Raw genomic sequence first — 90694 nt, 5'->3', positions numbered from 1 at the left:
GGCGTGTCGGGGGCAATAACTTCATGATCAATCCGATGGTGGATGGAGTTATCCACAAGGGCGCGGTGGTTATCCACAGGGGGTTTAGTCGATCTTCGTGGACCGGAACAGTCGGTCGACGTGGATGCATTGACGGTGGTACGACGGGTGGCTGCCGCCCAGGACGGGATAGTCACTCTTGGGCAGGCGCGGGCTGCCGGGTTCAGCGTGCACGAAGTGCAGAGATTCTGTCGCGCCGGCCATTGGCGTGCGGTGGCCAGGGGCGCCTACCTGGTCGATGCCGATCTGTACGACCCAGTTCCTCGTCGGGCGCAGATCCGGGCGGCGCTGGCATCCTTCGGGCCGGCGGCTGCGGCAGTGCTGACAACGGCCGCCGAGTTGCACCGGCTGGCCGGACCTCGGATAACGGACGAGATCCACCTCTCGGTCCCGGGCCTCGCCGCGAGGCCGAACCGACAAGATCTTCCCCAGGTGGCCGTGCATCAACTGGCTATCGAGCCGAGGCATCTCGTGCAGGTCGACGGCATGCTGGCCACCAGTCCCGTACGCACGGTCGCTGACTTGATCCTGCGGCTGGACCGCTACTCAGCTGTGTGCCTGCTCGACTCAGGGCTGAACAAGCAACTCATCTCGGACGGCGATCTGTCCGAGTTGCACCGGCTTGTTCGAGGGCGGCGCGGTGCGGTGGCCGCGCGGGAGCACCTGGCTGAGGCGGACGGTCGGGCGCAGTCACCGCTCGAAACGCGGTCTCGGTTGCGCTGTGTCGACGGCAAGGTGCCGCCCGACGTACTCCAGCTTGAGGTGCGCGACCACGATGGCTACCTGCTCGGTGTCGGTGACCTGGGCTGGCGTCGGCATCGGATCGTCGCGGAGGCCGACGGCCGAGACGTCCATGCCACCCCGGACGCCGTCTTCGCCGACCGCCGCCGGCAGAATCGCCTGCTCACCGCAGGCTGGACCGTTCTCCGATTCACCTGGTCGGACACCCTCCGCCCTGACTACATCCCGTGGACCGTCCGGCAAGCAATGCTCGCTGCTCAACGCGGTCGATCATGAAGCTGTTGTCACCCTGCCCGGCGTGTCGCGACAATAACTTCATGATCAACGGGCCGCGATTGTGTTGGCGGTGCGCGAGAACGGGGGGCGGGGCGGGGGTGGGTAGGATGCCGGGTTGTGCGGGTCTTGTTGCTGGGTAGTGGAGGGCGGGAGCATGCGCTTGCGCTTGGGCTCGCCGGGGACGCGTCCGTTGCGGAGTTGATCGCGGCGCCGGGTAATCCGGGGATCGCCGGGATCGCGCGGCAGCAGCGGCAGGTCGACGTCGCGGATCCGGGGGCTGTGGCCGGGCTCGCCGTGGAGGTTGCGGCGGATCTGGTGGTGATCGGGCCGGAGGCGCCGCTTGTGGCAGGGGTGGCCGACGCGGTCCGGGCCAAGGGGATCGCGGTCTTCGGCCCGTCGGCCGAGGCGGCCCGGCTGGAGGGCTCCAAGGCCTTCGCCAAGGACGTGATGATCGCCGCCGGCGTACCCACCGCTCGCGCCTACAGCTGCACGGACGCGGAGAGTACCGCCGCCGCGCTGGACGAGTTCGGTCCGCCGTACGTGGTGAAGAACGACGGGCTCGCGGCCGGCAAGGGCGTCGTGGTGACCGACGACCGCGCCCGCGCCGCGGAGCACGCCCGGGAGTGCGGCCGGGTGGTGATCGAGGAGTACCTGGCCGGTCCCGAGGTCTCGCTCTTCGTGGTCACCGACGGCGAGGCCGCGGTACCGCTGCTGCCGGCACAGGATTTCAAGCGTGTCGGCGACGGCGACACCGGGCCGAACACCGGCGGCATGGGGGCGTACGCCCCGCTGCCCTGGGTGCCGCCCGGCCTGGTCGACGAGGTGATGCGCGATGTGGTGCACCCGACGCTGGCCGAGATGCGTCGCCGGGGCACGCCCTTCGCCGGCCTGCTCTACGTCGGGCTGGCGATCACCGCGACCGGCCCTCGGGTGATCGAGTTCAACGCCCGCTTCGGTGACCCGGAGACCCAGGTGGTGCTGGCCCTGCTGGAGACTCCGCTGGCCGGGCTGCTGCACGCCGCAGCCACCGGCACGCTGGCCGACCACCCGCCGCTGCGTTGGCGTTCCGGTGCCGCCGTGACCGTGGTGGTGGCCGCCGAGGGTTACCCCGCGAAGCCGCGTACCGGTGATGTGATCACCGGCGCGGACCGGCCGGGGGTCATCCACGCCGGCACCGCCCGCCGGGAGGCCGACGGCGCGTTGCTCTCCGCCGGTGGTCGGGTCCTCTGTGGTACGGCCACCGGCCCGGATCTGTCCGCCGCCCGCGACGCCGCCTACGAGTTGGTACGCGGCATCGAGCTGGCCGGTTCGCACCACCGCTCGGACATCGCCGCCGCCGCGATCGAGGGCCGGATCGTCCTGCCGGCCTGATCGGTACCGCCCAGCGATCGGTACCGCGCGGCGATCGGCGGCCTGATCGGTAGCGCGCGGCGATCGGTAGCGCGCGGCGATCGGTAGCGCGCGGCGATCGGTAGCGCGCGGCGATCGGTAGCGCGCGGCGATCGGTAGCGCGCGGCGATCGGTAGCGCGCGGCGATCGGCGATCTTGGCTGGTCAGGCCAGCCGGGATCAGCCGATCGGCCACCATCAGGCGTTGACACCCCGTGTCACGATCATCGTGGTCGGCGGCCGGTACGAGAGCCGCTGGCCACGGGGAGGAGGACGCGGTGACCGATTTTCTCGGCGCGGCGCTGAGCTTTCCCACCGTGCTGTTCAGTTTCCTGCTGGTGGTCGTCGTCGGCTACTGGTTGCTGGTCTTGACCGGCGTGCTGGATCTCGGCGACGACCTGGACGTCGACGGCGTACCGGGCACGGTCCTGGCCGGTCTCGGCCTCGGTGGTGTGCCCAGCGCCGTCATCTTCTCCCTGCTCGTCGCGGTCGCCTGGTTCGTCAGTCTCGCCGGCACCGCGCTCCTCGACGGGCTCGGCTTCGGCTCCGGCACCCGGATTCTCGTCTCGATCGGTGTCCTGCTGGTCGCCGCGGCCTGCGCCTGGCTGGTGACCCGACTGGTCGCGGTGCCGCTGAGCCGGCTCTTCCCGGCCGAGTCGGACGCCACCCGGAACAGTTTTGTCGGCCGCCTCTGCGTGGTCCGCACCGGCACGGTCACCGCCGACTTCGGTCAGGCCGAGGTGACCGCCGCCGACGGGTCGTCCGCGGTGGTGCAGGTCCGGCAACCGGGCGAGGAGAAGATGCGGGCCGGCAGCTCAGCGTTGATCTACGACTACGACTCCGAGGGCGAGTTCTTCTGGGTGATGCCCGCTGGCCCCGCCTTCGACCCCCTGAGACATCCTCCCGAGTAGCCGCCCCTGGTGAACGCGCCTTCCGCGGATCACCCCGACGTCACTTGGGCAGCCGGAGCAAACCCCCATCGCCGGCCTGTCCCATGCTGCCCCTTGCGACCCCCTGGAAAGGAGGATGCGCGGCGCCTCTGCCCGGTCAGTCCGCCGGCCGGCACCGCCCGCGCGCCCAGTCATGGATGTCATTACCACCGGAGTAGGTGTACTCCTCGCCGTTGTCCTGCTCGTCGCGCTCGGCGTGGTGTTCATGGTCAGTCGGTTGTTCCGCAAGGTCGAACAGGGCAAAGCGCTGATCATCTCCAAGATCCGGCGGGTCGATGTGACCTTCACCGGCGCGGTCGTGCTGCCCGTACTGCACAAGGCCGAGATCATGGACATCTCGGTCAAGACGATCGACATCGAACGGACCGGCAACGAGGGCCTGATCTGCCGGGACAACATCCGCGCCGACATCCGGATCACCTTCTTCGTCCGGGTCAACAAGACCATCGAGGACGTGGTCAAGGTGGCGCAGGCGATCGGCACCGCGCGGGCCAGCGACCGGGAGACGTTGCAGGAACTGTTCAACGCGAAGTTCTCCGAGGCGCTGAAGACGGTCGGTAAGCAACTCGACTTCGTCGACCTCTACACCAAGCGTGACGAGTTCCGGGACCAGATCATCCGCGTCATCGGCACCGACCTCAACGGCTACAGCCTGGAGGACGCGGCGATCGACTTCCTGGAGCAGACGCCGATGGCGCAGCTCGACCCGAAGAACATCCTCGACGCCCAGGGCATCCGGAAGATCACCGAGCTGACCGCGATCGAGCACGTCCGGACCAACGAGTTCCGGCGCAACGAGGAGAAGGAGATCACCCGCCAGAACGTCGACGCCAAGGAGGCGATCCTCGAACTGGAGCGGCGGCAGGCGGACGCGGAGGCCAAGCAGCAGCGCGAGGTCGAGACCGTGCGGGCCCGCGAGCAGGCCGAGATCACCCGGGTACGCGCCGAGGAGCGGCTGCGGGCCGAGACCGCCAACATCCGCACCGACGAGCAGTTGGGCATCCAGCACGAGAACCGGGCCCGGGAGATCGCGGTGGCGGAGAAGAACCGCGAGCGGGTCATCGCCATCGAGACCGAGCGGATCGAGAAGGACCGCCTGCTTGAGGTCATCGGTCGGGAGCGGGAGACCGAGCTGAGCACGATCTCCAAGGACAAGGAGGTCGAGGCCGAGAAGCGGGCCATCGCCGAGGTGATCCGGGAGCGGATCGCGGTGGAGAAGACCGTGGCCGAGCAGGAGGAGAACATCAAGCGGCTGCGGGTGGTCGAGGAGGCCGAGCGGACCCGCCAGGCGGTGGTGATCCAGGCCGAGGCAGAGGCGCAGGAGAACCTGGTCAAGGACATCAAGGCGGCGGAGGCCGCCGAGGCGGCGGCCAAGCACAAGGCCCGCGAGGAACTGGTGCTCGCCGAGGCCCGGCAGCAGGCCGCCGAGCTGGACACCCGGGCGAAGATCCGGCTGGCCGAGGGCATCCAGGCAGAGACCGCCGCGGCCGGTCTGGCCGAGGTGCAGGTGCAGGAGCGCAGCGCCGAGGCGATCGAGAAGGTGGGTCGCGCCGAGGCCGCTGTGGAGCGCGAAAAGGCGGTGGCCGCCGCCGAGGCGGTGCGCGAGAAGCTGAAGGGCGAGGCCGAGGGTCTCACCGAGAAGGCCGCCGCGATGGCCGCACTGGACGACGCGACCCGGGAGCACGAGGAGTACCGGCTGCGCCTGGAGTTGGAGAAGGAGGTCCGCCTGGCCGGGCTGGACACCCAGCGGCAGGTCGCCGAGGCACAGGCGACGCTTGTGGCCACCGGCCTGGAGAAGGCGAACATCGACATCGTCGGCGGCGACAGCGTCTTCTTCGACCGGCTGCTCAGCTCGATCTCGTTCGGCAAGAGCGTTGACGGTTTCGTCGCCCACTCGGACGTGGCGAAGAGCCTGGCCAAGCCGTGGCTGGACGGCAGCGCCAGCTTCACCGACGACCTGGCCCGGATGGTCGGCTCGCTGAACAGCGCCGACGTGCAGAACCTCACCCTGTCGGCGTTCCTCGCGCAGCAGATCCGCGCCGGCGGCGCCGACCAGGGCAAACTCCAGGAGCTGCTGAAGGCCGCGCAGCGCCTGGGCGTGGCGGAGACCCCGGTAGCCGCCCTGACCGGCTCGCGGCAGCGCGCCGGTGAGTGAGCCGACCGCCGGTCCGGCCGCTGTCGGGCGTACGCCCGGCGACGCCGGACCGGCCCCGGCCGGTGCGGATACGGCACCGAACGGCGGTCAGCCGGGGCTGGACGACGGCAGCTACGAGGTGCTGCGGCGGCGGCTCGCCGCGCAGGCCGGCGAGCTGGCCCAGCGAGCCGAGCAACTAAACGCCCGCCGGCTGGAGGTCTTCGGCAGCACCCAGCTACGGCTGCTGAGCACCGAGCGGATCCGCACCGAGCACAACTGCGTACCCCGGGACATCGTCTCCGTCGGCGGGCTGATGCTCTTCGGCTACAACGTCTTCATCGGCCTGAAGCCGGAGACGACCGTCGACGACGTCTTCTCGCTGCACCGCTTCGTCCGCGAGTCCGGCGGTCCCGGCGCTCCCGGTGGGGCTGGCGGGTCCGGCGGGTCCGGCGACGGTACGGACGCGTTCCGGTTCGACGAGGCCGGCCACGACGAGCTGCCCGGCCTGCTGCGCCACCCGCAGTTCGTCCGCGACTTCGCCGAGCTGTACCGCTACTACCGGCAGGCCCGGCTGCTGCAACTGCGCCGGGTCGACGGCCGGCTGCTGGCGGTGTTCCAGACCGGTCCGCGTACCGAGGACATCCGGGTGCTGCGCTGGCAGGTGGGCGTCGACGGGACACCCGAATACCTGGACAGCCGGGGCGAACGGGATCACGTCTTCCCGCCCAGCCACGACTTCGAGTGGATCGAGACCACCCGCGAGGACCACGTCCTCGGCCGGCATCCGCACATCTCCATCGACGGCGAGGTCTTCGTCGAGACGGTGGGCGGCACGCTGACCGTCAAGGTGGAGAACAACACCGAGGTCGGCGAGGGCATCTACAGCGAGCCGGTGGACGAGCCGTTGCAGAGCCTGGCCGACGCCGACGTGCACTGGGCCCGGGTGGGTCCGCTGATCCTGCTGCGGCTGCGGCCGTACAAGGAGACCCAGTGGCGGCACCTGGTCTTCAACACGTTGAGCCGGGAGGTGATCCGGCTCGACGGCATCGGCGTCGCCTGCCAGCGGCTCCCCGACGACCACGGCATCATCTTCCCGGGCGGCTACCACCTGACCACCGGCGTGACCCGTACCTTCGACGCCGAGGTCGCCGACCTGGAGTTCGAGCGGGTGGTGCGCTCGCCGAACGGCGAGGACGTGCTCTACGTCTTCCACGCCCGCGCCGACGGCCGCTCGCTGCTGCTGCCGTACAACGCGATCCGCAAGGAGGTGGCCGCACCGATCCCGTGTCACGGGTTCTCGCTCTTCGACGACGGCACCCTTGTCGTGTTCCGGGCGGTCTCCGAGGAGCCGACCCGGGTCCACCCGATGCAGATCTGGCAGACGCCGTACGTCTCCGACGCGTACGCGGCCACCCAGCCGGCGGGTACCGGACCGCTGGAACGGGTCGGCAACGCGGACCTGGTACGCGGCATCTCGGACGCCCTCTCGGTGACCCGGATGGTCGACGGCACCGCCACCGCCGAGGTGTACGAGGCGCTGATCGCCGCCTGCGCCCGGATCGCCGACCACTACCACTGGCTCGGCGAGGACGACCTCGGTGACCTGGCCACCCCGCTGGCCGGGCTGCGGCGTACCGCCACCGCCGTGCTTGAGGAGCACGAGAAGGTTCGTACGCTCACCGAGCGGGCCAGCGCCGAGGTGGACGCCAGCGCCGAGCAGATCGCCTCGCTGGCCCGCCGCGCCCGGGGCGAGGCACCGCTGACCGCCGACGACTGGGTCGCCCAGCTCGGTGGCCTGCGGCGGGCGCGCGGGCACCTGGAGACGCTGCGCGAGCTGCGCTACGTCGACCACGACCGGATCGACGAGCTGGCCGGCCGGCTGGACGAGGAACTGGCGGTGGCCGGCCGGCGGGCGGTGGAGTTCCTCCGCCGGGACGAGGCGTTCACCGGCTACCAGCAGGAGGTGGAGCGGCTCGCCGGGCGGGCCGCCGAGATCGGCACGGTGGCCGAGGCCGGCACCGTCGGCGACGAGCTGGCCGCGCGTACCGAGGGTTTGCAGACCATCACCGACGTGGTGGGTGGGCTGGACATCGCCGACGCCACAGTCCGCACCGGCATCCTGGGCCGCGTCGGCGAGGTGCTGGGCGCGGTCAACCGGGCCAGGGCCGTGCTGGACAGGCGCCGCCGGGAACTGGCCGCCGCCGAGGGGCGGGCCGGCTTCGCCGCCGAGTTCGCCCTGCTCGGCCAGGCGGTGACCGGCGCGCTGGCGGCGGCGGACACCGCCGAACGCTGCGACGAGCAGCTCGGCCGGCTGCTGCTGCGGGTGGAGGAACTGGAATCCCGCTTCGGCGAGTTCGACGACTTCCTCGCCGAGCTGGCCACCCGGCGTACCGACATCTACGAGGCGTTCTCGTCGCGCAAGCAGGCGTTGCTGGACGAGCGGTCCCGGCGGGCCGACCGGCTGGTCGCCTCGGCCGACCGCATCCTGGTAAGCGTCCGGCGGCGCACCGGCACACTGGGCTCGCTGGACGAGATCAACACCTACTTCGCGGCCGATCCGATGGTGGGCAAGCTGCGTACGGTGGTCGAGGAGCTGCGTACCCTCGGCGACTCGGTCCGGGCCGAGGAGCTGGACGGCCGGGTCCGCGCCGCCCGTCAGGAAGCCGGGCGCGGCCTGCGCGACCGCCTCGACCTGTACGCCGACGGCGGCGAGACGATCCGGCTTGGCCGGCACCGCTTCGCGGTGAACACCCAACCGATCGACGTGGCGGTGGTGCCGCACGACGGCCGGATGGCGGTTGCGGTGACCGGCACCGACTACCGCGCCCCGGTGCGCGACGAGGAGTTCCAGCAGACCCGCCGGTTCTGGGACCAGTTGCTGGTCTCCGAGTCGACCCAGGTGTACCGGGCGGAGCACCTGGCCAGCACGGTGCTGGCCGCCGCCGAAGCGGGCCGCGACGGGCTCACCCTGGACGCGCTGCACGCCGCGGCGGTGGCCGGCGACGAGCTGCGGGAGCTGGTCCGGCGGATCGCCGAGACCCGCTACGACGAGGGGTACGAGCGCGGCGTGCACGACCACGACGCCGCCGAGATCCTGCGGGTGCTGCTGCGCCTGCACGCCGGTGCCGGCCTGCTGCGCTACCCGCCGGCCGACCGGGCCGCCGCGCAGCTCTTCTGGCGGTACGGCACCGAGGAGCCGACCCGGGTGGCCTGGACCGCCCGGGCCGCCTCGCTGGCCCGGGCCCGCAAGCGGTTCGGTCGCCCGGAGGGCGAGGACGCCGCCGACCGGCTCTGCGGTCAACTGGCCGAGGCGATCGAGGGCTTCCTGCACGACGCCGGTCTGCCGGTGCCGGCCGGCGGAACCGGGCTGGCCGGCGAGTACCTCTTCGAGGAGCTGTCCGCACCGCCGGTGCGGTTCGTCACCGGCGGCGGAGCGCGGACCATGCTGGACCGGTTCCGCCGGGCGCTCGGCGGCCCGCAGTCGCGGTCGTCCCGGGAGTTCGACGACGACCTGCACGCCCTCGGCGCCGACCTGGCCGGCCGGCACCAGCTGGTGGCGGCCTGGTTGACCGCCTTCCTGGCCACCGATGACGGCGACCTGTCCGGGTACGACCTGCCGGAGGCGATCGCCGTCGAGCTGTGCGGCACCGAGCTGCCCCGCCAGGAGAGCACCGCCACCATGACCGAGACGGTCGGTGGGCTGCTCGGCGCGCATCCGCGCATCGAAGGCTCCACACTGGACGTACGGCTGGACGAGACGCTGGCCCGGACCCGGGCGTTCCGCACCGAGCTGGTCCCGGCGTACCGGGACTACCAGCGGCGACGCAACGCGCTTGTGGACGCCGAGCGGAACCGGCTACGGCTGGAGGAGTACCGGCCGAAGGTGATGAACGCCTTCGTCCGCAACCGGCTGCTCGACGAGGTGTACCTGCCGCTGATCGGCGACAACCTGGCCCGACAGCTCGGCGCCACCGGGGACGGCAAGCGGGTCGACCAGTCCGGCCTGCTGCTGCTGATCTCGCCGCCCGGCTACGGCAAGACCACCCTGATGGAGTACGTGGCCAGCCGGCTCGGCCTGGTCTTCGTCAAGGTGAACGGGCCGGCCCTGGGCACGAAGGTCACCTCGCTGGATCCGGCCGAGGCGCCCGACGCGACCGCCCGGCAGGAGGTGGAGAAGATCTCCTTCGCCCTGGAGTTGGGCAACAACGTGCTGCTCTACCTGGACGACATCCAGCACACCAACCCGGAACTGTTGCAGAAGTTCATCTCGCTCTGCGACGGGCAGCGCCGGATGGAGGGCGTCTGGGCGGGCCGCACCCGCACGTACGACCTGCGTGGCAAGCGCTTCGCGGTGTGCATGGCCGGCAATCCGTACACCGAGTCGGGGAAGCGGTTCCGGATCCCGGACATGCTCGCCAACCGGGCCGACGTGTGGAACCTCGGCGACGTGCTCTCCGGCCGCGAGGAGGTCTTCGCGCTCAGCTACGTCGAGAACGCGCTGACCGCCAACCCGGTACTGGCACCACTTGCCGGCCGGGACCGCGCCGACCTGGAACTGCTGGTCCGGATGGCCCGAGGCGACGACTCCGTCCGCGCCGACCAGCTGTCCCACCCGTACCCGCCTGTGGAGCTGGAGCAGATCGTCTCGGTGCTGCGCAAACTGCTCCGGGTGCAGCAGGTGGTGCTGGCGAACAACCAGGCGTACATCGCCTCGGCGGCGCAGTCCGACGACGCCCGTACCGAACCACCGTTCCAGCTTCAGGGCTCGTACCGGAACATGAACAAGCTGGCCGAGCGGATCGTCCCGGTGCTCACCGACGACGAACTGGAGGCGGTGATCGACGACCACTATCTCGGCGAGGCGCAGACCCTGGCCTCCGGTGCCGAGGCGAACCTGCTCAAGCTCGCCGAACTACGCGGTCGGCTCACCCCCGAGCAGGCCCGCCGCTGGGCCGAGGTGAAGGAGGCATTCCAGCGCACCCGGGCCCTCGGCGGCGCCGGCGACGACCCGGTGGACCGGGCCGTCGGCGCCCTCGGCCTGCTCGCCGACCGCGTCAGCACCGTGGCCGCCGCCATCGGCCGCACCGCCGAGCGGTAAGGAAGGGCCCCCTATTAACGCCTCGTGTATAGCAGGGGCCCCCTTTTAACACCCGGCGCCAAGTCACAAGATCGAGTGTTAATGGGGGGCCCTTTCTCTACCGCAGGCGTTAAAAGGGGGCCCTTCCTTTACAGCGGCCGTAGGCTGCGTCGGCGGTCGGTACGGTGGGTCGTGAGTGGACTGCGTTGTGCAACAATCCCGAGGCCCGGCGAGGCATCCAGCTGCCGGCGACACGGGGGATACGTTGTGCTGATCCGAAGGACACTTGCGGTGGGTGTCGCCGCGCTGCTGCTGCTCGCCGCCGGTGCTGTACCGGCCCAGGCGGCCACCGTCAACGCCGCGTACAACATCTGGACCTGGAACGTGGCAGGTTGGACGATGCATCGGGGCTCGACCACGAACGGCCTGATCCCGGCGTTGTCCAACTCGATCCGCAACCGCAGTGCACACTTCGCCGCACTCAACGAGCTGTGCTGGAGCCAGTACAAGGCGGTGCAGGCCAACCTGCGCAACTCCGGCTGGCCGCAGGACGTGGAGAACTTCTCCCGGTTCGAGCCGCACAACGACACGGCCTGCGGGGGCGAACCGTTCGGGCTGGCCATCTTCAGCAAGGCGCCACTCGGCTCGGCCAACCGGTACGCCCTGGCCGCCGACGGCAGCCGGGAGACCCGCAAGCTTCTCTGCGCGCCGTTGGAGGCCCGGCCCAGGATGCGGTTCTGTACGACCCACATCACCCCCTCGAACGAGGTGATCAACGGCCAGAAGGTCAACGAGCGGCAGTTGGGCGAGGTGTTGAGCCGGCTGGAGACGTTCCACGGCAACGGTGACACGGTCGTCATCGCTGGGGACTTCAACGCCCAGCCCAACTACGGCCGGTTGGACGGGTGGTACGCGGCCAGCCTGGACCATCCGAACAACACAAACAACCGGGGTGCCTACCGGGAACTGGATGACACCGAGTCGACCTGCTACGGCTACGGCGAGAAGACCCAGGAGGCCGGCGACCTCGGGCCCTGCGGCCAGGTCAAGAAGGTCGACCTGATATTCGTCCGGCAGAACAAGATCGTCGGGAGCTACCTGGGCGATTCCCTGGCCATCGCCACCAGTTGTGGCGGCCCCTGCTCGGACCACCGGATCCTGATCGGAACGGTCACCGTGTCGGTCACGGTCTGACCACTCGCGCCTGCGCCGCCCAACCGCCGAAGACGAGCCAGGCCGGCCAGCCGTCACCTCCGGCGCGCCGTGCGTACATTGCGGCGACGCCGAACGCGGCGGTCATGATCGCGGCATCCACAGGTCGAAGACCATCCACCTCTCGCCTGACGTCTCCCGTGTGCTCGAACCGGCCCAGCGGGTCGGGCAACCTCGCGTCGCGTGACTCCCGTTTACCGATGGAGCGAGGAGGTGACCGGGATTGCCGGTGGATGTCGAGGGATATCGGGAGTACGTCGCGGCGCGGCTGGATCCGCTGCGCCGTACGGCGTACCTGCTCTGTGGTGACTGGCACACCGCCGACGATCTGGTGTCAACGGCGCTGGTCAAGCTGTTGCGGCACTGGCGTCGGGTGTCCGCGATGGACAACCCGGATGCGTATGTGCGTCGGGTTCTGCTGCGGGTCTGGTTGGACGAGCGTCGCCGACCGTGGCGGCGGGAAGACTCCTGGGCCCGGGTGCCGGATCGCGTGGCCGGCCCGCTCACCGAGGGTACGACCGAGCGGCTGGCCATCCTCGCGCTGCTCGCCGAGCTGCCGCCGCGCCGCCGTGCGGTCCTGGTGCTCCGCTACTTCTGCGATCTGTCCGTCGAGGAGACCGCGCGGGAACTCGGCTGTACCCCTGGAACCGTCAAGAGTCAGGCCGCCCGGGCAATCGAGACGCTGCGCGGGCGACTCGTCGGCAGCGTGGGTGTCGACCAGGAGGTGACCAACCATGGATGAGCTGTCCCGGCAGTTGCACGCGGCAGTGGCCGTAGCACCACCCACCCGGGTGGACGTGGACCAGTTGATCGAGGCCGACGTACGTCGGCGGCGGCACCGGGCCTGGACGCTTACGGGCGCGGTAGCGGTGGCGGCGGTGCTGGTGGTGCCCGCCGTGCTGGCCGGCCCGCAGGCTGGTGTCGGCCCGGCCGACTCCGCGCCGCCCCCGGCCGCCGCGCCGACGGACCCGGCCTCGCCGCTTTGTGCGGCCGTCAGCGCCAGCCCCACCGGACCACAGCCACCGACCCCGTCGTCCGACCCGCGCCGTGCCCGCCCCACGGAATCACCGGAGGACGGGGTGACCAGGCTCACCGGGGTGCTCCGCGAGAAGCTGCGCACCGCACTGCCACCCGGCGTACGCCTGGAACCGGCGCAGGACGGTTGCACCGAGCCGCAGTTCGAGTACCACCCGAGCTGGCAGTACACGGTCGACGGGACGTTGCGGCGCGGGGAAGACGCCGGGTCCTTCCGGTTGGAGGTGTTTCCCACCCAGGAGGCGATGGGCCAGGTGTGTATCGGCGACGTCCTCGAACTCAGCTGCGAGGTGAAGGAATTCCCGGACGGGGCGTCGACGATGGCGATGGCGCGCGCTGACGAGCGGGCCTCAGGCGGCGGGCAGCTCTGGGCGTTGGCGAACCGGGCCGACGGGACCTCGGTGCTGGTGATCACCCACAATCTGCACCACGAGGTGACCGGCAACGAGGTGAGGACGACCCTGACCGCAGCTGAGCCGCTGCTCACCACGGATCAGATCCTGGACATCGCCCGCACGCCCGGCTTGACTCTCCATCCCTAGTCGACGCCGTTTCGGTGGAATGGCGGGATCCCGCTCACCCCGGCACCGCCATTCCACTGAAGCGGCGTTGAGCTTGTCAGCCGTAGTAGCGGCGCAGTTCGCGGGTGAGCACCTTGCCGGTGGCGTTGCGCGGCAGGTACTTGACGAAGACGACGTCGCGGGGCACCGAGAAGCGGGCGAGGTAGTGCCGGACGTACTCGCGGACCGCTTCGGCGTCGAGGGTCTCGCCGGGATGCAGCCCGAGGAAGGCGGCGAGCCGCTGGCCGTACTCCGGGTCGGGTACGCCGATGACGGCGGCCTCGCGTACCTGGGGAAGCTGGGTGAGCAACTGCTCGACCTCGGAGGGGAAGACGTTCTCCCCGCCGGAGACGATCATGTCGTCGGCCCGACCGTCCACGAAGAGCAGCCCGTCGGCGTTGACCCGACCCAGGTCGCCGGTGTTCAGCAGGCCGTCGTGACGTTCCCGGTCGGCACCTGAGGTGTAGCCCTCGAAGAGCATCTCGTTGCCGACGAAGATCCGGCCCACCCGGCCGCTGGCCACCGGTTCACCGGCGTCGTCGAGAATCGCCAGCCGGGTGCCGTGCGGTGGCCGCCCCGCGGTGGTGGGGGCGGTACGCAGGTCGGTGGGCGTGGCGATGGAGGCCCAGGACGCCTCGGTCGAGCCGTACAGGTTGTAGAGCACGTCACCGTAGCGGTCCATGAACGCCGACGGGAGACCGCCGGGCAGCGCGGACCCGCTCACGGCCACCACCTTCAGCGGTGGGCGGGGCTCCGGCGCGGGCACCTCCATCAGCCGTTGCAGCATCACCGGCACCGCGAACAGCGCCTGGCAGCGGTGCCGTACCAGGGCGTTCAGGGTGGCGGCCGGATCGAAGCGCCGGTGCAGCACGATTGTGGCGCGCAGCGCGAAGCAGACCTGTAGGGCCGCGTACCCCCAGGTGTGGAAGATCGGCGCGGCGATCATGACCCGGTCCCGGACGTGCAGCGGGATCCGGTCGATGATGGACACAAGCGGACCGAAGCCGCTCGGGATGGGCCGGCGGGCGCCCTTCGGTGCCCCGGTGGTGCCGGAGGTGAGCACGATGATCCGGCCGTCCCGCTCGGGCGGATCCAGCTCGCCGGGAAGCGCGGTGCGGATCAGCTCCGCCCGGGCCCGTTCGTCGAGGCGGTGCAGTTCGGCCGGCAGCCCGAGGGACCGTTCGGTGAACTCGTCGTCGTGCACAAGCACCCGTAGCCGCTGTTCCTCGGCCACGGTCGCCAGCTGCGCCGGGGAGAGACCGGTGTTGACAAGTACGGCATCCGCGCCGAGCAGGGTGGCCGCGACGACAGTCTCGATCAGGCCGGAATGGTTGCGACCCAGTACGCCGATCCGGTCGCCGGTCTGGACGCCCAGGCCGGCGCGGAGGGCGCGGGCGAGCCGTACGGAGCGGTCCAACAGTTCGGCGTACGTCAGCTCGACGCCCTGTTCGTCGATGACGGCAACCCGGTCGGGATCCCGGGCCGCCGCCTGCCGAAGCTCACCGGCGAGGCTCCACCCCCACTTGCGCAACGCGTTGAGCTGGGACGCGACGCGGATCGGGCGGCCCGGGGTGAGCAGGCCACGGCGGGTCAGCGTGGCGACGATGAACGGCAGATCCATGCCCGCGTACCTCCTTCGCCGGTGTGGTCGGCCGGGCGGTCACACCTGCGGCTGCCTGTCGCCCGGCGAGCGCGTGGGGCGGTCACCGGGGCGACCGCCCGACGATCAGCGAATCTGCATACCCGAGATCGACCGCGAGATCACCAGGCGCTGGATTTCCGAGGTGCCCTCGAAGATGGTGTAGATCTTGGCGTCCCGGTACCACCGCTCGACCGGGTGGTCGCGCAGGAAACCCGCCCCGCCGAGCAGCTGGACGGCCTTTTCGGTGACCGAGACGGCCACCTCGCCGGCCTTGAGCTTGGACATCGAGCCCTCGCCCGCGGTGAATGGTCGATTGTTGCGGCCCATCCAGGAGGCCCGCCAGACCAGTAGCCGGGCGGCGTCGATCTCCATCTTCATGTCGGCCAGCGCGAAGGCGACCGCCTGGTTGCTGATGATCGGCCGACCGAACTGGACGCGCTCCTTGGCGTAGTCCAGGGCGTACTCGTAGGCGGCCCGGGCCACGCCGAGCGCCTGCGCGCCGACGGTGGGCCGGGACAGCTCGAAGGTGCGCATCGCGGCCTGCCCTGAGGCGCGCTGCCCGGACCGGGCGCGGGCCAGCCGCTCGTCCAGCGCCTCCTTCCCGCCGAGCAGGCACCGCCCCGGCACCCGTACGTCGTCGAGGAAGACGTCCGCCGTGTGCGAGGCCCGTAGGCCCAGCTTGCGCAGCTTGCGGGTGGCGCTCAATCCGGCCGTGCCCGGCGGTACGACGAACGCGGCCTGCCCGCGCGATCCCAGCTCCGGCTCGACCGAGGCGGTCACCACGTGCACCCCGGCGATCCCGCCGTTTGTGGCGTACGCCTTCTGCCCGCGCAGCACCCACTCGTCGGTCGCCTCGTCGTAGCTGGCCCGGGTGCGCATCGCGGCGACGTCCGAGCCGGCCTCCGGCTCGGAGGAGCAGAATGCGGCGACGGCCGGTGAGTCGGCGTCGCCGAAGCACTGCGGCACCCACTCGGCGAGCTGGTCGGGGGTGCCGGTGCCGAAGATCGCGGCGACCGCGAGGGAGGTGCCGAAGATGCTGAGGCCGATGCCCGCGTCACCCCAGAACAGCTCCTCGCTGGCGATCGGCAGCGACAGGCCGCTCGGGTCGGCCCAGCAGGTGGCGAGGAACTCGAAACCGTAGAGGCCGACCTTCGCCGCCTCCTGGATGATCGGCCACGGGGTTTCCTCCCGGGCGTCCCACTCGGCGGCGGCCGGGCGCACGACCTCGGCGGCGAAGCCGTGCACCCAGTCGCGTAGATCCCGCTGTTCCTCGTTCAGGTCGAGCGAGAATTCGGCCATCTCAGGCCTTGGGGATGTCGAAGAGGTTGGCGATGTTGGCGGCCAGGCCCAGGTCGCCCTTTGCCTTCAGCTTGCCGGTCATGAACATCATGACCGGGTTGGCGCCGCCGGAGACGACCTTCAGGAAGTCGACCGGGCCCAGCGTCAGGCTCAGTCGCGGGTCGTGCTGCGGGGTCTCGTTGACCGTGCAGGTGCCGTCGGCGACGACCACCTCGTAGGTGTCGGTGCCGCCGTCGGGGGCGCCGGTGATGTTCCAGTGGATGACCGCGTTGGTCGAGCCGGCCCGGTCGGCGCGGAACAGCTGCGGCATCCGCCCGAAGACCTCACCGAGGATCTTGCCGCGCAGGTCGCCCGACATCACCTCGGCCAGCTTGCTATCCGGGGTGTTCTTGACGAGCTGGGCGAACTCCTTCGGGCCGACGTTTGCGAAGTTGGCCGGGTCGAAGTCAGTCATTGGGTTGCACCTCTCGGACAATGGCTACTCATGCGTAACCTTACGTACCAGTAGGTATGCTCGCAAGGTGGCCAGCACGCCCGCGTTCAAGCGCCTCCCTCGGGCCGTACGCGAACAACAGATGCTCGACGCGGCCGTCCGGGTCTTCTCCCGGCACGGCTACCACGGTGCCAGCATGGACGAGATCGCCGAGCGAGCCGGCATCTCGAAGCCCATGGTCTACGCCTACCTGGGCACCAAGGAGGAACTCTTCGTCGCCTGTCTGCACCGCGAAGGCACCCGGATGATGGAGGCCATCGCCGGGGCCGCCGCCCCCGACCTGTCCGCCGACGAGCGGCTCTGGCGCGGGCTGCGGGCCTTCTTCGGCTTCGTCGGCGCGCACCGGGACGGCTGGGCGGTGCTCTACCGGCAGGCCCGGGCCGAGCGGACGTTCGCCGACGAGTTGACGGTGATGCGGGCGAGCATCGTCGAGGTGGTCGCCGGGATGCTCGACCACGCGCTGCGCGCCGAGGGCCGCGAGGTGGCCGAGACCGAACTGGAGGTGGTCGCGTACGCCCTGGTCGGCGCGACCGAGTCGCTGGCCGACTGGCTGGCCGACCGCCCGGAGGCCGACCCGGAGAAGACCGCGACCCGGATGATGAACGCCGCCTGGCTCGGCGCGGCCCAACTCCTGGCCGGCACCACCTGGCACCCGCCCGGGGCGTAAGGGCCCCTTTCGACGACCCGGTCAACGGCCCTTACGGCGGGCCTGGCGGTGGGCGCGGTGGCGCAGCCAGCGGACCAGTTCCAGCAGCAGGGTGACCATGATCGACAGGCCGATCCCGGCCAGGATTCCGCGCAGCGGGTCACGCTGGAAGGCCAATCCGCCGAAGATGCCGAGCAGCACGCAGTACAGCGCCCAGGAGGCCGCCCCGATCAGGTCGAAGAAAAGGAAGGACCGCAGCGGGTAGCGGACCGCGCCCATGGTCAGGGTCACGGCGGTTCGTCCACCGGGCACGTAGCGGGCGGCCGTCAGGATCATGCCGCCGCGCCGGTCGACCGCCCGTCGGGCCCACTCCGACCCGGCCCGCCGCCGGCTGTCGCCCGGAGAGCGGTCCAGCCGACCCGACCCGCCGACCCGGCCGATCGCGTACGAGATGTGGTCGCCGCCGAGCGCGCCGCAGGTGGCCGCGAGCGCCACCAGCACCAGGTTGGGCTCGCCTCCGGTGGCGAGGACGGTGACGGTGATGACCGCCGCTTCGGCCGGCACCAGCGGGAAGAACGCGTCGACGGCGGCGAGCCCGAACAGCAGCAGGTACACCGTTGGTGAGGTGAGCGTGTGCCGGAGCAGTTCGAGCGCGGCCTCCATGACTCCCATGCTCCGGTAGGAGCTTGTTAATAAGGGGCCCTTCCTCTACACCAGGCGTTAATAAGGTGCCCTTCCTTCTCCTCGGCGGTGGGGCCGTGTGAGGTGAGCAGGACGGGGGTGTCGAGCGCCTCGGCGACGGACCGCGGCCAGTCGGTGGGTGCATCGTCGTCGTAACGGGGGCGGGCGCGCAGCAGGCGGGCGGTGAGCGCGGCCTGGCGGTCGAGGTCGCCGGGCGGGCCCGGATCGAGCCGCGCCAGGTTGTCGTAACGGCGGCAGAAGCGCAGGTCGAGCCCGCGTTCGGCGAGATCCAGGTGGGTCAGCGCCAGGCCGTCGACCCCGCCGGCGACGGCCAGGGCGTACGCGTGGGCGACCGCGTCGAAGTGGCCGAACCGGAAGCGGCCCTGCCACGGGTTCGTCGGGTTGTGCGGGTCGGCCAGCGGCAGCGCCCGGTCCTCGGTGACCAACGGGCCCGGCCCGTGCCGGGTGGTGACGGTGCGCAGCACCCCGATCCGGGTCGCCGCCCCGGCGAATCCGGCCTCGGCGAGCAGGGATTCCGCGTTGGCGAAGGTGGTGGTGCTCCACGTCGTGTACGGGTGGAAGCCGTGCCATTCGTCAAGCAGCACCCCCTGCGCGCCCTCGAACACGCACGGGCCGGCCCGTAGCGCCCCGGCCAGCCAACTCCGGTCGACGATCGCCACCCGCTGCGCGAAGGCCCGGTACGCCGGCAGGCAGTCGCCGACCGGCGGGGCGTCCAGCGGGCCGAGTTCTGCGGTGAGCCGGTCCCGCAGCGCGGTCAACCTGCGGCGCAGCAGCTCCGGGCTGCGGCAGTCCGCCACCCTCGGCGCCTCGGCGGGGTGGACGAGGCCGTACGCGACGGTCTCGCCCACCCCCAGCCCGCAGGAGCCGTGCCGGTCGGCACCACGGGCCAGCTCACGCGCCCGGTTGGCGGCCCGGTGGTACGGGGTGGCCAGCAACGCCTCCCCGTCCACGGTCAGCCGGTCGAGCGCGTCGGGCACCCCGACGGCGGCGAGATGGTCGGCCTCGGCGGCCAGCGCCAGCGGGTCCACCACCACGTGCCGGGACAGGTGCGTCCGTACACCGGGACGGAACGTGCCGGCGCCGAACTGCGCGAACGTGTGGTGCCGGCCATCGCGCAGGACGACGTTGTGCGCCGCCTGCGCGCCCCCGTTGAACCGGACCACCGTGTGCACCGGCCGGGTCGCGCAGAGCCAGTCCACGACGGTGCCCTTGCCGGCGTCGCCGTACCCGAGGTCGACCACGATCGCGTGCTGCCCGCCGTCACCGCCGGCCGACCCGGCCGCCCGGGCTGCGACGGGCCGCGCCTGGCTGACCGCCGGGGTCGGCCGTGCGCCGGCCGTCAGGGTGTCGGTCACAGCCGGACCACTCCGCTGCCGCTGCCGCGGGTGGCGGGCAGCTCCGCCACCTCGGCCCGCCGGGCCCCGCCCAGCCGGACCAGCGCCCTGGAGACGGTGTCGGTGGCCGTCGACCCGGCGCGGTCGAGGTCCCGCAGGCCGGCGTCGAGATCGATTGCCTCCTCGCCGAGCCCTACGGTGAGCGCGATGGTCTCGCAGACCGCGTCGAGGTCGTCCAGTTCGAGGGTGTTCTGGCCGAGCAGGCCGCGCCAGAAGTCGAGCACCTTGCGGTTGCCCGCGTAGTGGCTGCCGGCGGGAAGCAGATAGTAGGTGTCCCAGCGGCGGGTCACCTCGTCGACGAGTTGCCGCAGCGGCAGGTCCTCGCGCGGGCCGGCACCGATCAACCGGGCCACCTCGGCGGCCTTCACCTTCGGGTACGCCAGTTCGTCACCGATGACGAAGAGGTAGCCGCGCCGGCCCCGCTTGTCCCAGCGGTCGGTGACCGTGTGCCGGGCCATGAAGTAGAGCGCCAGTTCGTACGACTCCATCATCTGGCCGCCACCGCCGCCCTCCAGCACGATCCGGCCGAGGTCGTCGTCCATCCGGTTGTCGGACTCGAACTGCCCCACCTGCAACGGCACCCGGTCGCAGGTGGCGTCGCCGATCGCGCCGAACATGATCTGCGGGTCGCGGGCGTACCCCTGGCGCAGCAGCAGCCCGAGCAGCTGCGGCAGCTTGGCCTGGAGGGTTCGGGGCACGTGCCCCATCGAGCCGGTGACGTCGAAGAGCACGGCGATCGGGGTCGACTGCGGGTGCTCGGCCGAGTCGCGGCTCTCCCGCATCGCGTCGCGCGGATCCAGTGCCGGGTGCACCTTCCGGGCACCGCTGTCGCTGTACGAGAAAGCGCTGGTGCCGGTGGCCCGGCGGTACCGGTCGGCGGCGTCGTACACGTCGGTGGACCACATTCCGCTGCCCATGGCAGCCTCCTTAGGGGTTGAGGGTGAAGGGTCGGAAGGTGCGCGGCCCGTAGAGCCGGTGCAGCACCTCGTCAAGCTCGCCCAGCAGGCGCCAGGCGTCGTCGGGGCGGGCGCGCAGGAAGCGCGGCCGGCAGCCCCGGGCGAAGGCGAGAAGTTCGCCTGGCGCGTGGCGGCCCATCAGCCAGGTCATGCAGCGGGCCGCCATCGCGAGGTCGGTGCCCGGCCCGCACGGGCGGCGGTCGGTGACCTCGGCCGGGTACCAGTCCTGGTGGTCGGGAACAAGCGCGGGCACGACGCCGCCGGGTTCGGCCGAGAAGCACCAGTCGACAAGCACCACGCCGTGCGCCTCCGGTTCGATCAGCACGTGCGGCGGCAGCACCGCGCCGTGCACCACGCCGGCCCGGTGGGCCAGGCCGAGCGCGACCAGCAGCCGCCGCCACATCCAGGCCACGTCGCGGGCGTCCAGCCCGTCCGGGTACGCGCGCCGCACCTCGACCAGGCTGTGCAGGTTGGGCGCGGTGGCGAGCACCGTGATCCGCCGCTCGGCCCCGCTGGCGGCCTCCCGATGGGTGAAGCTGTCGACCAGCCGGGGCACGTAGGGCAGCCAGCGCGGGTCACCCCGCTCGGCGAGCCGGCGCAGCGCCGTCTCCTCGCGGCGCATCAGGTCGTTGTCGCGCGGGTCCCGGGGCAGCTTGAGCAGCCGGTCGGCGCCGACGTCGTAGAGGTCGGCGAGGTCACCGGAGTACGCCGGCCGGCCGCACCGGTAGCCGCGCAGCACGGTCCCGCGGCGGGCCCGCCAACGGGTGGTGACCCGGACGAACGCCTCGGTGGCCTCGGCGCGGACACCCGGCCCGACCCAGCCGAGCCGGTCGGGGTGCAGCACCGCGACGAACTCCCGGTAGCGGCGTTCCGGCTCGTCGGCGCCGAACAGCTCGTCGTCGTCGCGGGCGGTGCTGACCAGGCGGATCGCCTCCTCGGTCCTCATCGCGCCGCCTCCTCCCGGGCGGGGCGCAGCAGCGCCGGATGCAGCAGTCGGGCGTCACCGGCCCGGTAGAGCCGGGCGCGCGGGCCGCCCCGGCTGCCGCCGCGCTCGGTGCTGGCCCCGGTGCTCTCCACGAAGCCCGGCACGGAGAGCACCTTGCGGTGAAAGTTGCCGGCGTGCAGCGAGTGCCCCCAGACCGTCTCGTAGACCCCGCGCAGGTCGCCGATTGTGAACTCGGCCGGGAGGAAGCGGGTGGCCAGCGGGGTGTACTCCAACTTGGCGCGGGCCCGCTCCAGCCCGTCGTCGACGATCCGGCGGTGGTCGAAGGCGAGCTGCCGGCCGGTCAGCTCGGTGACCGGCACCCACTCGGCCTCCTCGGCGTCCGTGCCGGCCGCCGCCTCCGGCAGGTCGGGCGCGAAGGCGAGATGGGCGACGGAGACGATCCGCATCCGTGGATCCCGGTCGGGCCCGCCGTAGCTCGCCAACTGCTCCAGGTGGACGCGGTGCAGGCGCTGGCCGCCGAGCCCGGTCTCCTCGGCCAGCTCCCGGCGGGCGGCGACGGCCAGGTCCTCGTCCGGCCGGACGAAGCCGCCGGGCAGCGCCCAGTGGCCCGCGTACGGCTGCTCGCCGCGCCGGATCAGCAGCAGGTGCAGCGCACCGTCGCGGATGGTCAGGGCGACCACGTCGGCGGTGACCGCCACGGCCGGGAAGGCGCTCGGGTCGTAGGCGGCGAGGAAGTCCTGCTCGTTCACGGCAATCACTCTCACTCTGAGAACATCTCTATGTGAGAACAACTTAGCGCGGAAAGAAGGGCCGGGCAAGTGCCCGACCCTCCCGGTGTTGCCGTCGCCGGTTGTCGTCCCCGGTTTTCGGGTCCTCAGCGGACGGTGCCGAGCAGCTGTGGCCGACCCCGTCCGTCGTGCAGCGCGAAATCCCAGCCGGCATCCTCCGATGTGGCGCTGAAGGCGACAGTGCTCGGCAGCGGCACCGGCAGCTTGAACGCGACGTCCACCGTGTACGCCTCGGGTAGCCGGTTCTCCAGGGCGGCCAGGCAACGGGCCTTGCTCCACATGCCGTGCGCGATCGGCCGGGGGAAGCCGAGCAGCCGCGCCCCCAACCGCGACGTGTGGATCGGGTTGTGGTCACCGGAAACCCGCGCGTAGTCCGTACCGACCCGGGGGTCGACCCGCCAGCGGGCGGTGGCGGCCGGCGGTGCGGGCCGCTCGCCCGGGTCGCGCCGCTTGCCCTCGCCGGGCGTGCGCTGCCGGCCGAGGTACGTCGAGACCCCGCGCCACACCTCCATCCCGTCCACCGACGCGACGAGTACGACGTCCACCTGCCGACCCCGGTCGTGCGGGCGCAGGTTCTCCGCCCAGGTGGTGAAATCCAGCCGGTCCGCGATGGTGACCGGCCGGTGCACGGTGATCCGGTTTCCGACGTGCACCACCCCGGTCAGCGGGATCGGGAACTCCGCTGCGGTGATCAGCCGCAGCGCCAGCGGAAAGCCCATCACGTGCGGGAAGGTCGCGGGCAGCCGGTCGGTGAGCCGGAACCCGCAGACCCGGTCGTAGTCGGCCAGCCGGTCCGGGCCCACGGTCACCCCGTCCACGGCCAGTTCCAGCGCCGGTACGCCGTCGCCGCGCCGGCCGCCGAGCCCCGGCACCGCACCGAGCAACGCCCGCCGGTAGAGCGGACCTGCCGCCGGCAGCCCCGGCAGCTCCACCCGCTCGCGGGTCGCCGGCGCACCGGACGTGCCCTCCGGCTCGTCGTCCTCGACGCGTACGGACGACAGGATCTCCGGCGTGAGGATCTCCGTCGGGCCGTCGATCAGCTCGCCGACCGACAGTTCCTCGTCCGGCTCGTCGCCGCGCCTTGGCCGGGTCATCACGCCCCCAGCAGGCTCTGGCCGCAGACGCGGACCACGTTGCCGCTTACCGCACCGGAGGCCGGCCAGGCCAGCCAACCGATCGTCTCGGCCACGTCCACCGGCAGCCCGCCCTGGGAGAGGCTGTTCATCCGGCGCCCCGCCTCGCGCAGCACCAGCGGAATCCGGGCGGTCAGCCGGGTCTCGATGAACCCGGGCGCGACGGCGTTGACGCTGATCCCGCGCTCGCGCAGCGCGGGGGCGAGCGAGTCGACCAATCCGATCACCCCGGCCTTGCTGGTGGCGTAGTTGGTCTGGCCCCGGTTGCCGGCGATCCCGGCGATCGAGGAGACTCCGACGAGCCGGCCGCCGGCCGGGATCAGCTCCCGCTCCAGCAGCAGGTCGTTGATCCGCTCCTGGCTGGAGAGGTTGACGTCGATGACCTGGTCCCAGCGGTCCGCGTCCATCCGGCCGAGGGTCTTGTCCCGGGTGATGCCGGCGTTGTGCACCACCACGTCCACCCGGCCGTGCCGGCTGGCCAGGTGTTCGGCGAGCAGGGCGGGCGCGTCGGCGGCGGTCAGGTCGAGCTGCACGGCGCTGCCGCCGATCTCGTTGGCGACCGCGGCCAACTCGTCACCGGCGGCCGGGATGTCCAGCGCCACCACGGTCGCGCCGTCGCGGGCCAGCACCCGGGCCAGCGCCGCGCCGATGCCCCGGGCCGCGCCGGTGACCAGCACGATCTGCCCGTCCAGCGGGCGGTCCCAGTCGGCCGGCGCGGTCGCCCGGCCGGCGCCGACCCGGATCACCTGACCCGAGACGTACGCGGAGCGGCCGGAGAGCAGGAACCGCAGGGTCGACTCCAGACTGGTCCAGGTGCCCTCGTCGGCGCTGCGCGTGACGTACACCAACTGCGCGGTGACGCCCCGGCCGAACTCCTTGCCGATGCTGCGGGTCAGCCCCTCCAGGGCCCGCTGGGCGGTCGCCTCGCGCGGGGTGTCGCACTCGGCCGGCGGGGTGCCGAGCACGATCACCCGGCCGCTGGGCTGCACCGAGCGGGCCTGCGGGTGGAGGAAGTCGTAGAGCTGGCGCAGACCGGTCGAGTCGGTGATACCGGTGGCGTCGTAGACCAGGGCGGCGCTGGTGGGCGTACGACCGGTTGCCGGGTCGGGCACGGCGGTGGCCGGATCGCGCAGGGCGAGCCCGGCGGCGGCCAGGAGCTTGCCGACCGGTTCGGCGAGCCGGCCACCGGTGGCGGCGCCGAGCAGCACCGGCCCGGGGAGGATCGGCTCGCCGGGCGCGTGCCGGCGCAGCCGCGGCGGATCGGGCAGCCCGAGGCGCTTGACGAGCGCCCGACCGGCGCCCGACTGGACGAAGCTCGCGTACCTGTCGGTCATAGGCGTAGCCTACTGGTGAGTAAGGTGCGGGCAACACTTTCGAGGAGGCGAATCGTGCAGGACGTTCGACGGGTCGCGGTGATCGGCGGCAACCGGGTTCCCTTCGCCCGCTCCAACTCGCGGTACGCCAGCGCCTCCAACTCCGACCTGCTCGGCGCCGCCCTGGACGGGCTGATCGCCCGGTTCGGCCTAGCCGGACAGCAGGTGGGTGAGGTGGTCGCCGGTGCGGTGCTCAAGCACTCGAAGGACTTCAACCTCACCCGTGAGGTGGTGCTCGGCTCGAGGCTCGACCCACGCACCCCGGCGTACGACATCCAGCAGGCCTGCGGCACCGGCCTGGAGGCGGCCATCCTGGTCGCCAACAAGATCGCCCTCGGGCAGATCGAGGTGGGCATCGCCGGTGGTGTCGACAGCACCTCCGACGCCCCGCTCGCGGTCAACGAGGACCTGCGTCGCACCCTGCTCAAGCTCAACTCCGCCCGCACCCTCGGCGAGCGCCTCAGGATCGCCGCGAAGCTGCGCCCCGCCCAGCCGTTCAAGCCGGAGATCCCGCGCAACGCCGAGCCGCGTACCGGGCTCTCGATGGGCGAGCACGCCGCCCAGACGGCGCTGCGCTGGAATGTCGACCGGCAGGCGCAGGACGAGTTGGCCCTCCGCTCGCACAAGCGGCTCGCCGCCGCGTACGACAAGGGGTTCTTCGACGACCTGATGACCCCCTACCTGGGGCTGACCCGCGACCAGAACCTCCGCCCGGACACCACCCTGGAGAAGCTCGGCGCGCTGCGGCCGGTATTCGGTGCCAAGGGCCCGGATGCCGAGCGGGCCACCATGACCGCCGGCAACTCCTCGCCGCTCACCGACGGCGCCTCCACCGTGCTGCTGGCCAGCGAGGAGTGGGCGCGCGAGCACAACCTGCCGGTGCTGGCCTGGTTCTCCTGGTCGGAGACGGCCGCGGTGGACTTCGTGCACGGCGACGAGGGGCTGCTGATGGCACCCGCGTACGCGGTGCCCCGGCTGCTTGACCGCGCCGGGCTGACCCTCCAGGACTTCGACTACTACGAGATCCACGAGGCGTTCGCCGCGCAGGTGCTGGCGACCCTGGCCGCCTGGGAGTCGAAGGAGTTCTGTGCCGAGCGGCTGGGCCTGGACGCCCCGCTGGGCGCGATCGACACCGACAAGCTCAACGTGAACGGCTCCTCGCTGGCCGCCGGGCACCCGTTCGCCGCCACCGGCGGCCGGATCGTGGCCACCCTGGCCAAGCTGCTCGCCACCAAGGGCAGCGGTCGCGGCCTCATCTCCATCTGCGCAGCCGGTGGCCAGGGCGTGACCGCGATCCTCGAACGCTGAGCGCTCGCCCCCTTTTGGGGACAAATGCGCACTAACGCTCACATTCATGTACTGACCTCCCCACCCTGAAGGAACTGATTGTCCTTCAGAGGGAGGTTTGTGATGAAACGTACGCGATGGCTGGTCGCCCTACTCTCCGGCGCCGCTCTTGCCGTCGTCCCCGGCGTCGCCCCGACCGGTGCGGCGCCGACAAGCGCGGCGCGGATCGCCGCGCCGGCCGACGACGGCGCCGGCCAGTCGGACGAGGACGCGGGAGACCGCCCCCCGGCCGCACTCGCCACCGACGCACCGCTTGCTGCCGGCGCACCGCCCGTCGCCGGCGCACCGCCCGTCGCCGGCGCAGCGCCGGCTGCCGGTGCGCCGAAGCCGGACGGCAAGCGGCTCTGCCGCCCCGGCACACCCCCCGACGCGCCGCAGACCACCGTCTTCTACGGCGGCAACCGGCTGTTCGGCCCCGCCCAACTGCCGTACGCGTCACCGGTCGGCCCGCTGCTCGCCGGCTACCAGCGGTTCGGCGCGCAGACCGAGAACGAGTGGGTGCAGAACTACACAGTGCCCGGAGACCCCACCCGGCTGATCTTCCCGCCGGAGAACGGGTTCGTGCTCGGGCCCGACGGGCGGGCGATCAAGCAGCGGCAGACGATGCTGCCCGGGTACCGCCTGGACCGCTTCGGCTTCACCGGCGGCGCGTTCCTGGCCCCGCTCGGCACCCCGTTCAACGCGCGCTCGCTGGCACCGCAGAGCCTGAACACCCCGCCCACGCCACCGGCCACCACGCCGCCCGCGCCGCTGGCCAACTACCACACGTACTGCGTGGTCAAGCCCTTCGACGTGGACTCCGGCCCGATCGCACCGTGGTTCGCGCAGCCCGGCATGGGCACCCAGTTCCAGCTCAACCCGGCGTACGTGCCGAAGGCCGGGGCGAACCTGACCGTGCAATGGCTGCTCGACCACGGCTACCTCGTCGAGGAGTACCTGGGCGGCCCCTGCCCGAGCGCGAAGAACCGCACCGCGCCCCGCCAGGGCGGTCAGACCGAAACCAAGGCGTGCTGACCGGGACGGTTCTCGAGCCCGCCGAGCGGAACCATTTACGGGCGGCGGTCACCCTGCACGGTGACCGCCGCCCGTACGCTCGCTCTCGGACTCGCTCTCGGAGAGGTGACGGAGTGGATCGGCACGAACTGCGCGACGCACTGCTCGCCGCCGGGCTATCGCCCGACGCGTTCGAGCTGGAGGGGGTGCACGAGCACGTCCCCGTGCCGCCCGACTTCTGGTTCCTGCGGCGCGGCCCGGACGGGTGGGAGATCGGCCCCTACGAACGCGGCCACTACGACGTACGCCAGGTCTTCGCCACCGAGTCGGCGGCCTGCGCCGCCCTCTGGACCGCCCTCACCGGCCGCCCCGCCCCACCCTGACCGGGCTTGCCTGAGGCGGTCGAGCTGTTACCTGGCCAGGCAGCAGTCGGCAGACTGCTCGGGGCAAGGGCGAGAGGATACGGGTTCGCTCGGGAATTTTCGAGATCAGGAGATGGTCGACATTCACATTTGTCTGCGATCGATCGTCCTGGTGTCGTGACCTGCATCAGTCATCTTTCCGAAGCCGGGGAGGTCGAGGCAGGTGAAGATTCCCGGGATTCGTCGGCTTGCTCGGCGGTACGGGCGCAGCGGAATTCTGCAACTTCGACGTCTCCCGCTGCTGCTGTTCATGGTGGTTGCCCTCGTCGGACTTGCGGGCGCGATTGATAGCGCTGGGATCGCGTCAGCTCAACCTGCACCGACCGGTGCGCCGACGACCACTCCGCCGCCCTATCCCCCGAGTCAGCCTCCGCCTCAACCGCCGGGCTGTCCTCAGGTGGTCGCTGGAAGTCCGGACGTCGTTCCCGACGAGTCGGATCCGGTGGTCACGATCTGGACCGGCGAGGTCATCGGCTTGGCGGCGCTCACCTGCGGCAAGATCGCCAGTTGCGTGATCACCAAGACCGCTGTTGAGGCGCCCAACGGGACTCAGGGAATCCGGGTCGACATCAACGGGGTGTCCGCCGAAGTCGGCTGGGTGATCGTTACGAGAGGAACGATTACCCGAAGTTATCTCTACCCGATGCATTCGTACACGTCGTCGTGCCCGATCGCGCCACCTCAGCACAGCACGAGCACTCCGGCGGCCGTGGTGCCGAGAATGTCGGCCGCAGGTTCCCTGCCGGCTCTTCCACTGGCGGCTGGCGGTGCCCTGGGTTTACTGCTCGTGATTCTACCCTCGATGCTTGTGCTGCGTTGGCGGAGGCGGTGACAGCCCCGTCAGGGTCGCCGACCGTACCCGTTCGGGAAGCTGCTGACGGGTGCCGGAGAATGGGCGGGTGACGACGATCCCGAACGTGCTCGCCCACCGGTACGCCTCGCCCGAACTGGTCGCCCTCTGGTCGCCGGAGGAGAAGATCCGGCTGGAGCGGCGGCTCTGGCTCGCCGTACTCCGGGCCCAGCGGGACCTCGGCGTGCCGGTACCCGACGGGGTGGTCGAGGCGTACGAGCGGGTGCTGAACGATGTTGACCTTGACTCGATCGCGGCGCGCGAGCGGGTGACCCGGCACGACGTGAAGGCGCGGATCGAGGAGTTCAGCGCGCTGGCCGGGCACGAGCATGTGCACAAGGGGATGACCTCGCGGGACCTCACCGAGAACGTTGAGCAGCTCCAGGTGCGCCGGTCACTGGAGCTTATCCGGGACCGGGTGGTGGCGACGCTGGTCCGGCTGGCCTGGCACGCACACGAGTACGCGGACGTGGTGATGGCCGGCCGGTCGCACAACGTCGCGGCGCAGGCGACCACGCTGGGCAAGCGCTTCGCGTCGGCCGCCGAAGAGCTGATCATCGCGTACGAGCGGCTGACCGACCTGATCGACCGTTACCCGCTGCGGGGGATCAAGGGCCCGGTGGGTACCGCCGCCGACCAGCTGGACCTCTTCGACGGTGACGCCGAGAAGGTGGCCGAACTTGAGCGGCGCGTCGCCGAGCACCTCGGCTTCAACCGGGTACTGGACAGCGTCGGGCAGGTCTACCCGCGTTCGCTCGACTTCGACGTGCTCTCCGCGTTGGCGCAGACCGCCGCCGCACCCTCGTCGTTGGCGACCACGATCCGGCTGATGGTCGGCCAGGAACTGGTCACCGAGGGTTTCAAGCCGGGGCAGGTCGGCTCCAGCGCGATGCCGCACAAGATGAACACCCGCTCGTCGGAGCGGGTCAACGGCTTCGCAGTGATCATCCGGGGCTACCTGTCGATGGTCGGCGAGCTGGCCGGCGACCAGTGGAACGAGGGGGACGTCTCCTGCTCGGTGGTGCGCCGGGTGGCCCTGCCGGACGCCTTCTTCGCCGCCGACGGGCTGTTCCAGACGTTCCTCACCGTGCTTGACGAGTTCGGCGCGTATCCCGCGGTGATCAACCGGGAGTTGGAGCGTTTCCTGCCCTTCCTGGCCACCACGAAGATCCTGGTGGCGGCCGTCCGCCGGGGCGTCGGCCGGGAAACCGCGCACGAGGCGATCAAGGAGCACGCGGTAGCCGTGGCCCTGGCTATGCGCGAGCAGGGAGCCGGAGAGAACGACCTCTTCGACCGCCTGGCCGCCGATCCCCGCCTCGGTCTCACCCGCGCCGAGATCGACTCCCTGGTCGCCGACCGCGCCGCCTTCACCGGCGCCGCCCCCGCCCAGATCCAGGCACTCACCGCAAGAATCACCAAAATCGCCCAGTCCCACCCCGCCGCCACCACCTACACCCCACCCCCCATCCTCTAACCACCCCACCCCCCACCCCCCTCCCCGGCCAACCTCCGCGTTGACCATGAAGTTATTGCTCCGACACGCCGGGTGAGATGGCAATAACTTCATGATCAACCGGTGAGGCGGCGGGGGGAGGGGGTGGGTGGGGGCGGGTTAGGTGTCGCGGGTGGGGGTTTCGGCGGCGGTGCGGAGGGTGGGGGCGCTGGCGGGCTCGGCGATACCGCCGGGCTCCTCGGCCATGGCCGGCTCCTGGGCGGTCTCCGCCGCCACGCTGGGCTGGTCCGGGGGCATGACGTCGGGGGTCTTGGGCACCACGATCACGGCGGTGCCGTAGGCGCAGATCTCCATCCACATCTCGCCGCAGTCGCGGCTGTCGAACCGCATCCCCACCACGGCGTTCGCGCCGAGCCGCCGGGCCTCCTCGCCGAGCCGGGCCACCGAGTCGGTACGCCACCGGGTGAGGTTGTCCGGCGCCATCGGGTCGTACGCGCCGCCGCGCAGGTTCTTCACGCCCTCGCGGTACGGGTTGCGGGTTCTGGCCATCGAGGAGACCACTTCGCCGAGGATCTGGCGGATCTCGTAGCCGGGAAGTTGATCCGTCGTCACGACCAGCACGTTTTCGATGCTGGCAGTCCCCGTCGAGGCTCAACGTGAGCCTTGTTCACCTGGTCGGATGCTGAAAAACAACGCGGCGCGGACGGCGGGGCACAGCCCACCATCCGCGCCACATCCGGCGCTAACCGTCAGACACCGGCCACCGAGGTGATCCAGGCCCGGTTGTACGCGACGCTGCCGTAGTTCTGGATGCTCTGCCCGTCGGCGGTGGAGGCCACCCCGACCTGCGCGCCGTTGTAGAACTGCGGGCCGCCCGAGTCGCCCCGCCAGGCGTTGCCGTTGATCCGCGTGCTCCGGATCGCCTGCCCGCCGTACGCGTCGGTGACGCTGTTGCTGGTGACCCGCACCGAGGCGGTCTTCAGCTGGGTCGAGGCCGAGCAGCCGCTGTAGCAGGTCATGCCCCAGCCGTAGATCGAGTTGGTCGAGTTGATCGGCGGGTTGCTGTTGGCCAGGGTGACGTAGCTGGTGCTCACCGCGCTGGAGAGCCGCATCAGGGCCAGGTCGTAGCGGCCGTAGGTGGCGCTTACGGTGCGGGTGACGCCACCGGAGGTGCGGTTGACGCTGCCGACCCGGACGGACATCGTGCCGCCGAGGCAGTGCCGGGCGGTGAGCACCCACTGCGGCGCGATGATCGTGCCGGAGCAGGTGAACGAGCCGTTGCTGAGGACGGCCGCGGCCCACGGCGCGGAGGAGACCGTCCCGCCGCCGATGATGTACGGGCCGACGGGCGCGGCGACGGCGCCGGAGCTGGCGCCGAGCACGCCGGCCATGGCTGTGGCGAGGACCGCGATCAGGGATCGGATGCGCATCGGAGGGACTCCTTCGGGGTTTCGCTGACCCGGGTTGGCCGGGTCGACCTGCGGTGGCGGGCGGGGGTCAGCTGCCACCGCGACGCCGACAAATCGACGTCTGACGATGTACCGTAGGGGTCGGTGAGGTGTTTCACAAGAGGTTCATTGAAACGGACTGATGTAACAGTGCGATTTCCCGGCCGGCCGCGTCGGCGATGGCCGGCGCGTCGATACCGGGCGAACGGCGTGTCCGGCAACGAACCCGTATCGGGACAGCAACGAACCCGTATCGGTGCGGACCGCTCCGTGCGGGTAAGGTCGAGGACTGCCCGCACGGCGTGCGGCCGGTGCGGATGGCGCGGTATCTGCCAGGTAGGCTGGCTGCGCTCGCCCGTTGTGGGTCGGCACCCAACTGCGTACACAGTCAGGAGTGCCCAGTGCCTCGCGTCGTCGTCGACGTCATGCTCAAGCCCGAGATCCTCGATCCGCAGGGCCAGGCCGTCGCAAACGCGCTGCCCCGGCTCGGCGTCAACGATGTCGCCTCGGTACGGATCGGCAGGCGGATCGAGATCGACTTCACCGGTGAACCGGACCTGGACCGGGCCCGGGAGATCGCCGACAAGCTGCTCGCCAACCCGGTCATCGAGGACTTCACCGTCCACCTGGTCGAGACCGACGAGCCCGCGGACGCCCGCTCGTGACCGCGCGGGTCGGTGTGGTGACGTTCCCTGGCTCGCTCGACGACGGGGACGCGGCCAGGGCCGTTCGGATCGCCGGTGCGGAGCCGGTCCGGCTCTGGCACGGCGACCCGCAGCTGCACGGGGTGGACGCCGTCGTCCTGCCCGGCGGTTTTTCCTACGGTGACTACCTGCGCTGCGGCGCCATCGCCCGATTCGCCCCGGTGATGGAGACGATCGTCGACGCCGCCGCCGGTGGCCTGCCGGTGCTCGGCATCTGCAACGGCTTCCAGATCCTCTGCGAGGCCCACCTGCTGCCCGGCGCGCTCACCCGCAACCAGCACCTGCACTTCCGTAACCGCGATCAGCTCCTGCGGATCGAGGCGACCGGCACCGCCTGGACGAACACGTTCCAGGCCGGGCAGAAGGTGCTGATCCCGGTCAAGAACGGCGAGGGGTGCTACGTCGCCGACACCGCCACGCTTGACGAGTTGGAGGCCGAGGGCCGGGTGGTGGCCCGGTACGTCGGCGGCAACCCCAACGGGTCGCAGCGGGACATCGCCGCGATCACCAACCCCGCCGGCAACGTGGTGGGCATCATGCCGCACCCCGAGCACGCGGTGGAGGCGCTCACCGGCCCCTCCCTCGACGGCCTGGGCTTCTTCACCTCGGTGCTGAAGCACCTGGTGGGGACGCCGGCGTGACCGTCCGCGTCGGGATCATCGGACGGCTCATCCGCCCCTCGGGCGGCGAGCGCAACGAGGAGAGGTCATGACCACGCATCCGGACCCGGTACGGGAGACCCCGGAGGCATTCTCGGCCCCGCCGGCACAGCCGGTCCAGCCGAGCCCGGCCGCTGCCACACCGCCTGCCGCTGCTGCCTCGCCGGGCACTCCGGCGCGGCGCGCCGCAGCTGAGGCGGACACCGGCTGGACCCACGGGCTGGACACCGTACCGCGCGCCGGGGACACCCCGGAGGAGCTTCAGCCCTACGCCGAGCTGGGCCTCCGCGACGACGAGTACGACCGCATCCGGCACATCCTGGGCCGCCGGCCGACCCAGTCCGAGCTGGCGATGTACTCGATCATGTGGAGCGAGCACTGCTCCTACAAGTCCAGCAAGGTGCACCTGCGCCAGTTCGGCGAGAAAGCCCCACCGAGCGACCGGCTGCTGGCCGGCATCGGCGAGAACGCGGGTGTGGTGCGGGTCTCCGACGAGTTGGCGGTGACCTTCAAGGTCGAGTCGCACAACCACCCGAGCTTCGTCGAGCCGTACCAGGGTGCGGCGACCGGCGTGGGCGGCATCGTCCGCGACATCCTCGCCATGGGTGCCCGCCCGGTGGCCGTGATGGACCCGCTGCGCTTCGGTGCCGCCGACCACCCGGACACCGCCCGGGTACTGCCCGGCGTGGTGGCCGGCGTCGGCGGTTACGGCAACTGCCTCGGCCTGCCCAACATCGGTGGCGAGGTGGTCTTCGACCCGTGCTACCAGGGCAACCCGCTGGTCAACGCGCTCTGCCTCGGGGTGCTGCCGGTGAGCCGGCTGCAGAACAAGGCCGCCGTCGGCCCCGGCAACGTCGTGGTGCTGATGGGTGCCAAGACCGGGCGGGACGGCATCGGCGGCGTGTCGGTGCTGGCCAGCGCCACCTTCGACGAGGGCAGCGAGCAGCGCCGCCCGTCGGTGCAGGTCGGCGACCCGTTCATCGAGAAGCTGCTGATCGAGGCCTGCCTGGAGTTGTACGACGCCGAGCTGGTCGCCGGCATCCAGGACCTCGGTGGTGCCGGGCTGACCTGTGCCCTCACCGAGACCGCCGCGGCGGCCGGCACCGGCATGCGGGTCTGGCTGGAGCGGGTTCCGCTGCGCGAGCCGTCAATGGCGCCACACGAGATCCTGGCCAGCGAGTCGCAGGAGCGGATGCTCCTGGTCGTCGAGCCGGCCAAGCTCGAAGCGGTGCTCAAGACCTGCGAGAAGTGGGGCGTGATCGCCACCGCGATCGGCGAGGTCACCGCGCCGGAGCCGGACGGGCAGCCGGGTCGACTGCTGATCACCTGGCGGGACCAGCTGGTGGTGGACGTCCCGCCGGGCTCGCTGGTGGACGACGGGCCGGTCTACGCCCGCCCGATGCGCGAGCCGGCCGACCTGATCCTGCTCCAGGCGGACCGGGCCGAGACGTTGCCCCGGCCGGCCGACCCGGACGCGCTGCGCGAGACCGTGCTGCGCATGATCGCCTCGCCCAACCTGGCCGACAAGACCTGGGTCACCGAGCAGTACGACCGCTACGTGCTGGGCAACACCGTCCTCGCCCAGCCGGAGGACTCCGGCGTGATCCGGATCGACGAGCGGACCGGCCTGGGCGTGGCGCTCTCGGTCGACGGCAACGGCCGGTACGCCCGCCTCGACCCGTACCACGGCGCCAAGCTGGCGCTGGCCGAGGCGTACCGGAACGTGGCGGTGACCGGAGCGACGCCGATCGCGGTCACCGACTGCCTCAACTTCGGCTCGCCCGAGGACCCGGGCGTGATGTGGCAGTTCGCCGAGGCGGTACGCGGCCTGGCCGACGGCTGCGCCGAGCTGGGCATCCCGGTGACCGGCGGCAACGTCAGCTTCTACAACCAGACCGGTGCGGCGGCGATCCATCCGACGCCGGTGGTCGGCGTGCTCGGCGTACTGGAGAACGTGGCTGACCGGGTGGCGACGGGCTTCACCCCGCGACCCGGCGGCGATCACGACCAGCTCTTCCTGCTCGGCGAGACGCACGTGGAGCTCTCCGGCTCGGAGTGGGCCTGGGTGACCCACCAGCATCTCGGTGGCGTACCCCCGCACGTCGACCTGGCGCGCGAGAAGCAGCTCGCCGGGCTGCTGGCCGAGGCCGCCCGGGTGGGCCACCTCAGCTCCGCGCACGACCTCTCCGACGGCGGGCTCGCCCAGAGCCTGGTGGAGTCCTGCCTGCGGTACGGCGTCGGCGCGCGGGTCGCGGTGCCGGAGCGGTTCCAGGGCGGCTCGATGCCGTTCGTCTTCCTGTTCAGCGAGTCCGCCGGCCGCGTGCTGGTCTCGGTGCCGCGTGGTCACGAGAAGGCGTTCACCGCCCTCTGCGGTGAGCACGGTGTGCCGTGGGAGCTGGTCGGGGTGACCGATCCGGCCGGCGGCGCGCTGGAGGTGCACGGCCAGTTCCGGATCCGCCTCGACGAGCTGCGGGAGGCGCACACCGGCACCCTGCCGCGTCTCTTCGGCGGCGTGCAGTCGTTCGCCCCGGAGGCCGTCGGGTCCGTGATCGACGGCCCGACGACGGCCCCGGCTGACACCGAGCCCGAGCCCGCGAACCAGGCCGACCTCGCCGCCGAGGCCGACACCGGCACCGGTGCGGCCGACGCCGCAGGTGGTGCCGTCGCCGAGGTCGAGATCGTCACCTCGGCGGAGGCCGTCGGCGCGGCGGACGCCGCGCCGGACCAGGCGGCCGGTCCCGGATCGGGCCCGGACCAGTCGCCCGCGGCGGTAGGTGCCGACCCGACCGGCGAGGAGACCGGGGACGCTCCGCAGGCCGGTGAGACCGAGCAACCTCCCACCCCCGACGAGCGCTGAGGCGGTGGCCCCGGCCCTGCACTCCCAGCCCGGATCCGGGGCCCGCTTCGACTGGGGCCTGGCGGGCGCGGCGGAGCTGGGCCGGGTCTGCGCCGCCCTGGTGGTGGTGGACGTGCTGTCGTTCACCACCACCGTCGAGATCGCGGTCGGGCGGGGAATGCGGGTCCATCCGTTTCCCTGGGACGAACAGGCCGCCGACTACGCCCGGCGGATCGGCGCCGCCGTCGCGACCGGCCGCCGGCAGGTGACCCCGACCCATCCGTGGTCGCTGTCGCCGGCCGCACTGAGCCGGGCACCGGTCGTGCGGGATCTGGTGCTGCCGTCGGAGAACGGCTCGGCGATCAGCGCCGCCGCCAGCGCCACCGGGCTGCCGGTGGTCGCGGCCAACCTGCGCAACGCCCGCGCCGTCGGGAACTGGCTGCTGGATCAGGGGTATGGCGAGACCACCGCCCCGATCGGCGTGGTCGCGGCCGGGGAACGCTGGCCGGACGGCTCGCTACGTCCGTGCGTGGCGGACCAACTCGGCGCGGCGAGCGTGCTGGACGCACTCTCTGCGGTGCCGGGCGGACTGTCGGTGGAGGCGGCCATGGCGCTCGCCGCGTTGGCCAGCACCCCGGACGTGCCCGCAGCCGTTCGCGGCTGCGTCTCCGGTCGTGAACTCAGCGCGGACGGCTTCCCCGAGGACGTCGAGATCGCCGTACGCCTCGACAGCGTCGACGTGGTGCCGCTGCTCCGCGACGGCGTCTTCAACTCGGCCTGACCGCTCGCCCGCCGTCAGCCAACCCGCGTCGCACGCTGGCTGACGGTCGGGGCGGTATCAGTCGTCCAGCCAGTCCAGTCGGCGACCGCTGCGGTCGGCCGGCGGCCCGTCCGGCCGGCCACGATCGGCCTGAGCCGGATCGCCGTAGTAGTTTTCGTACCCGCCACGCTGCTGCTGCGGGGGCTCCTGGCCGTAACCGCCCTGGCCATAGCCGCCGCTCTGCTGCTGGTAGGCGTCGTCGTAGCCGCCACGCTGCTGCGGCGGCTCCTGGCCGTAGCCGCTGCTCTGGCCGTAACCACCCTGGTTGTAGCGGTTCGGGTCGTCGTAGCCGGCGTTGTCGTAGCCGCCACGTTGCTGCGGGGGCTCCTGGCCGTAGCCACCCGGCGCGCCGTAGCCGCCGGTCGGCTCGCTCTGACCGTAGCCACCGCCGGTCGGCTCACCGGGGCCGTAGCCACCACGGTTGGGGTCGCCCTGGCCGTAGCCACCGGGGTCACCCTGCTGGCCGTAGCCACCCGGCTCGTAGCCGCGGGTCTGGTCGGGCGGCCCGTAGCCGCCGGCCTCGCCCGGCCCGTAGGCCCGGGTCCCGTCACCCTTACCGTAGCCGCCGGTCGGCTCGCCCTGGCCGTAGCCGCCGCCAGCCTCACCGCGCCCGTAACCACCGCCGGTGGGCTCGCCGCGTCCGTAACCGCCTGCCGGCTCGGGCTGGCCGTAACCCTGGCCCGCCTCGGGCTCGTACATCCCGGTGGCGTACGGGTCGGCGGGGGCCGGGTACCGGGTCTGGTCGCCGGTGTAGCGGCCCGTCGGCTCGTCGTACCGCTCGCCGTAGCCGCCCGCACCGCCCGCCGGTGGGTAATCAGCCCCGCCACTACCGGCACCGTAGTCACGGTTTCCGTAACCGTCACCGGACGAGGGGCCGTTGCCGTAGCCGCCGCCGGACGACGGCGCGTTGCCGTAACCCGGTGCGCCGTAACCGCCCGGCTCCTCGCCGTAGCCGCCACCGGACCAGCCGCCCTGCCCGGGGCCAGCCTGAGCACCGTATGGCTGCGGCGGTGCGCCGTAGGGATCCGGCGGGACGTCGTCGACGACCGGCTGATGCATCATCGTCGGGGCGTTGCTCAGGGCGGCACCGCCGACCATTGTCGGATCCGGTGCGGAGCCGACCCGGTTCACCACCCGGGTCTGGTCGTCGGCACCCGCGAACGAGCCACGGGCCGCCGGCACTGCGCCGGCCGGCGCGCCCGCCGGGGCGTCACCGTCCGCCTCGGCCTCGTCGTTCTCCTTGCGCTTCATCCAGAGCAGCACGATCGTGCCGACGCCGACGGCCACGAAGAGCCCGCCCAGCAGGATCAGCAACCAGTTGCCGAAGCCACCGGAGTCCTCGTTGCTGGCCGGGGCCTGGGCGACGGCGCTCTCGCTGGCGGTCTCCTCGTCCTCGGGGAACGCGTCCTCGAACGGGTCCTCCGTGGGCAGCGCCGACTCGCTCGCGGTCGGAGTGGGGGTCGGGCTGGCCGACGCACCGATCGGCAGCGTGATCCGCTGCCCGGTGACACTCTGGCCCGCGTTGGCGGTGAAGTTCACGACCCTGCTCTGGTTCTCCGCACGCGCGCCGAGGTCGATCCGGCCCGGGGCGATCGGCCGGTCCCTGCTGCCGGTGAAGCGGAAGTTGCCGTTGGAGTCGCTGTTGGTGTCGTACTGGTTGCCGGAGCTGTCCTTGATCAGGACGATCGCGCCCGCCACGCCCTCGCCGGCCTGGTTCACGACCTTGCCGGCGATCGACTTGACCGTCTGCGGCGCCTGGGTCGTGGGCGGCGACGACGACGGTGGTGGTGCCTGCTCTCCCCGCACGGTGAGCTGGAGGTTGGCGGTCGCCGGGTCGGAATTGTCCGGCTGGACCTGGACGGTGACGCCGGTCGAGGCGTTCCGCGCGTTGTTGTTGGCGCGTAGCGTCAACAACTGGGTCCTCGGCACGGGTCCGTTCAGCTGGATGCTGCCGCAGCCTCGGGAGCAGCTCACGCCGGACGGCAGGCCGGTCAGACTGATCTCGGCGGTGGTGTCGTCCTCACCTGGGGTGACCGTCACGCTGACCGTGGCGTCGCTGCCCGCGTTGACGGTCACCGAGCCTGGCGTGACGTTGACCGTGGCGGCGTGAGCGGGTGTGGCGGGGGCGGCGAGCAGGGCACCAACAATCAGCGCCACGACCACACCGGCCCGCTTCTGCCAGGCTCGTCGGTGTGTTGACACGTCCACCGCCTTCCGGACTGACCACCCCCGCTCCGGCGGTTGCCGGGCCGGGGAAACATCACGGTACGAATACGCCGTCGGCAACTATGCCTTGTCGGGGCGGATCGGCGCGACCCAGGGGCAAGGTGATACGCGGCGCGGTCACGCCGTATCGTCCCGTCGTGTCCTCTCCGTACATTAAGTCCGCAGCCGTCGCGACGGCGGTGGCGGCCCTCGATGCGGGGCGCACCCCCGAACGGCTGGTGCTCCGCGAGGCGGTCAGGGCGCTGTTGACCATCCTCGCGGCCCGCGCCCCCGGCCGATCGGTGGAGGTGCGTGTCCCACCTTACGGTGCAGTTCAATGCGTTCCCGGGCCGCGACACACCCGTGGTACGCCGCCGAACACGGTGGAGATGGATCCGGAAACCTGGCTCGCGCTGGCCACGGGACGGCTCGACTGGACCGGGGCGGTCACGGAGGGTCGCGTACGGGCGAGCGGGGCGAGAGCGGACCTCTCCGCGTTTCTGCCGCTGGAGCTGGAGTAGGAGCTTGGCGGCGATGACAGAAAGCGCTGCAATCGTGACTGTGTGTGGTGACGTGGATTCGCGTACACTGTCTGGCGACGACAGTGTGGTCCCGGCCGAGCGGTGTTGAGCAGCCCCCGTGCTACCGCCAGGCCATTCCAGACCAGCAAGAGGGAGCGGCAGGTGCCCCGAGGCGACGGCCGGCTGAGCCACGACCTTGATCCCCAACGACCCGGCCCCCAGGACGCGTGCGGCGTCTTCGGTGTCTGGGCACCCGGAGAAGAGGTCGCCAACCTGACCTATTTCGGGCTGTACGCGTTGCAGCACCGAGGTCAGGAGGCGGCCGGCATAGCGGTGAGCGACGGCTCCGGTGTGGTGGTTTACAAAGATCTCGGCCTGGTGGCCCAGGTCTTCGACGAGCCGACCCTGGCGAGCCTGCGCGGGCACGTGGCGATCGGGCACACCCGCTACTCCACGACGGGCGGTTCGACCTGGGAGAACGCCCAGCCGACCATCCGCGCCACTAGCTCCGGCACGACAATCGCGCTGGCGCACAACGGCAACCTGGTCAACACCGCCGAGCTTCAGCGCGAGGCGACCGAGCAGGGGCTGAGCGCCGACGGTTCGACAAACGACACCTCGCTGGTCACCATGCTGCTGGCCAGCCGGCCGGATCTCTCCGTCGAGGCCGCCGCGCTGGAGGTGCTGCCGCGGCTGCGGGGTGCGTTCAGCTTCGTCTTCATGGACGAGAGCACCCTCTACGCGGCGCGTGACGCACACGGGGTACGCCCGCTGGTGCTCGGCCGGCTGGAACGCGGCTGGGTGGTGGCCAGCGAGACGGCCGCGCTGGACATCGTGGGGGCCAGCGTGGTCCGCGAGGTCGAGCCCGGCGAGTTGATCGCGATCGACGCCGACGGGCTGCGGTCGACCCGGTTCGCGGCCCCCGAACCCAAGGGCTGTCTCTTCGAGTACGTCTACATCGCCCGCCCGGACGCCACAATCGCCGGTCGCAACGTGCACGCGGCCCGGGTGCAGATCGGCCGCCAGCTCGCCAAGGAGCACCCGGTCGAGGCGGACATGGTCATCCCGGTGCCCGAGTCGGGCACGCCGGCCGCGATCGGCTACGCCGAGGAGTCCGGCATCACCTACGGCGCCGGCCTGATGAAGAACCCGTACGTCGGGCGTACCTTCATCCAGCCGTCGCAGACCCTGCGTCAGCTGGGCATCCGACTCAAGCTCAACCCGCTGCGGCAGAACGTGCGGGGCAAGCGGCTGGTCGTGGTCGACGACTCCATCGTCCGTGGCAACACCCAGCGCGCGATCGTCCGGATGCTCCGCGAGGCCGGTGCGGTCGAGGTGCACGTGCGCATCTCCTCGCCGCCGGTCTCCTGGCCCTGCTTCTACGGCATCGACTTCGCCACCCGCGCCGAGCTGCTCGCCAACGGTCTCGACAACGACGGCATCCGGCGCTCGATCGGTGCGGACACCCTCGGCTACGTCTCGCTGCCCGGCCTGATCGCCGCGACCGAGCAACCGAAGAGCCGGCTGTGTCGGGCGTGTTTCGACGGGGAGTACCCGATCGAGCTGCCCGTCGGCAATCTGATCGGCAAGCACGTGCTCGAAGGGATCGGGCGTCGGGTAGCGCACAGTGCGGCCGACGGCACCGACGCCGACGAGCAGATGATCCCTCCGGTCGTCGCCGCGTCGGGTGGCGACGACGACTTCAGCCCACGCTCCGACCTGAGAATGTCGGCGAGCACACACCGCCCGTAGCATCGTCCGGCTGTGGTGCCGGTCACGTCGACACCGCAGCCGAGAACCAAAGGGGAGAACCGTGACGCACGTGTCCGAGCGCAGCGGCGCAGGAAGCAGCCCGACCGGCGCTGGTGGCGATCGTCAGCCCTGGACGGCCGGCACCGGCCGCTCACCTCGCAAACGCTCGGTCTCGTACGCGGACGCCGGCGTGTCGATCGAGGCGGGTGACCGCGCGGTCGAGCTGCTGAAGTCCAAGGTGAAGCAGACTCGCCGGCCGGAGGTGATGGGGGACCTCGGCGGCTTCGCCGGCCTGTTCCGGCTGGACACCACGAAGTACAAGAACCCGATCCTGGCCTCGTCCACGGACGGCGTCGGCACCAAGCTGGTGATCGCCCAGCAGATGGACATCCACGACACGGTCGGCATCGACCTGGTCGCGATGGTCGTGGACGACCTCGTCGCCTGCGGTGCCGAGCCGCTGTTCCTGTTGGACTACATCGCCACCGGTGAGGTCGTGCCGGACAAGGTCGCCGAGATCGGCGCCGGCATCGCCGACGGCTGCCGCTACGCGGGTTGCGCGCTGCTCGGCGGGGAGACCGCCGAGCACCCTGGCGTGCTGCGTCCGGACGAGTACGACATCTCCGCCACCGGCGTCGGCGTGGTGGAGGAGAGCCAGATCCTCAGCTCGGAGCGGGTCGAGGTGGGCGACGTAGTGATCGCCATGCGCTCGTCCGGGCTGCACTCCAACGGCTACTCCCTGGTCCGGCACGTGCTGCTCGGTGCCGGCCGGATGCGGCTGGACGTGGTGATCGAGGACTTCGGTCGGCAGCGCACCCTCGGCGAGGAGCTGCTCACCCCCACCAAGATCTACGCGCAGGACTGCCTCAAGCTGATCGCCGAGGCCGAGGTGCGGGCGCTGGCCCACGTCACCGGCGGCGGCATCCCGGGCAACCTGGTGCGGATCCTGCCCGAGCACGTGGACGCGGTGGTCAACCGCTCGACCTGGAAGCCGCAGCCCGTCTTCGACCTGATCCAGTCCAAGGGTCGGATCGAGGACCCGGCGATGGAGTCGACCTTCAACATGGGCGTCGGCATGTTCGCCATCGTCTCGGCCGAGGACGCCGACCGCGCCCTGGCGACGTTGACCGGCCGTGGCGTGGACGCCTGGCAGGCCGGCGAGATCATCGAGGGCACGGGCGAGGTGCGGATGGTGGGCCAGCACACCCGGGGCTGAGCACGCTCCGGTGATTGTCCAACCACCTGAACAGGGCTTCACCCGAGTGGCCGCCGCGGCCTAGCCTGAAGGGCACCCTCGAAAGCTGTGGGGCGCGCCCGCGCCGGGGTGTGTCCGGCAGCCGTCAACCGTTACAGAGGAGGGCGATGGCTGCGCGGGGACGGTCGTTGCGCGGAATGCGGGGCCTGGCCACCGTCCCGTCGTACGTCGTAATGCAGCCGACCACCCTTTGCAATCTCGACTGCGCGTACTGCTACCTGCCGTTGCGGGCGGTGGACCGGCGGATGCCGGTCGAGGTGGCCGAGGCGGTGGCGGGCTCGGTGAACCGATGGGCGGCGTCGGGGCGGTTCTCGGTGGTCTGGCACGGTGGCGAGCCGTTGGCCGCCGGACGGGAGCACCTGGCTGCGCTGATGGCGCCGTTCGGCCCCGAGGTGGAGCAGCACGTCCAGACCAACGCGACGCTCATCGACGACGCGTGGTGCGAGTTCTTCGTGGCCCACCGGATGCGGGTAAGCGTGAGCGTGGACGGGCCCCGGGAGCGAAACGGCGACCGGGTGAGCCGCTCCGGCCGGCCCGCGTACGACCGGATCGTCCGTGGGGTGGCGGCGCTGCGCCGGCACGGGGTGCCGTTCTCGGCGCTCGCGGTGGTGAACGACCCGGCACCCGGCCGGGCCCGGGAGCTCTACGAGTACTGCCTCGACCTCGGCTGCGAGGTGCTCGGTGTGAACATCGAGGAGACCGAGGGCGTCAACACCCGTGACAATTCCCACGATGCCGCCGCGGTGACCGGTTTCTGGGCCGAACTGGTCGCGGCCTGGCGGCGGGACCCCCGGATCCATCTGCGGGAGGTCGAGTGGTCGCTGCGGTACGCCGCTGCGGTCCTGGACGGCACCGCTGACCGGCTGCTGCCCGGTCAGCTCGACCCGATCCCGACCGTGGCGTACGACGGCTCGGTCGTGGTGCTCTCGCCCGAGTTGGCCGGCTTCACCGATCCCCGCTACGGCGACTTCACCAGCGGGAACGTGCTCACCACCCCGTTGCACGCGATCCTCGCCGACGCGGCGGCGCGGACGCCCTGGGTCGGTGAGTTCGTGACCGGGGTGGAGGCGTGCCGTTCGTCCTGCCCGTACTTCGGTTTCTGCGGGGGCGGCCACGCGGCCAACCGCTACTTCGAGCTGGGGCGTTTTGACGGTACGGAGACCGAGCATTGCCGTAACAGCAAGATCCGCCTATTGGAGGGAGTGTTGGAGCATGCCCGAGACCACCAGTCACCGGGAGCCTGAGTGCGGAACGGGGGGCGGATCCGACCGGGTCGCTGACCGGGTCCGTGCGGCCGCCGCCGGGCTCACCGCCCTGCTCCAGGAGGCCGAGGTCGCCCGCCAGTTACGAGCGGAGGTGGCGGGCGGCGACGGTGCCAGCGCAGTCTGCGCCTGGAACCACTTCGAGAACATCCCGACGTTCTACAACTGGAACAACCGGCCCCGTTGACGCCGGTCAGAACCAGGAGCCTGCCACGCGTCCGGAGCATCGCACCGGGCGTGGCAGGCCCTCGGGTCGTCGGGTGGTACGCCGCCGCATAGCGGGCACATACGTGAGCACGCGGGGAGTTACCGCGTGCTCAGATGTGACCGGGGGTCAACGGGTTGGACGGACCCAGGTGTCCGGGTCGTCCTCGGCATGGTCCTCGTCATCGTCGACGTACTCTTTGTAGTCGTCGTCGAAGTTGCGGTCCGACTTGCCGCTGCCGCCGAGTTCTCGCTGCAAGGCGGCGAGGTCGGTGTTCGGGGAGTGATACTTCAACTCCCGGGCCACCTTTGTCTGCTTGGCCTTAGCACGGCCGCGCCCCATGGCTCGACCCCCTCGCACAGAATGCGGGGCAGCCCGAAGGCGGGCCCCGATGACGTCAGGCATCTCTCGTGGCTCTTACGGTACATGGGGATGCCACCGTTCGGCACCTCGGGTTACCGTCGACCGCTGCCGCGCGTTGCGTTCGGGCGGTCGTCACCCATTGTACCCGGTAAGGAGCGATGCCGGGAACGGTCGTGACACCGGGGCGAATAGCGCGAAAGCGGCACATCCTCATCTTAGGTCGGCGAGCCCGCCGAAGGCGGCATCAATCGCCCGCCCTCGGCGGTTCGTCCTCGATGAGTTGGCGGTCAGCGCAGGTGGATGGTGCGCAGCCGGCCGATCTCGGCCATCCGCCGCTCGGCCAGGCGGTCGGCGGCCACGGCCGGCGGCACGCCGTCGGCGTCGGCGAGCCGGAGGATCTCCCGCGTGGTGTCGTAGATCCCGGTTGCCCGCAGCTTGGCCCGCTCGAAGTCGAAACCCTCGATCTCGTCCGCGACCTGGATCACGCCACCCGCGTTCACCACGTAGTCCGGCGCGTAGAGGATGCCCCGGTCGGCGAGCAGCTTCTCCACCCCCGGGTGGGCGAGCTGATTGTTGGCCGCTCCGGCGATCACCTTCGCGCGCAGCACCGCCACCGTGTCGTCGTTCAGTGCGCCGCCGAGGGCGCAGGGGGCGTACACGTCGATGTCGGCGGCCACCAGCGCGGCCGTGTCGTCGACGAGCTTCACCTGCGGATGGGTCGTCCGGGCCCACTCCAGTGCCCGCGGGTTCACGTCGGTCGCGACCACCTCGGCGCCGTCGTCGAAGAGGTGACCGAGGAGGTACTTGCCGACCTTGCCCAGCCCGGCGACGCCGACCCGCCTGCCGCGCAGGGTCGGTACGCCCCAGACGTGCTCGGCCGCCGCGCGCATCCCCTGGAACACACCCCAGGCGGTGAGAACCGAGGAGTCTCCCGCCCCGCCGTGCTCCACACTGCGGCCGGTGACGTACCGCGTCTCGCGGGAGATCACGTCCATGTCCGGCACGTAGGTGCCGACGTCGCAGGCGGTGTAGTACCGGCCGCCCAGCGACTGCACGAAGCGGCCGTACGCCCGCAGCAGCGCCTCGCTCTTGATCTGCTCCGGGTCGCCCCAGATCACCGCCTTGCCGCCGCCCAGGTCCAGGCCGGCGAGGGCGTTCTTGTACGCCATGCCACGGGAGAGGTCGAGCACGTCGGCGAGGGCGGCTTCCTCGCTCTCGTACGGGTAGAAGCGGGTGCCGCCGAGCGCGGGGCCCAGCGCGGTGGAGTAGATGCCGATGATCGCCTTCAGGCCGGTCTGCTTGTCCTGGCAGAACACGACCTGCTCGTGGCCCGTGGCCTCGGGATCATCCGTGGTGGCGAATACGCCCATGACTGGCTCCTGGTGTCGGCGGGCGTCCTTGTGGGACGCGGACCTGGTCTACGTCGGCGGGGATGTTGCCGGTGGTGCGAGCCTAGTATCGGTCGCCACCGTCCTGCCCCCGCCGACCGCACCGTCCCGTCCTGCGGGCAGTCCGCCGGTCGTCCACCGATGACGCCGAGCAACGCTCGGCTTGCGGTTCGTGGGAGGATCGCGCCGTGCCGTCGCTCTTCGCTTCATACCTGCGCGTGTACGAGCCGCTGACCGCTTTCGACCGGGATCGTCAGTCGTACTGGCGGCGCTATGTCGAGCAAGGTCGGGCAGTGGCACCGGTGGAAGGCCCCGGTCGGCAGCTCAGCTCGGTGATCGAGGCACTTGGTGCCGGCTGGACCAGGTTGCCCGACCTGCCGGACGAGGCGTACGTGCTGGAGACGGACGAGACCCTGTTGGTTTGTCCGTGGAACCTGCGTATCCGGGTGGCCGAGGCGGCGTTGAGCGCGCGGGACGGCGTTCCGCCGGTGCTGGCCGACGCGTTCGTTCCACCGGTGCTGGCCGGGCAGGCGAAGGCGGTGGTTGAGGACTGGCGCAGCGGGGCCCGGGTGTTGGAGCACGGGGTGCCGCGGGTGCACGAGCAGATCGCGACCTGGGGCGTACCGCTGCGTTGGTTCGTCTTGTTCGAGGCGGAGGAGCGGCACCACGTCACCGCGCCGGACCGCCGTGCGCTGCGGTTCCGGACGGAGATCTCCAAGGCCCGGCGGCGCTCGTCACGGGCCCTGGCGGTGTTGCGCAAGTCGGTCGGCGAAGCGCCGATCACCGAGGCGGTCGAGGAGGCCGCCCGGTGGCTGGAGGAGTTCCATCCGCGGTCCGTGGTCGAGTTGGACTACGGCGGGCTGGTCGAGCTGCTCTCGGACGAGACGCTCGCTGCCGACGACTCACCGGAACTGGTCGCGGCTGGGCTCGCCGGCCTTTCCCGGGGCGAGGCGGAGGAGGCCTCCGCCGCCTACGACAGGCTGGTCGCCCGCTGGCGGGCCGTGCAACTCCTGGAGCGCTGCAACTAGCGGTCGCCGTTCCGCCGCGCGACTCGTCCGTAGGCCGCCCGGGGGTCGGTCATCCCCCGGTCGGGTACGGTCGCGACAAACGACGCCGGACGCGAGACTGGTCCTCGTTTGCCCCTGTTCAGGGGCGTAACGTGAGGAGTATTCGTAGTTGACGCATCACGAACCGTGATCATGAGTCCGAATAAGGCGGTTTCTGGGGTGTAAAAGTCGTATAAATCGGGCATGGTTCATCCGTCCGTCTAGGGACGTTCGGCCGTTCGGCCCATGTCGGACATCGGGGACTAGCCGGACCATGGGAGACGCGTCGGCCGGCGGGACCCCGGCCGATGTCTATACATGTGGAGGAGTGACCGATGGCATCGCGAACGCACGAACCAGAGCCGCTACTTACACCGGCCGAGGTGGCGTCGATGTTCCGTGTCGACCCGAAGACGGTGACCCGTTGGGCGAAGGCTGGCAAGCTCAGCGCCATCCGAACCCTGGGCGGCCACCGCCGCTACCGGGAGTCCGAGGTCAGGGCATTGCTGCAGGGGCAGATCCCGCAGCAGCGCCAGGGTGACTGACCGGCCGGCGGCATAGCAGGCTTCACGAGGGGCGGCGGATTCATCCGCCGCCCCTCGTCGTGCTCAGCCATCGGCGGGAGACGTCGGTTGCTCCCGTTCGGTCAGCTCGATCCGGATCCCCACCGTGCCGCCCTCGCCCCGGCGCAGCCGGCTGCCGAGCAGCGTCAGCCGGCCGATCACCCGGTACTTCTGCTTGATCAGGCCGCGGATCCGACTGGTCGCCCCGGCGTCGTAGAGACTCGCCCGAGCCGGCACCGCCGCACCGTGCGGCCGACCGCGTACGTCGCACGGTGCCACCGTGACCTCTCCGCTGCGCCGGATCCGCTTTACCTTGCCGGCGTCGGCGGCCGACCAGACCGCCAGGGCGTCGCCGTCGCGAACCGCCCAGACCGGGGTCGGCACCGCCCGGCCGTCCTTGCGGAAGGTCGTGAGGAGAACGTATTTCTCCGCCGCGAGGCGGTCCAACGTGGTCACCCGCCCAGGATACGGGCGCAGTCGTGAACCGGACAGCCGGATAGCGTGGTGATTGTGACGGGAGAACCACGGATCGGTGACGTCTTCGGGGAACTGCTGCGCGACGCGTTGGCGGTGGCCACCGGGATCGGTCCCCGACCACTGGCCGGCGGGCGGCTGCCCCGCCCGGTCATCGAGATCATCGAGCGGGACGACGGGCTGATCAACGGCGCACCGGCCGCGCACTACCTCGACGAGCCGCAGGACTGGCAACCGCACGACCACCGGGCGGTGGACCGGGTACGCGGTGACACGTTGGACATCGGCGTCGGTGCCGGGCGGATCGCGCTGCTGCTACAGGAGCGCGGCGTACCGGTGACCGGGCTGGACGTCTCACCCGGGGCGTTGAAGGTGTGCCGTCGTCGGGGCGTACGCGATCTCGTGTCGGGCACGGTCGACGAGCACGCCGCGAGCGGACGGCGCTACGACACCTTCCTGCTGCTCGGCAACAACCTCGGCCTGCTCGAAGGGCGGGAACGGGCACCGGCCTTCCTGGCCGCACTGGCCGCGATGGCCCGTCCCGGGGCGCAGGTGATCGCGCACGGCACGAATCCGTACGGCACCCGCGACCCGGTGCACACCGGCTACCACGAGGACAACCGTCGGCGGGGGCGGCTCGGTGGGCAGCTGCGGCTGCGGCTGCGCTACCGCGAACTGGGTACGCCCTGGTTCGACTACCTGGTCTGCTCGCCCGACGAACTGGCCGACCTGGTCCGCGGCTCCGCCTGGCGACTTGTGGACGTGGACGACCGGGACGCCCCGTACTACCTGGCCACCCTGCGACTGCCCGGCTGACCGCCGCCGTCCTCGGCCCTGACCGGCCCTGACCGGCCCCGACCGGCACGGCCGGCAGGTGCCGGTGGTGCGGCTGTTAAGAGGGGCCCCTTGCTATACCGGAGGCGTTAACAAGGGGCCCTTCCTTTCGCTCAGACCGAGACGGTGGGCGGAAGCTGCTCCGGGGGGAGGCCGCCGTCGCCGTCGACGATCTCGTCCGGCTGGCCGTCCTCGTCGATGTCGACCATCGTGACGTCCACCTTGCCGTCGCCGTCGGTGTCGAACTGGAACAGGTCGGCCTTGCCGTCGCCGTCGGTGTCCACCACCCACACGTCGGTGCGGCCGTCGTTGTTGGTGTCGGCACGCAGCAGCTCGACGCGCTCGTCACCGCGCGTCTCGACGGTCTCCTCGGTGCCCGCGCCGCCCGCGGTCTCCGGTGCCTGGCTCATCTGCTCGTCCTTCCCTTGGTTGTCGGCGATCAGTACCCGGCCCTGCCCGCCCCCACGCATGGGTCGCGACCGGTGCTGCATAGGGTCGCACCATGACTGAGCGGAGCGTACGGGCTGGCTCCGGCGTGGCGGCGATCCCGCGTGCCGACGGCGTCAGCGAGCCGGAATTCGTCACTGTGCGGTGGTGTCCCCATGACTGAACGGTTCGTCGTGGTCGGGGCGGGCACGATGGGCCTCGGTATCGCGTACGTGGCGGCGGACGCCGGCCACCTGGTGGAACTGGTCGAGGTGGACCGGGCACGCGGCGACGCGGCCATGGCCCGCCTCGCGGGGCTGTGGGACCGGGCCGTGGAACGCGGCAAGCTGACCGCCGAGCAGGCTGCGGCCAACCGGGAGCGGGTCACCCTACGGGCGGGGCTCGCCGAGGTGGCGGAGGCGCCGGAGGTGATCGTGGAGGCCGTACCGGAGCGGCTCGACCTCAAGCGGGCGGTCCTGGCCGAGGCGGAGGCGCTGCGCCCGGCCCTGCTCGGCAGCAACACCTCAAGCATCCCCATCACCGAACTCGCCGAAGGGTTGGCCCGGCCGGAACGCTTCTGCGGGCTGCACTTCTTCAACCCCGTCTGGGTCATGACGCTGCTGGAGATCGTGGTCGGCCCGGCCACCGCCGCCGGGACCACCGAGGCCGCCGTCGCGCTCGCCGGCCGGCTGGGCAAGGACCCCGTCGTGGTACGCGACCTGCCCGGCTTCGCCACGTCGCGGCTCGGGGTGACCCTCGGGCTGGAGGCGATCCGGATGGTCGCCGACGGGGTGGCCAGCCCGGCCGACATCGACAAGGCGATGGTGCTCGGCTACCGGCACCCGGTCGGGCCGCTGGAGCTGACCGATCTGGTCGGCCTGGACGTCCGCCTCGACATCGCCCGTACGCTCCAGGCCGCGTACGGGGACCGGTTCGCCCCGCCGCCGCTGCTGGTGGAGATGGTGGCCGCCGGTCGGCTGGGCAAGAAGTCCGGCCGGGGCTTCTACGACTGGGCCGACGGGGTCCGTTCCGGCGGCATCGAGCTGCCCGGGTCGGCGGCGAAGCTGCCCGGGTCGGCGGCGACGCGATGAGCGCCGGGCTGCGGGTCGAGGAGCGCGCGGACCGGCTGGTGGTGACCCTGGACCGGCCGGAGAAGCGCAACGCCATCGACGCCGACCTGATCGCCGCGCTGCACGAGGTCTGCGCCGAGTTGGAGGCCCGCCCCCGGATGCTGCTGCTGACCGGGGGCACCGACGGGATCTTTGCCGGTGGGGCCGACATCGGCCAGTTGCGCGAGCGGGGACGGCTGGACGCACTCGCGGCGATCAACTCGGCCGCCTTCGCCCGGATCCGGGCGCTGCCGATGCCGACCGTGGCGGCGATCGACGGACCGGCGCTGGGCGGTGGCGCCGAGCTGGCGTACGCCTGCGACTTGCGGGTCTGCACCCAGCGGGCGGTCTTCGGGCAGCCCGAGGTGCGACTGGGCATCCTGGCCGGCGCCGGTGCGACCCACCGGCTACCGGCGTTGGTCGGCGAGGCGCGGGCCAAGGAACTGCTCTTCACCGGGCGGCGGGTGGACGCCGTGGAGGCGTTGCGGATCGGCCTGGTGAACAACGTGGTGGCGACGCCGGAGGCGCTGCTGCCGGCGGCCCACGAGCTGATCGACGAGATGGCCAGGGGCTCGGCGTTGGCGTTGCGGTTGACCAAGCTCGCGGTCGACGCCCCGCCCACCGCGCACCCGCAGCTGGACCTGGTCAGCCAGGCGGTGCTCTTCGAGGACGAGGAGAAGCGGCAACGGATGACGGAGTTCCTGGAACGGCGGCGCGGGCGCTGAGGTGACCACAGAACACGACGGCCGCACCGGAACCGGTGCGGCCGTCGTGCTGTTGCAGGTCAGCGGTCCAGCGCGTCAGCGCCGGGCCAGCGCCGCCAGGGGTACGTCGGCGTCGGCGAGCGCCCGGACCACCGCGGCGGACTCGCCGAAGCCGATGATCAGGACGGCGTCCGCGCCGAACTCCTTGATCTGCTTTGCGCCGTCGCTGAAGTCGATCGGCGGGGCCTCGGCACCCTCGCCGGGCTCGTAGCTGAGCAGCCGCACCTTGTCGCCACCGAACCCGGCCCGCTCCAGCTCGGAGCGGACGACGTCCTGAAGCCCCTCGCCGTAGGCGTCCTTACGAGCCACGATCGCGATCTTCTGCGGACCGTCCCGGAGGATGACGTCGGCCAGCGCCCGGCCCTGGAGGCTGTCCGGCGGGGCGGTACGGAAGTAGAGGCCGTTGTCCTCCGCGTCGGTCAGGGTCGCCGCGGTGTTGGAGGGGGAGAAGAGGATCCGCCCCGCCTTCACCACGTCCTCCAGCACGGCGGCGGAGATCCCGGAGCCGCCGGCACCGATGATCACGTGGACCCCGGCGTCGAGATGACGGGCCACGGTCGCCTTGGCAACCTCGGGGTTGGTGCCGTCGTCGCCGTCGACCCAGACCACGTCCTCGCCGAGCACGCCACCGGCCCTGTTGATCTCCTCGATCGCCAGCGCCGTACCGGCGGCCAACGGCGGGTAGGCCAGCGCCAGGTCACCCGTCTTCGGTAGCAGCCCGCCGAGGACGAGCGGCCCGCCGTCACCGCTGGACGAGCCTCCACTCCGCGGCGGGGCCTTGGCGCTCGCCGCCGACTCGTCGCCCGCGCCGACGAACTCCGTCTTGGCGTCGTTGAGCCGCTCGCCGTCGAAGTGCAGGGTCGCGTAGCTGGCGGTGGCCGGCTCGCCGGCGTCGGTGAAGCCGGCCCGGGTGATCGAGACACTGCGGTACTCGATGTCCTCACCGTCGCGGACCAGCCGCAGACACTGGGCCGGGGTCCCGCAGGTGGTGCCCTCGTTGGTGACGCCGACGATCTGCTTCGCGATGGCCGCCGGATCGGTGGTGCCGGCAACCTCTGCCGCGAGCGCGCTGATCACCACCGCGTCGTACGCCTCGGCGGCGTAGAGGAACCCGTCCAACTGTGGATCGACGGTCCGTAGCCGCTTCTTGAAATCCTCCGGCAGCGGTGTGAGGGGAGTTGTGCCCTTCATCCCGTCCACCAGGCTGGCGCGATCCCCCAGCTCGTCCGGGTACGAGTTCGACATGTTGCCGTCGGTGCCGTAGAGGCGCACCTGTTGGGTGGTCGCCTCCTCGGGCTGGTCATCCCCGCAGGCGCTGGTGGCGAGCAGGAGCGCTGCGCAGGCGACCAGAGCGGCCGTCCGCGAGCCGCGTGACATGTGCATCGTCGTCCTTCCTCGGGCGAAGGTCCGCTGCGCAGACTAGCGTGCCGCGCCGGTCAACGGGACCATGGAGGCCCGGCTATCCGCAGGTCGCCTCCGATATGCACGGAGAGTAGTCATAGGTCGTTTCTTGACGGGGACCCCTACTGTGCGGTGGGTGACCGACTCGCCACAGCAGACGCACGACGACGCCGCCGCCATCCTCCGCTCGGCGCTCGACGGGGACTCCGAGGCGGTGGCGGGGACCTTCGGCGAGGTGGTCCACCGGGCCGGCCTCTCCGGCGCGTACGACGTGGCGTGGCGCCTGGCCGCGACCATGGTCGGCGATCCGGTGCCGCCAGGGGCCTGCGCGCTCGACTTTCCCGGCATCGACCAGGCTCGGTACGACGCCCGGTGGGTGGCCCGCTTCGTCAGCGCGTACGCCAACTCGGACCTCGATACCGCCCAGGCGCTGTTCGGTGCGGCGGCGGCCGACGGGCTGTTGCCGGAGTGTCTGCTCACCCTCGCCGGTTCGACCGTGGCCACGCTGCGGCACCGGGCCGGCTGACCGCGCGCCCCGGCAGTTTCCGGATCGGCAGGCGCCGACGGTGACTCGTGTCACGCCCGGTGGTCGGCCAGCGTGGTGGCGAAGCGGGACAACAGCTCGTGCCAGCCGGCGGTCAACGCCTCGCGGTAGCCCTCCGCAGCCTCGCCATGCCGGTCGAAGTGCCGGTGCGTGACCTCGATCAGGGTTCCGGCCCCTGCCGGGGTGAAGAGCACCTCGACCTCGCTGGCCCGCGCCGGGTCGGGCACCGGCACGCGGTCCGCGCCGATCTGCCAGGTGAAGACGAGTCGGCGGGGCGGGTCCCAGGTGAGTACCCGACCCCAGTCGTTGCGGAATCCGTAGGGGCCGATCTCGTAGAGCATTCCACCGGCCCGGGGCTCCATCCCCAACTCGGCGAGCAGGCCCGGCCCGGACCAGGTGTATTCCGTCACCCACCAGTCGGCGAGGTTTCCGGTGAACACCTCGTACGCCCGGTCGGCGGAGCTGGGAACCAGCAGGGTGCTGCGGAGCGCGAACCGGTCGTGGTCCTGCCTGATTTCGGTCGCATCGGCCATCCCGTGTCCCATAGGCCCGGACCATACCGGCTCATGCCCGGATGCGCAGCTAACGCGATGCCGGTTCCGGCTGCCCGGCCGACTCCCGGAATACGGGTCGAAGACAACAGGAGCATCCGCCGTACTCATCGCAGTCGTACGATCCGCCGCCGGCCTCGGCGAGCCTCGGCAGCCGGCGACCGCAGGCCGGGCAGACCGGGACGAACGAGGGATTGATCTGGAAGAACGTCGAATTCTTCATCGAAAAGATGGCGGCAACCATCTCCAGTCCATGCTCCCGAATGCCCTGCTGAAGGAAATCGAAAGCACCATACAAATGCCCGCATTCACAGTCGATCGGCGCGTACCGGAAGTTGGTGACGTTGATTCCCAGTTCCCTGCGGATGCGCTCGTGCTCCTCCGTGGAAATGGTCTTCATTCCGGTGAGCGCGATTCGCTCCGGCGTCCAGTACCACTGCCGAATCGCATCCGCCTGCTTTCGGCTCAGGTAGAAGGACGCGGACCGGTCGCTCATCATCACCTGCTTCACGACATCAACGATGTCGCGGTCGTTGGCCTGCATGACGGCCTTGCCGGAAGCGACAACGGCGTCGATCTCGTCGAGCAATGGAATCTTCATGACTCCTCCTACCACGCCTGGGCAGGACGGTGCGGCGCTCGCGGGAAAACTCCCTCGCCGGGGCAGTCGCTGTTCGGGCTGATCGAGGCGATCTCACTTCTGCCCGCCGCATAAGCAAGATCCCCATCGGCGTTTCCGCTGATGGGGATCTCTTTAGCCCGGCGAAAGGCTAGGTGGCCAGGGGCGGGGTCGAACCGCCGACCTTCCGATTTTCAGTCGGACGCTCGTACCAACTGAGCTACCTGGCCGTGGTGCTCGGCTCATGCTACCCGGACGACGGGGCCTCCGCCGGACGGGGTCACATTCCCCGATACGCGGAACGCCGCGCATGGTGCGCGGCGTCAGCGCTTGCGGTCCTGACGGGACTTGAACCCGCGACCTCCGCCTTGACAGGGCGGCGAGCACTCCAACTGCTCCACAGGACCTAGCTGTTTGTTGCATCCGGCCGAAGCCGGACCGTGCCCCCAACGGGATTCGAACCCGTGCTACCGCCTTGAAAGGGCGGCGTCCTGGGCCGCTAGACGATGAGGGCGGCCCCGCCATCATTGCACACTCGCAACGTTGTGCGGACTTGCTCCCATCCGGCCCCGCCGGAGGCTTGGAAAGCATACGTGATGTCTCACCGGACGACCAAACCGGTATGGCCACAGCCACAACGTCTCGAAAAACCGCAGGTCAGGACCGGTGTCAGCGGAGACTGGCGACGCCGTGGTCGCGCTTGAGGGCAGCGATCAGGCGGGGGCAGGCGGCGAGAGTGGCCGCCCGGTCGCCGCCGCCGTCGTGCAGCAGCACGACCGCGCCGGGCCTGGCGGAGCGCTTCACCCGCTTCTCGATCGTGGCGGCGGTCGGCTTGGCCCAGTCCTTCGGGTCGACCGTCCAGTGCAGCGACCGCATGTCGAGCTTCCGCGCGACCTTCACCACCTCGGCGGTCCACCGGCCGCCGGGCTGCCGGTAGAACGGCACCTCGGCGTCGGGCACCGCCCGCCGGATCTCCCTGTTCGTGCGGACCAGGTCGGCGCGGATCTCGGCGATCGGCCGCCGGGCCAGGTCGAGGTCGTGGTTCCAGCTGTGGTTGCAGAGCTGGTGCCCCTCCCGGACGATCCGGCGGACCAGCTCGGGATGCTTGCGGACCTGGGTACCCACCACGCAGAAGGTGGCGGTCACCTTGGCCTTCTTCAGCCGGTCCAGCACCTTCGGGGTCCAGGCCGGGTCCGGACCGTCGTCGAAGGTGAGGGCCACCTCCGGTGCTCCGGTGGTGCGGACCAACCCGGCCGGCAGCTTGGCCGGCAGCGCCCGCAGCGGCGGCTTGGGTGGCGTGCTGCGGGCCGGTGCCGGCGCCGCCTGCGAGGGCAGGGCGGCCGAGGGAGGCGGGCTCGGCGGGTTGCTGGTTTCGGGCGAGCTTCCGCCGCCGCAGCCGGCCACCAGTAGGACGATCAGGCCGGTGACGCAGGCGAGCAGGGCACGATGACGCATCGTTCGCTCCCGAGGGGGATCGGGGTACGCGGACCTCCGACGCTAGTTCACCCGATTTCGGGGCATCAACGGCGGGTCAGAGGGCCAGCGCCCTGCGTATCCCGATGGCCCGGGAGACGGCGGCGCGCTGCGGGGTTCAGGAGGCGGCGGCGGTCGCGGGGTTCAGGAGGCGGCGCTGCGGTCCAGCGAGTCGCGGATGGCGACGGCGAGCGAGACCGCCTCGGCGAGGTCGACCGGGCGGACCACTCCGGCGGGCAGGGCGTCGGCCTGCCAACCGGGCCCACCGGCGAGCACCAGAAGCGGGCGGCGCGGTGCGGTGAGCAGAGCGGTGAGCTGGCTCGCGTCGGCGGTGAGCCGGATGTGCGACCAGACCACCACGGCGGCCGGTCCGGTCCGGTCGATCGCGTCCAGCAGGGCGCTCACCGGCACCCGGGCACCGAGCATCCGATGGCTGACGCCGGCCTCGGTGAGGGCGGCGGCCAGCGCCTCCAGTGGCAGGCTGTGCTGCTCCTCGTCGGCGCAGGAGAGCAGGATGCGGGGCGGTCCGGCGGGGGCCGGACGGGCCGCCACGGCGGCCGCGAACGCCGCTGAGACGCACCGGGAGAAGAGGTGTTCGACCTCGATCAGCGCGGCGGTGGCGGCGTGCCGCTCACCGATGCCGACGAGCACCGGGCGGAGCAGCCGGTCCCAGGTGCGCACGACCCCGTCGGCTGCGATCGCCCGGGTGATCGTCTCGCTGATCGCCACGGCGTCCAGTCGCATCGCGGCGCGGGCCAGACCGCGCGCCGCCGGTCCGGCGCGGCCGACCGGGATGGTCGTGCCACCGCCGGCGCGGACGCTGCTCGACCTGGCCCGGACGGTGGCGCTGTCGGGCAGCGGGCCGGGTGCCTGCCGAGCCCAGCGCGCCGCCTCGGCCGGGCTGACCCCTTCGGCGGTGAGCCGCCGCATGACCTCCAGCCGAACCAGGTCGGCCGGGGTGTAGCGCCGGTGGTGTCCGGGGACGTGCTGGCTGGGCCCGAGGCCGTACCGCTGGTGCCAGGTGCGCAGCGTGGTCACTGCCACGCCCAGTCGGCGAGCGACTGCCCCGGCACTCAACGCCTCATCGGCCACCCGACCGCTCCGACGAGTCGCCGGCGGGCTCCGACGGGTGCAGAAGCCGGTCCAGCACGCCGCCCAGCCAGGGCGCGTACCTGTCGGGATCTGTGCCCAGCTCGGCGGCGAGTGTCGCCGGGGCGACCCAGCGCAGCTCGGCGACCTCCGCCGGGTCGGGACGCAGCGGGCTGTCCGGCCGGAACTCGCCCCGCAGGACGTGGTCGTACTCCACCTCGACCCGTCCGGTGGCCGGATCCTCGGCCCGGTAGACGTAGGCCCCGACCTCGGTCAGCGGTACCGGGCCGGCACCCAACTCCTCTGCCAGCCGCCGGTTGGCGGCCTCGGTCAGGGCCTCGCCCGGCTGGGGGTGACCGCAGCAGGAGTTGGCCCAGCGCAGCGGGAAGCGGGTCTTGACCGCGGCACGGCGCTGGAGCAGCACCCGGCCGTCCGGCGCGACCAACAGCACGGAGAAGGCGCGGTGCAGCCGACCCGGTGGCCGGTGAGCGGCGGCGACGGTGGTCTCGCCGACCGGCTGACCCCCGTCGTCGACCAGCTCGACCAGGTGACCCTCCCTGGACGGTGGCATCAGTGCCGTCCTCCGTTCGCGACTTCGGTGCTCCGCTGTGCTGGACTGTCGGCGCTCACTTGCCGTTTCCGGTCACCCGGCCGGCGGCGAGCTTGCCGGAGATGAGCACCATCGGGACGCCGACACCGGGCTGGGTGCCGGAGCCGACGAAGACCACGTTGGACAATGATCGATGCAGGTTAGACGGTCGGAACGGGCCGGTCTGAAAGAGGGTGTGCGCGGCGGCGAAGGGAGTGCCGGCGGCCATGCCCTGCTCCGCCCACTCGGCCGGCGTGACCGCCCGGAGCACCTCGACGCCCGCCCCGAAGCCGAGGTAGCCGCGCTGCTCCAGGGTGGCGACGAGCCTGTCGGTGTAGCGGGCGGTGAGGTCGCCCCGCCAGTCGAACGGCGCCCGGTCGAGGTTGGGCACCGGGGCGAGCACGTAATAGGTGTGCCGACCGGCGGGTGCCACCGCCGGGTCCGTCCGGCTCGGGTTGGTGACCAGCAGGGACGGGTCGCTCATCAGGTCGCCGCGCCGGATCACCTCGTCGAACGTGCCCTTCCAGGCCTTCCCGAAGTGGATGTTGTGGTGGGCGATCCGGCGGTACCCCTGGGTGGAGCCGACGTGCAGGACGACGCAGGACGGCGAGTAGGTCAGCCGCCGCGGGCGCGACGGCGGAAGCAGGTCGCGGTAGGCCACCGGCAGGTCGGGGTTGAGCACCACCACGTCCGCCGGGACGAACTCGCCATCGGCGGTCAGCACCCCGGTGGCCCGGCCGTTCGCGGTCGTCACCTGGGTCACCGTGGTGCCGTACCGGATCTGCACGCCGTGCTTCTCCGCGGCGCCGGCCAGACCGCGGGAGACGGCGTGGATGCCGCCGCGCGGGAAGTAGACGCCGGCCACCGAGTCGAGGTAGGCGATCACCGCGTAGATGGCCAGCGCGTCGTGCGGCGCGAGCCCGGCGTACATGGCCTGGAAGGAGAAGATCCGCCGGGTACGCGGGTCCCGGAAAAATTGGTCGATCTTGGTTTGCAGTCGCCGGAAGGCGCCGCTGGCCAGCAGCTTGAGCAGGTTGGCGGTGAGCAGGTCGGTGGGCGCGTCGAGGTTGCGCTCGATGAAGTCGGCCCGCTCCAGTTGCCACAGCTTCCGGGCGAAGTCCACGAACCGGAGGTAGCCGTCGGCCTCCTGCGGCCCGCAGACCCGGGAGATCTCCGCCGCCATCCGGGTCGTGTCGGTGAGCACGTCGAGGGTGGAGCCGTCCGGGTAGTAGGCCCGGTAGGCCGGATCGAGCGGGACCAGGTCGACCCAGTCGGTCAGCTCCTCGCCGACCGCGCCGAGCGCCTCGGCGATCAGGTCGGGCATGGTGAGCACGGTCGGACCGGTGTCGAACTCGTAGCCGTCGACGCTGAGCCGACCGGCCCGCCCGCCCGGCACCGGCTCGCGTTCCAAGACGGTCACCTGCCGTCCGCTGCCGGCCAGGTGTAGCGCGCAGGCCAGGCCGCCCAGGCCGGCACCCACGACAACCACCCGGTCCGTACGTCCGTCAACGGTTCGCACCGACGACCACCTCTCTGCGCGTGGGATCCACATCATGCCGACCGGCGGGTGGCGGCGGTGGCGAGGCCGACGAGCGCGGTCCGCGCGGTCTCGTCAACGGCGACCGTGTCGAGCGCCGCCAGCGCCTCCTCGATCCGCTCGTCGATCATCCGTTCGATCCGGTCGACCGCGCCGGTGTCGACCACCACCTTGGCCAGCCGGGCGATCTCCGGCTCGTCGGCGCACGCACCGGTGCCCTCCAGCGCCCGGCGCTGGGCCGGGCTGGCCAGCTGCCGGGCCAGCATGAGCAGCGTGGTCGGCTTGCCGGTGCGCAGGTCGTCGCCGGCCGGCTTGCCGGTGGTGCCCGGATCACCGTAGACGCCGAGCAGGTCGTCGCAGAGTTGGAACGCCTCGCCGACGGCCCGGCCGTAGCGGGTGTACGCGTTGATCAGCGCCGCCTCGTCCGTGCCGGCCAGGCTGGCGCCGAAGAGCAGCGGGCGCAGGACCGTGTAGCTGGCGGTCTTGTAGCGGGCCACCCGCAGTGCCCGGTCCACCGACCAGTTGGCCGGGTCGGTCTCGCCGAGCACGTCGAGATACTGCCCGGCGACGGTCTCCACCCGCATCCGGTCGTAGCCGCGCCGGACCTCCAGCAGCCGGGGCGCGGGCAGCGCGGCGCGGGCCAGCAGTTGGTCGGCCCAGACCATGCAGAGGTCGCCGATCAACACCGCGACCGCCTCGCCGAACCGGCCGGAGTCACCGTTGCGGCCGTCGGCGGCGTGCTGGGCGGCCACCGCCACGTGCGCGGTGGGTCGGCCCCGCCGGGTCGCGGAGGCGTCCATCACGTCGTCGTGGACCAGCGCGAAGGTGTGTAGCAGCTCCAGCGTGGCCAGTGCCGGCAGAACCGGCTCGACGGGTTGTTCGCCGCCTACCGCTCCCCGCCAGCCCCAGTAGGCGAAGGTCGAGCGGACCCGCTTGCCGCCGCCGAGGACGTAGTCGCGTGCCGTGGCGGCGAACTCACCCATCGCTGCGTCGATTTCGCTGAGTGCGCCGACCTCGGCGGTCAGGAACTCGACAAGCGTCTGGTCGACCGCCTCGACGAGATCCCGGGTGTAAGCGGCCAGAACAGCCCGAATCGGATCATCCTCATCGATCGGTTGTTCAGGTGCCACGCGAAGCAGGTTACCCGTTGGTCCGTCGTTGGCCATGTGGCTGAGCGTACCCTAAGGTTGCAAGTTGCGTCGATTGATGCGTCGATTCCGGAGGAGGGGCCGTGGAGCTCGAACTCGCCACTGCCTACCGCAGGTGCCGTGAGCTGCACAGACGTCATGGCCGCACCTACTATCTCGCCACCCGACTGCTGCCCGCATGGAAACGGCGGCATGTGCACGCTTTGTATGGATTCACCAGGTACGCCGACGAGATCGTCGATCAGACCGAGGCCCTGCCGCCGGCCGAACGTGCCGCTCAGCTCGACGACTGGGGCGGACGGTTCGTCGCCGGGCTGCACGGCGAGCGGGTCGAGGATCCGCTGCTGCCGGCGGTGCTGCACACCATCGCCGTCTTCGACCTGGACCGGGAGGACTTCGCCTCGTTCCTCAAGAGCATGGCGATGGACCTGACCGTGACGTCGTACCGCAGCTACCACCAGCTGCTGGACTACATGGAGGGCTCGGCCGCGGTAATCGGCACCATGATGCTGCCCATCCTGGGCAGCTCCGATCCGTCGGCGGCCCGGGAACCGGCCCGTCAGCTCGGCTTCGCGTTCCAGCTCACGAACTTCATCCGGGACGTGGCCGAGGACCTGGACCGGGGTCGGACGTACCTGCCGGAGGAGGACCTGGCCGCGTTCGGGGTCACCCCGGACGACCTGGCGAGCTGCCGGGCCGCCGGCCGGGCCACCGAGCCGGTACGCGAGCTGATCCGCTACGAGGTGGGTCGGGCCCAGGCACACTACGCCGCCGCGGCACCGGGAGTGACGCTGCTCGACGCCGCCTCGCAGGCCTGCATCCGCACCGCGTACGCGCTCTACGGGGGAATCCTCGACGAGGTGGCCGCCCAGGACTACGACGTGTTCGTCCGGCGGGCCACCGTGCCGCAACGGCGTCGGCTGACGGTGGCCGGCCGGTCCCTGCTCACTCCGACCGGCACGCCGGTCACGCTGCCCGGCCCGCCGCTGCCGTGACCGGGCGTACCGCAGTCGTGCTCTTCACCCGCGACCTGCGGGTGCACGACCACCCAGCGCTGGCCGGCAGCTGTGCCGCCTTCGACCGGGTGGTGCCGCTGTACGTCCTGGACCCGGCGCTGACCCGGCTGTCGCCCAACCGCACCCGGTTCCTGCACCAGAGCCTGGCCGCCCTCCGCACCGCGCTGCGCGGGCTCGGCGGCGACCTGGTGCTCCGGCACGGTGACCCGGTCGCCGAGACCATCCGGCTGGCCGGCGAGGTGGGCGCAACGGGGATCGCGCTCAGCGCCGACGTCTCGCGGTACGCCGAGCGCCGGGCCGATCGGCTGCGCGCCGAATGCGAGCGGCACCGGCTGCGCCTGCGGTTCTTCCCCGGGCTCACCGTCGTCGATCCCGGTGCCCTCAGCCCGAGCGGCGGTGACCACTACCGCGTGTTCGGCCCGTACCACCGGGCCTGGAGCGCACAGCGCTGGCGGGAGGAACTGGCGCCACCGGCACGGGTGACGCTGCCCGCCACCGTGTCGGTGGGCCGCCTGCCGGCGGTACCGGCCGGCGACTCGCCGGAGGCCGTCACCGGTGGGGAGGCCGAGGCATGGCAGCGGTTGACCCGGTGGCTGCCGACCGTGCCGCATTACGGCGATCTGCACGACGACCTGGCCGGTGACGGCACCTCCCGGCTCAGCCCGTATCTGCGCTTCGGCTGCCTCTCCCCGCTGACCGTGGCGAACCGGGCGGACCGGGCCTCGCCGTTCGTGCGACAGCTCTGCTGGCGGGACTTCCACCACCAGGTCACCGCGGCCTTCCCGGACATCTCCCGGCGGGCGTACCGGCGGGGTGCCACCGAGAACTGGCGGTACGACGACGACGCGCTGGCCGCGTGGCGGGAGGGGCGCACCGGGCTGCCCATCGTGGATGCCGGGATGCGGCAGCTGCGGGCGCAGGGGTGGCTGCACAACCGCGCCCGCCTGATCACGGCCGGCTACCTGACCAAGACGCTGGGCCTGGACTGGCGGGACGGGCTGGCGGTCTACTTCCGCTGGCTGCTCGACGGCGATGTGGCCAACAACTCGGGAAACTGGCAGTGGGTCGCCGGCACCGGCAACGACACCAAGCCGTACCGGGGATTCAACCCGGTCCGCCAGGCGGAACGGTACGACCCGGAGGGCGCGTACGTCCGCCGGTGGGTGCCGGAGTTGGCCTCGGTGACGGGCGCGGTGGTGCACCAGCCGTGGCGCCTGCCACCGGCCCTCCGCCGTACCCTCGACTATCCGCCGCCGCTGGACATGCCCGGCCCGGCGCCGGTCTGGCTGCGTTGACCTCGCGTCCGTCACCGCCACTCCGCGCGGAGACGGGCTGACGGCTGGCCGACGGCGGGCGCAGTGCGCGATGCTGACGGCATGACGGAGCCGGAACTGGTGGACGTGATCGTGCTTGGGCTCGGGGTCGGCGGCGACGAAGTTGCCGGTCGGCTCGCCGAGGCCGGACTGAGCGTGGTCGGGATCGAGCGGAACCTGGTCGGCGGGGAGTGCCCCTACTGGGGCTGCATCCCGAGCAAGATGATGATCCGGGCGGCGAACGCGATCGCCGAGGCCCGCCGGGTCGACGGGCTGGCCGGCACCGCGCAGGTGCGCCCCGACTGGGCACCGGTGGCGAAGCGGATCCGCGAGGAGGCCACCGACAACTGGAACGACCGGGCCGCGGTGCAGCGGTTCACCGGCAAGGGCGGGCGCTTCGTCCGCGGCAGCGGCCGACTCGACGGGCCGGGCCGGGTCCGCGTCGGCGACCAGGTCTTCCAGGCCCGGCACGGCATCGTGCTGGGCACCGGCACCAAGGCCTCGGTGCCGCCGATCGAAGGGCTGGCGGAGACCCCGTACTGGACCAACCGGGCGGCCATCGAGGTCGCGGAGCTACCGGAGTCGCTGCTGGTGCTGGGCGGCGGAGCGATCGGGCTGGAGTTGGCCCAGGTGTTCGCCCGCTTCGGCGTACGGGTCACCGTGGTGGAAGCCTCGGGTCGGGTGCTCGCCGTCGAGGAGCCGGAGGCGTCCGAGGTGGCCGCCACCGCGTTGCGGGCCGACGGAGTGGAGATCCGTACCGAGGTCAAGGCGGCCCGGGTCGAGCACGGTCCGGCCGGCTTCACGCTGCACGGCGCGGGCGGTGAGCGGTTCACCGCCGAGCGGTTGCTGGTGGCGACCGGGCGCCGGGCCCACCTGGACGAGTTGGGGCTGGACACGATCGGTGTCGACGCCGGCCGGCGCTACCTGCCGGTCGACGACCGGCTGCACGTCACCGACGGGGTCTGGGCGGTCGGTGACGTGACCGGTGAGGGTGCCTTCACCCACGTCGCCATGTACCAGGCGGGCATCGTCGTCGCCGACCTGCTGGACCATGTCCGGCGGGCCGACACCGGTGCGGACCCCAGCGGCACGGCCAGCGTGGTGGGCGGCGCGGTCGGCGCGGCCAGTTCGTTGGCGGCCACCGGGTCGAGCGGCTCGGCCGGGTCGGTGCCCCGCGCTGACTACCGGGCACTGCCCCGGGTCACCTTCACCGACCCGGAGATCGGTGCGGTCGGCCTGACCGAACGGCAGGCCCGGGAGCGCGGCATCAACGTGCAGGTCGGCTTCACCAAGCTCTCGTCGTCCACCCGGGGTTGGATCCACAAGACCGACGACGGCGGCTTCATCAAGCTGGTCGCCGACGCCGACCAGGGAGTGCTGATCGGTGCCACCTCGGCCGGTCCGGTCGGCGGCGAGGTGCTCTCCGGGCTGGCGGTCGCGGTGCACGCGGCGGTCCCGCTGGCCCAGCTCCGGCACATGATCTACGCGTACCCGACCTTCCACCGCGCCATCTCGGAGGCGCTACGCAACCTCGGATCCTGACCCAGCGGATTCGGGGCGGGCGGCGAAGCGGATGGGGGCGGAGGTGGCGTCGGTGGCCAGCGAGTGCAGGCCGTAGGTCAGCTCGGTGGCCAGGGCCTCGGGTTCGGGTCGGGCGGCGGTGGCCAGCACGGCGGCGCGGTCGTTGCGCAGGCAGTGCTGCGGATGGCGGGCGATCTCGGCGGCCAGCTGCTCGGCCGCCGCCCGGGACTCACCCGGGCCGACCAGCCGGTTCACCAACCCCATCGCGTACGCCTCCTCGGCCGGCACCGGCCGTCCGGTGAGGATCAGGTCCATCGCCCGGCTCTCGCCGATCAGCCGGGGCAGTCGGACCGTACCGCCGTCGATCAACGGCACTCCCCACCGCCGGCAGAAGACCCCGAGCACCGCGTCGGACTCGGCGACCCGCAGGTCGCACCAGAGCGCCAACTCCAGCCCGCCGGCCACCGCGTAGCCGGAGATCGCGGCGATCACCGGCTTGCCGAGCACCATCCGGGTCGGACCCATCGGACCGTCGCCGTCCAGCTCGACCCGGTTGCCGCTCGGCGTGCCCATCGCCTTCAGGTCGGCGCCCGCGCAGAACGTGCCGCCGGCTCCCCAGAGCACGGCCACCGCAGCCTCCGGGTCGGCGTCGAAGGCCCGGAACGCGTCGGCCAGGGCTCGGGCGGTCGGCCCGTCCACCGCGTTGCGTACCGCCGGCCGCTCCAGGATCACCGTGGTCACCGGCCCGTTCCGCTCCACCCGTACCGCCATCTGCCCAGCATCGCGTCGGAGCGGACGGTACGCCAGCGCCTCGACCAGTGGGATCCACTGCGTCCGGTGGCCGGAGTTGTGGGCCGGCCCAGGCGGATTGCGGCCCAGGCTGCCCGAACGGGCCGCCGACGACCGGTTTGCGGTCGCGAAAGGCGGGAAGTCGGTAACCGTGCGAGCGTTGTTGACGAAGATCGAGCAAGCTTCCGGCCTGGACCGGTTCGGTGACCGGTTGCAGAGTGTGGTGCAGGGCGTGCTTCGCCCGCAGCGGGTCCGGGACCTGCTGCACGGGGTCTGGCTCGGGCATCCGCTGCACCCGGCGATGGTGCAGGTCCCGGTCGGTTCCTGGGTCAGCGCGGCGGTGCTGGACCTGATGCCCGGCCAGCGTCGCGCGGCCACCACGCTCACCGCGGTCGGCACGCTGAGCGCGCTGCCGGCGGCCGTCGCCGGGCTCAACGACTGGGCGGCGCTGGCCCGGGACCAACGCCGCGTCGGGCTGGTGCACGCCGCGTCGAACACCGTCGCGCTGGCGTTGTACGGCGGCTCGCTGGCCGCGAGGCTCTCCGGCCGGCACAACCTCGGGCGTACGCTCGGCTGGCTCGGGCTGAGCGCGGCAAGCGCGGGGGCGTACGTCGGTGGGCACCTCGCGTACAAGCAGGGCGCCCAGGTGAACGTGAGCGTCTCCGACCTGCACCTGATCAGCGACGGCTGGCACTCGATCGCCGAGTTGACCGAGCTGCCGCAGCGGGAACTTGTCACGCGTGAGGTGGACGACGTGTCGCTGATCGTCTACCGGCACGGCGACGACGTCACAGTGATGCTCGAACGCTGCCCGCACCAGAGCGGCCCGCTCGGCGAGGGCGAGGTACGCGAGATCGACGGACACACCTGCGTGGTCTGTCCCTGGCACGGCAGCACGTTCCGCCTCAACGGCGGCGAGGTGGTGCACGGGCCGTCCCCGAACGACCAGCAGGTCCTGCCCACCCGGATCGTCAACGGCGTACTCGAAACCCGCCTGCCCTGAGCCCGACCGGCCCGGTGCGGTCGGTCAGTCCTTGCGGTGGCGACCCGCCGGCAGCTCCGATGGCGGACTGACAGTCACCCGGTGCCCGGTGGCGGCGCGTGCCACCGCGACCCGGCGACGCATGCCCAGCACCGCGCCGATCTGTGCCCCGATGATGCTCGCCACGGCGAGGACCGCGGAGACGGCCAACGGCCGGTTCACCCGGTCGGGCTCGCTGGCGCTGGCCGCACCCACCGTCACCACCGGCGGGTGGCCGCCCGCGCCGCGCGGCGACGCGTCCTCCCCGCCTCCCTGCGGTGCCGGTGCCACCGGCGTGAGGGAGCGGGTCCCGCCCGGCTGCTCCACGGTGCCGCCAGGCTTCTCCGCCGTGCCGTCGGGCTTGGACGGGGAGGGTTTGCGCTCCTCGGCCTTCTCCGGTACGGCCGGCCCGGGGGAGGGCGGCGTGGCCCGGACGACCAGGCGACCGGTGGCGTGCGCCCGCGAACCCTGGTCCTGCGCCTCGGTCGGCAGCTTGATGAGCTGGCCGGGGCGGATCCGGTCCGGGTCCCGCAGCCGGTTGAGCGCGGCCAGCCGCCGATAGTCGTCGAAGTCATCGAGGTACCGCTCGGCGACCTTGCCGAGGTAGTCACCCTTGGCCACCCGGTAGACCGAAGCCTGCGACGCCGCCGGAACCCCGTCCCGGGCCGCCGTCATCGCCGGGCCCGCCGCCGCTGCGGGGGCGGCCATCGCGGGCGCGACAGCGGCCGGTGCGGCGGCGTACGTGGCGGGCGAGTACGTGCCGGCGGCGTACGCCGAGGTGGCGGCGGTGGCGGCCGGGCTGGTCACCAGGATCAACGCCACCGACCCGACAAGTGCCGCAGCGGCCCGCTGCTGCCGGCCCATTCCGGGCAGCCGGGGTGCCGGCCGACGCAGGGCCTGCGCACCCACCTCCACGAGCACGGAGAAGGCGAACGTGGCCCAGCCGAACCACCCGACCAGCGCCAACGCCCGCAGGAAGAGCTGCCCGTCGTCGCGGCTGGTCAACGTGGTCCCGATCTCCGCCAGCGTGGGTACATGGTCGGGTAACGGGTTGCCGGCGAACGCCAGCAGCGCGATCGGCCCGCCGGCCAGCAGTCCGACCAGCACGATGAGCGCACCGAAGCCGGTAAGCACCCGACCGGTTCGCCGTACCGCGGTGCCACCCGATGCAGCCATGGCTACCTTCCTTCCCTAGGGTGCCCCGGTCAGCGCCCGTGCGGTCGCCTCGCCGGAAACGGTGACGGTGTTGGTGAAGCCGAAGAGGCCGAGCACGGCCCGCTGGTAGGTGATGGTGACGCGTACCTGGATCAGGGTTTCGCCGTCGACCACCGGAAAGTTGACGCTGTGGCCAGTGGCCCCGGCGGCGGAGAGGTACCGCGCGACGGCCCGGCGGGCCTGGGGCTGGTTGATCCGCTTCGGCCCACCCTCGATCGCGGTGGCCCGGTCGATGGCCTGGCCACCCGTGCGGGCCGCCTCGGCGGCCAGGTTCTCGGCCCGTTGCAGGGTACGGAGCTGACCCGCGCCGTCGAACGCCATGCCGATGATGGCGAGCACCCCGAACAGGGCGACGGCGAGGAAGACGCTCACCCGCCCGGCCTCGCCCCGAGCCGGGCTCATCCCCGACTCCGGTAGCGGTCCAGTGGCGAGGTGAACGACACGGTGATCCGGTTACCGGCCGGCATCTTCGTCAGGGCGGGAAGCTTGATGTCCTGGTAGGAGACCGTGCAGGCGATCTCGACGGTGACCGAGGCGTCCTGCCCGACCTCGCTGCGGAAGGCCGCGTCGAAGCTGGTGGACCGGCCGCCGACCGTGCCCCGGAAGGTCACCCGGGGGGTGCCGGTGCAGGAGATTCCCCGCCAGTCGAGCTGCCGGCGGGCCGCGTCCCGCGCCTCCTGGCGGGCGGTGGTGGCGTCCCGGGAGATCGACGCCGCCCGGGCGGCGTCGTGCGCGGCGGCCTCGAGCGCCTCACTGGCCACGGCGGTACGCCCGGCGACGCCGGCCAGCACCATCAACGCGACGAAGGCGGGTGCCAGGACGGCGACCTCGATCGAGACCGAGCCCCGGCTCACGGTGCCGTCCACCGCTCCACCGTCCCGTGTGCGCTCTGCCGGACCGAGAACTTCACCCCGGGTACGACCGACAGGGACCGACCGGTGACCGTGCAGGTCACGTCGGTGTCGGTGCGGACGCAACTCGGCCCCGGCTCCTCCCAGTCCACCAGCCAGTCGCCCGCCTGGTTCAGGAACTTCGTCGCCCGTGCCGCACCGGCACCCTCGGGGGCCTGGTGCAGCCGCTGCGCGTTGACTCCGCTCTGCGCCGCGTTGAGCGCGGTCGAGCGGGCCACGAAGACCGCGGCGACCTGGATCGAGGCGAAGAGCATCAGCAGGATCGCCGGCAGCGCCACCGCCAACTCCACCGGATTGCCACCCCGCTCGGGGTCGCCGGGTAGCCGGCGGTGCCGGATGGCCGTGACCATCCGGCACCGGCCGGTGGGGAGGGCAGCACGCACAGGTCACTTCGGTTCTTGATGCTTCGGGATGTTGTCCATCCAGTCGTTTGCGGCGGCGAGGGCGGCACCGGTCACCGCCATCGCCACGGCCACCAGGCCAAAGATGATCACTGCGGTCGGCACCGGACTGTCGCCGCGATCGCCGCGCAGCTCGGCCAGCCGCGCGCGTAGCGCGACGTGCAGGTAGGTGAAGACGGACATCGGGGTGCTCCTTCGTTCGGGAGGGGAGGGAAGGGGAAGTCAGAGGCGGGCCAGGAACGGATAGATGGCGAAGCCGAGCAGGACGAAGACCAGCAGCGCGCCGGGAATGTCGAGGCGGCTGGTCACCCCCTCGGCGCGGGCCAGGTTGTCGGTGCGGATCTGGTCGCGCAGCGAGTCGGCCCGGCTGCGCAGGGTCTCGTGCACCTGCGCGCCCTCCCGACCCGAGGAGCGCATGATCGCGCCGACGTCACCCAGTTCCGGGATGCCGATCCGGTCGGCGAGATCACGCAGCTCGTCCCAGGGCGAGTGCATCTGCATCTGGGCGATGCGCAGCGCCTCGGAGATCCGGTCGAAGACCCAGCCCTCGCAGATCGACGCCGCCCGTTCCAGCGACTGCACCGGGCCGTGCGCGGCGGAGAGTTGCAGCGCGACCAGGTCCAGATAGGTGCAGACCGCCTGCCGGAACTCGTCCCGGGCGACCTCGGCGCGAGTGATCACCGACCGGTGCGCGATAAGCGCGCAGAGCAGCGCCAGACCGATACTGCCCAGCACCGGTACGGCCACCGGCAGCGCGAAGCCGACGGCGAACAGCGTGCCGCTGACCAGAGCCGGCCCGGCCAGCCCGATCAGGGCGGAGAGCAGCAGGGAGAGGGCGTACTGCTCGGGCGTGCGGCCGAGCAGGGCCAGTTGCCGGTGCGGCGGGCGCAGCCAGCGGGCCAACCCGGTGAGCCATTCCAACCGGCGGTCGGCGGGGTCGAGTCGGGCACCGGCCGGCTGGTGCAGCCGGCGCAACGCCGGACCGAGGGCGGGGCTCGCCGGCACCAGTTCGCGGACCACCAGGAAGATGCCCAGCCCGATCGCGGCACCGCCGGTGACGGCGACGGTCAGCAGCCAGTTCACGCCACCACCTCCGCCGGATCGGGGGCCGGCAGGAAGCGGGCCGGCCGGGGCGGCTGGCTCATCGAGCGGACCCAGGCCAGCAGGCCGACGAAGGCGGCACCGAGCACCGCCATCACGACCTGGCCGAACGGCGTGCCGTAGGGCTCGACGTACTCGGTGTTCAGCAGCCCGTACGCGATGGTGGCCAGGGTCATCCCGGTGAGGAAGCGGACCGCGAAGCGCGGCTGGGTGCGCTTGGCCTCGACCTCCCGCCGGGTGGCCACCTCGGCTGCCGCAGCCGCCGCGATCGAGCCGAGCACGTCACCGAGCCGCTCGCCCCGGTCGGTCAGGTGCAGGATGAGCGCCGCGACCACCTGGTCGCAGACCGGGTCGCCGATCTCGTCGGCGAAGGCCAGCAGGGCGGACCGGGCCAGCCAGCCGGCCTGGAGCCGGGCGGCGAGCAGCCGTACCTCCTCCTGGATCTCCTCCGGGGCGGTGGGCACCGTGCCGATGATCGCCTGCTGGAGACCCTGCCCGGTGGCGGAGACATCCTTTAGCCGGCGGGTCCACTCGCCGACCGCCTCGATCCGCGCGATGGCCCGCTGCTCGGCCCGGCCCACGGAGAAGAGCCACGGCGTGCCGGGCACCGCCACCGCGACCAGCAGGCCGACCACCGGCAGGCCGGTCAGCAGGAAGGCCAGCGCCCCGGCGATCAACGCCGCCACCAGCAGGGTCTGGTGTGCCCGCCGCTCGCGCAGGGTGGTGCCGGAGCCCCGCCAGAGCCGCTCGATCCCCGGCCCCGCGCCGGGTGCCCGACCGGGCGGGCGGCGGGTGCCGACGAGCGCGACGACGGCCAGCACCAGCCCGGTCACGCAGGCCGCGCCGGAGACCATCGCGATAAGTTCGATGTCGTTGCGCACGGCTCACCGCCGCCCGAGGCGGGTCTGCTTGGGCCGGCGCCAGGCACCCTGGCCGGCCTCGATCCAGCGGCTCAGCAACCGCGCGTCGTAGCCCACCCGCAGCAACTGGTCCCGGATCCGCTCGGGCAGGTGTCGCGGCACCGCCCGACCGTCCGGCCCCGGCCCGAACACCTGCGTGGTGGTGATCCGGCTGCCCTCGCTGACCCCGAGCACCTCCTCGACGTGCGAGACGTACCGGTGCTTTCGGCCGCCGATCCCGGTCTCGTCCTCGACCGTGACGTAGACGATCAGGTCGAGCGCGTTACCGGCCATCCGGCGGGCCTGGTCGACAGTCATCTCCCGGCCGTGCGCCAACGCCAGCTCGATGATCCGTTCGCTCACCCCGCCCGGGGTACGCGCGTGGATCGTGCACATCGAACCCCGGCTGGTGGTCATCGCCTGGAGCATCGGCACGATCTCCCGGGACCGCACCTCGCCGACGATGATCCGCAGTACGCCCATCCGCAGCGAGACCGGGATCAGGTCGGCGATGCTCACCTCGCCGGCCGGTCGACCGTCCGGCCCGCGTTCGCCGTGCCCCTCCCGGGCCTCGAAGCTCATCACCGCGCGGTGCCGATCGGTACGCCGGGCCGGCAGCAGCTCGCGGCTCTCCTCAAGCAGCACGTACGGCTCGTCCGGCGGGATCTCGCTCATCAGCGCCCGGATCACAGTGGTCTTACCGGCCCCGGCCAGCCCGGCGACCATGATGTTCAGCCCGGCCCGCAGCGAGGCGCGGAGGAAGTCGCGCAGCAGCGGGTCGATCATCTCGTCCAGGTCGCCCCGGGCACCGGCCAGGTCGTCAAGGGTCACGTCGAGGGTGTTGTGCTTGCGGATCACCGCGTACGGGCGGTGGCTGACCAGGAAGACCGCCGCGAGCCGGCTGCCGTCCGGCAGTTGCAGGTCGAGGGTGGGCTTCGAGGTGGAGAGCGAGCGCTCGGTCGCGCCGGACCGGCGGGCCGCCGCCTGAAGGATCTCGACAAGCTCCTCGTCGCTGTCGCTGATCGGCTCGGCCCACTCCACGCCGCCGCCGTGCCGGGTGATGCGTACCTGATCGCAGCCGAGGATGTGCACCTCCTCGATCGTGTCGTCGACGAGCAGGGTCTGGAGCCGGCCGAGCCCGGCCAGCTCGGCGGTGACCTGGTCGAGCAGCAGCCGCTCCTCACCGGCGGGCATCGGGGTGCCGGCGCGACGCACCGAGTCGGCGTACTCGGCGACCAGCTCCACCGCGAGCCGGGCCCGCTCGGTGTCCTCCTCGTCGATGCTGAACTCCCGGCCGCGCTGCCACCGGGTGAGTCGCTCGGTGAGCTCCCGCCGCAGTTCGCGGACCAGCTGGAAGTCGGCCCGGGGTCGGGGTGGCGGCTCGGGTGGCGCGGCCACCACGGGTACCGGGACCGGGTGCTGCGCCCGGCCGTTGGCCGGGGGAAGTGGCGGCGCGATGGAGGTGGCGCCCGGCGGGTGCCGCCGGGGATCCGAGGAGACCGGTTCAAACCGCATCCGGCACCCCCTGGGCGACCGGCCACGCCAGCCGGGCCCGTCGCCGCTCCAGCAGGGCGCCGACCGGCACCTCCAACCCCCGGGCCGCGCGCAGCAACGGCCGTCCGGACCGGACGGTGCCGCCCAGGGTCAACACCTCGGCGGTACGCGGATCGTGCGGCAGCCGGCCGATCACCGGCACGCCGAGGGCCTTGCTGATCTCACCCTTGCCGTGGCCGCCGCCGACCAGCAGCAGCCGCAGCGTGCCCGGCTGCACCCGGTGCTCGGCGAAGTCCCGCGCGATGGTGCGGATCGTGGCCCGGGCGGCGGAGAGGTCGGGCAACTGGGCCCGGGCCACCAGCAGCACCACCGACGCGGCGCGCAGCAGCGGCCACGGCGGACCGACCACCGACAGCCGGCCACAGTCGACAAGCACGTCGTACGGCGGGTCGCCCTCCTCCAGCCCGGTGAAGAAGTCGGCGAAGCGCTGCCAGAGCGGGATGACGCTGCCGGCCTGCGCCGGGTCGACGACCCCGGGCAGCAGCAGCCGGTCGCGGTGCGGCGCGTCCAGGTCGACCAGCTGCGACCAGAAGGTCCTCTCCAGGCTGCCGTCGCGCAGCTCGCCGACGGCCAGTTCGCCGATGCCGCGCGGGCCGTCCAGCGCACCGCCGAGGTAGCCGGCGAGCACCGAGCCGCCGGCCGGGTCACACTCGGCGAGAACCAGCCGCCGGTGCCAGCTCAACGTGCAGGCCAGCGCGGTGGTGGTCACCCCCGGCGAGCCCTTGGCCGAGACCAGCGCGACGATCGCCATGGTCAGGCTGCCCTGGTCAGTACGAGCGCGATCCGGTCCTGCGCGGCCAGCGCCACCACGGCCGGTACGTCCCGTACGGCGAGGGCCAGGTAGACCACCACCTCGTCGCGGCCGTCGGTGCTGCTGGAGTCGATGACGGTCCCGGTGAACCGGGTGGCACCGGCGGACGAGCCGCTGCCGCGCTCCTCGCTCGGGGTGCTGACCAGCAGCACCTCGTCGCCGGGGCGGAGCTTCGGGGCGGGCACCTGGGCGGCCCGCAGGCCGAGCGCGAGTTGCTGCTGACCGGGGCCGAGCAGCGGTTCGTCGGTGAGCTGCGCCATGGTCAGCAACGTTCCCGGGGTGAGCGAGACGGCGGCGCGCAGGCCCACCACGTCGGCGAGGTTCCCGGCCGGCACCGGGTCGAGCCCCTGCCCGCCAGCCACCTGGACGGAGACCAGGTCGTCGGCGCTGAGTACGCCACCGACCTCGACCGCCCGGGCCACCGCCAGGTAGCTGCCGGTCGCCTGGACCGAGGTGACCGCGAACGCCGAGCCGAGCCCGCCGAGGGCGATAAGCAGCACGGCCAGGCCGAGCAGACCGGGCCGCACCCGACGCTGCCGCACCACCCGGGGTGGCGCGACCGGCGCGTCCACCGGAGGGGGGCCGTTACGGGTCGCCACGCTCATCGGGTCACCACCTGAAGCTCGTTGATCTGGATCTCGACCGGGCCGCTGGTGCGGGTGACGTCCGGAATCTGGCCCGTCACGCCGCTGCTGCTGCTCCACTCGACGGTCCAGTACGTGGTCGCCTGAACCCGGTACGTGTCGGCCTGCGGGTAGCCGCTGTCGTAGCCGCAGTCGGGGGAGGGGCGGCCGGCGTGCCGGCCGGTGGCGTCGTACGGGGTGCCGGGGCCGGTGCACTCGACCTCGTCGCCGTTTCCCATGTCCCAGACGACCCGCTCGACCCTGGCCTCGATGGTGACGGTCAGGCCCCGGTCCGACGCGGAGGCGCTCAGCGGGCCGAACCGGCTGGCACCTGGTTCGGCCCACATCCAGACCGGCAGGCCGACCAGACCGGGACCGATCCGCTTGCGCGGGGCGACCGATGCCCGGGGCGCGAGCAGGGTGATCGAGGCGAACGCCCGACGGGCCAGCTCCTCCGGGTCCGGCGGAGCGCCGAAGCCCGGTGGCGGCTCCTCCAGCAGCACGAGTTGCTCGTCACCGATTGCGTTGCCGTAGCAGGTACGCGTGTAGTACTGCCAGCCCTCGGGAGGTTCCTCCGGCGGCGAGTCGGCGATCTTGTAGTAGCAGCCGTCGCTGCTGTTGTACCAGCCCAGCAGCTCGTCGTAGCAGGGGACGGTCTGTCCCTGCCGCTGGCAGACGCCGCCGCCCCCACCGCCGTTACCGCCGCCGTTGTTGCCACCACCGCCGTTGTTGCCACCACCGGGCGTACCCGGGTCGTCGTCCCAGACGTCGCAGTTCGGTTGCGCGGGCGCGCAGCCGCCGCCGGGGCCGGCTGCGGTCGCCGGACTTCCCGGGCCGATCGCTATTCCCGGGCCGATCGCCAGCAGCAGGGCGAGAGCACCGCCGAGCAGGACCGTCCGGTCACCGGCCCGCCGCCAGCGGCCCGCACCATGCCGGCGGCCTGCGGTGGCGCGGAGGTCGGTGTGGCCGGTCCGCGTCGTGGCCCGGGTCAGCACGGCTGGTCCTGATGGGCCGCGCCGGCGCTGATCCGCCAGCGGCCATCGGGATGCCGGGTGGCGGTCGCGGTGGCCAGGTGCCGGGTACCTCGGGTGCCGGGGACCGTCTTGCGGTCCTGGACGTAGACCATCCGGTAGCCGGTCGCGTCCACGCAGTCCTGGATCTCCACGGTGGGGGGTTTCGTGTCCAGGTTCACCGAGACCACCGTGGGATCGGAGCGCAGCGTGCCGGCGCTGACGGCGCCGTGCTCGCGGGCCTGGCGCAGGCTGAACCGGACCCGGGTCAGCAGCGGGTCGGCGAGGAATTCGCCGAGTTCCGGATGCATCGGGTCGCTCTGCCGGCTCGCCGTACGGGACGCCGCCAGGTATCCGGCATAGGCCTGCAACGCCGCCTCTTCCGCCGCCCGCTCCTCGGCGGCCTGCTCGGCACCGGCGGGCCTGCCTCGTTCGGTCCCGGTGCCGGTGGTCACCTCCTGCGGGCCACCGCAGGCGGTGCCGGTGCCGACCGCGGCCACCGCGACCAGCCCGGCCGTCCAGCGGCTCAGCTGCCGTGCTCGCACCGTCGTGCCTCCTCGGTGCCGGCCCGGCGACCGCCGTCGCCGGCGTCTGTGCGCATGTGGCAGCGCTGCGGGAAGGGCCGCTGAAGGTCCTGTCCGACAGGCAGCCGCATTTACCCTTGCGGATCCCCTACAAATGCTCTGTCCTGGGTGGTCGTGGCCGATGGACGTGGGTTGCATCACATCCAAGGGGCGAGCATAAGCTGATGTCGGCCGATGCAACAGAGGCAATTCACCCGAACACTGTGAGTCACGAACGGTGGTGGTTCCGGATGGTTACCCACAGGTTGCCGACACCGCCCGGCGCCGGCCGGGCACCGGCCCGGCGCCACCGGAGGCCCGGCTCGGTCGGCCGGTGGACGGCTCGCCGACGGCCCGGTCGGGATGAGACGGGAAATGGCATCTCGCCCGATCCGTCCCCCCGAATCGGGCGGCGAAATTGGCGTCAATTGCTTTCTATGGGAATTCCATTCTGCGGTCCGAAATGTTTCGGACCGCCGCTGTCCGCCGCCGGCCGATCCGGGTCGGCACGTTCGGGTCGCCGCCCGAACCGAGCGGGCAAACTACGTTGCGTGGTCGCCCCCGCAGGATGTGCGGCATGAGCCTGCCGCCGGCCATCGCAGCGGTCGGCCACGAGAGCCCACCCGCCGGCCCGCCACCGGAACACGCCCGCCCCCGGCCACTCGCCATCCTGGCCTTCGCCCCACTGCTGCGGTACGCCATCGCCCGGTACGCCGTACCTCCGGGAAGCGCGCGCCGGAGCGGCTGTGCCGCCTGCGCCGCCCCGATCGGCCTGAATCGTCCCTGGCCGGCGCTCGGCCCCCGGGCGCGGTGCGGTGAATGCGGTGCCCGAGTGGGTGCCCCGCCGGCCACCGTCGAGCTGACAGTCGTCGCCGCCGTCGCGGTGCTGCTGCTGGCCCGACCGCCCGCCGGGGAACTGGTCGCCGTGGCCTGGTGGCTGGCCTTCGCGGTGCCGCTGACCTTCGTGGACCTCGCGGTGCACCGGCTACCCGACCGGCTCACCCTGCCGGCCGCCGCCGGCACCTGGCTGCTGCTCGGGCTGACCGCGCTGGCCGGTGCCGGAGCCACACCGTGGCTGCGCGCCACCGTCGCCGCGCTCGGGCTGGCGCTCTTCTTCGCCACCACCACACTGCTGCTCGGCGCGCGGGGCTTCGGCATCGGCGACGCCAAGCTCGCCCTCGGCGCGGGCGCGCTGCTCGGCTGGTACGGCTGGACCGTCCCGCTGCTCGGGCTGCTGCTCGCGCTGACGCTCTCCGGCCTGGTCGCCGCAGGGCTGCTGGTCACCCGCCGGGCTGCCTGGTCCAGTCACCTGCCGTTCGGGCCGTACCTGGTGCTCGGCACCCTCGGCACCCTCCTGCTGGTCTGGTGAGCCGTCACTCCGCCGGGTGTGCCGGGTGGGCCGGCGGGGAAAAGGGTCTCCGGCGGGCTGGTGGAATCCCCTGGAGGCGCTGTGCACGGTACCCCCGATCGGCCGTCACCGGATGAGCGCTGGCGGATCCGGCGTACGGCCGACGACCTGGACCGGCTCGGCGAGACCGAGTCGATCTTCGCGTTGAGCAATGGCTGGCTGGGCTGGCGCGGCACCCTCGACGAGGGCCGGCCGTACGGCATGCCGGGCAGCTACCTCAACGGGTTCCACGAACGGCGGGAGCTGAACTACCCCGAGGAGGGGTACGCCTTCCCGCAGTTCAGTGACACCGTGATCAGCCCGCCGAACGCCACCCTCGTCCGGCTCTGGGTCGGCGGCGAGCCGCTGGACCTGCGGACCGGCACGGTGCGCAGCCACGAGCAGGTGCTCGACCTGCGGGCCGGCGTGGTCGAACGGTGCACCGAGTGGATCTCGCCGGCCGGGCACGGGGTGCGGGTACGCAGCACCCGCCTGGTGTCGCTGCCCCGCCGCCGGGTGGCCGCCGTCGACTGGACGGTGGAGCCCCTGGACGGCCCGGTCGAGCTGCGGATCTGCGCCGACCTGCTGGCCAACGAACGGATCCCGGAACGCGACGATCCCCGGGCCGCCTCGGTGATCAGCGAACCGCTGACCGCCGAGCGGCACCACGCCGACGGCCTCGACGGGGTGCTGGTGCACCACACCGAACACAGTGGACAGCAGGTCGGCGTCGCGGTGGCGCACCGCCCGTCCGCGCCGGAGCACTTCACCGCCACCGTCGACGCCACGCCGGACCGGATCCGGCTCACCCTCAGCGGCGAACTCGGGGCGGGCGAGCAGGTCCGGCTCACCAAGTTCGCCGCGTACGAGTGGACGCCTGTCGACGCGGTCTCCCCGGCGGAACTGGCCGACGAGGTGCTGACCGAGGCCCGGGCCGCCCGGCGGGAGGGGTTCGCCGCCCTGCTCGCCGCGCAGCGCGCCGCCCTCGACGCCGCCTGGCATACCGCCGACGTGGTGCTCGACGGCGACGAGGAGTTGCAGCGCGCCACCCGGTTCGCACTGTTCCACCTGATCCAGGCGGGCCGGTCGGACGGCGACCGGACCATCCCCGCCAAGGGGCTTACCGGCAACGGCTACGACGGGCACGTGCTCTGGGACACCGAGGGATACGTGCTGCCGGTGCTTACGTACCTCGCTCCCGGGGTGGCCCGGTCGGCGTTGGCCTGGCGGCACGCGCACCTGGCACAGGCGATCGATCGGGCGGCGGAACTGCGGCTGGCCGGGGCGAGCTTCCCGTGGCGGACCATCGGCGGCGAGGAGTGCTCCGGCTACTGGCCGGCGAGCACCGCCGGCCTGCACGTGAACGCCGACATCGCCGACGCGGTGCTGCGCTACGTCACGGCCACCGGCGACGACGAATTCCTCGCCGGCCCCGGGCTGGAGCTGCTGGTGCAGACCGCCCGGTTGTGGCACCGCTTCGGGCACTTCACCGACGACGGCGCCTTCCACATCTTCGGCGTCACCGGCCCCGACGAGTACGCGGCACTGGTCAACGACAACCTCTTCACAAACCTGATGGCCCGCCGGAACCTGTACGGCGCCGCCGACGCCGTGCGACGGCACCCGGAGGCGGCGGCTCGGCTGGACGTCGACCCGACCGAGGTGGCCGGCTGGCGGGCTGCGGCGGACGCGATGACCATGCCGTACGACCCGAAGCGCGAGGTGCACCAGCAGGCCGCCGGCTTCACCGACCAGCCGGAGTGGGACTTCGCGAACACCGGCGAGGACGAGTACCCGCTGCTGCTGCACTTCCCCTACCTGGAGCTGTACCGCCACCAGGTGGTCAAGCAGGCGGACCTGGTGTTGGCCATGCTGCGCTGCCCGAACGAGTTCACCGAGGCGGAGAAGGCGGCCAACTTCGCCTACTACGAGGCGCGTACCGTCCGGGACTCCTCGCTGTCGGCCGGGCCGCAGGCGGTGCTCGCCGCCGAACTGGGCCACCTTGACCTGGCGTACGACCTGTTCGCCGAGTCGGTCATGCAGGATCTGGCGGATCTCGGCGACAAGACCGGCGACGGGTTGCACCTGGCTGCCCTGGCCGGGGCGTGGCTGGCGCTGGTGCAGGGCTTCGGCGGGTTGCGGGATGACCGGGAGCTGCTGTCGTTCGACCCCCGGCTGCCCGACCGGATCGACCGGCTGGCGTTCAGCCTCTGCTGGCACGGCCAGCGGCTGCTGATCACCCTGACCGCCGACGAGGCCCGCTACGAGCTGCCCGACGCCGACCCGGGCACCACCCTCGATCTGTGGCACCACGGTGAGCGGCTGCGGGTGACCGCCGGTGAGCCGCTCACCCGCCCGATGCCTCCGGTACCCGACTGGGGCCCCGCTCCCCAAGGGCCTAGGAGCTAAGGAAGGGCCCCCTGTTAACGCCTGCGGTAGAGGAAGGGCCCCCTATTAACAGTTCGGCCGCCGGTGCCAGTGCCGGCTAGGGTGCGCGGATGCCCGCCGAACTGGAACGGCTCGCCGCCGAGCATGCCGACGCCCTGCTCGCGTTCGAGCTGGAGAACCGCGAGTGGTTCGCGCGTACGGTGCCGGACCGGGGCGACGACTACTTCGCCCGGTTCGCCGACCGGCACGATGCGCTCCTCGCCGAGCAGGCCACCGGCCGCTGTCACTTCCACGTCCTGGTCGAGGGCGCAGTGGTGCTGGGGCGGTTCAACCTGGTCGACGTCGCGGACGGCGAGGCCGAGCTGGGTTACCGGGTGGCGCGGCGAGCCGCCGGGCGTGGGGTGGCCACCGACGGCGTGCGGCGGGTCGTCACGCTCGCCCGGCAGGAGTACGGGCTGCGCCGGCTGACCGCCCGCACCACGCTTGACAATCCAGCCTCGCTGGCGGTGCTCCGGCGTACCGACTTCACCCCGGTCGGCGCGGTGTCGGTCGACGGGCGTCCCGGGCTGCGGCACGTGCTCGCGCTGGTCGCCGAGGATTGACGCACCGCAGTCAGGCGGTGGTGGTCGTGCGGACCGGGGGAACGGTCACCGGCGGCAGCGCCTGCTGCCGTACGCCCCGGATGATCAGGTAACCGAGGATCCAGAACTCGCCAACGGTGGCGGGGACCACGAGGAGATCCGCGACGGCTCCCGCGCCGGGGGCGAGGTACGCCACGAAGGTGTGGAGCAAATAGCCGGCGCCACCGACCATGAGGATCCAGCCGAGGATCCGGGGCAGCCATCCCGACCGGAGTACGCACCAGCCCATCGGCACGAGCCAGAGCCCGAAGAAGAGTCCGCCGACGGTCCAGAGATTGCCGCTGACCAGGTACAGCAGCTGGACGGTGTCGGCGGCGTCACCGACCGGCGTGCTCGCCACCTCGGTCGCGGTGGCAAGCAGCGCGGCGCTGCCCAGGATCGCGATGGCGTTGACCATGCCGAAGGCCGCGATGCTGCCGGCGGCGGTGCCGTCGACGGTACGGAACAGCCGGTAGAACCACACGGCGGTGCCCGCCTGCGTCAGTACGACGAGCAGTTCGAGGACGATCGCGATGCGGGCCAGGGACTCGTGTTCGACGAGGTTGGCGAGGGTCGCGTCGGTGTTGCCGGCCACGAAGAGCTGTGGCCGGGTGATCAGGAAGCCGAGCGCGCCGCTGATGGCGAGGCTGAGGTAGAACAACCCGGTCACCCGGGCGGTACGGGTCAGGGGGTGCATGGTGGGCTCCTCGGGTTGCGGGTCGGGGCCGGCCGGCTCCGCCGCGAGGACGGAACCTTACGCCGTAAGGCAACCATACGACGTAAGGTAAATGAAGAGGGGGAGGTCGATGGGGGCGAGAAAACCTCGGGAGCCGCTGAGTCGCGAGCGCGCCCTGGCGGCGGCGATCGCGCTTGTGGACGCGGAGGGGTTGCCGGCGCTGACGATGCGCCGGCTCGCCGCCGGGCTCGGCGTCGAGGCGATGTCGCTCTACTACCACCTGCCCGGCAAGGAGGGCCTGCTCGACGGCCTGATCGAGGCAGTCATCAGCGAGATCGAGGTGGCCGCCGGCCAGGCCGACGCGACGGCGGCCGGCAGCGACTGGCGTACCCGATTGCGGAGCCGCTTCCTCGCCGCACGAGCGGTGATGCTGCGGCACCCGTGGGCGCCTGCCCTGCTCAGTGCCCGTCCGAACATCCCCGCCGGGGTCTACACCTACTACGACCGGATCATCGCCACGCTGCTCGACGGCGGCTTCTCCTACCGCATCGCGCACCGGGCGGTGCACGCCTTCGGCAGCCTCGCGCTCGGCTTCGCCCAGGAGGTCTTCCGCCCGGCCGCAACGGGTGGCGCGACCGACGTGGCGGTCGCCGAGGCGGAGTTGGCCGCAATGGCCGAGGCGCTGCCGCACCTGACCGCCATGGTCGCCGCCGAGGCCCACGACGCGGCGGACCCCACGCTCGGCTGGTGCGACAGTCAGGTCGAGTTCGAGTTCACTCTCGACCTGCTCTTCGACGGCCTGGAACGGGCTCGCGATTGACGCCGCCGAATTGGCGTGGCCGGCCTGTCAAGGGCATTGTCTTGAGATTGGCGAAAACCATGGCCACCGAGGTGAAGTCCGGAGAGCATTGACGTTCGGCTAGCCTGTTCCGGTGTCGACCGCGATCGTCTTCGAGACCCACTCCTGGAGCGAGGACAATGAACGCGGCGTCGCGACCGGCTGGTCGCCCGGCCGATTGTCCGAGCGAGGGCGGAAGTTGGCGGCGCAGCTCGGCGAGCGACGTCGTGGTGACGGCATTGACGCCGTCTTCACCTCCGACCTGCGTCGTTCGGTCGAGACGGCGGAACTCGCCTTCGCCGGCACCGGGACCCCCATCCTGCACGACTGGCGGCTGCGGGAGTGCGACTACGGCGCCCTGACCGGTATCCCCGCCATCGAGTTGCACCAGGGCCGGAAACGCTATCTCGACCAGCCCTATCCCGGTGGCGAGAGTTGGCGGCAGGCCGTACACCGGGCCGCGCGCTTTCTCGTCGACCTACCGATCCGATGGGACGGCTGCCGGGTCCTGGTCATCGGTCATGTGGCCACCCGCTGGGCCATGGACCACTTTCTCGACGGCGTACCCGTCGAGGAACTCATGGCCGCTGACTTCGGGTGGCGCGAGGGATGGGAATACGAACTCACGGCCCTGCCGGAAGTGCGGACCGCAGCGCCGTGACGCAGGCGTGCACCGCGGGATGGTCGCCCGCGCCGCGCCGGTAGGCGATCCGGGTACGGCGGCGGATGGTGAGCGGTGCGAGGCGGACCCCGGCGGGCGGCTGCCCGACGGCGAGCCGGGGCACCAACCCGACGCCCTGACCGGCAGCGACCAGGGCGAGCATCGCGGTGAAGTCGTCCGCGTGGTGGCGCACGGTCGGGCGGAAGCCGGCCAGTTCGTGACCATCAGGTCCAGCGCGGGATGGTCGCGGGCCAGCGTGACCAGGGCGGGCAGCAGCACGGTACGCACGGCACTGGGGAACGCGCCGATGCGTACCGTGCCGGAGAGCCCGCCCCGCGCGGCGGCCAGGGTGGCGTCGGCGGCCTCCAGCGCGGCGAGCACCACCTCGGTGTGCCGGACCAGCGCCTCCCCGGTGGGGGTGAGGGCGACCCGCCGGGCGCAGGCTGAAGGCATGACACCGACCGGGCTCTACGTACCCCTGATCACGCCCTTCGACGAGCGGGGTGCGGTCGCCCTCGACGCGTTGACCGGGCTCGCCCATGAGACCCTCGCCGCCGGTGCCGCCGGCCTGGTCGTCCTGGGCACCACAGGCGAACCGCACGCGCTCGCCGACGACGAGCGGCGCGGGGGGGGTCGACGCGGTCGTCGCAGCGTGCCGGGAGCACCAGGCGGGCCTGCTGGTCGGCGCGCACACCGGGGCCGAGCTGCGCGCTCTCGCCGAATGGCCCGAGGTCACGGCGGCGCTCTGCCTGGTGCCGCCGTTCCTGCGGCCCGGCGAGGAGGCGGTGCTCGCCCACTACGCCCGGCTGGCCGAGACGTCCCCGGTGCCGCTTGTCGCCTACCACGTTCCGTACCGCACCGGGCAGCAGCTCTCCGCCGATCTGCTGCGCCGGCTCGCCCGGCTGCCCAGGGTGGTGGGGATCAAGCACGCGGTCGGTGGCATCGACGCGGACACCCTCGCGCTCCTCGCCGACGTACCGCCCGACTGGCGGCGCACTGCGACGATGCCACCATGACGTCGACGGTCAGCGATCCCCCGACGAAAGCACCCCTGCGGCACCGATGGCTGCCGCTGCTCGCGGTCGCGTTCGGCGCCCCGGTCTGCGCCGAATTCCTTCAGGGCTACCTGCCGTCGACCGGCGACCTACCCATGCTGCTGGCGTCGCTGCTCATCTTCGCGCCGCTCTACGGCGGTGCCGCGTTGCTCATCCGGGAAGTCGCGGTCCGGCGTCGGCTGGGCTGGACCGGGGTGCTGCTGCTCGCCGCCGCCTTCGGCGTCGCCATGCCCGGACTGGTGGACCTGTCACTGTTCGTCGAGGAACGCAACGACATCAGCTACTGGGCGGAACTGCGAGCGGGCACCAGCATCGCCGGTTTGGGCATCGCCGTCTTTCCCACCGTGTCGTGGGTCGCCGGCCACATCGTCATGAGCATCGGTGCCCCGCTCGCCATACTCGACCGGCTCGCGCCCCGGCATCGCGGCCGGCCGCTGCTCGGCCCCCTCGGCATCGGGTTGACCGCGGTGTCGTGCGCGCTCGCGGCACTGCTCATTCGCAACGACACGATCCGGCTGTACGGCGCACCCGCACCCGCCCGCACCATCGTCGTGCTCGCGGTGGTGAGCACGCTCGTGATCCTGGCCCTGACCCGCCTCGGTCGACCCGTCGCGCCGGGTGCCGGACGACCGGCACCGACCTGGCGCCTCGTCCTCGTCGGCGCGGTCGGCATCTTCACTTTCGACATGCTCCCGGCGACCTGGTTCGGCGTCACGGCGATGGCGGTCCTCCTGCTCGTCGCGGCCGTCCTGCTCCGCCGGTGCAGCAGGGCCAGCGCCTGGTCACCACGGCAGATCGGTGCGCTGGCCGCCGGTGCGCTGGTCGGTCGTACGCTCATCGGCTTCCTGGCGCCGCCGGCCGAAGGGGTGACCCTGGCCGCGAAGCTCAGCCACAACGTGCTGCTGCTCGTCGCGGTCCTCGGCCTGGCCTGGCTCGTCGCGCGCCCCGGAGCCGCGCCGGAGCCGACGGCGTCGCACGGCCGACAGGTGGACTGAGGGCCCGCCCTCCCGTGCGGAGGGCGGGCCCGTGCCCCGTCGTGGTCAGGCTGCCGGAACGGTGATGGCGACGCCGGTCACGGCCTCGCCGGCCCGGGTACGCAGCTCGGTCGGGTACGCCACGAGTTCGTCCCCGACGCTGTAGTAGAGCTGGATGTCCTGCGAGTTGAGACCGGTGATGGTGAAGGTCCCGTCGGCCCGGACCCGCGGCGAGACCGCCGCGTAGTCGCCGGTCGAGGCGTCCATCGCCTGAATGGTCACGCAGGTCAGGCAGACACCGGCGGGCACGGTGACCGTACCGCTGATGGTGCCGGTGGCGGGCAGCGCGACGTCGAGGGTGGTCGTCTCTCCTGCCACGATCCGGACCGGTACGGCCGAGGCCCGGTTGGCGGCGTCACCCGACCAGGCCCAGGCGTGCTGGCCGTCGAACGCCGGGAAGGCCAGCTTCCACTCGTACGGGCCCAACATGTTGATGTGGTACTCGCCGTCGTCGCCATAGGTGCAGTACGAGTTCACGCCCGCGCCGTACGAGGGCGACGGCCCGGCGGCCGTCGGGCAGACGTTCCGCAGGCCAGCGCCGGTCGTGGCGTCCTTGACCACACCGGTGACCGTTCCCCCGGCGTCCAGCCGGACGGTCACCTGGACGTGCTCGCCGGCCGCCGGCCGGAACACCCGGGCCGCCGCCGGGTCACCGGTCCCGGCACCGGTCGTGGAAACCCACTGCGCCCCGTGCACGTCGTCGTACGGCGCGACGAAGAGGCGGAACTCCTCCTCGGCGAAGAGGCTGTCGTACTCGACGTACGAACCGCACTGGCCGTGCTGGCTGACGTTGGTGCGGACCGGGTCGGCCAGCGTGACACAGGCGCCCTCGACCGGGTCACCGGTCACCGCGTCGACGAAATCGACCCGCAGGTGCACGGACTTGACCAGCAGGACGGTGGTGGTCACCGTCCTGCCCTCGACCACCTCGGTCGGGCCGAACAACGCGTTCGAGTAAACCTTGTTCTGGTCGAAGCCTCCACCGCGGTAGGTGCCGACCGGAAGGTCCCGCAGCCGGGCCCGTCCGGTGCCGTCGGTGCAGGTGGTGTGGAAGTTCAGCGGGCCGTCCTGCGGGTACCAGCAGAAGTCGGCGACCGGCCGGCGGGTGACCGAATCGAGCGCCCGGACCGTCAGGTGGCCGACCGGCGGCCGGGTGAGGTTCACCTGCGTCGTCGCGTCAGCGGACACGGTCAGCGGGGTGACGTCGTACTCCGACTCGACCCCGCCGTGGTAGAGAATCTGGCCGTTGGGGAAGGTGAACTGCACCGTGTAGTTGGTGCCGGTCTGCACCTGGTCGAAGCGGTAGCGTCCCGTGCTGTCCGTGCCGGTGTCGGCCACCCAGTTGCCAGCGCGTCGCAACTGGACGTTGACGCCCGCGATCCCGGCACCCTTGCGGGTGACGACCCGACCCGCGATGTCGCCGTACTGGATGGGCATGAGCGGGATCTGCAGGGTGGCCGGGACCGTGATGAGGTCCGCCTCCCACCGGTTCGCGTGACCGTTGAGCCACTGCTCCACGTACCCGTTGGCCATGATCTGCACGAGATACTGGCCAGCCTCCGCATCCGGGAAGGCGAACCGCCCCGCCGAGTCGCTGTTCGTGAAGTTCCAGCCGGAGCCGTCCTCCTGCTGGATCACGATGCCCGCGCCAGCGACCGGCGCGCCGGTCAGCTTGTCCACCACGGTGCCGTCCAGACCGGCGACACTCGCCGCCTGGCTGGGCCCGGCCAGACCCGTGATGGCCACCAAGGTGGCAACCGCTGCTGCGCTAAGCATGCGCAGCGCCCTACGTGTCATATTTTCCCCGTCTCTCGATGCGGGCGCGCCGAACGCGGGCACCCGCCAGCCAGTCCAAAATGGAAACTAAGCTGACGGTATCAACGGAGGTCGACGGAGTTTCTCAGCGCATTCGTTTGATGGCGTCGAGGAGGTTGCGGGCGGCAGCCGCCACCGCGCAGTCCGTTGTGCGGCAGGCCGGGCAGGTGCCGTCGAGGCCGGGTTGGTGCTCGCGTAGGGTCCGGCGGGCGGTCAGGGCGAGCCGGTTGAGGATCTGGGCCAGAGACAGCCGTGGCGCGGTCATGCTCCCGATACCCCGCAGGCGGCGGCGAGTTGGATGATCGTGGCCGGGGCGTCCGGGCTGCGCGTCACCTGGGCGAGCAGGTCGTGGGCGGCCGGCCGGTGCCGTACCTCACCAGGCGCGATACGTTCGGCTCCCAGCAACCTTCGGGCAGCGTTGACGGGGTCGTCGGCCTGAAGGTGAGCGCGGGCGGTGTCGATCAGATGTGCGGCGCGATGCTCGGCGGGCAACCACCCCCAGCCGGGCTCGCCAATGGTCCGTTGATGCCAGGCCAGCGCCACTGCCGCGTCGCCCACCTCCACCGCCGCCAGCGTGCGCGCGGCCGCCACGGCGGCAGGCCCGAACCCGGTCCGGTAGTGGTCGTGCCCGTCGCCCACCCGGCTCGCCAACTCGCCGGCCTCGTTCAGCAGATCGGCGGCGGCGTGCGCATCACCGTGGCTGGCCGCCGCGAGCGCGGCCTGCACCAGCAACGCCCCACACAGCGACTGACGCTCGGCCGGACCGCCGTCGAGGCCCAGACGGGCGATTCGGTACGCCGCAGCCCGCAGCATCGGCACCGCGCAGCCGCTCCGGCCGGTGGCGCGAAGCACCTGACCCAACTGCACCGCCGCCGCAGCCACCAACACCGCATCACCGGTGGCCACGCTCATCGCCCGATCAGCGGCCAGCCACGCCAACTCACCCGCACCCAGTTTCACCAGCAGTGCCGCGCTCACCCGGTACGCCTCCACCAACGGCACTCGCCCCGCTCCCGACTCGCGGTCGAAACTGCGTTGCGCAGCGAGCACCATCTCCGGCAACCCACCGATCACCTGCGGATACCGCGCATGCTGAAAGGTGGTCCACGCATGCTGGACCACGCGGGCCACCTCAGCCACCAGAGGCACGTCCCGGCCCCGCCGCCCCACCGCGACGTCGTAGGTCGACAACGCCACCCGGATCCGCTCCACACCGGTGACCCGCGCGCACACCTCGACCGGCCGCACATCACGACCGAGTAGCACCGCCTGATCGATCCGCAACACCGCAGCGATGTCGGCAAGGGTGGACACCTTGTCCAACGCCCGGACACCCCGCTCGACCTTGTCGACCCAACTCTTCGACTTGCCCAACCGATCGGCGAACACCTGCTGCGACATCCGCCGCCGCACCCGCCAGTACGCCACCCGCCGGCCCACCGGCAACTCACCACTGGGACGCTGCCCAATCGACCGGCCGCTATTCGCCGGCCGGCTCACTGCAAGCTCCCCGTTTCACCCGTGCCGCGCTGATCTCCCGTCGCCGTGACATCCCGGAGCGCCGCGCCAGCACGTGGCGACTCCGGCAACCGGACCGCATGATCAAGCAGCCGCTGCACCGCCGCCGCCTGCTCCACCTCCTGATACCGCTGCCCGATCCCCGGCGGCGGCACCGGCTCAGGCCACCGGAACAACCACCGCACCAGCGGAAACAGGCGTGTTCGGATGATCATCGTCAAGAACTCCTCGTGCCAGAGGCGATGCACGGCTCTCCCCGGCATGGGACTAGGTGACGGATATAGGCGCGTTGAGGTCGGTCCCGCCCGATGTCACAGCTGCCTTCACCATAACGACGTAGGACTGTAGATACAATAGGTCGTAGAACTGTAGGACACGTAGCGTCACGTTTGTGATCGACCCCAGTGCGGATCGCGCCGTGTTCCGGCAGCTCGCAGACCTGCTGCGAGACCGGATCGCGGCCGGTGATCTGGCACCCGGGGCGTCGTTGCCCAGCGAATTGCGGTTGGCTCAGGAGTACGGGCTGAGTCGAACGAGTGTCCGACAGGCGATAGCGCTACTTCGGTCGGAAGGGCTCGTGATCGTGAAACCGCCGCGCGGCACGTTCGTCCGCGCCGTCGAGCCGACCGAAACGGTGCGGCTCCGCAAGGGAGACACCGCCACCGCTCGGATGCCCACCCCCGCTGAACGGCGCGAGTTGGAGACGGGCGAGGGTATCCCGGTCATTGTGATCTTCCGTGCTGACGGCTCCCGCGAGGTGTACGCCGCTGACCGCATCCGCATTGGGCCCTGAACCGGCCGACCTACCGCTGGCATGCGGACGTCGTGCGTGCTGGCGGCTCGTAGCATGACGGGGTGCCCACGGTAGGCATGGCCCGTGTCGCCGGGACCATGCTGGACGTCGCGGTCCCGCCAGCGTCGAGGCGCATGGCGGGCGTCAGCATGGCCGGGTTCCGCGGCCGAGCGGAGGATGCCCTCAGTCTCCAGGTGATTCCGTACCCGGCGTGCACGGTGTTCATCGATCTCGGTGACGCAGAGCTGGTGGACGACGCCAGCGGTACGCGGAAGCGGGGCAGCATCGTCGTCGGCATGGCCCCGGGACGTGTGCGAGGGGGCGGGCGCGATATCGACCTTGTGCAGGTACGGCTCTCGCCGGTGGTCGCGTACGCGGTGCTGGGTGCCCACGCTGAGTCGGCGGCGACCGTGGTCGGTCTCGAAGATCTCTGGGGACGCGACGCCGAACGGACCCGGGAGCAACTGCACGCCGCCAAGTCGTGGGACGACCGGTTCGCGGTCATGGTGGCTGCCCTGGCGCGACGGCAGGGGACCGGCCGGGCGGTGGATCCGGAGATCGCCTTCGTCTGGGGCGAGATGCTGAGGAGCATGGGTCGGGTACGGGTCGACCGGTTGGCGACCGAGGTGGGCTGGAGCCGTCGTCGGCTGTGGTCCCGGTTCCGATCCCAGGTCGGTCTCACGCCCAAACGTGCCGCGATGCTGGTCCGGTTCGACCGGGTGGCGCACCGTCTCGCCGCAGGGCACAGCGCCGCCCGGGTGGCGGCAGAGCACGGCTATGTCGACCAGTCCCACCTGAGCCGGGATGTCCTGGCCTTTGCCGAGATGACCCCGACGGCCGTGGCGGTGGCGCCGTGGCTCGTGGTCGACGACCTCGCGTGGTTGGCCCAGGAGCAGGCGCTCCGGGGGTGACTTGAGCGGGGGCTCCCGTTCTCCACCACGAGAGCGGAACATTTCTCCAAGACGACCGGACCCTGCGCTCGCGATCCTGGCAGCCATGAGAGGGAGAGCGCCACTGGGCACCCGTATTCTTCGGGACTCGTTGGACTGGGAAGCAATGACCGACGATCAGGTGGTCGTCGCGCGGGACAAGGCCAACCGCGCGGCTTCGTCCCGTGCCGGGCGGATCGTGACGGGTCTGCCGGACCGTCGCGCCCGTATCGAGGAAGCCACGATCGACCTTCCTGACCGTCGGCTCACCCTGCGGGTGCACCGCCCGAAAGAGGCGGATCACCCGCTGCCGCTGATCGTCTCGTTCCACGGTGGAGGCTTCATCGGGGGCACCGCCGCACAGAACGACTGGCTCAACAGTCACCTGGCAGCCCGCTGCCCGGCCGTGGTCGTCGCGGTGGAGTACCGCCTCGCCCCGGAGCACAAGCTGCCTCGACCGATCGAGGACGGATACGACACCCTCGCCCGGATTGCCGACGAGCCGCTCAGGTGGGGCATCGATCCCGCCGCCATCGCGGTCATGGGCGAAAGCGTGGGCGGCATGATCGCCGCCCTCGTCGCAGCGCGTACCCGCACGGACGGACCGCCGCTCCGTGCCCAGGTGCTGAACTATCCGAGCACGGACTGGACCGAGACGATGTTCGACTATCCCTCGATGGCGGCCAACGCCGACAACCCCACCCTCCCGCTCTCGCGACTGCGCGCCGCCCGCACCCTCAGCACGCCGTTGACGCTCGACCCGTACGCCGTATCTCCGGTGAAGTTCAAGAACCTGGCCGACCTGCCCCCGGCGCTGGTCGTCACCGCCGCGCTGGACCCGTTGGCGGACCACGGGCACCGGTACGTCGAGCGGCTCCGCGAGGCTGGCAGCGCTGCCCACCTGAGCTGCTATCCGAAGGCGACCCACACCTTCCTCAGCACGCCCTGCCTGGTCCCGGCCGCCCGGCCCGCGCGTCGGGAGATCCTCGCCTTCCTGCGCGCTCACTTACGGCCACGGTTGGAGCGTTGACTGCGGGACTGGCCGGACAAGCCGGGAGACATCTGATGAGGATGCTGGTGCTGGCCCAGGCTCGATGGTGGCTGTCGAGAGATGCTGGAGAGTGTCCGTAGTCTGGCGTAGTACGCCCGGTCCGTCGCAGGGTCGTGACCGGCCAGCTCGTCACGCTGGCGTGGGAGCATCGCATTCAGTTCCGCCTCCGTGTACTGGCTTGCGCTGTTCTGCCGTGTCTGCGACGTCTCCGCAGACACCTGCGTCATGGCGGGCGAGGAAGGTGGCTGCGGGTACAGGGCTGGCTCGGCCTGGAATTCAGAGCCGTGCGAGAACTGCGGGCCGGACCGCTCCCAACTCGGCGTCGGCGGAGCACTGGGCACGGGCTGCTCGAACCCGAAGTCGAAAGTCTGCTGCGCTGGCGGGAGGACTCGCTGGTCGGCGGGATACGGCTCGTACCGCTCGGCGGGATACGGCTCGTACCGCTCGGCGGCATGCGGCTGGTACCGCTCGGCGGGTTGCGGCTCGTACCGGCTGGCGGCTCGTGGCTCGTACCGGTCGGCGATGCGGTCGGCTCCCGCGATGATCGCCGCCAGGTTCTGCATCTCCCTTGGATCTTTCTGATAGAGCTGATGCAGGTTTGGGTTGCGGTCGACGAAGTACGCGGCGACGATTGCGCTTCTGAGCGAGCGCTGCTCGTGTTCGTCCAGCTGCCGGGTGCGCAGCACCCGCGTCCACCTGTCCACCTGCTCCTGGGTGAGCGGAGTCCGCTGGCGCTCTGCGGCCGTCGGGTAATCGCTGCGGTCGTAGGGCGCCGACAGCGCCGGTCCCTGGTGCCCTCCGGCCGCCGGGTAGTCCCCCCGGCCGTAGGGCGTTGAGAACGGGGCCTGCTGGGGCTCTCCGGCCGCGTAGTCGCCCCGGCCATCGGACGCCGATGCCGTCCCTTGGCCCTGCCTTCTGCGGAACTGACGCAGAAACCAGTTGAACGCCACCCGTGCCGAGCCGAACCAATTCTGCCTCAGGCGGTCGTTGACCAGGCTGGCCGTGTCGGCGCGGAGCTGCCTCGTCGTACCCCTGTTGTTCGGTGCCTTCATGCCGCCGGCCAGCCCGCGCCCGGCCTGACGATCCGCGCGATTGTTGTCGATGGCGACGCGGAAGTCTTGGTCCAGCGCGCGTTGGACCCGACGCAGGGTGCTGTTGGAGATGTCGCTCGGCAAGTTCCACGTCTGCTCCGGCATGCCCTACCAACGGACCGTCCCGGCGCCCGGTTCACGCGCTCGGAGCAGAAACGTCGGAGAAGAATTCGCGTACGGTCCGAAACGCGACTCTCCACTGGTGCCCGGCGAACCTCTGCTGGTAATCAACCAGTCCGTTAAAACCGTTCTGGGCTGGGCTGATCATTGCCGTTCAGAGGCCCAGAGCGGGTCGGCAGAAACGTCCACGCCCGATGGGGGAGGGGTGTCGCGTCCGGATGAGCCGGAAACTCGCCGACGTTCCGGCCGATCGGGTCGTCGCCCTGCCCGACGTGCAGACCGACGCACTGGCCATGCTGATCGCCCGGAACCAGATAGAGCTGGCCGCCGTGGTGCACCACTCGGCCGTACGGCATGTGATGCCGGCGGAATTCGTGCACGCCGCGGTGAACCGACTCGAACAGGTCGCGGTGGAACTCCTGCCGGCGTGGCTGCCGGAAGCGGCAGAAGAAGTTCGTCCCGACACAGCGGGCCTCGCCGCGATCCGGGTCGCCGCCGCCGCACGGGCACGCCGCGACCACTACCCGGGCTCCTTC

At 71.7% G+C, this 90694-nt stretch carries 86 protein-coding genes, 3 tRNA genes and 3 pseudogenes (1 of these 92 only partly in view); 44 read left to right on the top strand and 48 right to left on the bottom strand.

Features of this window, described 5'->3' with window-relative positions; genetic code table 11:
* Positions 1-42 precede the first annotated feature (42 nt).
* The 8 genes from AC507J_RS02345 (at position 43) to AC507J_RS02310 (ending at position 13394) form a co-directional block, all read left to right on the top strand.
* Positions 43-1056, top strand: coding sequence for a type IV toxin-antitoxin system AbiEi family antitoxin domain-containing protein (locus tag AC507J_RS02345; protein ID WP_496287350.1), 1014 nt, complete (start codon positions 43-45; stop codon positions 1054-1056).
* 117 nt (positions 1057-1173) lie between these two features.
* Complete coding sequence (purD, locus tag AC507J_RS02340; RefSeq protein ID WP_496287349.1) at positions 1174-2427, top strand: phosphoribosylamine--glycine ligase; 1254 nt, start codon at positions 1174-1176, stop codon at positions 2425-2427.
* Between the two features lie 295 nt (positions 2428-2722).
* Entirely contained in the window at positions 2723-3355 is a 633-nt protein-coding gene (locus AC507J_RS02335; protein WP_496287348.1) for a hypothetical protein, read from the top strand.
* Positions 3356-3527: 172 nt separating this feature from the next.
* The gene (locus AC507J_RS02330) at positions 3528-5549 is read left to right on the top strand and encodes a flotillin family protein (RefSeq protein ID WP_496287347.1); all 2022 of its coding nucleotides are present in this window, start codon (positions 3528-3530) and stop codon (positions 5547-5549) included.
* Positions 5542-10626 carry a DNA repair ATPase gene (locus tag AC507J_RS02325; protein ID WP_496287346.1) on the top strand — a complete coding sequence of 1695 codons (5085 nt, stop codon included), beginning with the start codon at positions 5542-5544 and terminating at the stop codon, positions 10624-10626. Before AC507J_RS02330 ends, AC507J_RS02325 begins: the two co-directional genes overlap by 8 nt.
* Before the next feature lie 378 nt (positions 10627-11004).
* Positions 11005-11799: an endonuclease/exonuclease/phosphatase family protein gene (locus AC507J_RS02320; RefSeq protein WP_496287376.1), complete on the top strand. Its 795-nt coding sequence runs from the start codon at positions 11005-11007 to the stop codon at positions 11797-11799.
* A gap of 241 nt (positions 11800-12040) precedes the next feature.
* The gene (locus AC507J_RS02315) at positions 12041-12559 is read left to right on the top strand and encodes a SigE family RNA polymerase sigma factor (protein ID WP_496287345.1); all 519 of its coding nucleotides are present in this window, start codon (positions 12041-12043) and stop codon (positions 12557-12559) included.
* On the top strand, positions 12552-13394 hold the full coding sequence (locus AC507J_RS02310; RefSeq protein ID WP_496287344.1) for a hypothetical protein: 843 nt from the start codon (positions 12552-12554) through the stop codon (positions 13392-13394). The genes AC507J_RS02315 and AC507J_RS02310 overlap by 8 nt, the downstream gene beginning before the upstream one ends.
* 76 nt (positions 13395-13470) lie before the next feature.
* On the opposite strand, the gene AC507J_RS02305 is transcribed toward AC507J_RS02310, so the two are convergent.
* The 3 genes from AC507J_RS02305 to AC507J_RS02295 form a co-directional block, all read right to left on the bottom strand.
* Positions 13471-15033: an AMP-binding protein gene (locus AC507J_RS02305; RefSeq protein WP_496287343.1), complete on the bottom strand. Its 1563-nt coding sequence runs from the start codon at positions 15031-15033 to the stop codon at positions 13471-13473.
* 105 nt (positions 15034-15138) lie between these two features.
* Positions 15139-16353 (bottom strand): acyl-CoA dehydrogenase family protein, encoded by a 1215-nt coding sequence (locus AC507J_RS02300; protein ID WP_496287342.1) that lies wholly within the window; start codon positions 16351-16353, stop codon positions 15139-15141.
* Position 16354: 1 nt separating this feature from the next.
* Positions 16355-16807, bottom strand: coding sequence for an SCP2 sterol-binding domain-containing protein (locus AC507J_RS02295; protein ID WP_496287341.1), 453 nt, complete (start codon positions 16805-16807; stop codon positions 16355-16357).
* Between the two features lie 67 nt (positions 16808-16874).
* On the opposite strand from AC507J_RS02295, the gene AC507J_RS02290 reads away from it, so the two are divergent.
* Positions 16875-17513 carry a TetR/AcrR family transcriptional regulator gene (locus AC507J_RS02290; protein WP_496287340.1) on the top strand — a complete coding sequence of 213 codons (639 nt, stop codon included), beginning with the start codon at positions 16875-16877 and terminating at the stop codon, positions 17511-17513.
* A 21-nt stretch (positions 17514-17534) separates the two neighbouring features.
* Here the strand turns inward: AC507J_RS02290 and AC507J_RS02285 are convergent, their stop codons facing one another.
* The 7 genes from AC507J_RS02285 to AC507J_RS02255 all read right to left on the bottom strand — a co-directional run bounded on the left by AC507J_RS02285 (position 17535) and on the right by AC507J_RS02255 (position 24745).
* Positions 17535-18155, bottom strand: a complete 621-nt coding sequence (locus AC507J_RS02285) for a DedA family protein (RefSeq protein WP_496287339.1) — start codon at positions 18153-18155, stop codon at positions 17535-17537.
* A gap of 26 nt (positions 18156-18181) precedes the next feature.
* Positions 18182-19438 (bottom strand): adenylosuccinate synthetase, encoded by a 1257-nt coding sequence (locus AC507J_RS02280; protein ID WP_496287375.1) that lies wholly within the window; start codon positions 19436-19438, stop codon positions 18182-18184.
* Positions 19439-19545: 107 nt separating this feature from the next.
* Positions 19546-20505 carry a hypothetical protein gene (locus AC507J_RS02275; RefSeq protein WP_496287338.1) on the bottom strand — a complete coding sequence of 320 codons (960 nt, stop codon included), beginning with the start codon at positions 20503-20505 and terminating at the stop codon, positions 19546-19548.
* Between the two features lie 10 nt (positions 20506-20515).
* A complete protein-coding gene (locus tag AC507J_RS02270) occupies positions 20516-21490 on the bottom strand; it encodes a serine/threonine protein kinase (protein WP_496287337.1) in 975 nt (324 codons plus the stop codon).
* Entirely contained in the window at positions 21487-22245 is a 759-nt protein-coding gene (locus AC507J_RS02265) for an NUDIX hydrolase (RefSeq protein ID WP_496287374.1), read from the bottom strand. The genes AC507J_RS02270 and AC507J_RS02265 overlap by 4 nt, the downstream gene beginning before the upstream one ends.
* 119 nt (positions 22246-22364) lie before the next feature.
* Positions 22365-23372: a MaoC/PaaZ C-terminal domain-containing protein gene (locus AC507J_RS02260; RefSeq protein ID WP_496287336.1), complete on the bottom strand. Its 1008-nt coding sequence runs from the start codon at positions 23370-23372 to the stop codon at positions 22365-22367.
* Positions 23372-24745 (bottom strand): 3-oxoacyl-ACP reductase, encoded by a 1374-nt coding sequence (locus AC507J_RS02255; RefSeq protein WP_496287335.1) that lies wholly within the window; start codon positions 24743-24745, stop codon positions 23372-23374. The genes AC507J_RS02260 and AC507J_RS02255 overlap by 1 nt, the downstream gene beginning before the upstream one ends.
* A 54-nt stretch (positions 24746-24799) precedes the next feature.
* Here AC507J_RS02255 and AC507J_RS02250 point away from each other — a divergent pair, with 54 nt between their 5' ends.
* From AC507J_RS02250 to purB, 5 genes are all read left to right on the top strand, one after another.
* Positions 24800-26092 carry an acetyl-CoA C-acetyltransferase gene (locus AC507J_RS02250; RefSeq protein ID WP_496287334.1) on the top strand — a complete coding sequence of 431 codons (1293 nt, stop codon included), beginning with the start codon at positions 24800-24802 and terminating at the stop codon, positions 26090-26092.
* 102 nt (positions 26093-26194) lie between these two features.
* Positions 26195-27145: a TNT domain-containing protein gene (locus tag AC507J_RS02245; RefSeq protein ID WP_496287333.1), complete on the top strand. Its 951-nt coding sequence runs from the start codon at positions 26195-26197 to the stop codon at positions 27143-27145.
* Positions 27146-27258: 113 nt separating this feature from the next.
* Positions 27259-27507, top strand: a complete 249-nt coding sequence (locus AC507J_RS02240) for a hypothetical protein (RefSeq protein WP_496287332.1) — start codon at positions 27259-27261, stop codon at positions 27505-27507.
* Between the two features lie 481 nt (positions 27508-27988).
* Positions 27989-28378 (top strand): hypothetical protein, encoded by a 390-nt coding sequence (locus AC507J_RS02235; protein ID WP_496287331.1) that lies wholly within the window; start codon positions 27989-27991, stop codon positions 28376-28378.
* Positions 28379-28445: 67 nt separating this feature from the next.
* Positions 28446-29870, top strand: a complete 1425-nt coding sequence (gene purB, locus AC507J_RS02230) for an adenylosuccinate lyase (protein WP_496287330.1) — start codon at positions 28446-28448, stop codon at positions 29868-29870.
* Between the two features lie 138 nt (positions 29871-30008).
* Here the strand turns inward: purB and AC507J_RS02225 are convergent.
* Positions 30009-30602 (bottom strand): annotated as a pseudogene (locus AC507J_RS02225) (YbjQ family protein).
* Positions 30599-31279 (bottom strand): S1 family peptidase, encoded by a 681-nt coding sequence (locus AC507J_RS02220; RefSeq protein WP_496287329.1) that lies wholly within the window; start codon positions 31277-31279, stop codon positions 30599-30601. The pseudogene AC507J_RS02225 and the gene AC507J_RS02220 overlap by 4 nt, the downstream one beginning before the upstream one ends.
* Before the next feature lie 419 nt (positions 31280-31698).
* On the opposite strand from AC507J_RS02220, the gene purS reads away from it, so the two are divergent.
* From purS to AC507J_RS02200, 4 genes are all read left to right on the top strand, one after another.
* Complete coding sequence (gene purS / locus AC507J_RS02215; RefSeq protein WP_111244989.1) at positions 31699-31962, top strand: phosphoribosylformylglycinamidine synthase subunit PurS; 264 nt, start codon at positions 31699-31701, stop codon at positions 31960-31962.
* Complete coding sequence (gene purQ / locus AC507J_RS02210; RefSeq protein ID WP_496287328.1) at positions 31959-32642, top strand: phosphoribosylformylglycinamidine synthase subunit PurQ; 684 nt, start codon at positions 31959-31961, stop codon at positions 32640-32642. The genes purS and purQ overlap by 4 nt, the downstream gene beginning before the upstream one ends.
* A 67-nt stretch (positions 32643-32709) precedes the next feature.
* Positions 32710-35517 carry a phosphoribosylformylglycinamidine synthase subunit PurL gene (purL, locus tag AC507J_RS02205; protein WP_496287327.1) on the top strand — a complete coding sequence of 936 codons (2808 nt, stop codon included), beginning with the start codon at positions 32710-32712 and terminating at the stop codon, positions 35515-35517.
* Positions 35518-35521: 4 nt separating this feature from the next.
* Positions 35522-36277, top strand: a complete 756-nt coding sequence (locus AC507J_RS02200; RefSeq protein ID WP_496287326.1) for a 2-phosphosulfolactate phosphatase — start codon at positions 35522-35524, stop codon at positions 36275-36277.
* A 57-nt stretch (positions 36278-36334) separates the two neighbouring features.
* On the opposite strand, the gene AC507J_RS02195 is transcribed toward AC507J_RS02200, so the two are convergent.
* On the bottom strand, positions 36335-38518 hold the full coding sequence (locus AC507J_RS02195; protein WP_496287325.1) for a carboxypeptidase-like regulatory domain-containing protein: 2184 nt from the start codon (positions 38516-38518) through the stop codon (positions 36335-36337).
* Positions 38519-38679: 161 nt separating this feature from the next.
* Here AC507J_RS02195 and AC507J_RS02190 point away from each other — a divergent pair, with 161 nt between their 5' ends.
* The 5 genes from AC507J_RS02190 to amcA all read left to right on the top strand — a co-directional run bounded on the left by AC507J_RS02190 (position 38680) and on the right by amcA (position 43498).
* Complete coding sequence (locus AC507J_RS02190; protein WP_496287324.1) at positions 38680-39042, top strand: sterol carrier family protein; 363 nt, start codon at positions 38680-38682, stop codon at positions 39040-39042.
* Between the two features lie 162 nt (positions 39043-39204).
* On the top strand, positions 39205-40794 hold the full coding sequence (gene purF / locus AC507J_RS02185) for an amidophosphoribosyltransferase (RefSeq protein WP_496287323.1): 1590 nt from the start codon (positions 39205-39207) through the stop codon (positions 40792-40794).
* Positions 40795-40855: 61 nt separating this feature from the next.
* A complete protein-coding gene (gene purM / locus AC507J_RS02180; RefSeq protein WP_496287322.1) occupies positions 40856-42010 on the top strand; it encodes a phosphoribosylformylglycinamidine cyclo-ligase in 1155 nt (384 codons plus the stop codon).
* A 176-nt stretch (positions 42011-42186) separates the two neighbouring features.
* The gene (gene amcB / locus AC507J_RS02175; protein ID WP_496287373.1) at positions 42187-43293 is read left to right on the top strand and encodes a cyclophane-forming radical SAM peptide maturase AmcB; all 1107 of its coding nucleotides are present in this window, start codon (positions 42187-42189) and stop codon (positions 43291-43293) included.
* Positions 43262-43498 (top strand): multiple cyclophane-containing RiPP AmcA, encoded by a 237-nt coding sequence (gene amcA / locus AC507J_RS02170; RefSeq protein ID WP_496287321.1) that lies wholly within the window; start codon positions 43262-43264, stop codon positions 43496-43498. Before amcB ends, amcA begins: the two co-directional genes overlap by 32 nt.
* A gap of 147 nt (positions 43499-43645) precedes the next feature.
* Here amcA and AC507J_RS02165 read toward each other — a convergent pair whose 3' ends face one another.
* Positions 43646-43858, bottom strand: a complete 213-nt coding sequence (locus tag AC507J_RS02165) for a DUF3073 domain-containing protein (RefSeq protein WP_111244996.1) — start codon at positions 43856-43858, stop codon at positions 43646-43648.
* A 308-nt stretch (positions 43859-44166) separates the two neighbouring features.
* Complete coding sequence (locus tag AC507J_RS02160; protein ID WP_496287320.1) at positions 44167-45249, bottom strand: Glu/Leu/Phe/Val family dehydrogenase; 1083 nt, start codon at positions 45247-45249, stop codon at positions 44167-44169.
* A 206-nt stretch (positions 45250-45455) separates the two neighbouring features.
* On the opposite strand from AC507J_RS02160, the gene AC507J_RS02155 reads away from it, so the two are divergent.
* Together AC507J_RS02155 and AC507J_RS02150 are read left to right on the top strand one after the other, a co-directional pair.
* On the top strand, positions 45456-46295 hold the full coding sequence (locus AC507J_RS02155) for a DUF8083 family protein (protein ID WP_496287319.1): 840 nt from the start codon (positions 45456-45458) through the stop codon (positions 46293-46295).
* Between the two features lie 353 nt (positions 46296-46648).
* A complete protein-coding gene (locus AC507J_RS02150; RefSeq protein ID WP_007073996.1) occupies positions 46649-46858 on the top strand; it encodes a BldC family transcriptional regulator in 210 nt (69 codons plus the stop codon).
* Positions 46859-46921: 63 nt separating this feature from the next.
* Here the strand turns inward: AC507J_RS02150 and AC507J_RS02145 are convergent, their stop codons facing one another.
* Positions 46922-47332 (bottom strand): PPOX class F420-dependent oxidoreductase, encoded by a 411-nt coding sequence (locus tag AC507J_RS02145; protein ID WP_496287318.1) that lies wholly within the window; start codon positions 47330-47332, stop codon positions 46922-46924.
* A 54-nt stretch (positions 47333-47386) separates the two neighbouring features.
* On the opposite strand from AC507J_RS02145, the gene AC507J_RS02140 reads away from it, so the two are divergent.
* The gene (locus AC507J_RS02140; RefSeq protein WP_496287317.1) at positions 47387-48166 is read left to right on the top strand and encodes a class I SAM-dependent methyltransferase; all 780 of its coding nucleotides are present in this window, start codon (positions 47387-47389) and stop codon (positions 48164-48166) included.
* 131 nt (positions 48167-48297) lie between these two features.
* Here AC507J_RS02140 and AC507J_RS02135 read toward each other — a convergent pair whose 3' ends face one another.
* A complete protein-coding gene (locus AC507J_RS02135; protein ID WP_496287316.1) occupies positions 48298-48594 on the bottom strand; it encodes a hypothetical protein in 297 nt (98 codons plus the stop codon).
* Positions 48595-48786: 192 nt separating this feature from the next.
* On the opposite strand from AC507J_RS02135, the gene AC507J_RS02130 reads away from it, so the two are divergent.
* Positions 48787-49701, top strand: a complete 915-nt coding sequence (locus AC507J_RS02130; RefSeq protein ID WP_496287315.1) for a 3-hydroxyacyl-CoA dehydrogenase family protein — start codon at positions 48787-48789, stop codon at positions 49699-49701.
* Positions 49698-50444 carry an enoyl-CoA hydratase/isomerase family protein gene (locus AC507J_RS02125; RefSeq protein WP_496287314.1) on the top strand — a complete coding sequence of 249 codons (747 nt, stop codon included), beginning with the start codon at positions 49698-49700 and terminating at the stop codon, positions 50442-50444. The genes AC507J_RS02130 and AC507J_RS02125 overlap by 4 nt, the downstream gene beginning before the upstream one ends.
* A gap of 75 nt (positions 50445-50519) precedes the next feature.
* Here the strand turns inward: AC507J_RS02125 and AC507J_RS02120 are convergent, their stop codons facing one another.
* Positions 50520-51866 (bottom strand): ABC transporter substrate-binding protein, encoded by a 1347-nt coding sequence (locus tag AC507J_RS02120; protein WP_496287313.1) that lies wholly within the window; start codon positions 51864-51866, stop codon positions 50520-50522.
* Between the two features lie 154 nt (positions 51867-52020).
* Between AC507J_RS02120 and AC507J_RS02115 the strand changes: the two genes are divergently transcribed.
* On the top strand, positions 52021-52410 hold the full coding sequence (locus AC507J_RS02115; protein ID WP_496287312.1) for a hypothetical protein: 390 nt from the start codon (positions 52021-52023) through the stop codon (positions 52408-52410).
* Between the two features lie 50 nt (positions 52411-52460).
* Here AC507J_RS02115 and AC507J_RS02110 read toward each other — a convergent pair whose 3' ends face one another.
* The 10 genes from AC507J_RS02110 to AC507J_RS02065 form a co-directional block, all read right to left on the bottom strand.
* Positions 52461-52973, bottom strand: a complete 513-nt coding sequence (locus tag AC507J_RS02110) for an SRPBCC family protein (RefSeq protein ID WP_496287311.1) — start codon at positions 52971-52973, stop codon at positions 52461-52463.
* A gap of 37 nt (positions 52974-53010) precedes the next feature.
* A complete protein-coding gene (locus tag AC507J_RS02105) occupies positions 53011-53580 on the bottom strand; it encodes a hypothetical protein (protein WP_496287310.1) in 570 nt (189 codons plus the stop codon).
* A 174-nt stretch (positions 53581-53754) separates the two neighbouring features.
* Positions 53755-53828 (bottom strand) — tRNA-Phe (locus AC507J_RS02100).
* Positions 53829-53931: 103 nt separating this feature from the next.
* A tRNA-Asp gene (locus AC507J_RS02095) sits at positions 53932-54005 on the bottom strand.
* Positions 54006-54039: 34 nt separating this feature from the next.
* Positions 54040-54112: transfer RNA gene (locus AC507J_RS02090), tRNA-Glu, on the bottom strand.
* 155 nt (positions 54113-54267) lie between these two features.
* Positions 54268-55053 (bottom strand): polysaccharide deacetylase family protein, encoded by a 786-nt coding sequence (locus AC507J_RS02085; protein WP_496287309.1) that lies wholly within the window; start codon positions 55051-55053, stop codon positions 54268-54270.
* Between the two features lie 162 nt (positions 55054-55215).
* Positions 55216-56163, bottom strand: coding sequence for a MerR family transcriptional regulator (locus AC507J_RS02080; RefSeq protein WP_496287308.1), 948 nt, complete (start codon positions 56161-56163; stop codon positions 55216-55218).
* Complete coding sequence (idi, locus tag AC507J_RS02075) at positions 56153-56731, bottom strand: isopentenyl-diphosphate Delta-isomerase (RefSeq protein WP_496287307.1); 579 nt, start codon at positions 56729-56731, stop codon at positions 56153-56155. Before idi ends, AC507J_RS02080 begins: the two co-directional genes overlap by 11 nt.
* 55 nt (positions 56732-56786) lie before the next feature.
* Complete coding sequence (gene crtI, locus AC507J_RS02070) at positions 56787-58268, bottom strand: phytoene desaturase family protein (protein WP_496287306.1); 1482 nt, start codon at positions 58266-58268, stop codon at positions 56787-56789.
* 32 nt (positions 58269-58300) lie between these two features.
* Complete coding sequence (locus AC507J_RS02065) at positions 58301-59452, bottom strand: polyprenyl synthetase family protein (RefSeq protein ID WP_496287305.1); 1152 nt, start codon at positions 59450-59452, stop codon at positions 58301-58303.
* A 65-nt stretch (positions 59453-59517) separates the two neighbouring features.
* Here AC507J_RS02065 and AC507J_RS02060 point away from each other — a divergent pair, with 65 nt between their 5' ends.
* The 3 genes from AC507J_RS02060 (at position 59518) to AC507J_RS02050 (ending at position 63305) form a co-directional block, all read left to right on the top strand.
* Complete coding sequence (locus AC507J_RS02060) at positions 59518-60429, top strand: phytoene/squalene synthase family protein (protein WP_496287304.1); 912 nt, start codon at positions 59518-59520, stop codon at positions 60427-60429.
* Positions 60426-61745, top strand: coding sequence for a cryptochrome/photolyase family protein (locus tag AC507J_RS02055; protein ID WP_496287303.1), 1320 nt, complete (start codon positions 60426-60428; stop codon positions 61743-61745). The genes AC507J_RS02060 and AC507J_RS02055 overlap by 4 nt, the downstream gene beginning before the upstream one ends.
* A gap of 81 nt (positions 61746-61826) precedes the next feature.
* Positions 61827-63305: a dihydrolipoyl dehydrogenase family protein gene (locus AC507J_RS02050; RefSeq protein ID WP_496287302.1), complete on the top strand. Its 1479-nt coding sequence runs from the start codon at positions 61827-61829 to the stop codon at positions 63303-63305.
* Here the strand turns inward: AC507J_RS02050 and AC507J_RS02045 are convergent.
* Entirely contained in the window at positions 63285-64055 is a 771-nt protein-coding gene (locus AC507J_RS02045) for a crotonase/enoyl-CoA hydratase family protein (RefSeq protein ID WP_496287301.1), read from the bottom strand. The two genes, AC507J_RS02050 and AC507J_RS02045, sit on opposite strands and share 21 nt — an antisense overlap.
* A 169-nt stretch (positions 64056-64224) precedes the next feature.
* Here AC507J_RS02045 and AC507J_RS02040 point away from each other — a divergent pair, with 169 nt between their 5' ends.
* Positions 64225-65076, top strand: coding sequence for a Rieske (2Fe-2S) protein (locus AC507J_RS02040; protein WP_496287300.1), 852 nt, complete (start codon positions 64225-64227; stop codon positions 65074-65076).
* A gap of 24 nt (positions 65077-65100) precedes the next feature.
* Here the strand turns inward: AC507J_RS02040 and AC507J_RS02035 are convergent, their stop codons facing one another.
* From AC507J_RS02035 to AC507J_RS01980, 12 genes are all read right to left on the bottom strand, one after another.
* Entirely contained in the window at positions 65101-66270 is a 1170-nt protein-coding gene (locus tag AC507J_RS02035) for a LysM peptidoglycan-binding domain-containing protein (RefSeq protein WP_496287299.1), read from the bottom strand.
* A 15-nt stretch (positions 66271-66285) separates the two neighbouring features.
* On the bottom strand, positions 66286-66711 hold the full coding sequence (locus AC507J_RS02030; protein WP_496287298.1) for a hypothetical protein: 426 nt from the start codon (positions 66709-66711) through the stop codon (positions 66286-66288).
* Positions 66708-67175 carry a TadE/TadG family type IV pilus assembly protein gene (locus AC507J_RS02025; protein ID WP_496287297.1) on the bottom strand — a complete coding sequence of 156 codons (468 nt, stop codon included), beginning with the start codon at positions 67173-67175 and terminating at the stop codon, positions 66708-66710. Before AC507J_RS02025 ends, AC507J_RS02030 begins: the two co-directional genes overlap by 4 nt.
* Positions 67160-67570, bottom strand: coding sequence for a TadE family protein (locus tag AC507J_RS02020; RefSeq protein ID WP_496287296.1), 411 nt, complete (start codon positions 67568-67570; stop codon positions 67160-67162). Before AC507J_RS02020 ends, AC507J_RS02025 begins: the two co-directional genes overlap by 16 nt.
* A 36-nt stretch (positions 67571-67606) precedes the next feature.
* Entirely contained in the window at positions 67607-67804 is a 198-nt protein-coding gene (locus tag AC507J_RS02015) for a hypothetical protein (RefSeq protein ID WP_496287295.1), read from the bottom strand.
* 39 nt (positions 67805-67843) lie between these two features.
* Positions 67844-68704: a type II secretion system F family protein gene (locus tag AC507J_RS02010; RefSeq protein ID WP_496287294.1), complete on the bottom strand. Its 861-nt coding sequence runs from the start codon at positions 68702-68704 to the stop codon at positions 67844-67846.
* A complete protein-coding gene (locus tag AC507J_RS02005) occupies positions 68701-69576 on the bottom strand; it encodes a type II secretion system F family protein (protein WP_496287372.1) in 876 nt (291 codons plus the stop codon). Before AC507J_RS02005 ends, AC507J_RS02010 begins: the two co-directional genes overlap by 4 nt.
* A gap of 30 nt (positions 69577-69606) precedes the next feature.
* Entirely contained in the window at positions 69607-71136 is a 1530-nt protein-coding gene (locus AC507J_RS02000; protein ID WP_496287293.1) for a TadA family conjugal transfer-associated ATPase, read from the bottom strand.
* On the bottom strand, positions 71126-71926 hold the full coding sequence (locus tag AC507J_RS01995; protein WP_496287292.1) for a CpaE/TadZ family protein: 801 nt from the start codon (positions 71924-71926) through the stop codon (positions 71126-71128). Before AC507J_RS01995 ends, AC507J_RS02000 begins: the two co-directional genes overlap by 11 nt.
* Before the next feature lie 2 nt (positions 71927-71928).
* Positions 71929-72591 (bottom strand): SAF domain-containing protein, encoded by a 663-nt coding sequence (locus tag AC507J_RS01990; protein ID WP_496287291.1) that lies wholly within the window; start codon positions 72589-72591, stop codon positions 71929-71931.
* Positions 72588-73499 carry a hypothetical protein gene (locus AC507J_RS01985; protein WP_496287371.1) on the bottom strand — a complete coding sequence of 304 codons (912 nt, stop codon included), beginning with the start codon at positions 73497-73499 and terminating at the stop codon, positions 72588-72590. Before AC507J_RS01985 ends, AC507J_RS01990 begins: the two co-directional genes overlap by 4 nt.
* 98 nt (positions 73500-73597) lie before the next feature.
* Positions 73598-74164 carry a hypothetical protein gene (locus AC507J_RS01980; RefSeq protein WP_496287290.1) on the bottom strand — a complete coding sequence of 189 codons (567 nt, stop codon included), beginning with the start codon at positions 74162-74164 and terminating at the stop codon, positions 73598-73600.
* Positions 74165-74759: 595 nt separating this feature from the next.
* Between AC507J_RS01980 and AC507J_RS01975 the strand changes: the two genes are divergently transcribed.
* The 3 genes from AC507J_RS01975 (at position 74760) to AC507J_RS01965 (ending at position 78559) form a co-directional block, all read left to right on the top strand.
* On the top strand, positions 74760-75551 hold the full coding sequence (locus AC507J_RS01975) for a prepilin peptidase (RefSeq protein WP_496287289.1): 792 nt from the start codon (positions 74760-74762) through the stop codon (positions 75549-75551).
* A gap of 81 nt (positions 75552-75632) precedes the next feature.
* On the top strand, positions 75633-77978 hold the full coding sequence (locus tag AC507J_RS01970; RefSeq protein WP_496287288.1) for a glycoside hydrolase family 65 protein: 2346 nt from the start codon (positions 75633-75635) through the stop codon (positions 77976-77978).
* A gap of 89 nt (positions 77979-78067) precedes the next feature.
* Positions 78068-78559, top strand: a complete 492-nt coding sequence (locus AC507J_RS01965; protein ID WP_496287287.1) for a GNAT family N-acetyltransferase — start codon at positions 78068-78070, stop codon at positions 78557-78559.
* 10 nt (positions 78560-78569) lie between these two features.
* On the opposite strand, the gene AC507J_RS01960 is transcribed toward AC507J_RS01965, so the two are convergent.
* Complete coding sequence (locus AC507J_RS01960) at positions 78570-79274, bottom strand: DUF4386 domain-containing protein (RefSeq protein WP_496287286.1); 705 nt, start codon at positions 79272-79274, stop codon at positions 78570-78572.
* Positions 79275-79383: 109 nt separating this feature from the next.
* Here AC507J_RS01960 and AC507J_RS01955 point away from each other — a divergent pair, with 109 nt between their 5' ends.
* Positions 79384-80073, top strand: a complete 690-nt coding sequence (locus tag AC507J_RS01955; RefSeq protein WP_496287285.1) for a TetR/AcrR family transcriptional regulator C-terminal domain-containing protein — start codon at positions 79384-79386, stop codon at positions 80071-80073.
* 112 nt (positions 80074-80185) lie between these two features.
* Positions 80186-80752, top strand: coding sequence for a histidine phosphatase family protein (locus tag AC507J_RS01950; protein ID WP_496287284.1), 567 nt, complete (start codon positions 80186-80188; stop codon positions 80750-80752).
* On the opposite strand, the pseudogene AC507J_RS01945 reads toward AC507J_RS01950, so the two are convergent.
* Positions 80715-81187, bottom strand: a pseudogene (locus tag AC507J_RS01945) (LysR substrate-binding domain-containing protein); the annotation flags it as partial. The gene AC507J_RS01950 and the pseudogene AC507J_RS01945 overlap by 38 nt on opposite strands.
* A gap of 16 nt (positions 81188-81203) precedes the next feature.
* On the opposite strand from AC507J_RS01945, the pseudogene AC507J_RS01940 reads away from it, so the two are divergent.
* Positions 81204-81735: pseudogene (locus tag AC507J_RS01940) on the top strand (dihydrodipicolinate synthase family protein); the annotation flags it as partial.
* A gap of 29 nt (positions 81736-81764) precedes the next feature.
* Positions 81765-82802, top strand: a complete 1038-nt coding sequence (locus AC507J_RS01935) for a hypothetical protein (protein ID WP_496287283.1) — start codon at positions 81765-81767, stop codon at positions 82800-82802.
* A 45-nt stretch (positions 82803-82847) separates the two neighbouring features.
* On the opposite strand, the gene AC507J_RS01930 is transcribed toward AC507J_RS01935, so the two are convergent.
* The 4 genes from AC507J_RS01930 to AC507J_RS01915 form a co-directional block, all read right to left on the bottom strand.
* Entirely contained in the window at positions 82848-84617 is a 1770-nt protein-coding gene (locus AC507J_RS01930) for an MSCRAMM family protein (RefSeq protein WP_496287282.1), read from the bottom strand.
* A 124-nt stretch (positions 84618-84741) separates the two neighbouring features.
* The gene (locus AC507J_RS01925) at positions 84742-84921 is read right to left on the bottom strand and encodes a hypothetical protein (RefSeq protein ID WP_496287281.1); all 180 of its coding nucleotides are present in this window, start codon (positions 84919-84921) and stop codon (positions 84742-84744) included.
* Entirely contained in the window at positions 84918-86096 is a 1179-nt protein-coding gene (locus AC507J_RS01920; RefSeq protein WP_496287280.1) for a helix-turn-helix domain-containing protein, read from the bottom strand. Before AC507J_RS01920 ends, AC507J_RS01925 begins: the two co-directional genes overlap by 4 nt.
* A 56-nt stretch (positions 86097-86152) precedes the next feature.
* The gene (locus AC507J_RS01915; protein WP_496287279.1) at positions 86153-86395 is read right to left on the bottom strand and encodes a hypothetical protein; all 243 of its coding nucleotides are present in this window, start codon (positions 86393-86395) and stop codon (positions 86153-86155) included.
* A 170-nt stretch (positions 86396-86565) separates the two neighbouring features.
* Here AC507J_RS01915 and AC507J_RS01910 point away from each other — a divergent pair, with 170 nt between their 5' ends.
* The 3 genes from AC507J_RS01910 (at position 86566) to AC507J_RS01900 (ending at position 88926) form a co-directional block, all read left to right on the top strand.
* Positions 86566-86967, top strand: coding sequence for a GntR family transcriptional regulator (locus AC507J_RS01910; RefSeq protein WP_496287278.1), 402 nt, complete (start codon positions 86566-86568; stop codon positions 86965-86967).
* Between the two features lie 62 nt (positions 86968-87029).
* A complete protein-coding gene (locus AC507J_RS01905; protein WP_496287277.1) occupies positions 87030-87878 on the top strand; it encodes a helix-turn-helix domain-containing protein in 849 nt (282 codons plus the stop codon).
* A gap of 145 nt (positions 87879-88023) precedes the next feature.
* Positions 88024-88926: an alpha/beta hydrolase gene (locus tag AC507J_RS01900; protein ID WP_496287276.1), complete on the top strand. Its 903-nt coding sequence runs from the start codon at positions 88024-88026 to the stop codon at positions 88924-88926.
* On the opposite strand, the gene AC507J_RS01895 is transcribed toward AC507J_RS01900, so the two are convergent.
* Entirely contained in the window at positions 88899-90143 is a 1245-nt protein-coding gene (locus AC507J_RS01895) for a hypothetical protein (protein ID WP_496287275.1), read from the bottom strand. The genes AC507J_RS01900 and AC507J_RS01895 overlap by 28 nt on opposite strands.
* 233 nt (positions 90144-90376) lie before the next feature.
* Here AC507J_RS01895 and AC507J_RS01890 point away from each other — a divergent pair, with 233 nt between their 5' ends.
* A protein-coding gene (locus AC507J_RS01890) for an endonuclease domain-containing protein (protein WP_496287274.1) crosses the window boundary here: on the top strand, positions 90377-90694 show its 5' end (the start). It continues 684 nt past the right edge of the window; the window shows 318 of its 1002 coding nt (coding positions 1-318); it begins with the start codon at positions 90377-90379; its stop codon lies off the right edge, out of view.

It is taken from the genome of Micromonospora sp. PRAS1, assembly GCF_059553435.1.
This window is presented reverse-complemented; position numbering and strand designations above follow the sequence as displayed.

What these genes read in the sequence shown, in the direction of transcription:
- AC507J_RS01990 (WP_496287291.1), bottom strand. Translation starts at nt 72,591, where the DNA reads ATGAGCGTGGCGACCCGTAACGGCCCCCCTCCGGTGGACGCGCCGGTC.
- AC507J_RS02045 (WP_496287301.1), bottom strand. Translation starts at nt 64,055, where the DNA reads ATGGCGGTACGGGTGGAGCGGAACGGGCCGGTGACCACGGTGATCCTG.
- AC507J_RS01975 (WP_496287289.1), top strand. Translation starts at nt 74,760, where the DNA reads ATGAGCCTGCCGCCGGCCATCGCAGCGGTCGGCCACGAGAGCCCACCC.
- AC507J_RS02005 (WP_496287372.1), bottom strand. Translation starts at nt 69,576, where the DNA reads ATGGTCTCCGGCGCGGCCTGCGTGACCGGGCTGGTGCTGGCCGTCGTC.
- AC507J_RS02125 (WP_496287314.1), top strand. Translation starts at nt 49,698, where the DNA reads ATGAGCGCCGGGCTGCGGGTCGAGGAGCGCGCGGACCGGCTGGTGGTG.
- AC507J_RS02330 (WP_496287347.1), top strand. Translation starts at nt 3,528, where the DNA reads ATGGATGTCATTACCACCGGAGTAGGTGTACTCCTCGCCGTTGTCCTG.
- AC507J_RS01895 (WP_496287275.1), bottom strand. Translation starts at nt 90,143, where the DNA reads ATGCCGGAGCAGACGTGGAACTTGCCGAGCGACATCTCCAACAGCACC.
- AC507J_RS02150 (WP_007073996.1), top strand. Translation starts at nt 46,649, where the DNA reads ATGGCATCGCGAACGCACGAACCAGAGCCGCTACTTACACCGGCCGAG.
- AC507J_RS02120 (WP_496287313.1), bottom strand. Translation starts at nt 51,866, where the DNA reads ATGCACATGTCACGCGGCTCGCGGACGGCCGCTCTGGTCGCCTGCGCA.
- AC507J_RS02015 (WP_496287295.1), bottom strand. Translation starts at nt 67,804, where the DNA reads ATGTCCGTCTTCACCTACCTGCACGTCGCGCTACGCGCGCGGCTGGCC.
- AC507J_RS02035 (WP_496287299.1), bottom strand. Translation starts at nt 66,270, where the DNA reads ATGGCTGCATCGGGTGGCACCGCGGTACGGCGAACCGGTCGGGTGCTT.
- AC507J_RS02285 (WP_496287339.1), bottom strand. Translation starts at nt 18,155, where the DNA reads ATGGAGGCCGCGCTCGAACTGCTCCGGCACACGCTCACCTCACCAACG.
- AC507J_RS01935 (WP_496287283.1), top strand. Translation starts at nt 81,765, where the DNA reads ATGACGTCGACGGTCAGCGATCCCCCGACGAAAGCACCCCTGCGGCAC.
- AC507J_RS01925 (WP_496287281.1), bottom strand. Translation starts at nt 84,921, where the DNA reads ATGACCGCGCCACGGCTGTCTCTGGCCCAGATCCTCAACCGGCTCGCC.
- AC507J_RS01995 (WP_496287292.1), bottom strand. Translation starts at nt 71,926, where the DNA reads ATGGCGATCGTCGCGCTGGTCTCGGCCAAGGGCTCGCCGGGGGTGACC.
- purL (WP_496287327.1), top strand. Translation starts at nt 32,710, where the DNA reads ATGACCACGCATCCGGACCCGGTACGGGAGACCCCGGAGGCATTCTCG.
- AC507J_RS02105 (WP_496287310.1), bottom strand. Translation starts at nt 53,580, where the DNA reads ATGAAGATTCCATTGCTCGACGAGATCGACGCCGTTGTCGCTTCCGGC.
- AC507J_RS01960 (WP_496287286.1), bottom strand. Translation starts at nt 79,274, where the DNA reads ATGCACCCCCTGACCCGTACCGCCCGGGTGACCGGGTTGTTCTACCTC.
- AC507J_RS02345 (WP_496287350.1), top strand. Translation starts at nt 43, where the DNA reads ATGGAGTTATCCACAAGGGCGCGGTGGTTATCCACAGGGGGTTTAGTC.
- AC507J_RS02065 (WP_496287305.1), bottom strand. Translation starts at nt 59,452, where the DNA reads ATGGCCAACGACGGACCAACGGGTAACCTGCTTCGCGTGGCACCTGAA.
- AC507J_RS02275 (WP_496287338.1), bottom strand. Translation starts at nt 20,505, where the DNA reads ATGGGCAGCGGAATGTGGTCCACCGACGTGTACGACGCCGCCGACCGG.
- AC507J_RS02110 (WP_496287311.1), bottom strand. Translation starts at nt 52,973, where the DNA reads ATGGGACACGGGATGGCCGATGCGACCGAAATCAGGCAGGACCACGAC.
- AC507J_RS02300 (WP_496287342.1), bottom strand. Translation starts at nt 16,353, where the DNA reads ATGGCCGAATTCTCGCTCGACCTGAACGAGGAACAGCGGGATCTACGC.
- idi (WP_496287307.1), bottom strand. Translation starts at nt 56,731, where the DNA reads ATGCCACCGTCCAGGGAGGGTCACCTGGTCGAGCTGGTCGACGACGGG.
- AC507J_RS02030 (WP_496287298.1), bottom strand. Translation starts at nt 66,711, where the DNA reads ATGAGCCCGGCTCGGGGCGAGGCCGGGCGGGTGAGCGTCTTCCTCGCC.
- AC507J_RS02165 (WP_111244996.1), bottom strand. Translation starts at nt 43,858, where the DNA reads ATGGGGCGCGGCCGTGCTAAGGCCAAGCAGACAAAGGTGGCCCGGGAG.
- AC507J_RS01900 (WP_496287276.1), top strand. Translation starts at nt 88,024, where the DNA reads ATGACCGACGATCAGGTGGTCGTCGCGCGGGACAAGGCCAACCGCGCG.
- AC507J_RS02020 (WP_496287296.1), bottom strand. Translation starts at nt 67,570, where the DNA reads ATGGTCACGGCCATCCGGCACCGCCGGCTACCCGGCGACCCCGAGCGG.
- amcA (WP_496287321.1), top strand. Translation starts at nt 43,262, where the DNA reads ATGCCCGAGACCACCAGTCACCGGGAGCCTGAGTGCGGAACGGGGGGC.
- AC507J_RS02295 (WP_496287341.1), bottom strand. Translation starts at nt 16,807, where the DNA reads ATGACTGACTTCGACCCGGCCAACTTCGCAAACGTCGGCCCGAAGGAG.
- AC507J_RS02085 (WP_496287309.1), bottom strand. Translation starts at nt 55,053, where the DNA reads ATGCGTCATCGTGCCCTGCTCGCCTGCGTCACCGGCCTGATCGTCCTA.
- AC507J_RS02130 (WP_496287315.1), top strand. Translation starts at nt 48,787, where the DNA reads ATGACTGAACGGTTCGTCGTGGTCGGGGCGGGCACGATGGGCCTCGGT.
- AC507J_RS02260 (WP_496287336.1), bottom strand. Translation starts at nt 23,372, where the DNA reads ATGACCCGGCCAAGGCGCGGCGACGAGCCGGACGAGGAACTGTCGGTC.
- AC507J_RS01965 (WP_496287287.1), top strand. Translation starts at nt 78,068, where the DNA reads ATGCCCGCCGAACTGGAACGGCTCGCCGCCGAGCATGCCGACGCCCTG.
- AC507J_RS01930 (WP_496287282.1), bottom strand. Translation starts at nt 84,617, where the DNA reads ATGCTTAGCGCAGCAGCGGTTGCCACCTTGGTGGCCATCACGGGTCTG.
- AC507J_RS01955 (WP_496287285.1), top strand. Translation starts at nt 79,384, where the DNA reads ATGGGGGCGAGAAAACCTCGGGAGCCGCTGAGTCGCGAGCGCGCCCTG.
- AC507J_RS02310 (WP_496287344.1), top strand. Translation starts at nt 12,552, where the DNA reads ATGGATGAGCTGTCCCGGCAGTTGCACGCGGCAGTGGCCGTAGCACCA.
- AC507J_RS02000 (WP_496287293.1), bottom strand. Translation starts at nt 71,136, where the DNA reads ATGCGGTTTGAACCGGTCTCCTCGGATCCCCGGCGGCACCCGCCGGGC.
- AC507J_RS02305 (WP_496287343.1), bottom strand. Translation starts at nt 15,033, where the DNA reads ATGGATCTGCCGTTCATCGTCGCCACGCTGACCCGCCGTGGCCTGCTC.
- AC507J_RS02270 (WP_496287337.1), bottom strand. Translation starts at nt 21,490, where the DNA reads ATGAGGACCGAGGAGGCGATCCGCCTGGTCAGCACCGCCCGCGACGAC.
- AC507J_RS02255 (WP_496287335.1), bottom strand. Translation starts at nt 24,745, where the DNA reads ATGACCGACAGGTACGCGAGCTTCGTCCAGTCGGGCGCCGGTCGGGCG.
- amcB (WP_496287373.1), top strand. Translation starts at nt 42,187, where the DNA reads ATGCGGGGCCTGGCCACCGTCCCGTCGTACGTCGTAATGCAGCCGACC.
- AC507J_RS02160 (WP_496287320.1), bottom strand. Translation starts at nt 45,249, where the DNA reads ATGGGCGTATTCGCCACCACGGATGATCCCGAGGCCACGGGCCACGAG.
- AC507J_RS02320 (WP_496287376.1), top strand. Translation starts at nt 11,005, where the DNA reads ATGCATCGGGGCTCGACCACGAACGGCCTGATCCCGGCGTTGTCCAAC.
- AC507J_RS02220 (WP_496287329.1), bottom strand. Translation starts at nt 31,279, where the DNA reads ATGCGCATCCGATCCCTGATCGCGGTCCTCGCCACAGCCATGGCCGGC.
- AC507J_RS02135 (WP_496287316.1), bottom strand. Translation starts at nt 48,594, where the DNA reads ATGAGCCAGGCACCGGAGACCGCGGGCGGCGCGGGCACCGAGGAGACC.
- AC507J_RS02050 (WP_496287302.1), top strand. Translation starts at nt 61,827, where the DNA reads ATGACGGAGCCGGAACTGGTGGACGTGATCGTGCTTGGGCTCGGGGTC.
- AC507J_RS02245 (WP_496287333.1), top strand. Translation starts at nt 26,195, where the DNA reads ATGAAACGTACGCGATGGCTGGTCGCCCTACTCTCCGGCGCCGCTCTT.